The organism is Xanthomonas indica (assembly GCF_040529045.1).
Classification (GTDB): domain Bacteria; phylum Pseudomonadota; class Gammaproteobacteria; order Xanthomonadales; family Xanthomonadaceae; genus Xanthomonas_A; species Xanthomonas_A indica.
This window is the reverse complement of sequence record NZ_CP131914.1, coordinates 2,482,992-2,595,655: the sequence shown is the minus strand read 5'-3', so window position 1 is coordinate 2,595,655 and position 112,664 is coordinate 2,482,992. Positions and strand designations below refer to the sequence as shown.

The following is a 112,664-nucleotide window of genomic DNA, read 5'->3' as shown; positions in this document are numbered from 1 at the left end:
TGTCACCCTTGGTGACCACCTGCGCCGTGCTGGACTTCACCACGCCGGCATGCGCCTCGGCGGCGGCATAGGTGCCGAACAGATCGTTGAGGCTGTAGGCGCCGGTGAAGGTGCCGCGGCCGCCGACGATCTTCGACTTGCCGACGGTCAGGCCACCGCCCTTGCTGCTGATCTTGACCGGGATGACCGCGCCATCGTTGCAGGTGATGGTGCCGGTGCCCTTGGCGGTCTTGTAGAACACCGACCAGCCCGACAGGTTGAAGGACAGCTTGCAATCGATGTTGCCGGCGGCCTGGGCCTGCGGCGCCAGGGCGGCCGCGCCCAGCAATGCGAGCAGGGAAAGCGACTTGATCATGTGGGCATTCCGGTGAGTGGACCAGGCGCGAGCGTAGCAATGGGATTGTCGCGGCCGCGACAAGGTTGCCGGGGCGCGGCGCATGCGTTCAGCAGGCATTTCCACTCGCGGCAGGCAGGATCGGTTCCGGCCCGGCGGGAGTACATGCAGGGCGCGACGCCGACGCCGACACCAGGCATTTGCGGCGGCTTGGCCTGATTGCCTCTGTGCTTTGTAGGCGTCAACGCTCATGCAGCGGCGACGTGCGAAGCACTTTCCGATGGCGCAATGCGTCGGGACTGAAGTCCCTCCCGCAGTGAACCCGCCAAACTTGCCGCAGCATGGTGCGGGCCGGGCTATTGCCGCGTTTTCGAAATCAGCCGCGACAGGCGTTGCAGGGAGAGCCCGTCGCGGCTGAAGCCGCTCCTACAAGGAGGGCCTTCAGGGATAGCACAGGTGAACTCTCCGGCGTCACTGGAGCCGCAGGCTAGTCGTCCAGGCTGAAAGCGTCGGCATCGAGCATGGCCGGAAAGCGCGCGCGGTGCGCGGCCAGCGCGGCGGCGGAGATGGTGGTGGTGGCCACCTGCTCGCGCTCGCGGATTTCCAGTTGCGGCTGGCCGAGGAAATCGATCACCGCGCTGTCGCCGGCATAGTGCAGGTCGTTGCCGTCCACGCCGACCCGGTTGACCGCGGCCACGAAGCACAGGTTCTCGATCGCGCGCGCGCGCAGCAGCGTACGCCAGGCGTAAGCCCGTGCCGACGGCCAGTTGGCGACGAACAGTTGCAGATCGAAATCCAGTTGCCCGGGGCGTTCCACGTCGTAGCGGTTGCGGCAGAACACCGGAAAGCGCAGGTCGTAGCAGACCTGCGGATTGATCCGCCAGCCCTTCCACTCCACGCACAGGCGCTCGTGCCCGGCGGCGTAGCGCAGGTGCTCGTTGCCGTAGCGGAACAGATGGCGCTTGTCGTAATGCTGCAACCCGCCGTCGGGCGTGGCCCACAGCAGGCGGTTGCACACCTTGGCCTGGCCATCGGCGCCGGGCACGCGCAACTGCACGCTGCCGGTCACCGCGGCGCCCAGCCGCGCCGCCTGCTCGCGGATCCACGCCACCGTCGGCCCGTCCATGTCCTCGGCCTGCGCCAGGGCATCGTTGGAGAAGCCGCTGGTGAAGGTCTCCGGCAGGATCACCACATCGGTGATGCCGGCCAGCGGCGCCAGCAGTTCGGCGTAATGCGCGCGGTTGCCGGCCGGATCGTGCCAGCGGGTATCGCCCTGGACCAATGAGATCCTCAGATCCTGTGCCACCTGTGTCATCCCCAACGTACTCCGATGCAGATCGTGCCGACCAGGCACAGCAGGCCCAGTGTAGGCGTTACCCATGGCAGGTGGCGGACCAGGCGGTTGGCCAGCGTACCCCGCTCCTGCGGCGTCAGCAGCGTAAGGTAGCGATCCACATAGGCCTGGCGCCGGAACGGCACGACACCGAAATCCATCCCGACACGCTGACCGCGATCAGCCAATCCGGTCAGCACATGCCCGTAGAACAGGGCCCCGTCGACCGCCGCACTGACCGCCGCCGCCCCAAACGTCACCCCAAAATAGATGCCAGCGACCGACACACCCCACCCCGCGCCACGAACCCGCTCCTACGATTCCCCATTCCCGAATCCCCAATCCCGGCGCTTACGCGCGCTACAGCGCGCGTAAGCGCTCGATCGCCGCATCCAGCGTCGCCTCGTTCTTGGCGAAGCACAGCCGCGCCAGGCGCTGGCCCTGCGGGGGCTCCTGGTAGAACGGCGACAGCGGGATCGCCGCCACGCCCTTCTCGATGGTCAGCCACTTCACGAACTCGGTGTCGGGCAGGTCGCTGACCGCCGAATAGTCGACCAGCTGGAAGTAGCCACCCGGCACCGGCAGCGGCTTCAGCCGGGTACCCAGCAACTGTTCGCGGAAGCGGTCGCGCTTGGCCTGGTAGAACGCGCCGAGCTGCTCGTCGTGCTCGGGCTGCTCGCGGATCATCGCGGCGAAGGCGTGCTGGGCCGGGCCGAAGCTGGTGAAGGTGTTGTACTGGTGGACCTTGCGGAACTCGGCGCTGAGTGCCGGCGGGGCGATCGCGTAGCCGATCTTCCAGCCGGTGCAGTGATAGGTCTTGCCGAAGCTGGAGACCACGAAGGCGCGCGCGCGCAGTTCCGGCCAGCGCAGCACCGATTCGTGGCGGCGGCCGTCGAACACGATGTGCTCGTAGACCTCGTCGGAGATCAGGAAGATGTCGCTGCCGCGCAGCAGCTCGGTCACCGCCTGCAGGTCGTCGGCGCCGAACATCGCCCCGGACGGGTTGTGCGGGCTGTTGAGCATCAGCAAGCGGGTGCGCGGGGTGATCGCCGCGCGCACGCGCTCCCAGTCCACGGCGAAGCTCTGCGGGTCCAGCGGCACGTGCACCGCGCGCGCGCCGGCCAGGTCGATCGCCGGCTCGTAGCTGTCGTAGGCCGGATCCAGCACGATCACCTCCTCGCCCGGGCGCACCACGGCGTGGATGGCGTTGAACAGCGCCTCGGTGGCGCCGCTGGTGACGGTGACCTCGGTGTCGGCATCGACCTGGGCGCCGTAGCAGCGCAACGCCTTTTCGGCGATCGCCTGGCGCAGCGCCGGCACGCCGGTCATCGGCGGGTACTGGTTGTGGCCGTCGCGCATGGCCTGGTCCAGCGCCTCGATCAGCCGCGGCGGTACCGGGAAGTCGGGAAAACCCTGGCCCAGGTTGACCGCGCCGTGCTCGGCGGCCAGTTGCGACATCACGGTGAAGATGGTGGTGCCCACCTTGGGCAGCTTGGTCTGCGGATGCATGCGGGGGATCTGCGGGCAGCGGGAAAACGCCGAGTGTACGCAAAGCCGCTTGCGCGCGATGCGCCAGCGGCCCGCGGCTCCACTGCAACAGCGCGCGCGCATCGCCGCGTGTGGCCGCCGCCGGCATCCGCCGGACGCCCGCATGCCGATACAATGCGCGCCTTCCCTGCCCCCTTCGCCGCGCCATCCGCGCGGCCTTCGCCGATGACCGATCCGCTGTACACCCCGCCGCCGCTGCTGGCCGCGCACGGGCTCACGTTCGCCCGCGACGACGCGGCGGTGTTCGGTCCGCTGGATTTCCACCTGGATGCCGGCGAGGCGTTGCTGGTGCAGGGCGACAACGGCGCCGGCAAGACCACCCTGCTGCGGGTGCTGGTCGGCCTGCTGCGCGCCGAGGCCGGGCGCATCGAGATCGACGGCCATCCGGTGCGGCGCGGCGACCGCGCCCGCTTCATGGCCTACCTGGGCCACCTGGGCGCGCTGAAGGCCGACCTGAGCACCCTGGAGAACCTGCACTACCTGTGCGGCCTGCAGGGGCGCCGGGCCAAGCAGATGCCCGGCAGCGCGCTGGCCATCGTCGGCCTGGCCGGCTACGAGGACACCCTGGTGCGGCAGTTGTCGGCCGGGCAGAAGAAGCGCCTGGCGCTGGCGCGGATGTGGCTGTCGCCGGCGCCGCTGTGGCTGCTCGACGAGCCCTACGCCAACCTCGACCTGGACGGCATCACCCTGGTCAACCGCATGATCGCCGCGCACCTGCGCAGCGGCGGCGCGGCCCTGGTCACCACCCATGGCGCCTATGCCGCGCCCCCCGTGCGCACCCGCATGCTGACCTTGAGCGGAGTCGCCGCATGAGCCTGGCCACGCCCGTCCCCTCCCTCTGGCAGGCCACCCGCGCATTGCTGGTGCGCGACCTGCGCCTGCTGTGGCGGCGCCGCGGAGACGCGTTGCAGCCGGCGCTGTTCGCCCTGCTGATCGTGGCCCTGTTCGCGCTGGCGCTGGGCAACCAGCCGCGCCTGCTCGGCGAGGTGGCCGGTGCCGCGCTGTGGCTGGCGGTGCTGCTGGCCGGCCTGCTGGCGCTGGACAGCCTGTTCCGCAGCGATGCCGAGGACGGCTCGCTGGAGCAATGGCTGCTGGCGCCGGTGCCACTGGCCTGGCTGGTGCTGGTGCGGGTGCTCCTGCACTGGGTCACCACCGCCTTGCCGCTGATCGTGGCCGCGCCGCTGCTGGGCGAATTGCTGCACCTGCCGCATGACCGCATGCCGGTGCTGCTGGCATCGTTGGCGCTGGGGACCCCGCTGCTGAGCCTGCTCGGTGCGGTGGTTGCGGCGCTGACGGTGGGCATGAAGCGCGCCGGCATCCTGGTCGCGCTGCTGGCCTTGCCGCTGTACGTGCCGGTGCTGGTATTCGGCGCCGGCAGCGTGGCGGCGGCGGCGCAGGGCCTGGACCCGGCCGGCGGCCTGCTGTTGCTGGCCGCGGGCCTGGTGGCGGGCCTGGTGCTGGCACCGCTGGCGGCGGCCGCGGCGATCCGCATCTCGCTGAGCTGAGCCAGCGGCGGCGCGGCGGCGGCCGTCCCATGCAAGCGCAGTGCTCCATCGCCATTCCGTTGTTGTCGCATCGACGCCCGCCTCTCGCCAGCTAGAATCGTCCGCATGGCCTCTCTCGTCCGCTGGTTCCACCAACTCGGTTCACCGCCGACCTTCGATCGCTTCGCGGCGCGCTGGACCCCGTGGTGCTACCTGGCGGCGCTGCTGCTGGCCGGCGTGGGCATCTGGCAGGCGCTGTTCGTGGTGCCGGCCGACCGCCTGCAGAGCGACGCCTTCCGCATCCTCTACATCCACGTGCCCAGCGCCTGGATGAGCCTGTTCGTGTTCGGCCTGATGGCCGTGTACGCCGCCATCGCCCAGGTGTGGCGGATCAAGCTGTGCGAGATCCTGGCGATGGCCTGCGCGCCGATCGGCGCCGCCTTCACCCTGATCACCCTGCTGACCGGCAGCATCTGGGGCAAGCCGATGTGGGGCGCCTGGTGGGACTGGGACCCACGCCTGACCACCGAACTGATCCTGCTGTTCCTGTACATCGGCGTGATGGGCCTGTACCTGGCCATCGAGGACCGGCGCACCGCGGCGCGCGCGGCCGGGCTGCTGGCCATCGTCGGCGTGGTGCTGCTGCCGGTGATCCGCTATTCGGTGGTGTGGTGGAACTCGCTGCACCAGGGCCAGACCATCCGCCTGTTCGGCCAGTCCAGCATGGACCCGAGCATGCTGCCGCCGCTGTGGCTGATGGTGGCCGCGACCAAGTTCTGGTTCGCCGGCTCGCTGCTGGCGCGCGCACGCGCCGACAACCTGCGCCGCGAGGCGGGTAAGGACTGGGTGACGCAGCTGGCGGAGGCGCGCGGATGAACTACCTGCCGTATGTGGTCGGGGCCTATGCGGTATTCGCCGGGGTGCTGTTGGCCGATTTCGTGCTGGCGCGGCTGCAGGTGCGCAACGCCTTGCGCGCGGCGCGGCTGCGCGCGCAGCGCAAGCGCCAGGCCAAGGCCGAACCGGCGCCGCCGCTGGAGCTGAGCCGATGAACCCGCAGCGCAAGCGCCGCCTGCTGTGGCTGATGCTGCTGGTGCTGGCCGCCGGCCTCACCACCACGCTGGTGGCGATGGCGCTGCAGCGCAATACCGCCTACCTGTACACCCCGGCCGAGGTGCTGGCCGGCAAGACCGGCGCGCACGCGCGTTTCCGCCTCGGCGGCATGGTCGAGAAAGGTTCCTTCCAGCGCGCCCCCGGGTCGCTGCAGTCGCACTTCCGCGTCACCGACGGCGACGCGCAACTGACCGTGCGCTACGACCGGATCCTGCCCGACCTGTTCCGCGAGGGCCAGGCGGTGGTGGCCACCGGCAGCATGCACGACGGCGTGTTCGTCGCCGAGGACGTGCTGGCCAAGCACGACGAGACCTACATGCCGAAGGAACTGGCGGACAAGATGGGCAGCGCGCATCGCAAGCACGATGTGGGGGCGATGCAGTGACGTGCCGGAGGGGCGGGAACCGGGAATCGGGATTGGGGAATGGTCGAAGCAGACGCATGCCGCCGACCGTCGGCACCGCCGCGCAGCGTCCATGCAAGCCTGTGGTCCAGGTCGTTCGCCTCGACCTCCCGACGCCGGGTTTTCCGTGTGGACACCTAGCACCGCATCCTGGCGTCTTGGATGCCGCGTGCCGGCGCGAGCGCCATGCTGCCTGAGGTCGGTCAGCTCCTGCTGATCCTTGCCCTGCTCACCGCCGTGCTGCAGGCGGCGCTGCCGCTGGCCGGTGCGCAGCGCGGCGATGCACGCTGGATGGGCGTGGCGCGGCCGGCGGCGTTCGCGCAACTGGCGCTGGTCGCCGGCGCCTTCGCGATCCTTACCCATGCCTTCGTGACCCAGGATTTCTCGGTGGCCTACGTGGCCGAGAACTCCAACTCCTTGCTGCCGCTGGTGTACCGCTACTCCGCGGTGTGGGGCGCGCACGAGGGCTCGCTGCTGCTGTGGACGCTGATCCTGGCGCTATGGACCGGCGCGGTGGCGCTGTACTCGCGGCGCCTGCCGGCCCAGGTGGTGGCGCGGGTGATCGGCACCCTGGCGCTGGTCAGCGTGGGTTTCCTGGCGTTCCTGCTGTTCACCTCCAACCCGTTCGCGCGGCTGCTGCCGGCGCCGCTGGAAGGGCGCGATCTCAATCCGTTGCTGCAGGATCCCGGCCTGGTGATCCATCCGCCGCTGCTGTACGCCGGCTACGTCGGCTTCGCGGTGCCGTTCGCGTTCGCCATCGCCGCGTTGCTGGACGGCCAGGTGGACGCGCGCTGGCTGCGCTGGACGCGGCCATGGACCAACGTGGCCTGGGGCTTTCTGACCATCGGCATCGCCCTCGGCAGCTGGTGGGCGTACTACGAACTGGGCTGGGGCGGCTGGTGGTTCTGGGACCCGGTGGAGAACGCCAGTTTCATGCCGTGGCTGGCGGGTGCGGCCTTGCTGCATTCGCAGGCGGTCACCGAGAAGCGCGGCAGCTTCGGCGCCTGGACCCTGTTGCTGGCGATCGCCGCATTCTCGCTGTCGCTGCTGGGCACCTTCCTGGTCCGCTCGGGCGTGCTGACCAGCGTGCACTCCTTCGCGGCCGATCCCGCCCGCGGCCTGTTCATCCTGGTGTTCCTGAGCCTGCTGTGCGGTGGTGCGCTGCTGCTGTACGCGCTGCGCGGCGGACGCGTGGTGGCAGCGGCCGACGAAGCGCGGCAACGCTTCGCGCCGGCCTCGCGCGAGACCCTGCTGCTGGCCAACAACCTGCTGCTGACCTGCGCCTGCGCCATGGTGCTGCTGGGCACGCTGTATCCGCTGCTGGCCGATGCGCTGGACCTGGGCAAGCTCTCGGTGGGGCCGCCCTACTTCGGCACCTTGTTCATCGTGCTGATGGCGCCGCTAGTGGCGCTGTTGCCGTTCGGGCCGCTGACCCGCTGGCAGCGCGAACAGGCATCGCGGCCGCTGGCGTTGCTGGCGCCCTGGGCCGGCCTGGCCCTGCTGGCCGGCGCGATCGGCTTCTTCCTGGCACCGCAGGGCGCGTGGAAGACCGCCGCCGGTGTCGCCGCTGCGACCTGGGTGCTGCTGGGCACCGCGCGTTTCGTGTGGAGCCGGCGCCAGCTCAAGGGCAGCCGCTTCACCGCCGAGATGCTGGGCATGACCCTGGCCCACACCGGCATCGCGGTGTTCCTGGCCGGCGCGCTGCTGGTCGAGGCGCTGGAGCAGCAGCGCGAAGTGGCGCTGGCGCCCGGGCAGCACCTGGACCTGGACCGCTATCGGTTCGAGCTGCAGGGCCTGGACCAGCGCAAGGGTCCCAACTACGTGGCCGAACGCGCACACGTGCAGGTACTGCGCGACGATCGCCGGCTGGCGCTGCTGCACCCGGAAAAGCGCCTGTACGCCAGCGGCGGCCAGAACATGACCGAGGCCGGCATCCACCCCGGCCTGTTCGGCGACGTCTACGTCGCCCTCGGCGAACCGCTGGGCAACAATGCCTGGGCGATGCGCGTGCACGTCAAACCTTTTGTGCGCTGGATCTGGCTTGGCGCGGCGCTGATGGCGCTGGGCGGTTTCGTCACCGCCGCCGACCGGCGCTTCCGTCGTTCTCCGGAGACCCCCTGATGTCCGCTCCCGCTCCACGTCGCCTGCCGCTGCCCGCCATCCTGCTGGGCGCCCTGTTCTTCCTCGGCCTGCTGGCGTTGATGGTGTATGCGGTGCAGCGCTCCGGCAGCGCCGACCGCGACGCGCTGCCGTCGGCGCTGATCGGCAAGCCGGCACCGGCGTTCGAACTGCCGCTGCTGCACGACGCCTCGATCCGCGTGCGCAGCAGCGAGTTGCTGGGTGCGCCGTACGTGCTCAACGTGTGGGGCAGCTGGTGCCCGGCCTGCCGCGAGGAACACCCGGTGCTGACCCGCTTCGCGCTGAGCAAGCGCGTGCGGGTGATCGGCTACGACTGGAAGGACAACCGCGAGGACGCGCTGCGCTGGCTGGAACAGCTCGGCAATCCGTTCCTGGCGGTGCTGTTCGATCCCGAGGGGCGCACCGCGATCGACTGGGGCGTGGCCGCGGCGCCGGAGACCTTCCTGGTCGATGCGCGCGGCGTGGTGCGCTGGAAGCATGCCGGCCCGCTGACCGACCAGATCATCCGCGACGACCTGCTGCCGGCCTTGCAGCAGGCCGAGCGCGACGCCCCGCCGACGCGGGCGCAGGGCAAGGCCACGCCATGAGCCGCGGCCGGCGCGCGCTGCGGCTGGGCCTGCTGGGGCTGCTGGCGTGGTCCACGCTGGCCGGCGCCGAGCCGGTGTCCGATCCGACGCCGCTGGCCTACCGCTCCACCGCCGAGGAAGCGCGCTTCCATGCGCTGACTGCGGAATTGCGTTGCGTGCAATGCCAGAACCAGTCGCTGGCCGACTCGCACGCGCAGATCGCCATGGACCTGCGCCGCGAAGTGCTGGAGCTCATGCACCAGGGCAAGTCGGATGCGCAGATCAAGCAGTTCCTGGTCGATCGCTACGGCGAGTTCGTGCTGTACCGGCCGCAGCTGGAAGCACGGACCTGGCTGCTGTGGTTCGGCCCCTTGCTGCTGCTGGCCGGCGGCGCCGTGCTGCTGATCCGGATGGTGCGGCGGCGCGCACCGGCGGCCACCGCGCTGCCGCTGCAGGACGAACAGGAATGGTGAGGCGATGCTGAGTTGGGGCATGTCGGCCGCGGCGGTGGCGCTGGCGGCGCTGGTGTTCGCGGTGGTGTTGTGGCCGCTGCGCGGCCGTGGCCGCAACGGCGCGCTGCTGGCGGTCGCGGTGCTGGCGCTGGGCGTGGCCACGGCGGCGCTGTACGCCCTGGTCGGCACCCCGCGCGCCCTGCAGGCGCAGAACCGCGAGGCGCCACGCACGCTGGAGGACGGGGTCAAGCAACTGCAGGCAGCGCTGGCCAAGGATCCGAATCGCGCAGACGGCTGGGCCTTGCTCGGCCGCAGCCAGTTGTCGCTGGGGCACAACGCCGAGGCCGCGGCCGCGTTCGCGCGTGCGGTGCGCCTGGCGCCGGAGCAGGCGCCGCTGCTGATCGAAGCGGCCGAGGCGCGTGCGTTGGCCAACCCGCAACGGCAGTTCGACGAGCAGGCCCTGGCATGGCTGCGGCACGCCCTGCAACTGGCGCCAGGCAGCGAACGCGGCGCCTGGTTCCTGGGCATCGCCCAACGCCAACGCGGCCAGGACGCCGCCGCGGCCGCCACCTGGGAAGCCCTGTTGCCGCGCGTGGACGCGGCCACCGCCGCGGCGCTGCGGCCGCAGATCGACGCCGCCCGTCTCGCGGCTGGCCTGCCCGCCCTGCCCGCTGCGGCGGCCACCACGGCGCAGGCTGCAAAGGCGCCGGCGAGCACCGGCCTGACCGTGGCGGTGTCGCTGGATCCGACGTTCGCCGCCCGTGTGCGCCTGCGCGGCGACGCCAGCGTGTTCGTGATCGCGCGCGTCCCGGGCGGTCCACCGATGCCGGTGGCGGTGCAGAAGCATCCGCTGCAGGCCCTGCCGTTGCGGGTGACGCTGAGCGATGCGGACAGCCCGATGCCGACGCAGAAACTCTCGCAGCTCAAGCAGGTGCAGGTGGTCGCGCGGCTGTCGGCCAGCGGCAATGCGATGCGCCAGGAGGGCGATCTGGAGTCGGCACCGGTGACGGTGAGCCTGCCGGCGACTGGGCCGGTGGAGTTGGTGATCGGCACGCCGTAGCGAACGCATCCGTGCAGGAGCGACCGTGCCTGATCGGGAACGCCCGGTCGCAACTAGGCAAGACGCCAGCAAGAATGCGAAACGTCGTTGTAGGAGCGGCTTCAGCCGCGACGCGCTTTACCAGGATGCCTGTCGCGGCAACAGCGTGTCGGACTGGATCGCTGTGGAAGCGAATGACCAGACGGGCAGTAGATTCGTCCCTGCGTCACTAACGGACGCCATTGCTGCCCGACACGCGCCATCTCGCACCACGCATACGCCGGATGCGCGATAGCGCAGCTAGAATCGACGCATGACCGAATTCATCCCGCCCGGCAGCCGCTTCCTCGCCCTGCCCTCGCCGTTCCCGATGAAGCGTGGCGGCCAGTTGCACGGCGCGCGGGTCGCCTACGAGACCTGGGGCACGCTGTCGGCCGCCCGCGACAACGCGATCCTGATCGTCACCGGGCTGTCGCCCGATGCACATGCCGCCGCGAATGCCGACGATCCCACGCCCGGCTGGTGGGAAGGCATGCTCGGCCCGGGCAAGCCGATCGACACCCAGCGCTGGTTCGTGATCTGCGTGAACTCGCTGGGCAGTTGCAAGGGCTCGACCGGCCCCGCCTCGCCGCACCCGGACGACGGCCAGCCGTATCGCCTGCGCTTCCCGGAGCTGTCGATCGAGGACGGCGCCGATGCCGCCGCGCAGGTGGTGCACGCGCTGGGCATCGCGCAGTTGGCCTGCGTGATCGGCAACTCGATGGGCGGCATGACCGCCCTGGCGCTGCTGCACCGGCACCCCGGCCTGGCGCGCAGCCACGTCAACATTTCCGGCAGCGCGCAGGCGCTGCCGTTCTCGATCGCGATTCGTTCGCTGCAGCGCGAGGCGATCCGCCTGGATCCGAACTGGAACGGCGGCGACTACGACGAAGCCACCTACCCCGAATCGGGCATGCGCATGGCACGCAAGCTCGGCGTGATCACCTACCGTTCGGCGCTGGAATGGGACGGCCGCTTCGGCCGCGTGCGGCTGGATTCGGACCAGACCGACGACGATCCGTTCGGCCTGGAGTTCCAGGTGGAAAGCTACCTGGAAGGCCACGCCCGGCGCTTCGTGCGCCGCTTCGACCCGAACTGCTATCTGTACCTGAGCCGCTCGATGGACTGGTTCGACCTGGCCGAACCGGCCGGCGGCGACGTGCTCGCCGGCATCGCCACGATCCGCATCGAACGTGCCCTGGCGATCGGCGCCAACACCGACATCCTGTTCCCGGTGCAACAGCAGCAACAGATCGCCGACGGCCTGCGCGCCGGCGGTGCGCAAGCGCAGTTCCTGGGGCTGGATTCGCCGCAGGGGCACGATGCCTTCCTGGTGGATTTCGCGCGGTTCGGACCAGCAGTGCGGGCGTTTCTGGACGCGCTGTAGCGGCTGCGCGCAATTGCACGTCCGCCATGGCGCGAGGGTGATGACGCACCGCTCGTTGTGGCTGATCCCACGCAAGGGAACACGCTCCGCTCCTGCACGCGCAATGGTGCGAAAAGCCAGGGGGCGTGCATCCCTGATTCCATCTCAGACCTGGGCCTGAAAGGCGCCAGATGGCGCTGCAGGAGCGGCTTCAGCCGCGACCGGCGTTCCCGGTCAGGTCGGGTCGCGGCTGAAGCCGCTCCTGCAGAGCGCTGCGCAGTAGCGCTACGCCTCGACCTGCAGCCGCCCCTCCTGCAACCGATAGCGCACATGCACCACGCCCTCGGGCAGCACGTCGTGGCTGATCAGCAGCAGGCTGCGCTGGCCCAGCGCCTGCGCCAGGTCGCGCAGCAGCGCCTGCGCCGTGTCCACGTCCAGGCCTTCGGTGGGTTCGTCCAGCACCAGCAGCGGTGCTTCGCGCAGCAGTGCACGGGCCAGGGCCAGGCGCCGGGCCTGGCCGGCGGACATGGTGGCGCCGTTTTCGCCGAGCCAGGCGTCGAGGCCACCGACTTCGTGCAGCCAGGCATCCAGCCGCACGTCGGCCAGCACCTGCTGCAGGCGCGCATCGTCGGCCACGGGATCGCCCAGGCGCAGGTTGTCGCGCACGCTGCCAGCGAACACCGGTGCGCCCTGCGGCAGCCAGGCGATGCGGCGATGCCACTGCGCCTCGGCCACCTCGCGCAGGTCCACGCCGGCGTAGCGGACGCTGCCCTGTTGCGGATCCCACAAGCGCAGCAGCAACGCCGACAGGGTGGTCTTGCCGCTGCCGCTGTCGCCGGAGAGGGAGATGCGCTCGCCCGGCGCGATGCGTAGTGTCACACCGTCGAGCACGCGCCGGGTCTCGCCCGGCCAGGCGAACGCCACGTCGTCGAACTGCACCTCGCCACTGGCCGGCAGCGCCTGCGGGTGCGCCGGATCGACCACCGGCGGCGCCTGCCCGGCGATCGCCTGCAAACGCCGCGCGGCGACCCGGCCGGACTGCAGCGCCTGCCAGGCCGGGCCGGCGCCGGCCCAGACCTCGAGCAGGGCCACGGTCAGGAACACCAGGCCGGCCGCCTGTTCGGCGCTGATCGCATCGGCGCGCGCCGCACCCAACGCCACCCACAGCATCGCCAGCAGGCCCGCCGCGGCGCACAGCGCGTGCAAGGCGTTGCCGCCGATCAGCCGTTGCCGCTGGCGCCGGTCCTCGGCGCGCAGCGCCTGCGCGCTGGCGTCCACGCGCGCGATCCAGGCGGCCTGCGCCTCGAGCGCGGCCAGGTCGGCGGCGCCCTCCAGGCCTTCGTAGGCCAGCGTGCGCAAGGTTTCGCGCTGCTGCGCGCGTGCGCGTTCGCGGGCCTCGCCGCCACGCGCCACCACCCAGGGCACGCCGAGTCCGATCGCCAACGCCAGCGCGGCCAGCACCAGCGCCGCCGGCCAGTGGATCGCCGCCGCCGCGGCGATGCCGATCGCACCGACGCCGAGCAGTGCCGCCAGCGGCGCCAGCGCGCGCACCACCAGGCCGTCGACCTCGCCGATGTCCGACATCAGCCGTGCCAGCAGTTCGCCGGTGCGGCTGGCGCCGAGCCGTGCCGGTGCCAGCGGCAGCGCGCGACGGAAGAACCACACGCGCAGGTCGCGGGCGATGCGCAAGGTGGCATCGTGCCCGACCAGCTTTTCGCCGTAGCGCGAGGCGATGCGGGCGAAGGTCAGTGCGCGGATGCCGGCCGATGGCGAAAAGAAATTGAAGCCGCTGCCCATGCCGACCGCACCGGCCAGCGCCGCGGCGGTGAGGAAGCCGCCGGACAGGCCGAGCAACCCGACCCCGGCCAGCATCGTGCACAGCACCAGCAGCGCGGTCAGCAGCAGCCTGCCGAGATGGCGGCCGAACACGCCGCGCAGGGTGTCGCGCTTGGTGCGGCTCATGGCCGCGCGCCCTGCGCCGCGGCGGACGCGTCGCGCGCCGGCAGCCGCAGCACGGCATCGGCCCACCGCATCGCCGCCTCGCTGTGGGTGGCGACGATCACGCTGCGACCGCGGGCGAAGGCCGCCAGCGTGCGCAGCAGTGCCGCTTCGGTGTCCGCATCCAGGAACGCGGTCGGCTCGTCCAGCAACAGCAGTTCGGGATCGCGCAGCAGCAACCGCGCCAGGCCGATGCGCCGTGCCTCGCCGCCGGACAGGCCGAAGCCGCGCTCGCCGATCGGCGTGTCCAGCCCCTGCGGCAGGCGCGCGGCGAAGCGCAGCACCTGCGCCGCTTCGGCGGCGGCATGCAGCTGCGCTTCGCTGGCCTGCGGATCGGCCAGGCGCAGGTTGTCGGCGATGCTGCCGTGGAACAGATACGGGCGCTGCCCCGCGTAGCCGATGCGCAGTCCCGCACGCACCTGCAAGGTGCCCGCGCGCGGCGGCAGCCACCCGGCCAACGCCTCCAGCAGCGTGCTCTTGCCGCTGCCGCTGGGCCCGACCAGGGCCAGGCGCTGGCCGGCATCCAGGTCGAAATCCAGATCCTGCAGCGCATCGCAGCGCGCGCCCACTGGCCGCAGGCGCAGCGCGCGCGCCTGCACAAGCGGTGCCGCACGCGATGCGATCGCGGCGGGCGCGGCGACGGGCGCAGTCGCGACATCGTTCGGCTCGACGACACCCTCCTCGCGCGCTGCCGGTGCGTCCGTGGCCGGCGGCAGCCCCTCCAGCAGACGCTCCACCTCCGCCGCCGCGGCCAGCGCATTGGCGCGGTCGTGGTAATGCGCGGCCAGGCGCCGCAGCGGCGCATAGAACTCCGGTGCCAGCAGCAGGCAGAACACGCCCGTGCCCAGGGTCGGCACGCTGCCGTGCAGGGCGATCATGCCGAGGTAGCTCAGGCCCAGGTACAGCGCGACGATCGCCACGCTGACCGAGGCAAAGAACTCCAGCACGGTGGAGGACAGGAACGCGATGCGCAGCACTTTCAGGGTGCGCTCGCGCACGCCCTCGGCGGCATCGGCGATCCCGCGCAGCTCGTCGTCGCCGCGTCCGTACAGGCGCAACAGGCCCAGGCCCTTGAGCCGGTCGGCGAAGTGCCCGCCCATCCGTGCCAGTTCGCGCAGTTGGCGGCGGCCGGCGGCCTCGGCGCCCCACCCCACCAGCATCATGAAGATCGGCACCAGTGGCGCGGTGAACAGCAGGATCAGGCCCACCACCCAGTCGCTCCACGCCACCGCCAGCACGATCAGGAGCGGCACCACGCTCACTTCCCAGCGCGCAGGCCGGTAACCGGCGTAGTAGCCGTCCAGCGCATCGCCATGCGCCAGCAGCAGTTCGCCCAGTTCGCCGTTGCGCTGTCCGCGCAGCCACAGCGGCCCGCGCTGCAGCAGCTGCCGGTACACGCGGCGACGCAGTTCGAGTTTGGCCGCGTCGGCGACATCGCCGGCGGCACGCTGCGCGGCGGCGCCGAGCCCCGCGCGCAGGACCAGCATCAGCGCCAGCAGGCCGAAGGCCGGCAGTGCCTGCGCCAGCTCGCGGCGCTCGACCAGCAGGGCCTGCACCAGCCAGGCGATGGCGCCGGACTGCACGATGAGCAGCGCGCCGGACACGCTGATGGCCGACGCGGCCAGGCGCTGGCGGCCGCGCGCCGACGCGGCCAGGGCATCCAGCCAACGCATGCGCTGCTGCCGCTGTTGCGGCGCGTCGGCGGGCAGTGCGGCGGACGGCTCGGCGGAATCGGTCAAAACGGGCTCGGCGCGGCGAACGAAGCCGCCAGTTTAGCGGGGAAGGCGGTTCCGGGCTGGAACCGCCGTGGCCGCCACGATGCCGGGCATCCCCATGGCGCACATTGATCTGGATCAAGGTCGAGCGCGCCGAGGCGGCGGAAGATCGCCTCCAATCTCCCGCCACTCGGCCACCCAGATGCACATCTTCCACGAGGTAGCACAGCCATGATCGACACCACTGTCGTAGAGCTGTCGCGGCTGCAGTTCGCCATGACCGCCATGTACCACTTCCTGTTCGTCCCGCTCACCCTGGGCCTGTCCTTCATGATCGCGATCATGGAGAGCGTGTACGTCATGACCCGCAAGGACGTGTGGCGGCGCATGACCCTGTTCTGGGGCGTGCTGTTCGGCATCAATTTCGCGATGGGCGTGGCCACCGGCATCGTGATGGAGTTCCAGTTCGGCATGAACTGGTCCTACTACAGCCACTACGTCGGCGACATCTTCGGCGCGCCGCTGGCGATCGAAGGGCTGATGGCGTTCTTCCTGGAAGCGACCTTCATCGGCCTGTTCTTCTTCGGCTGGAGCAAGCTCACGCCGGTCAAGCACCTGATGGTGACCTGGCTGATGGCGCTGGGCACCAACCTGTCGGCGGTGTGGATCCTGATCGCCAACGGCTGGATGCAGAACCCGACCGGCGCGGTGTTCAACCCGGACACCATGCGCATGGAAGTGGTCGACTTCATGGCGGTGGTGTTCAACCCGGTGGCGCAGGCCAAGTTCGTGCACACGGTCAGCGCCGGCTACGTGACCGGTGCGGTGTTCGTGATGTCGATCAGCGCGCTGTACCTGTTGCGCGGCAAGCACCGCGACATCGCCCGGCGCTCGTTCGCGGTGGCCGCCGCGTTCGGCATGGCGTCCTCGCTGTCGGTGGTGGTGCTGGGCGACGAGAGCGGCTATGCCGCCAACGAGCACCAGAAGATGAAGCTGGCCGCGATCGAGGCGATGTGGGAAACCGAGCAGGCGCCGGCCGACTTCACCGCCTTCGGCATCCCCAACCAGGCCACCGGCAAGAACGACTACGCGATCAAGGTGCCGTACCTGATGGGCCTGATCGCCACGCGCTCGTTGAACACGCCGGTGCCGGGCATCCTGGAACTGGTCAAGCGCGCCGAGCACCGCGTGCGCGGCGGGCAGATCGCCTATGGCGCGCTGCAGCGGCTCAAGGCCAACCACAACGACGCCGAGGCGCGGGCGGTGTTCGATCGCCACTGGCAGGACCTGGGCCACGGCCTGCTGCTCAAGCGCTACCGCGAGGACATCCTCAACGCCACCCCGGAGGAGATCGCCAAGGCCGCGCTGGACACGGTGCCGCGGGTGCTGCCGCTGTTCTGGACGTTCCGGGTGATGGCCGGCCTGGGCTTCTACCTGATCGCCTTCTTCGCCGCCGCGCTGTGGTTCTCCTGCAAGCACAACTTCGAGGACAAGCGCTGGTTTTTGAAGCTGGCGGTGTGGACCCTGCCTGCGCCGTGGATCGCGATCGAGTGCGGCTGGTTCGTGGCCGAGTACGGCCGCCAGCCGTGGGCGGTGGAAGGCGTGCTGCCGACCTTCTATGCCGCCTCCGGCCTGGCCCTGCACGACATCCTGATCACCCTCGCCGGCTTCGTGGCGATCTACACCACGCTGCTGATCATCGAGATCAAGCTGATGCTCAAGGCGATCCGCAAGGGCCCGGACGCCCTGCCCGCCCTGCTGCACCCCACCCCGCATCCCGTCACCCCGATCGCCGCACCTGCGGCCGCCGGCCACCTCTGACCCCGGCAGGAGACACACCATGGACTTCATTGCATTGGACTACACCACGCTGCGCGTGATCTGGTGGCTGCTGCTGGGCATCCTGCTGATCGGCTTCGCGGTGATGGACGGATTCGACCTGGGCGTCGGCGCGCTGCTGCCGTTCGTGGCCAGGACCGACGCCGAACGCCGGCTGGTGGTGAACACCATCGGCCCGGTCTGGGAAGGCAACCAGGTCTGGTTGATCCTGGGCGGCGGCGCGATCTTCGCCGCATTCCCGCCGCTGTACGCGGTCAGCTTCTCCGGCTTCTACCTGGCCATGTTCGTGATCCTGTTCGCGCTGATCCTGCGCCCGGTCGGGTTCAAGTTCCGCGGCAAGCTGCCCGGCCAACGCTGGCGCAACGGCTGGGACTGGGCGCTGTTTCTCGGCGGCTTCATCCCGGCGCTGATCATGGGCGTGGCGGTGGGCAACGTGCTGCTGGGCGTGCCGTTCCACTTCGACGACACCCTGCGGGTGTTCTACACCGGCAGCTTCTTCGGCTTGCTGATGCCGTTCGCCCTGCTCGCCGGCCTGCTCAGCGTGAGCATGCTGGTGGCGCACGGCGCAGCGATGCTGGTGCTGAAGACCGACGGCCCGGTGGCCGAGCGCGCCGCGCGCTACGGCAGCGTCGCCGCCCTGACGGCCTGTGCGCTGTTCGCCGGCGCCGGGGTGTGGGTGGCCACCGGCCTGCCCGGCTACGCGGTCACCTCGCAGGTGGTCACCGACGGCGCCACCAACCCGCTGCTGAAGACCGCCGTGCTCGGCGAGGTCGGCGGCTGGATGCACAACTACCAGAGCATGCCGCTGACCGCCCTGGCCCCGGCCGCCGGCCTGCTCGGCCTGTTGCTCAGCGCGGTGCTGCTGCGCAAGCGCCGCGGCGGCCTGGCGTTCATCGCCTCCGGTGCGGCCATCGCCGGCATCATCCTGACCGTGGGCTTTGCGATCTTCCCGTTCCTGTTGCCGTCCTCCAGCCAGCCGGGCTCCAGCCTGACCGTGTGGGACGCCTCCAGCAGCCACCTGACCCTGTGGATCATGCTGCTGGCCACCGTGGTGTTCCTGCCGATCATCCTCGGCTACACCACCTGGGTGTACCGCGTGCTGAAGGGCAAGGTCACCGCCGCCTCCCTGGACGACAACCCCAACGCGTACTGACGCACCCGCAAGGAGAAACGATCATGTGGTACTTCGCCTGGATTCTCGGTGTCGGCCTGGCTTCCACTGCCGCCATCCTCAACGGCATGTGGTTCGAGGCGCGCGAGCGCAACGCGGCGGATGCCGCCGCCGCCGACGCCGACGCCGCCGACGCGACGGACTGAAATTTTTTTGCAAAGGCGCTTGCCGAATGCGGAAGACCTCCGTATCATGTGCGGCTCCTTCGGGGTGTAGCTCAGTCTGGTAGAGCGCTACGTTCGGGACGTAGAGGTCGCAGGTTCGAATCCTGTCTCCCCGACCAGTTTCAAGGTCACAAGAAGCCTGGAAAACCACCGTTTTCCGGGTTTTTTTGTGCCCGCAATCCGGCACTGGCCGCGCATCGCGGCAACCGGCCGTCCGCGCCCGGCTGCCCCGATCCTCTCGCGGCAGCTGGGCCTTGACGCCGGGGCCTGGCGTCTCGCCACAATGGCGACGGGGGAACCGGCGCATTGATCACGACCTGCGTCTTCGGCGACGACACGTACCGAGGCGAGGCGGCGGGCATGTCCGTTTCGACGCTCACGACTCAGACAAACGGACACGACACCATGAAACTGCAAGCGACGCTCTGCCTCTCACTGATCGCGTTCTACTGCGCGCCCGCGGCCGCGGTGAGCGAAACCGACAAGGCGGTGGACCGCCTCGGCGTGCAGGGCGGCACCGCTTACTTCAGCACCAAGGATGCGTTCTCCACCACCTGCAAGTTCGACGTCGTCTATTTCAGCATCGGCGACGATTTCGGCAAGGCCGCCTATGCGAGCCTGCTCGCCGCACAGACCTCGGGCAAGAAGCTTTCGCGCTTCGATTACGCGCAATCCGCTCCAGGCGAAACCTGCACCCTTTCGCTGGTCGAATCGCGCAGCTGAGCGAGCGTTCGCAGCACGCCGAACGCCACACGCCGGCGCACCATGCGCCGGCGTCCACTTCGCTCAGTACACCGGCAGACTGATGAAACTGGTTTGCTGCGGCGTGTGCCAGATCCGCTGCGTTGCCTTCTGGTAATCGCCCGGCTTGGCGAAGTAGATGTTCGGCACGTAGGTCTGCGGGTTGCGGTCGTAGAGCGGGAACAGCGTGGATTGCACCTGCACCATGATCCGGTGGCCGCGCTCGAAGGTGTGGTTGGCGGTGGGCAGGCCGAAGCGGTAGGCCAGCGGCTGGTTCGGGGTCAGCGGCGCCGGATGCTCGAAGCTCTCGCGGTAGCGGCCGCGGAAGATCGCCAGCGACACCGGCAGCTCGTAGCCGCCCAGCTTCGGCTCGGAGGCCATCTGGTCCGGGTAGACATCGATCAGCTTCACCACCCAGTCGCTGTCGCTGCCGCTGGTGGACGCCTGCAGATGCACTTCCGGCGCGCCGGCGATGCGCAGCGGCGCCTGCAGCGGCTCGCTGACGAAGGTCAGCACGTCCGGGCGGCCGTCGACGAAGCGCTGGTCGTGCACCAGCCAGGTGGTCCACATGTCGCGGTCGCCGAACACCACCGGGCGCGGCACGAACGGCACCGGCTTGGCCGGGTCGGACACGTACTCGGTGTACTCGCCCTGCCCGGCCTTGGGCGCCTCGAACGAGACGCGGCCGCCGGCCTCCAGGTACAGCGGCTTGCTCTGCGCCGGGCAACCCTGCGCGCAACTGAGCGGCCAGCGCTGCAGGCGGTCCCAGTGGTTGGCCCCGGTGTCGTAGATCAGCACCGGCGGCGTGTCGGCCTTGGGCGCGCCGTCGACCAGGTACTGGTCGAAGAACGGCTTGAGCACGTCGCGGCGGAACTGCAGCGCGGTGTCGCCGTCGAACTGCAATGCGCCCAGCGAGGCGCCCTCGTAGTTGACCTGGCTATGCCGCCACGGCCCCATCACCAGGTAGTTCTTGTCGTTGCCGGTATCGCGCGGCTCCATGGCCTCGTAGCTGTGGATCGCGCCCCACATGTCTTCCTGGTCCCACAGCCCCTGCAGCCACATCGTCGGCACCTTCAGCGGGGTGCGCGCCATCACCTTGTCCAGCGCCTGCTCCTGCCAGAACGCATCGTAGGCCGGGTGCTCGGTGAGCTTGCGCCACCACGGCAACTGCTCCAGTCCGGCGGCCTTGGCGTAGTCGCCGGCCGAGCCGGCACGCAGGAAGTTGCTGTAGTCGTCGTAGCCCTGGCGCGGAATGCCCTCGCCCTTGCCGCGCCGGGTCATCTGCCCGGTGAAGTAATCCAGGTTGACCTGGCGGAAGGCGCCGTAGTTGAGCCAGTCGTCGCCCATCCAGCCGTCGATCATCGGGCTTTCCGGCGCGGCCACCTTCAGCGCCGGATGCGGATCGGCCAGCGCCATCACCACGGTGAAGCCCTCATAGGACGAGCCGATCATGCCGACCTTGCCGTTGGATTCGGGCACGTGCTTGACCAGCCAGTCGATGGTGTCCCAGGCATCGGTGGCGTGGTCGACCTTGGTCGGATTGAGCGGCCCGCGCAGCGGCCGGGTCACCACGTAATCGCCCTCGGAACCGTACTTGCCGCGGATGTCCTGGAACACGCGGATATAGCCGCCATCGACGAACACCTCGTCGCCCTGCGGCAGCAGATCGCGCATGTGCGGCGAGGCCAGCCGGCTGGCGCGGCCGCTGGCGTCGTAGGGCGTGCGGGTCAACAGGATCGGCGCGCCGTGCGCGCCCTTGGGCAGCACGATCACCGTGTGCAGCTTGACCCCGTCGCGCATCGGGATCATCACCTCGCGCTTGATGTAGTCGTTGGCCGCGGTCGGCGCCACGAACGGCTTGCCGGTGATGTCCGGGGTCATCGGCGCGGTCTGGGCGAACGCGGTGCCGACAGTGGCGATGGCGATGGCAGCGGCGAGCAGGCAGGGAGCGAGGCGGCGCATGGGCGTTGGATCCCGAAAGGAGGCGAATCCGCGACGCTAGGCGACGGCGCCTCGCTCGGCAAGTGACAAAGGCTGGGTCGTCGGTCGCGCATGGCCGCCGCCACGCCATGCAGGGGCGCCGCGCGCTTCCGTCCGGGTCGCTCAGCCCAGGCCGACGCCCGGCCCCATCGCCGCCACGAACACGACGCTGGCCACGTGGCTGTTGGCCGCGTGACCACACGCCATGTCAGTGCCGGACCTGCCCTTCGCCGCGCACCACGAAGCGCTCCACCGTCAGCGCTTCAAGGCCCATCGGGCCGTAGGCGTGCAGGCGCGTGGTGGAGATGCCGATCTCCGCGCCCAGGCCGAGTTCGCCGCCGTCGGAGAAGCGCGAGGAGGCGTTGACCATCACCACCGCCGCGCGCAGCGCCTGCACGAAGGCCTCGGCGTTGGCGGGATCGCCGGTCGCGATCACCTCGGTATGGTCCGAGCCGTAGCGGCGGATGTGCGCGATCGCCGCGTCCAGGTCCGGCACCACCGCGATCGCCAGGATCAGGTCCAGGTATTCGGCGGCGTAGTCGTCGTCGCTGGCACTGTCGATGTCTGGCAGCAGGGCGCGGGTGGCGGCATCGCCGCGCAGGGCGACGCCGCGCTCGCGCAGCGCCTGCGCCGCCAGCGGCAGGAAGCGCGCGGCCACGTCGGCGTGCACCAGCAGCGTCTCCAGGGAATTGCAGGCGGCCGGGCGCGTGGTCTTGCCGTCGAGGAGCAGCTTCACCGCCAGGTCCAGGTCGGCCGAGGCATCGACGAACAGATGGCACACGCCCTTGTAGTGCTTGATCACCGGCACCCGCGCATGTTCGGCGACGAAGCGGATCAGGCCCTCGCCGCCGCGCGGGATCGCCAGGTCGACGATGTCGTGGAGCTGCAGCAGCTCCAGCATGGTCTCGCGGCGCAGGTCTTCGACCAGGGTCAGCGCGGCCTCGCCGATGCCGGCCTCGCGCAATGCCCGGCGCAAGGCCGCGGCGATGGCGGTGTTGGAGTGGATCGCTTCGGAACCGCCACGCAGGATCACCCCGTTGCCGGCCTTGATGCACAGCGCCGCGGCATCGGCGGTGACGTTGGGCCGCGCCTCGTAGATCATCGCCACCACGCCCAGCGGCACGCGGATCTTCTGCACGCGGATGCCATTGGGGCGCACGTCGTCGCGGGTGACCTGCCCCACCGGATCCGGCAAGGCCGCCACCTCGCGCAGCGCCGCGGCGATGCCGTCCAGGCGCTTGCGGTCCAGCGCCAGGCGATCCAGCATCGCACTGCCGACCTCCTTGGCCCGCGCCGCGGCCAGATCGCGCACATTGGCGGCGAGGATCACCTCCGCATCCACTTCCAGCGCCGCCGCCATCGCCTCCAGGAGTTCCTGTTTGGCCGAGGACGACAACTGCGCCAGCGCTTGCGCGGCATCGCGGCAGTGCAGGGCCTGGGTGCGGATGGAGGTCATTGGGGGCTCCGATGGCTGGATTCGGGATTCGGGATTCGGGATTCGGGATTCGAAAAGGCTACGCGCGGCGCCGGGACATCAGAGACGGCGAGCGCGAGACGCGACACGCGGGTGTCGGCGTTGCGGCGCGATGCGCGGCGCCATCGCGGACGGCACGGGGCTGGCGCACTCAGGCCGATTCCCCATTCCCCATTCCCGATTCCCGCAGCACCACCAGATCGTCCCGATGGATCACGTTCTCGCCGTAGTTGTAGCCCAGGATCGCCTCGATGTCGCGCGAGTGGCGGCCGGCGATGCGGCGGATGTCCACCGCCGCGTACTGGCTGACCCCGCGCGCCAGACAGCGCTCGCCGGCGGCGTCGCGCAGGCGCACCTCGACCATGTCGCCGCGGCGGAACTCGCCCACCGCGCCGGCGACGCCGCCCGGCAGCAGCGAGGCGCCCTTGTCGAGCAGGGCGGCCGCAGCGCCGGCATCGACCAGGATCGCCCCCGGCTCCACCGGCACGTGGCGCAACCAGTACTTGCGCGCGGCGATGCGGGTGCGCGCGGCATGGATGCGGGTGCCGCGCAGGCGGTCCTGGGCCAGGCCGCGCACCACCTCGGCGCTGCGGCCGTTGAACAGATAGGTCTCGATGCCGGCGGCACCGGCCTTGGCCGCGGCCTCCAGCTTGGTGCGCATGCCGCCGGTGCCCACGCCGCTGCCGCTGCCGCCGGCCATCGCCAGCACCGCCGCGCTCAGTTCCTGCACCTCGTGCAGCGGCTGCGCCTGCGGATCGCGACGCGGGTCGGCGGTGTACAGGCCGTCGATGTCGGTGGCGATGAACAGCGCATCGGCATCGACCAGGGCGGCGACGATCGCGGCCAGGTTGTCGTTGTCGCCGAGCTTGAGTTCGTCCACCGAGACGGTGTCGTTCTCGTTGACCACCGGCAGCGCACCCAGCCGCAACAGCTCGCCCAGGGTGGCGCGCGCGTTGAGGTAGCGGCGGCGGTTGCGCAGGTCGTCGTGGGTCAGCAGCACCTGCGCCACCGGCCGTTCGAAGAAACGCTGCCACAGCGCGATCAGTTGCGCTTGGCCGAGCGCGGCCAGCGCCTGCCGCGCCGCCAGGGCCGCGCCGGCTTCGGCGGCCTTGGGCACGATGGCGCGCCCGGCGGCGACCGCGCCGGAGGACACGATCACCAGTTCGCGCCCGGCCGCCAGGTTGGCCGAGACGAACTGCGCCAGGCCCAGCGCGAAGCGTGGCGTGAGCCCGCCCCCGTCGGCGGCCAGCAGGCTGCTGCCGACCTTGAGCACCGCGCGCCGCCACGGCGGCAGCGCTTGCTCGACGAAGGACGATGGGGTCTGCGAGGTCATGGGATCAGCGCGTGTTCCATTCGTGCACGGTGAGGTCGGAGCAGCCCTGGATCGCCAGCGGATCGGCAGCGACGATCGCCTGCGCCTGCGCCAGGTCGTCCACGCCCTGCAGCAAGTAGGCGCCGCCGCTGCGGTCGCTGAAGCCGCCGGTCAGCGCCAGCAAGCCGCGTGCGCGCAGGTCGTCGAGGAAGGCCAGGTGCGGGGCGACCACACTCTCGTCGAAGTTGGGGTTGCGCATCGCCAGGACCAGGTAGTACTTCATCGTACGGCGTTCCTTCTGCAATCGGTTTGAATGGTCGGCGTCGCAGCGAATGCTGTGTGTGGGAGGGGCTTCAGCTCCGGCGCGTTCGCGCTGAGGCGTCGGGGCTGAAGCCCCTCCCACAGGACAAGGCGCGAGGCCGAGGCGTCTCCCAGGAATCAGCCGCCCAGCGCCTGCCAACGCGCCTGCAGCTCGGCCAGGCGCAGATCGGCGGCGGCGCCGGGCGACACCCGCGCGGCCAGGCTGCCTTCCGGCGTACGCCCCTGCCCCGCGCTGTCGGCGGACGCGGCGGCGGCCTGGTAGGCCTCGCGGAACGGCACGCCGGCCACCGCGGCTTCCACCGCCACGTCGGTGGCGTACATGCCCGAATCGATCGCCGCGCGCAGCCTGTCCTCGCGCCACTCCAGGTTGGCCAGCAGCGCCGGCAGCAATTCCAGCGCGGCCAGGCCGCGGCCGAAACCATGGAAGATCGCGCCCTTGCTGCTCTGCAGGTCGCGGTGATAGCCCGACGGCAGCGACAGCAGTTGTTCGATCTCGGTGCGCGCCGCGGCCACGCTGGCGTGGGTGGCGCGCATCAGCTCGATCACGTCGGGATTGCGCTTGTTGGGCATGATCGAGCTGCCGGTGGTGTACTGCGCCGGCAGCGCGACGAAGCCGAACTCGCCGCTGGTGAACAGCGACAGGTCCCAGGCCAGGCGGCGCAGGTCCAGGGTGGCACTGCCCAGCGCTTCCAGCGCGGCCATCTCGAACTTGCCGCGCGACAGTTGCGCGTAGATCGGGCTGACTTGCAGGCGCGCGAAGCCCAGCGCGGCGGTGGTGTGGACGCGGTCCAGCGGCAGGTTGACGCCGTAGCCGGCGGCGGTGCCGAGCGGATTGCAGTCGACCAGGCGCAGGGTGTCGCGTGCGCGCACGGCATCGTCGATGAAGGCCTCGGCCCAGCCCGCCCACCACATGCCGGCCGAGGACACCACGGCGCGCTGGATGTGGGTGTAGCCGGGCACCGGCAGGTCGCGCTCGGCCTGGGCGCGGTCCAGCGCCACCTTGGCGATCTCGGCGCTCGATTGCGCCAGGCGCGCCAGCTTGTCCTTCAGCCACAGCCGGGTGGCGACCAGGATCTGGTCGTTTCGGCTGCGCCCGGTGTGGATCTTGCGCCCGGCATCGCCCAGGCGCTCGGTCAGCCGCGCCTCGATCGCCGAGTGGCCGTCCTCGAAGCGCGCATCCAGCACGAACGCGCCGCTGCGGAAATCCTCGGCCAGCACCGCCAGCTCGCGCTGCAGCCCGGCCAGTTCGTCCGCGGACAGGATGCCGATGCGCTGCAGGCCTTCGGCGTGCGCGCCGCTGGCGGCGATGTCGTGCAGGAAGAACTCGCGGTCCAGGAGCACGTCGTCGCCGGCCAGGAACGCCTGGATCTGCGTGTCGACGGCGACGCCGGGTTTTTGCCAGAGGAGGTTGGTCATTGGGAAGCCGGGAATGGGGATTGGGGAATGGGGATTCGGAAAGGCGGCAGGCTGCGGCGGTGGTGGATGCCGTGCTGACGTGGCGCCCTACTCCTGAGCGTCCATCCGGGGGATCGACGTCAGTTCGTCCACGCCCAGCGCCAGGTTGAGGTTCTGCATCGCCTGCGTCGCCGCGCCCTTGAGCAGGTTGTCCAGCGTCGCCACCAGCACCAGCCGCTTGTTGCCCGGGGCCAGGGTGAAGCCGCCGAGCTGCACGCCGTGGCGGCCGGCGATGCGGCTGACCCACGGCGCCTCGTCGACTACCTCGATCAGCGGCTCATCCGCATAGCGGGCGCGATACAGCTGCTGCACCGCCTCCCGCTTCAGCGGCTGCTGCAGCCAGAGGTTCACGGTCATGGTGATGCCGCGGAAATGCGGCGCTACATGCGGCATGAATTCCACCGGCACGCCGAGCTGCGCGGACACCTCGCGCTCGTGCATGTGGTCGGTCAGCGCGTACGGCATCAGGTTGTCGTGCAGCAGCGCGGGGTTGTTCTTGTCCGACGGCGTGGTGCCGGCGCCGGAATAGCCGGAGACGCCGAAGCACTGCGGCGGGCCGGCGAGCTGCTCGCGCAGCGGCGCGATTGCCAGCTGCATCGCGGTCGCGTAGCAGCCGGGATTGCTGATGCGGCGCTGCCCGGCATAGCGCGCGCGGGTCAGTTCTGGCAGGCCGTAGTACCAGGCCGGGTCGAAGCGGTAGTCGGCGGACAGGTCGACCACGATCGGATCGGCCGCACCGGCGACGACCGCGGCGTCCAGCGCCGCCACGTAGGGCGCGGCCTTGCCGTTGGGCAGCGCCAGCACCACCACGTCGGCGCGCTTGGCCGCCACCGCCTCGGGATCGAGGTTCTCGTAGCGCAACTCGCCCTGGTAGGCGTCGTGGTGCGCATCGACGCGCTGCCCGTCCAGCTCGCGCGAGGACAGGAACGCCAGGCGCAACTGCGGATGCGCGGCGATCAGGCGGATCAGTTCGGCGCCGGTGTGGCCGCGGGCGCCGACGATGCCGATGGAATAAACGGGAATGCTCATGCGTGCGAATCCAGGCGGAACTGCAGGTGGCGTTTCACCCCGGCCCATTCCGTATCGATGATGGAGAAGATGACGGTGTCGCGCGGGGTGCCGTCGGCGTGGCGCTTGTGGTTGCGCAGCACGCCGTCCTGCTTGGCCCCCAGCCGTGCGATCGCGGTGCGCGAGGCGTGATTGAACCAACTGGTCTCGAACACCACGCTGAGGCAGCCGAGCGTGTCGAAGGCATGCCCGAGCAACAGCAGCTTGGCCTCGGTGTTCAGGCCGCTGCGCTGCACACGCGGCGCATACCAGGTGTAGCCGATCGACAGCGTCGGCACCTGCGGATCCAGGCCGTAGAAGCGCGTGCTGCCGACGATCTCGCCCTGCGCATCGCGCACCACGAACGGCAGCACCCGGCCCAGTGCCTGCACCTCCAGCGCGGCGGCGACATAGGCGTCCACGCGCTCCGGCGCCGGCACATTGGTGTACCACAGTGCGTCCAGGCCGCTGCCGCGCACGGCGTTGCGCAGGCCCTCGGCGTGCACCGCCTGCAGCGGCTCCAGGCTGACGTGGCGGCCGCGCAGCGTCGGCACCTGGCGCCAGGAGTCGGGAAGCTCGGGATCGATGCTGGACATGGGGTCGGTCCTAGGCGAAAGGTCGCTCAACCCTGCAGGGTCGGCGTGCGCGTGGCGCAATGCGCCACGCAGTGCTGGATCTGCTCGAAGGTGTCCAGGCCATACCAAAACACCTTCCACTTCTCCTGCTTGAAGCAGCCGTCGGACTCGGCGTAGTAGAAGATGTTGACCTGGTTGTTGTGGCGCGAGCGCCAGAACAGCTGCGGCGTCTCCTCGCGCATCACGTTCCACACCGCCCGCCCCAGGCCCTCGCCTTGCGCGTCGTCAAGCACGGCGAACTTGTCCAGGTAGGTATAGCCACCCTCGTCGGTCAGGATCACCGCAGTGCGATAGTTCTCGCTGACGTAGGCGCGCAGCAGCTTGGTGGTGTCGAAGTAGTCCGGCACCAGAGTGCGGCCGAAACTGGATTCGATCAGGGTCTTCAGCCGCGGCAGGTCCAGCTCGCTCCACGCCGTAGCGCGCAGCACCTTCTCGCCGCGCCGCACCAGCGTGCCCGAACCCTTGTGGGTGAACAGTTCCTTGGCCAGATCGGCCGGACGCGTGATCGACACCGACGACTCCAGCGGCAGCCGGTCCAGCAGGTCCTTGATCTGCTCGATCTTCACCTTCATGCCGCCATGGATCCACGGCTGCGCGATCAGGTGGTCGTACTCGGTGGACAGGTTGATCGAATCGATCACCGTGCCGCGCTCGTCGAGCAGGCCGCCGGTACCGGTGAGGAAGATGATCTTGTACGGCTGCAGTTCCTGCACCAGTTCGTTGGCGGCGAAATCGGCATTGATGTTGAGGATCTGCCCGCTGGGGGTCTCGCCCAGGCTGGTGATCACCGGGATCGAGCCGGCCTGCAGACTGGCCTCGATCGGCGCCAGGTTCACCGCGGTGACCTCGCCGACCAGCCCGTAGGTGTCGCGGTCCAGGTACTGCGCCTCGAACACGCCGCCGGTGATCGAGGTGGCGCGCGCGCCGTTCTGCTGCAGCGCCTCGACCAGCTTGAGGTTGGAGGCCTGGAACACCCGGCGCACGATCGCCAGCGCTTCCGGCGAGGTCACCCGCAGGCCGTTGACGGTCTGCTTCTCGATGCCGGCGGCGGACAGTTCCGTGTCCAGCTGCGGGCCGGCGCCGTGCAGCACGATCGGGGTCAGGCCCACTTCCTGCAGGAACGACAGCGAGGAGGTCAGCGCCTCCAGGTCGTCGCGCAGCACCGCGCCGCCGACCTTAACCACGGCGAAGCGCTTGGCGTCCAGTTGCGAGAAGCGCTTGAGGTACTGGCTGATCTCCTTCGCGCTGGCCATGCTCGAGAGCAGGCGCACGATGGTCTGGCGGGTTTGGCGGTTGGCGTGCATGGCGTGGGGCGGTGTCCGAAGGAATCCAGGGTGGACGCGATCGCGGGATCGGTCCGGGCGACGTGGGAAGGCGCGCGGCTCAGCGCGCGCCGTTGATGATGCGGTGTACCGAGGCGGCGTAGCGCTGCAGTTGCTCCAGCGTCACGAACTCGTCGGCGGTGTGCGCCTGGGCGATGTCGCCCGGGCCATAGACCAGCGCGGTGTAGCCGCCGGCGGAGAACAGCGAGGCCTCGGTCCAGAAGTCCACCGCGTTGCCGATCGGCAGCTCCAGCGCATCGGCGACATCGCGCGCGGCCAGGCGCTTGTCCTCGGCGCGGGCGATGTCGCCGGAGGGCAGACTCGGCCCGCGGAAGGTCTCCTCAAAGTGCGCCGCGGCCGGCTCGGCGAAGCCGGCGAAGGTCGCCAGCAGCGCGTCCACGTCCATCGACGGCAGCGGGCGGAAGCCGAAGCGCAGCTCCGCCGCCGGCGCGATCATGTTGGCCTTGATCCCGCCCTCGACCCGGCCGATGTTGAAGCGCAGCCCGGTCAGCCCGCCGAAGCGCGCATGCGCCAGCGACTCCACGTGGTCCAGCGCACGGCCGCCCCAGCGCATCGCCTGGTGCAGCGCGCTGGCCGCGGCGTCCTGCTTGCCGGAGGCATGCCCGGCACGGCCGGCGAAACGCATCAGCACCGAACTGATGCCGCGGTGTGCCAGCACCGCCTCGCTCATGGTCGGCTCGGCCACCAGCACCGCCTCGTGGGCGATGCCACGGGCCAGGAACGCGGCGATGCAACGCGGGTCGTTGGCTTCCTCGTCGCTGGAGAACAGGAACGCGGCATCGCCGTCGCCGGCATTGGCCGCGGCCAGCAGCGCCGCCGCCGCGCCCTTGATGTCGCATACGCCCAGGCCGACCACGCGATCGTCCAGGCGCCGCATCACGTGCGGATCGGCGCTCCAGTGCGGCGAATCCGGCACCGTGTCCAGGTGCACGTTGAACAGGTACTTCGGCGTGCCACGCACCGCATACAGGCTGACCGCGCCGGCGCCGTGGTCGATCACCTCCACCGCGAAACCGGGCAGCTGCGCGCGGAGGTAGTCGAAGATGCCATCGGTCCCGATCGCACGCGGTGGATTGCGGGTGTCGAAGGACACCAGTTCTTTCAGGTGGGTCAGGGTGGATTCGAGCAGGTCTGTCATGGCGGATCGGATCAGGCGGCCGTCGCCGCGGCCTGGTAGATGTCGGGACGCAGCACTTCCATCAGCGTCTGCGGCCGCGCCGGCGCGGCGAAGCCGTACTGCGCATACAGCGCATGCGCATCGGAGGTGGCGAGCATGAAGCGACGCAGGCCTTGCAGCTGCGGGTGGGCCATCACCGCCGCCACCAGTTGCTTGGCGTAGCCGCGGCCGCGGTAGGCGTCGAGCACGAACACGTCGGCGAGATAGCCGAACGTCGCCCCGTCGGTGATCGTCCGCGCGAACGCCACCTGCCCCACGCCGTCGAGATAACCGCCGAAGCACAGCGAGCCGGCGATCGCCCGCTGCACCGTGTCCAGCGGGATGCCCAGGCTCCAATAGGCCTGTTCGCTGAGGAAGCGATGGATCAACGGCAGATCCAGTTCCTGCTTGTCGGTGCTGATGCGCAGTGCGTGCATGGGTTCCATCGCAGTGGCCCCCTTCTCCCACTGGGAGAAGGTGTCCCCGAAGGGGGCGGATGAGGGGCGCCTCGCGACACGTCGAGAAGCGCCCAGGCCGAACGCGTCGCCACGCGCCCGGATGGCGAACGATGGGAGCAAATGCTGCAGCAGTTCCCCATGGCTGGCGCGTGGCGACGCGTTCGTCATGTCGGTTCCGAAGGCTTCCTGCGGCGCCCCCAACCCCTCTCCCAAAGGGAGAGGGGCTCTAAGCGTCAGCGGTTGACCTGCGCGTACAGCGTCGAGCTCATCCCGAACAGCTTGATGAAGCCCTCCGCCTCGGCCACGCCCCAGTCCGCCGACTGCGCGTAGGTGGCGCCCTTGGCATTGAGCAGGTGCGGCGACTTCACCGCCACCGCGTCGACGCGGCCGCCGCGGGTCTCCAGCGTCACTTCGCCGTTGACCATCGCCTGCGACGACTTCAGGAAGGCTTCCAGATCGGTCTTCAGCGGATCGTGGTAGAAGCCTTCGTAGACCAGCTCCACCCACTTGCGCGCCACGTCCGGCTTGAAACGGTTCTGCTGCTTGGTCAGCACCGCGTCCTCCAGCGCGCGGTGCGCGGCCAGCAGCGCCACCAGGCCCGGCGCCTCGAACACGATGCGGCCCTTCAGGCCGATCACGGTGTCGCCGGTGTACACGCCGCGGCCCACGCCGTAGGGCGCGAACAGCTTGTTGAGCTTGGCCAGGATCTGTTCGCCCGGCAGCGCCTTGCCGTCGAGCTCGACCGCCTCGCCCTGCACGAACTTCAGCTTCACCGTCAGCGGCTCGGTCGGCCACGCGCTGCGCGGCGCGCACCAGCCGCGGGCGCCCTCGCCCGGCGCTTCCCAGCGGTCGATCTCGCCGCCGGACATGGTCAGGCCGAGCAGGTTCTCGTTGATGGTGTAGGCCTGCTGCTTGGCGCGCACACCGAAGCCGCGCTCTTCCAGGTACTTCTGCTCGTAGGCGCGGGTCTGGGTGTGTTCCTTCTGGATCTCGCGGATCGGCGCGACGATCTCGTAGTCGCCCAGCGCCTTGACCGCCAGGTCGAAGCGCACCTGGTCGTTGCCCATGCCGGTGCAGCCGTGCGCGATGGTCTTGGTGCCCAGTTCCTCGGCGCGCTTGAGCGCGGCATCGACGATCAGGTAGCGGTCGGACACCAGCAGCGGATACTGGCCCTGGTAGCCCTCGCCGGCCCACACGAACGGCTTGACGAAGCCGGCCCAGATCGCCGGGCCGCCATCGACGGTGACGTGGCTGGCCGCGCCCAGTTCCGCCGCGCGCTTCTCGATGAAGTCGCGCTCCTCGGCATCCACGCCGCCGGTATCGGCGAACACCGTGTGCACCGCATAGCCCTTGGCCTGCAGGTAGGGAATGCAGAAGCTGGTGTCGAGGCCGCCGGAGAAGGCGAGGACGATGTCCTTGAGGCCGGGAGTGGGGAGTGGGGAATCGGGAATGGTAGAAGCGGTGCTCATGGTTGTTTCCTTATCACGCGTAAAAGTGGGGGCTAACGCTGTTGCTGTACCGATTCTCTATTCCCGATTCCCGATTCCCGCTTGCGAAGCAAGCGCCGCCATGATCGCCTTCTGCACATGCAGGCGGTTCTCGGCCTCGTCGATGGCGATGCAGTTGGGCGAGTCCATCACCGCGTCGGTGGCCTTGACGTTGCGGCGCAGCGGCAGGCAGTGCGAGAACACGCCGTTGTTGGTCAGCGCCATCTTGCGTTCGTCGACGATGAAGTGCTGGTACTGGTCGCGGATCGGCTTCTCCGGGCCCCAGTTGCCGAAGAACGGCAGCGCGCCCCAGCTCTTGGCGTAGACCACGTCGGCGCCGGCGTAGGCGCTGTCGATGTCGTGGCTGACGGTCAGCGAGCCGCCGCTCTCTTCCACGTTCTGCGCGGCCCAGCCCATGTAGCGCTCGTCGAGCACGTAGTCCGGGGTCGGGCACAGCAGGGTCACGTCCATCCCCAGGCGGGTGGCGATGGTCAGCGCGGAATTGGCCACCGCGGTATTCAGCGGCTTGGGGTGGTAGGTCCAGGTCAGCACGTACTTCTTGCCGCGCAGGTCGCGGGTGCCGAAGTGCTCCTGCAGCGCCAGCGCGTGCGCCAGCTCCTGGCACGGGTGGGTGATGGTCTCCATGTTGATCACCGGCACCGGCGAGTACTTGGCGAAGCTCTTCAGCACCAGGTCCTCGCGGTCCTTGGCCCAGTCGACGAACTTCGGGAACGCGCGCACGCCGATCAGGTCGACGTAGCGGCCCAGCACCCGCGCCACTTCGGCGATGTGCTCCTCGGTGTCGCCGTCCATCACCGTGCCCAGGTCGAACTCGATCGGCCACGCGTCCTTGCCCGGCTGCAGCACCACCGCGTGGCCGCCCAGCTGGAACGCGCCCAGCTCGAAACTGGTACGGGTGCGCATGGACGGGTTGAAGAACACCAGCGCGATCGACTTGCCCTTGAGCTCGCTGCCGAGACGGTTGCGCTTGAACAGCGCCGCCTGGGTCAGCAGCGCGTCGAGGTCGGCGCGGCTCCAGTCCTGGGTGTTCAAGAAGTGCTTCAGAGACATCGATCGATCCTTTGCAGCGGTGGGGACGCGGGACGCGCGGGAGGTTCTACAGCCTGGTTCTTTACGGGTGAAACTTTTCCGGGCGATGAAAACGAAAAAACCCAGCCTCGGGCTGGGTTTTCAGAACGAACGGCACGACGCTCCGGTTACCCAGCGAGAATGTGGGATTCCGGTCGACGCGCGCGCGACGTCATGCCCGAGGCCATGCGTGCGGCGCTGAGATCGTGCTGGGGCAGGTTCGCTTTCATCGGCGCGCATCCTCGCACGCGCACGCCACAGGCGCAAGCGCACGCGGCGCTCAGCGTGGCGGCACCACCACCGCATCGGGCACGTACGGCGCCACCGAGACGCGGATGCGCAGCCGGTTGCCCGGATCTTCCGGCAGCCGCGAGCGGTACTTGGTGCCCTTGTAGACATAGTCCACGTCGTAGGCGATGGGCCGGCGGAACTCGCGGCCGACCTCGACCATCCGGCAATTGCGTCCGCCCGCCGGCGCCGTGGTCGGCGCGGCCGCCGGGGCCGGCTCCTCGTGGCGGCGGCTGAAGATGTCCTTCACCGAATCCATCAGCCGGTTGAAGCGGCTGTCGTCCTCGGCCGGCCTGGGCGCCGGGGCGGCCGGGGCCGGCGCGGGGGCCGGATCGCATTGCTGCTCGGTCCGGGTGGCGCGCAGGGTCTGGTAGACCGGCTCCACGTTCAGCACCTGGGCGTAATCCAGCTTGACGTTCTCGATCACCACCACCCGGTTGCGCGCCTCGGAGTCCTGCGCCCAGGCCGGCGCGGCGGCGCAGGCAAGGAGGCCGACCAGCGGCAACAACGGGTTCGGACGCATCGGCAGCAGGCTTCGCAAGGGCAGACCAGTGAGTGTAGGCATGCCGCCTTGCGTCGGGCTGAACGCGAGCCGACAACCGCGCCACCTGGCCAGGACGCGTCCCGCATCTCCGGGCACCCCGCGTCGGATCCCCAGGCGCTCGGCCCCCGCGTGGCGCAGCGCCCGACCGGCCGTGGGTCAAACCGTGCGGTCTGCGTGCCAGCCCACCCCGACGGACATGAGTGAGGCGCCCGTGGCGGCGGCGTCGCTCCGGCATGAAGACACGGCCGCGTCCTAGCGCTGTTGCCCTACCGGCACGCGCACCGGCGGCGCGGCGCGCTCGGGAATGGATGGCCCGTCCTGGGGCGGCTGCCGGTAGAATCGGGCGGTTTCCCCACCGCCGATGCCGATGAGCCTGCGCCTGCACAACAACCTGACCCGCCGGGTCGACGCCTTCGAACCGCTCGATCCGGTGGCCGGCCCGACGCTCTACGTCTGCGGCCCCACCGTCTACAACTACGCGCACATCGGCAACGCCCGCGGCCCGGTGGTGTTCGACGTGCTGGCGGCGCTGCTGCGGCGCCGCTACGGCAAGCTGCGCTACGCCCGCAACATCACCGACGTGGACGACAAGATCAACGCCGCCGCGCAGGCGCAGGGCGTGCCGATCTCGGCCATCACCGACCGCTTCGCCGCCATCTACCGCCAGGACATGGCCGCGCTGGGCGTGACCCCGCCGGACATCGAGCCGGCGGCCACCGCGCACATCCCGCACATCGTGGCGATGATCGAGCGGCTGATCGCCAGCGGCCACGCCTACGCCGCCGAGGGCCACGTGCTGTTCGCGGTGGCCAGCTTCGCCGACTACGGCAAGCTGTCGCGGCGCGACCCGGAGGAGATGCTGGCCGGCGCCCGCGTCGAGGTGGCCCCGTACAAGCGCGACCCAGGCGACTTCGTGTTGTGGAAGCCCTCCAGCGACGACCTCCCCGGCTGGGACTCGCCGTGGGGCCGCGGCCGCCCCGGCTGGCACATCGAGTGCTCGGCGATGGCCGCCGCACATCTGGGCGAGACCATCGACATCCATGCCGGCGGCGTCGACCTGCAGTTCCCGCACCACGAGAACGAGATCGCGCAGAGCGAATGCGCCCACGGTGGCGCCACCTTCGCCCGCGTCTGGCTGCACAACGGCATGCTGACCTTCAGCGGCGCCAAGATGAGCAAGTCGCTGGGCAACATCGAGACCGTGCACGACCTGATCGAGCGGCATAGGCCAGAGGCCCTGCGCTGCGCGCTGCTCAGCGCGCACTACCGGCAGCCGCTGGACTGGTCCGACGCCCTGATCCAGGCCCAGGTCGCCCGGCTCGACGGCCTGTACGGAACGCTGCGCGACCTGCAGGGCATCGACGCCGCGCCGGTCATTCCGGCGGAGATCGAAGAAGCGCTGGACGACGACCTCAATACGCCGCTGGCGCTGTCGGTGCTGTCGAGCCTGGCGACACAGGCGCGGCAGGCGCTGCGCGAAGCGGCACCGGCCGGCGGCCCCGACCCTGCCGATGCCGCGCAACGTGCCGACGCGCTGCGCCAGGCCAAGAGCCACCTGCTCGGCGCCGGCCTGGCCCTGGGCCTGTTGCAGCAGGATCCGCAGGTGTGGTTCCAGGGCGCGGGCAGCGACGACGACGCCCGCATCCAGGCGCTGATCGACGCCCGCAGCGACGCCAAGAAGGCCCGCGACTTCGCCCGCGCCGACGCCATCCGCCAGGAACTGGCCGAGGCCGGCATTGTCCTGGAGGACACGCCACAGGGCGTACGCTGGAAGCGTGGGTGAACACCAACCTGCGTAGTGAGGAGAAGCGCGGCTGTTCCCTTCTCCCTTCGGGACCACGGCCCCCTTTTGGGGGGAAGGTGCCCCGCAGGGGCGGATGAGGGTAAGGCGCGAAGCGACTCGCATGGACAGTTCGCGAGGCTACGCTCGGACCCTCACCCCACCCTCTCTCCCGGGGGGAGAGGGGCTTTACATCGCTTGATCTTGGATTGCTGATGACCGATACCGACTTTCCGCTCGAACCCACGCCTGCCGACGCCCAGGCCGCCATCGCCGAGGAATTCGGCTTCTTCGGCGACTGGTCCGAGCGCTACCAGTACCTGATCGACCTGGGCCGCAAGCTGCCCGCTTTCCCCGAGCACTGGAAGACCGAGGAGCATCGCCTGCACGGCTGCCAGTCGATGGTGTGGATCGTGCCCGAGGGCAATGCCGAACACCTGGTGTTCCATGCGATCAGCGACTCGGCGATCGTCTCCGGGCTGATCTACTTGGCGCTGCGGGTCTATTCCGGGCGCAGCGCCGCGGACATCCTCGCCACCGCGCCGGACTTCGTCGCCGCCATCGGCCTGGGCAAGCACCTGTCGCCGACCCGCAGCAACGGCCTGGCCGCGCTGCTGGCCTTCATCCAGGACACCGCGCGCGCCCAGCAGGCATGAGCGCGCCGCTGCCTACCCCACCGCAGACCTTGCGCACGCTGCTGGCGCACCCCGGCTTCGCCCTGGTGCTGGCCTACCGCATCCTGGCAATGCTGTCCTACCAGATCGTCGCGGTCACGGTCGGCTGGCACATCTACGAAATCACCCGCGATCCGTTCTCGCTGGGCCTGATCGGGCTGGCCGAGATCCTGCCGTTCTTCTGCATCGCCCCGTTTGCCGGCTACCTGGTCGACCACCTGCCGCGGCGCTACCTCGGCATGCTCGCCAGCGTCGGCCTGATCGCCACCGCGGCGGTGCTGCTGGCGGTGAGCCGCGGCTGGCTGTCGGCGCACGGGGTGTGGCCGATCTATGCGGCGATCGCGCTGACCGGCGCCGCACGCGCCTTCCTGTCGCCGGTGTACAACGCGCTGTTCGCCCGCGTCCTGCCCCGCGAGGCCTTTGCGCGCGGCGCCAGCGTCGGCAGCGTCGCGTTCCAGGCCGGCATGGTGATCGGCCCGGCGCTGGGCGGGCTGCTGGTCGGCTGGGGCGGCAAGAGCCTGGCCTACGGCACCGCCATCGGCGCCTCGTCCGCGGCGCTGCTGGCGCTGTGGCTGCTGCGCGTGTCCGAGCCGGTCCACGAAGGCCCGCGCGCGCCGATCTTCCGCAGCATCGCCGAAGGTGCGCAATTCGTGTTCTCCAACCAGATCATGCTCGGCGCGATGGCCCTGGACATGTTCTCGGTGCTGCTGGGCGGCGCGGTGTCGATGCTGCCGGCCTTCATCCACGACATCCTGCACTACGGTCCGGAAGGCCTGGGCATCCTGCGCGGCGCGCCGGCACTGGGTTCGATCCTGGTCGGCGTATGGCTCGCGCGGCACCCGCTGCAGCGCAACGCCGGACGCGTGCTGCTGCTGGCGGTGGCCGGCTTCGGCCTGTGCACCATCGCCTTCGGACTGTCGCGGCACTTCTGGCTGTCCGCGGCGATCCTGCTGGCCTACGGCATGTGCGACGGCGTCTCGGTGATCGTGCGCCAGACCATCCTGCAACTGGCCACGCCGGACGCGATGCGCGGCCGCGTGTCCTCGATCAACGGCATCTTCATCGGCTCGTCGAACGAGCTGGGCGCGTTCTACGACGGCGTGATGGCGCGACTGATCGGCCTGGTACCGGCGGTGGTGCTCGGTGGCTGCGTGACGCTAGGCGTGGTCGGCGTTACCAGTTGGAAGGCGCCCAAGCTGCGCAACCTGGATCTGCGCGACCTGCAGTAGGCTCGCCTGCGTCGTCGCCCGGCGGGCGCGGCGACGGCGCGGCCTCGCCGCACCTCACGCGCAGCGCCACCGGCCTGCGCGCCATCCAATGCACGTCGGCTCCCCCGCAACGGCTGCGCTCAGTGCGCGGCCGCCACCGCATGCGCCTGCGCCTCGTCGTCGGCCCAGGCATGCGCGCAATCCGGCACGCCGACCGGCTGGGTCAGGCCACCCTGCCCCGCCAGGAACCGGCAGGTGGCGGCGAACACTGCCGGCACCGCCCGCGAACGGATCGGCGAGGCCAGCACGTGATTGTCGGCGCCCGGGAAATCCACCGCCTGGCGCAAGGCCGGCGGCGTGCCCAGTTGCTTGAACATCGCCTGCAGCGCCGCCACCGACACCGTGCGGTCCTGGTGCTGCGGATCGCGGTAGTAGTAGCCGAGGAACACCGGCACATGGATCCGTGCATACGTCGCCGGCTGCATGCCGCCACGGGTCAGCGCCGCCAGCGCGCGATAGCCGTCCAGATGGGTGGCGTCGGCCCAATAGGCGCTGTCGACCGGATAGCGCAGGATCGGGTTGCCGCCGTTGTGCGTCCACGCCAGCACCTGCGCGCCCCAGGGCCACAGCATCGGCTGCAGCTGATCGCCGTACTCGCGCACCAGCGGCGACCACAGCACCAGCGCCTGCACCTGGCGCGGATTCGCCGCCACCGCCTGCACCGCCAGCGCGCCGCCCATCGAATTGCCGATCACCACCACGCGGTCGCCCAGCACCCGGGTCACCGCCAGCGCCTCGGCCGCGCCGCCGAGCAGGCGCCCGGCATCGACGCCGCGCAGAGCGTCCGCCGCGACCAGCCCGTGCCCAGGCAGGCGCGGCAGATACAGATTGCAGCCGAAGCTGCGCGCCAGCCGCACGTGCGTGGGCGCACCCTCGCCCTGGCTGGCGGTGAAGCCATGCAGATAGACCATCGCGCACGCGCGCCGCCCCGGATGCGCCGGATCGGCCCAGACGATCCGCGCCTGGTTGTCCGGGCGCAGCCCCGGCGTGGCGCGCTCGCGCGCATCGATCCACGTCTGCAGCGCCAGCGGATCCTGCGGCACCGCCGGCGCCGCCACCTGCGGCAGCGCCACGCTGACCCGTGGTCCCAGCGCAATGGCCGCGAGCAACAACAAGGCGATCAGGATCGGCAACCGCCAACGACGGCGGCGCGTGGGCACGGATGACTCGGCCAGGTCGGCATTGCGGTTCAAGGACGGCACTCCATTATCGACGCAACCCCGGATACATGATTGAAATAATTTGCGTGCAATGACATTGATTGCCAGCAGCGACACGGCGATATACCACTTTCCGCATCATGCGACACCGTCATGACAGGCACATTTAAAACCTTTCTACCGCTATCGAAGACGCTGCAATTCCAACACTAAACAGCTGAATTTCAAGATCAAATCAGCAACCCGCCAACGCCACGATAGCGCAATTTGTAGACAAGATAAAAAGCCCTCAAGTACGGAAAGGAAGAAGAAAGAAGCCGCCGAAATTATCTCCCACCAATTAAGTTTCAACCCGCTTTCGAAAAACGGACGCGCATCGAAACAAGCGCCCCCCTATCAAACACGGATGGAATCAGCCGAATGGAACATTCGCTTTTCCGTGACGAGGCAGTGGACGCCCGAAGCCAGGCATGGCTGGGGACGGTGCGACTGGCAACTCCCCTTTCGACCAGAGCATGGACCTTGGTCGCCCTCGGCATCGCCGCTGCTATTCTGATGTGGTTGTTTTGCGGCCATTACACGCAGCGCATTCATGTCACCGGCCTCCTGGTCCCGCGCGCGGGCTTGATCAGCCTGACCGCCAATACGCTCGGCGTGATCGATCACGTCGGCGTCGCCGAAGGCGATCGGGTCGCGAGCGGACAGGTCCTGGTCTCGCTGTCGGGCGAGCACACCAGCAAGGCGCTTGGCAACACGGCGGCCAGCGTCAGCGCGCAATTGCAACGCCAGGCCGGCAGCCTGCGCGAGGACATCGGCGATACCCAGCAGTTGCAGGACAAGCAGGCGGAGGACAACCGCACGCAGCAATCCGCGCTGAAAGAGCAACTGGTTCAAATCGATGCGCAGATCGCGATCGAGAAGAAGCAGATGCAGTTGGTGCAGGAGCTGGTGGACAAGTGGTCGGGCCTGGTCGCCGGTGGCTACATTCCGGCGTTGCAAGTCGAGCAGGAGCAATCGGCGTTGCTCGCCGACGAATCGCAGCTGCGTTCGTTGCAGCAGCAACGCGCCAGTACGCAGCAGCAACTGAGCGTGCTCAACGATCAACTGACCCAACTGCCACTGGCCGTGTCTGCCAAGCTCAACGACCTGCGCCGGCAACTCGCGCAGGTCGAACAGACCCTTGCGCAGAACGAAGCCGCACGCGCCAGCGAACTGCGCGCGCCGGCCAGCGGCACCGTCTCCACCTTGCTGGTCAAACCTGGCGCTTCGGTCGCACTTGGCCAACCGCTGCTCGCCATCGTCCCGGACGGCTCGACCCTGCAGGCGCAGATCCTGGTTCCCAGCCAGGCGGTCGGCTTCGTCCATCCGGGCATCCAGGTCACCCTGCATTACCAGGCATTCCCTTACCAGAAATTCGGCCTGCACCACGGTGTGGTGCGCAGCGTCTCGCGCAGCGCACTGACGCCGGGCGAAGTCACCTTGCTGCTCGGCGGCGGCAATCCGCCCTCCTCCGATCCCCTGTACCTGGCCCGCGTGGACCTGGCGGATCAGAACGTCGAAGCATACGGACGCAAGGAACCCTTGCGCCCGGGCATGGCGCTGGATGCGGACATGTTGCTGGACCGGCGCCGGATCGTCGAATGGATCTTCGAGCCGCTGTACGGCATGGGCCATCGCTGGAGCAGTGGCGCATGAACGCGGCCCCCACGCATCACAGCACGAAGGCACAGACCGCGAACGAGCAGGACGCGCGCGCCGCGAAACTGCGCTTCTGGCGTACGCGCGTCCTGCCGAACGTGCTGCAGGCCGAAGCCGCAGAGTGCGGCCTGGCCTGCATCGCGATGATCGCCGGCTATCACGGACACCATACCGATCTGCCCGCGCTGCGGCGCCGCTTCAGTCTGTCGCTGAAGGGCATGACCGCGCGACGCCTGATCGAGATCGCGCATGCGCTTGGGCTGCAATGCCGGCCACTTCGGCTGGACCTGGAAGAGCTCGGTCAGTTACAGACGCCCTGCGTGTTGCACTGGGACATGGATCACTTCGTGGTGCTGCGCAGCGTCGGCCAGCACGGGATCGTCGTGCACGACCCCGCGGTGGGCGTGCGCAACTTGAGCATGAGCGACGTCGGCAGGCACTTCACCGGCGTGGCGATCGAGTTTTCCAGAGGGCCGACCTTCCAGCGCCAGCGCGAGACGCCGCCGGTGTCGCTGCGCGCGCTCGCCGGCTCGGTGCAGGGGCTGGGCCGCGGACTGGCGCAGATCTTCGGGCTGGCCTTGGTCCTGGAAGTCTTCGCGCTCCTGGCGCCCTTGTTCATGCAACTTGTGGTGGATCAGGTGATCGCCGATGGCGACCACGACCTGCTCACGTTCCTCGGCCTGAGCTTCGCACTGCTGATCGTGCTCGAAACACTCGTCTCGGCCTTGCGCAGTTGGACCGTGATGTGGCTCAGCACGCACTTTAACCTCGGCTGGACCGGTAACGTGTTCCAGCATCTGATGCGCCTTCCGCAGTCCTACTTCGGCACGCGCCATCTCGGCGACATCGTGTCCCGCTTCGGTGCGATCGATACGATCCAGCAGACGCTCACCACCCGCTTCGTCGAGATCCTGCTCGACGGACTGCTCGCCAGCGTCACCCTGGTCGTGCTGTTCGTCTACAGCCCCTTGCTGTCGGCCATCGTCCTCGGCGCGGTCGCCGTGTATGCGGCACTTCGGCTGCTGTACTTCCGCGTCTACCGCGAGGCCAACCTCAGCCAGATCACCGTCACCGCCAAGCAGCACAGCCGATTCCTGGAGGCGGTACGCGGCGTGCAGACGATCCGCCTGAACAACCAGGAGGCCGAGCAGACCGCGCGCTACCTCAACGCTGCGACCGACACGCTGAACACGTCCATCGCCGTGCAACGCCTGGACATGCTGTTCACCGCATTGCAGAACCTGGCGGCAGGCGCGCAGCGGCTGGGCGTGCTCTGGCTGGGTGCTTGGCTGGGATTGAAAGGCCAGTTCACCGTCGGCATGTTGACCGCCTTCGTGGCTTACGGAGACCAGTTCAGCAGCCGCGTCGCCAGCCTGGTCGACTATGCGATCGAACTGCGCATGCTGCGTCTGCAGGCCGAAAGACTGGCCGACATCGTACTGACGCCACCCGAGGCGCACGCCGTCAGCGAGCACGCGGGTCCGTTGCCACAGCCCAGCATCACCTTCAACAAGGTCAGCTTCCGCTACGCCGAAGGCGAACCCTGGATCCTGCGCGAGTGCAGCTTTGCGGTGCAAGCGGGCGAATCGGTCGCCATCGTCGGCCCATCGGGGTGCGGCAAGAGCACCCTGGTGAGGGTGCTGCTCGGCCTGCTCGATCCGCAGCAGGGCGCAATCGAGATCGGCGGACTCGATCTGCGCCGCCTCGGCAAGTCCCGCTACCGCGCGATCACCGGCAGCGTGATGCAGGACGACCACCTGTTCACCGGCTCGATCGCCGAGAACATCAGCATGTTCGACGTCCTCGCCACGCCGCAGGACATCGAGGACGCGGCCAGCCTGGCCGGCATACACGAGGACATCATGGCCATGCCGATGGGCTACCACAGCCTGGTCGGCGACATGGGATCCTCGCTCTCCGGCGGCCAGCAGCAACGCCTGTTCCTGGCGCGCGCTCTGTACCGGCGCCCGCACATCCTGGTGCTCGACGAGGCGACCAGCCATCTCGATCTCGCGCTGGAGCGCCAGCTCAACCAGGCGATCAAGGCCCTGAACATCACGCGCATCGTCATTGCGCACCGCCCCGAAACGATCGCGCATGCCGATCGCGTCATCGAATTGCACGAAGGAGCAGTCCGCACGCGCCAGCCTGCGGCGCATGCGCCAGCCGTCCCCGTCACCTCCTAGCTCGCCGCCGGCGCGACAGCCATCTCGTCGCGCCGCCTGGTCCCATCCCGTATCGCCAACGTGAGGTCGCCATCGTGTCAGCGTCGGAAGCGTCGTCCCTGCAAGTCGTCAACAATTTCGTCGAAGTCCAGCATCTGCCGGAACTGCTGCGCGGTCGCGGCGGCTGGTCCTACGGCCTCTATCCAGGATTGCTCGGCGACGCAGCGCCGTCCTGGCATATCCATCTGTGCGGCAGCCGCAAAGCGCACGAGCGTGCGATCCACGACGACGTCCTCGCCGCAACCCCGGGCATGGAACCGCTGCATGAACTCTGGACGCAGATCAAGGACAACCTGGCGCAGGACTACGGCCTGGTCCGCGCCTACGTCACCGGTCACACGCATGGACAGGACGGCGTGGCGCACCACTACGCCAAGCCGTCGGATCAGGAGCGTGTCGCACTGCTCTACGCCAGCACCGAATGGAAGGACGACTGGGCCGGCGAAACCGTGTTCTACGACACCGCGCGCGAGTGCATCTCGATCCGCCCGCGTCCTGGCCGGCTGGTGTTGTTCGACGGCGCCGTCACCCGTGCCTCGCGTGCCCCGGCACGAGAGTGCCCGACGTTGTGCTCGACCATCACCTTCCACATGCGACGCGTCCGTCGCTGAGACCGACGCAGCGGGGAACTCCACCATGTCATCCACCTGCCGACGCTGCCTGTTGGCCACGACTGTCCTGCTGCTCTTCTGCGGCATGGCGCCCTGCATCGCCTCGGCGCGCGGCTTCGGCGGCACGCATGCCGACCTCGGCGAGCCACTGCAGATTCCCATCGCCGATCCGGATGGACACCCCTGGACCTTGCAGGGACGGCTGTGCCGCCCTGCCGGTGTCAGCCGCCCACGCGTGGTGGTGATCGCGCACGGCTCACCGGCGAAGGCCTCCGACCGACCCGGCATGACCCTGGAAACCTGCGATGGCGAATCGGCACGCTGGTTCCTGCGACACCACTATGCGGTGGCATTGGTCCTGCGCCTCGGCTACGGCGCCACCGGCGGCCCCTGGAGCGAGGGCTACGACGGTTGCGACCGTGCCGACTATGTCAAGGCCGGATTGGAGACCGCACGCCAACTCAAGCGCATCGTGGACGCCCTGACCGCACTGCCAGACTACAGTCCGACCGGCGCCATCGTGGTCGGACAGTCGGCCGGTGGCTGGGGCACGCTGGCGTACGACAGCCTGCCGCATCCCAACGTCAGCGCATTCGTCAACATGGCCGGCGGCCGCGGCGGCCACTTCCAAGATCGGCCCAACAGCAATTGCCATGCCGACAGGTTGATCGCGGCAGCCGCCACCTTCGGCCGACAGCCCACCACCCCGATGCTGTGGATCTATACGGCCAACGACAGCTTCTTCGGGCCTGACCTTGCAGCGTCGTTGCATCGCGCCTTCACCGAGGCAGGTGGCCATGCGGTTCTGGTGACGCCGGCCGCTTTCGGCGACGACGGTCACCATCTGTTCTTCGGCCATGGCGGTTCCTCGATCTGGGGACCGGCCGTGGACCGCTATCTCGGCTCGATGGATGCTCCGGCGTCTCCTTGACCCTCCGTCACCCACATCCTCCCATTCCCAGCAGGGCGGCACGATGACCATGCAATCGCTTCGGGACCTGATCCAGACCGTCGGCCTGCACACCAGCGCCGAGAACATCCCCCTCATCACCAAGAAGGGCGGCTCCTACCTCTGGCTGTTCGACCTGCGCCGGGTGTTCATGCGACGCGCTGCGCTCGAGCAGATCGCCGCAGCGTTCTGGGAGCGCAATGCCGCACGCCCGCCTTTCCAGCTCGGCGGCCTGGAAACCGCGGCGATCCCGCTACTCACCGCGCTGCTGTTGACCGCCCCGAAAGAACGCGGCCCGGTCAACGGCTTCATCATTCGCAAGGATCGCAAGACCACGGGGATGGGCAACGCCATCGAGGGCGATGTGCTCGACCTGCCCATCGTGCTGGTCGACGACTCGCTCAATTCCGGCAACAGCGCCGAGAAGGCGCGTGCGGTGATTGCGGCGGCCGGACACGCGCTCGACGAGGTGTTCGTGGTGGTCGATTTCCTGTCCAAGGCCGGCATGCAGTGGCGCAAGACGCACGCGATCTCGGTGCAAACACTGTTCACGCTCAAGGATTTCGACCTGCCGCCGGAACAAAGCGCGCCGCCGCCCACCCAGGCGTATCGCGAACTGTGGCGGACGGCGACGCCGGGAGGCTTCGCCTTCCACGTGGTCCCCAAGTCCGCGCCGCTGCTGGTCGGCGACATGATCTATCGCGGCTGCGACGCCGCTAAGATGCAGGCGTTCTCCGCCGAGACCGGCGGGTTGGTCTGGGAATACTCGGTGACCGGTGCGGCGTACACCAAGAAGGGCATCTGGTCTTGCCCCGCCTACCATGACGGACGCCTGTACTTCGGCGCGTACAACGGCACCGTCTATTGCCTGGATGCGGCCAGCGGCGAGGAGATCTGGACACATCCGGATGGCGACTGGGTCGGGGCTTCGCCGCTGCTGGTGCCGCGCCACAAGCTGATGTACGTGGGCATCGAATATGTCCGCCCATGGGCGCAGGGCAGCCTCGCCGCCTATGCGATGGACACCGGCGAAAAGATCTGGGAGCACCAGGTGCAGAAGCTGCAGCACGGATCGCCCGGCTACTGGGAAGGCGGCGACCTGGTGATCTGGGGCAGCGCGGACCATGAGACGCTCGCGCTCGACGCCAGGACAGGACGCATCGCCTGGCGCTTCAAGACGCGGCGCTCGGTGAAGTACGCGCCCGCAGTGGACGAGCGTCGCGGGCTGACCGCCTTCGCCTCGTTCGACAAGTCCATCTACGTGCTGGATGTCGCCACCGGCGAAAAGCGTGGCGAGTGGCAGACAGACGAAATCTGCTACACCACGCCGCTGTTCGCCGGCAACAAGCTGTTCTGCGGCTCGGGCGACCGCCATCTGTACGTGATCGACATCGACACGATGCAACTGATCAAGAAGATCAACCTGCGCTCGCGCGTGTACGCCTCGCCCAAGCGGATCGGCAACCGGGTGATCGTCGGCAGCAACGGCGGCCGCGTCGTCGAGATCGACATCGACACGCTCGAAACCGTGGGCGTGCTGCAGTTGCCCGACGCAGTGACCAACGGTGTCGCGATCTCGCCTGACGAACGGCGCATCTACGTGTCCACCTACATGAACCATCTCTATGCGTTCGAGCGCCTGAGCGACGTGCACGCGCAGTCCGCGCGCCCCGCCCTCGTCGCATCCTGACGTGCGGCACGCGTGAACGGGACCGGTCCACGCCTGTGGCGCCATCGTTGCATGCGCGGATCAGCCGAAGCGAGGACGGCCTCTTCCCCGCATACCTGTTCGAGGATCACCATGAGAACGCTCGATATCATCGAAATCGACCTGGTCGCAGGCGGAACGCGCACATCGATCGGCGCACACCCGCTGTCCAGTTCGATCCACCATGCCAAGGCGCACAACAAGACGCATCACGCCAAGGCCAAGCTCCATCACCACCACACCGCGATGCACAAGTCCGCGGCCGCGCAGATGGCGCGGATGGAAGAGGTCGAACCGATCGGTGAAGGCGGTGAGGGGGGCGAAGGTGGCGAGGGAGGAGAAGGTGGAGAAGGTGGAGAAGGTGGTGAGGGAGGCGAAGGTGGTGAGGGAGGCGAAGGAGGCGAAGGCGGCGAAGGAGGAGAAGGCGACGGCAGCGGCGGTTACGACGACGGCAACGGCCCGGCCGATACCTCGATAGGCAGCAGCCATACCACCTCCGATGGCCGGACGGTCTCGATCACCTACCAGAACACCCAGGACGGTGCGAGCAGCAACAACCCGGTCACGTCCAAGATGGCCTCGACCCTGGGCTCGGTGCTCGACGGGGATCAGAGCGTCGACAGCATCGACATCTCGGCCACGACCAACGGCAGCCACAACCCCAATTCCGCCCACTACACGGGCAACGCCGTCGACATCAACATTATCAACGACGTCCATGTCGGGACGAGCGGCGAAGGCTTCCAGAACGCCCAGGCGCTGGAGAATGCGGCGATGGCCAATCCCAACGTGAGCTACGTGGAAGGCCCTGCGGGCAATTTCATCCGGTCCAGTCCCACCGCGGACTGGACCCAGGCTAGCCGGGAAAGCGGCGATACCACCCACGTCCACATCAGCGTCTTCAAGTAACACGCACCCCACCCTCTCCCGGGCCGGCGCACGCCAGCCCGGGAGACACTCGCCTATCGGAGCTCTCCGCATGACGTCTTTCTGGTTACCGCGCATCTGCACGGCCTTGGCGCTCACCGTCGCCGCGCAAGGATCGTCGCAGGCGAAGCAAGTCCCTTCCCAAGCCGGCGGAGAACAGGCGATCGCCTATGTGCTGAAGAACGACATCGCCCTGTCGAGGTTGTTCGGCGACTGTCCTACGCTGAAATTCACCCGCACCGGCGCCGAAGCCGGCAAGGCCTTCCTGATCGAAGGCAACTGCGACATCAAGAACAACCCGGAGGAAGACGCGGACTGCCCCGCCTATCACGTCCATGCGACCGGGACGATCGACACGCCGTCGCATTGGACGGTCCGTCGCCTGGACCTGACCTTGGTGTGCTCCAGCGAGGGGGCGACGACGCAGCCGATGTAGCCACCGGATCGGCGCTTGGCGCCATTGCTGCGGGACGCAGTGCGGGGAACCGCACGGTGCCTGCTCACGCAGCTCGACCCCGTGTGCGCAGCCCACGCGCAGCGCAGCGTGCGACATGGCGGCGCTGTCCGTGTCGCTTGGCGCAGCAGCATGCCCCAAGTTCCATGCGTTCGAACACGTCGCCACGCGCGGCACCGGGGCCGTACGCCCTGCCCGCGTCCTGGGACGCGCCGCGCGCAGCCCGAACCGATCCGATCGTCGGCCACGCCGCGCGCACCGGATCAGCCGAAGCGGGGACGGCGCTTTTCCCGCACCTCTGTTCAAGGATCAACATGAGAACGCTCGATATCATCGAAATCGATATGGTTGCAGGCGGCACGCGCACGTCCATCGGCGCGCATCCGTTGTCCAGTTCGATTCACCACGCCAAGGCGCACAAGAAAACCCACCACGCCAAAGCCAAGACCCATCACCATCACCACATGGCGATGCACAAGACTGCGACGGCCCAGATGGCCATCAGCGACGAAATCGCACCGGTCGAATCGGAGGGCGGTGGCGAAGGCGGTGAAGGCGGCGAAGGCGGTGAAGGTGGTGAAGGTGGTGAGGGCGGTGAAGGTGGCGAAGGCGGTGAGGGCGACGGTGGTGAGGGCGACGGTGGTGACGGTGATGGTGACGGCGGCGACGGCGACGGCGACGGTGGCGACGGTGATGGCAGCGATGGCGACGGTGCCGGCAGCAACGACAAGCCCGCGACGTCCGCGTCGGCCAGCGGCACCACGGTGACCTATACCGCGGCCGATGGCACCACGCAGGAAGTCACCGGCACCCACCCCAACCGCGACAACAACCCGCTCGACATCCGCTCCGGCACGTTCGCGGACAATCACGGCACGCTCGGCGACGACCGCGGCTTTGCGATCTTCTCCAGCCCGCAAGCCGGTCTGGACGCCGCGGCGGCCAACATGGACCGCCTCAACAACAACGCCGGTGGCACCGCCACGCTGAGTGACCTCATCACCAGCTGGTCGCCGCCGAGCGAAAATCCGACCTCGGAGATGATCACCACGATCACCACCAATTCGGGCCTGAATCCGTCCGATCAGTGGTCATCGTTGAACAGCGACCAGCGCAACGCGTTCATTACCGCCTACGGGCACCGCGAAGGCTGGCACGGCAATTAATTCACCCTGTGGCGAGGCCGGGGTTTTCCGGCCTCGCCACGCACGACTCGTCAATGGAGATGTCTCATGGAACCCCGATTTCTTTCGCTGTTCGGCCTGCTCGTGCTCGGCATGGTCTTCCCGCAGGCCCATGCCGCCGGCAGCGATGCGGCGGCCTGCACGCACGCGCTGCACCAGGCCTTTGCGAGTTCCAGCAGCGCCGCCACGCTGCCCAGCTCATGCACGCGTCTCGGCCCGGTCGCGCTCGGCATGCGCAAGCAACAGGTCCTGGCCGCGCTGGGCCAGCCGGACATCAGCCGCAGCGATGCGGCGCATCCGGACACGCTCAGCGTGGTGTATCTGTATCCGCGCGAGTTCAATGCGCAGCTGGCGCAGCAACCGCGGCCGGCCGCCGCCCTCGCCTACAGCCAATTGGCGGTGCGCTTTCATGACGACCGGGTCACCAACCTGATCGCCGTCGCCAATCCCGACGTGCCTTTGCCGTTCGATCTGCTCGGCCAGCCGGCCGGCACGCACGTCGATCGCGTGCTGCAGGCGATCGGCGGCCAGCCGCAATGGAACGCCAGCCGCGACTACGTGCAGTTCGCCACGATGCCGCTGGGCCTGGAGGTCGACCCGGACACCTCGGCCCTCATCGGGGTCTACGTCGCAGCCACCAAGCAGGATCTGGACAGCTTCGCCCTGCCCGGCTTGCAACTGAGCAAGGACACGCAAAGCGGGCTGGTCAACGGCGTACGTTGAAGGGCGCCGTGACCCATGTAACGGCACGCCTCCCACACCCACGCGCCATCCATGCAGCCGCAGGTGGCTGGCAGCAACGGGCCGCGGCTGCGCACCGTGCACCGACGCCGCGAGCAGCGGCTCCCGAGGCGGCATCGCCTCCCAGGCATGTGCCACCCGCGGGCAGGCGCTGCGCCCGGACCGGCTGTGCCCAAAAAACGCAAAGCCCCGCATGCGCGGGGCCTTGCCTTGACACGCTGGAGCTGGTGGGGACTCAGTCGCCCTGCTGCTTCTGCAAGTGCTCCCAACGCTCCTGCGCGTCGATGGTGCGCTCGGCGGTCAGGCGCGCTTCCAGGCGCTCCAGGCCGATCTCTTCGCCGGTGTCCACGCAGTAGCCGTAGTCGCCGGCGTCCAGGCGCTTGAGCGTGCTGTCGATCTTGCCGATCAGCTTGCGGTAGCGGTCGCGGGTCCGCAGTTCCAGCGAGTTCTCGGTCTCGCGGGTCGCGCGCTCGGCCTCGTCGCCGATGTCGCGGACTTCGTCGCGCAGGTTCTCGATGGTCTGCTTGGATTCCTCGACCAGGTCGGCGCGCCAGGTGAGCAGGCGCTGGCGGAAGTACTCCTGCTGCAGCGGGCTCATGTACTCCTCGTCCGCCGCCGGCTTGTAGCCCTTGGGCAGGATCGGACGGCCGGTGGCCTCGTCGGTCTTGTACTCGACCACCTTGTACTTGGCCGGCTTGGCCGGGGTGTTGGACTTGGCGGTCACGGCCACGGCGACCTTGCCGGTGGGCTTGGCGATCGGCGCCTTCGGGGTGGATTCGGACTTGGTGGGGGTCTTCGCGGAGGATTTCGAAACGGACACGGGATTCTTTTGTGGCGGGGTCGACGGCGCGGCGGACTTGGCGGCAACGGGCTTGGGGGCCGGTGCTGCGGCAGGCGCGGCGGGCTTGACCGGGACAGGCTTGGCCGCAGCCGGCTTGGGCGCCGACTTCGGTACGGAGGTGGTCACCGCGGGTGCGACGGGGGCGGTGGCCGGTTTGGATTTGGCGGGGGCGGCCGCGGCCTTGGCCACGGGCTTGGCCGCCGGCGTCTTCGCTGCCGGCTTGGCGGCGGGGGCGGGCTTGGCCGCAACCTTGGCAGGCGCGACCGACTTGGCGGGCGCCTTCTTGGCCGGGGCTTTCTTGGCGGGAGCGGACTTGGCCGGTGCAGCCGCGACCGGCTTGGCCGCCGGCTTCTTGGCCACGGCCTTGCTGGCCGATTTGGCCGGCGCGGACTTGGCCGCCGGCTTCGCGGGCGCGGCTTTCTTCGGCGGTTTGCTGGCGGCGGACACCGGCGCTTTCTTGGCGACGGGCTTGGCGGGCTTCTTGGCGGCCTGGACGGCCTTCTTTGCAGGTTTTTTAGCAGCCACGAACGCTCTTCCTTGGTCTTCCCGGGGCCCGGGAAAGCGGGCCTTTATAGCCTACCCTACCCCCCGCGGCAACAACGCGGCGTATACGCCGAGCGACCCGCCTAGTCGAGCACAGTGGCATATCATGGCAGTGTGATCGCCCGCGCTCTCATCGCCTTGCTGCGCCTGTACCAGCGCTTCATCAGCCCGCTGCTGGGGCCGCGCTGCCGTTTCGTGCCCAGTTGCTCGGCGTACGCGGTGACCGCCATCGCCCGTTTCGGCGCATTGCGTGGCGGCTGGATGGCCGCCCGCCGTGTCGGCCGCTGCCATCCCTTCCATCCTGGCGGGTTCGACCCGGTGCCCGACCCCACGGCGCCGCCACCCTGCCGCTGCCAAGGAAAACACTGATGTCCGCTTCCACATTGATCGTCAACGCGCGCCTGGTCAACGAAGGCCGCGAAACCCACGGCGACCTGCGCATCGCCGACGGCCGCATCGCGGCGATCGCCCCGCAGCTGGCCGCGCGCGACGGCGAGACCGTGGTCGACGCTGCCGGGCGCTGGCTGCTGCCCGGCATGATCGACGACCAGGTGCACTTCCGCGAACCCGGCCTGACCCACAAGGGCGACATCGCCACCGAATCGGCGGCGGCGGTGGCCGGCGGCCTGACCAGCTTCATGGACATGCCCAACACCAACCCGCCAACGCTCGACGCCGCCGCGCTGCAGGCCAAGTACGACGCCGCGCGCGGCCGCGCCTGGGGCAACTATGGCTTCTACCTGGGCGCCAGCAACGACAACCTGGCCGCGATCCAGACCCTGGACCCGAAGACCGCGCCCGGCATCAAGGTGTTCATGGGCGCCTCCACCGGCAACATGCTGGTCGACAACCCGCAGACCCTGGACGCGATCTTCCGCGATGCGCCGACGCCGATCATCACCCACTGCGAAGACACCCCGACCATCGACGCGACCCTGGCCGCGTTCAAGGAAAAGTACGGCGATGCGCTGACCCCGGACATGCACCCGGACATCCGCTCGCGCGAGGCCTGCCTGAAGTCCTCGCAGCTGGCGGTGTCGCTGGCGAAGAAGCACGGCACCCGCCTGCACGTGCTGCACATCTCCACCGCCGACGAGCTGGCGCTGTTCACGCCCGGCCCGATCCAGGGCAAGCGCATCACCGCCGAGACCTGCATCCACTTCCTGCGCTTCGACCGCGCCGACTACGCCACGCTGGGCAACCTGATCAAGTGCAACCCGGCGATCAAGGACGCCAGCGACCGCGAGGCGCTGATCCGCGCGATCGCCGAGGACGTGATCGACGTGCTCGCCACCGACCACGCGCCGCACACCTGGGAAGAGAAGAGCAAGCCGTATGCGCAGGCGCCGTCCGGCCTGCCGCTGGTGCAGTACGCCCTGGTCGCGGCGCTGGAACTGGTCCACGAGGGCCGGCTCAGAGTGGCCCAGGTGGTGCACAAGTTCGCGCACGCGCCGGCGCTGCTGTTCGACGTGCACGAGCGCGGCTTCCTGCGCGAGGGCTACCACGCCGACCTGGTGCTGATCGACGACACCGCCTTCACCGTGCGCCGCGAGGACGTGCTGTCCAAGTGCGGCTGGTCGCCGTTCGAGGGCCGCAGCTTCCGCTCGAAGATCGCCGCGACCTGGGTCAACGGCGTGCTGGCCTGGGACGGGACCCGCCTGGTCGGCAGCCCCAACGGGCAGCGCCTGGCGTTCGACCGCTGATGCGCGGCGCCCTGGTGTCCGGCGCCGCACTGGCGCTGGTGCTGCTGACCGCACCGGTCGCCCCGGTACTGCACGCGCAGACGCCGGCCGCGGCCGCGGCCGCGGCGCGCAGCGTGTTCCCGCACAGCGCCTCGCAGGGCGCGCTGGTGATCGGCAAGGTGGCGCCAGGCAGCCGCGTGCAGTACGCCGGCCGCACCCTGCGGGTCAGCGACTACGGCAGCGTGGTGTTCGGCATCGGCCGCGACGAGCGCGGCCCGCTGCGCATCGCCGTGCAGCGCCCGGACGGCGGCAGCGAAACCATCGAGATCGCGGTGACGCCGCGCGACTGGCCGCTGGAACAGGTCAACGGGGTGCCGCCGAAGACGGTGAACCCGCCGCCGGCGATCGCCGAGCGGATCAAGCGCGAACAGGCCCAGGTCACCGCCGCGCGCGACCGCGACGACCCGCGCACCGATTTCGCCGCGCCCTTCATCTGGCCGGTGCAGGGCCGCATCAGCGGCCGCTTCGGCAACGCCCGGGTCTACAACGGCCAGCCTGGCGCCGGCCATTCGGGCATGGACATCGCCGTGCCCACCGGCACCCCGGTCAAGGCCCCGGCGGCCGGCGTCATCACCTTCGCCGCCCCGGACCTGTACCTGACCGGCGGCACCGTGCTGCTGGATCACGGCTACGGCGTCAGCTCCAACTTCCTGCATCTGTCGCGGATCGACGTGAAGGTCGGCGACCGCATCGCCCAGGGCCAGGTGATCGGCGCGGTGGGCGCCACCGGGCGTGCGACCGGGCCGCATCTGCATTGGGGGATGAATTGGTTCGACGTGCGCATCGACCCGTTGTTGGTGCTGGAGCGCACGAAGCAGCCTTGAAGCGCTTGTGTATCAGGTGCACTGGCGCGCGGCGGCGCGTTCATCAGACGAAATGACGTACAGCAGCGCATGCATTTTGTAGGAGCGGCTTCAGCGGCGACGGGCATTCCCGGGAACGCTCGTCGCGGCTGAAGCCGCTCCTGCAATCGCGGCGATACATCGTGCCGAGCGGCGGCAATGACGCGTTATTCGGGATGTCCCGACGTCGCTCCCACATCGGACGCTGCGCGGCATCCACGTCGCGCAGCGCCTGGAGCGGCGGGTCTCGGCGCAGGAACCCAAGCGGCGGCGGAGAGGTGCGCCGGCGCTTGCTCGAATGGCGGCGCGCGGCACGGGCGGTGTGGTGCGAGGCCGCACCCTCACCCCACCGCCTCTCCCGGTGCGAGAGGGGCTTTCTGCCGTTCCTTCTCCCGTCCGGACCGCGGCCCCCTTTTTTGTGGAGAAGGTGCCCCGCAGTCGGGGATGAAGTGGCGCACGCAGCCTCGCGCAATGCGCTGGCGCGCAGCCTTTCCGCTACGCAGGCGTGACCACCTCCAGCAGCCGCCCCAGCACCACGTGCGACGGGCTGTTGGCCAGGTCCAGCGGCATCACCAGCTTGGGATTGGGATGGGGCAAGGGCGTTCCCGGAGCCTCTTCACCGGCTTCTTGCAGCAGCGTGCCGTTGTCGTCCACCTGGTCGGTGACCGGCGGCAGACCCAGCCCGGCACGCACCGCGTTGGCGCGGCTGAGCAGTTCGTCGTCGGCGACCGTGGTCAGCGCCGAGGCGGCCAGGCTGGCCGGGGCGCCCTCCACCGCTGCCAGGCGCTGCGCCACGTCGGCCAGGGCCTGCTGCCGATGCGGATGCAGCAGTTGCCACACCTCTTCCCACAGCGCCTTCCAGTCCAGGTGCGGGAACGGCATGTGGGTCGGCCCGCTGAGCACGATCTGCGGCGCCAGCCGGCCCGGCGGCGTCACGTCGCATTCGGCCAGCGCGCGGTACACCACCTCGCTGCACACCATGTGCGAAGGATTGTCGCGCACCAGGTAATCCAGCGCCTCGCGCACCACGATCCGCGCCAGCCAATGCTGCGGCCACTTGCCGCGAATGGCGACCAGCAGGCCGAGCGTGGCCAGGCTGTCCAGCGGGTACGGCACGCCCAGCAGCGACTGCGCCTTGACCAGCACGCTGGCGCGGTCGGCGTCGTCCAGCGCCACGCCGGCGTAGCTGAGCGGCCGGTAGGCGTCGATGATGAGGTAGTCGGTGGTGTCGGTCAGCCGCTGCGACAGCGGATAGCGGCGCACGCCGCTGGCCGACGCCTCGATCAGGTCGCCCTGATCGGCGACGATGGCGGCATGGCTGTAGATGCTGTCGCCGCACCAGGCGATCAGTTCGGACACCGGGCCGCAGCCCAGTTGCAGCAGGATGTCGCCGACCTGCAACTGATCGGGAGCGAACGCGGGCAAAGCGGGCTGTGCAGTCATGGCTGAGGCTCCTGGTGGGTGACGCGGTGGGGGGTGGACACGCTGACGCGGTTGCGGCCGGCGGCCTTGCTGGCGTAGAGCGCGGCATCGGCCCGCTGCAACAGCGCCGCGACGCTCTCGCCGCGCTGCCATTGCGCCACGCCGACACTCAGCGTGCATGACAGCGCCTGGCCTTCGCGCGGCAACGGCTGCGCGGCCACGTGCTGGCGGATGTCCTCGGCCACGCGGCGCGCGGCCTCCAGGGTGGCGCCGGGCATCAGCAGCAGCATTTCGTCGCCGCCCTGGCGGCCGAGCGTGTCGGTGCTGCGCAGGCGCGCCCGCGCGCAGGCGGCGACCCAGCGCAGGCAGGCATCGCCGCTGGCGTGGCCATGGATGTCGTTGATGCGCTTGAAATGGTCGATGTCGATGTAGGCCAGCGCCAGCGGCCGTTCGCTGTGCGCGGCCTCCTGCAGCGCGTCGGCCAGACGCTGCTGCAGGGCGGCGCGGGTGAGGATGCCGGTGAGCTCGTCCACCGTCGCCATGCGGCTGGCACGGTCGCGGTCGCGGCGCAGCTCCAGGATCTGCTCGGCCAGGCCGAAGGTCACCAGCAGGCAGGAGATCGCCAGGGCCAGGCTGATGCCGTGCGCCAGCACTGGCGCGGCCAGATCCAGGCGCAGCCAGCCGGTCAGCTCCAGGCAGCGCAGCACGCACAGCATCCACAACGGGGTCCACGAGGCCAGCAGCGGCCAGGCGTAGCGCTGCCCGCGCAAGGCCAGCAGCAGGCAACACGGCAGCAGCAGCGCTGCGCCGACGATCAGCCCGAGGTTGCCGAGCAGGCTCAGCACCGCCGCGTCCGACAGCAGGCAGGCGATGGCGATGACCAGCAAATACAGCGCACACAGCCGCAGCACCCGGTCCAGCCGCGGCAGTTGCCGCTGCATCTCCAGTTGCCGACGCTGGAAGGTGATGATGAAGAAGCCGCCGAGCGCGGCGACGATGCGCATCGGCGTCGGCGAGGACGCGAACACGCTGGCCAGGCCGGGCACCGCGCGCGCCTCGCCGCCGAGGCCGAGCAGGTACAGCAGCACGCACATCACGTTGGCGGTGAAGTAGCCGTAGATCGACTCGCGCAGGCGCGCCCACAACGCGATCGCCAGGATCGCCAGCACCGCGGTCGAGCCGAGGATGAAGGCGCGCCAGCCGACGTAGTGCAGGTCCTCGCGCTGCACCTGCGCCAGCGGCACGATGCCCACCGGCATCGGCATCGCCGCCGGCGCATGCACCCGCAGCCAGATCGAGGCGCCGCGCGGCAGCCCCTGCGGCAAGGCGATCACCAGGGCGCGGGTGGAATAGCGCAGGTCGGCGTCGGCACCGTAGATCGCGCGCCGGATCGGCGCGGCGCTTCCCGGCACCCAGGCCTCGACCCGGGTCAGGTACGGCGACTGCAGCACCAGTTGCGGCTGGCCTTCGCTGCCGATCGCGCGGTCGGCGCGGATGCGCCACCAGGTGGGCTGCTTGCTGCGCTCGTACAGGGTCGCGCCATGGCCGGCATCGGCAAACGCGGCATCGTGGCGCCCCGCCACCACCTCCTGCGCCGGCGGGTCGGCGGCCAGCCGTTGCAACAGCAGTTCCTGCCCCAGCGCCGACCCGACCATCCCCAGGCACAGCAGCAGGCAGCACCAACGGCACAGGCGCTTCAATCGACGGGTTCCAAGTGGGATGGGCGTCGAGCGTAGCGCAAGCCGCGACGACGTTCGTATCCAAATTCACACCGCCATCACACCGAGACGCCGCATCGGCCTACATGCGCAGATCCATGCCGCAGTGCCGCGACGGGCTGGCGATCGACGGCCCGAAAGTGCGGCAACTCCCCTGCTCTCCCGGCGATCTGCGCCGTCGCTCAACGGCGAACGTGATGGAGACGGCACAACCGATCGCTGGCTGCGGCATCGGCCGGACGCGGTAGGCAAAGGCCCCTACCATCGCCGGTCCGCTGACGACGCCGTATCACGTGACCGGATGACACCGGTATCATTCCGAGCGTCGCCGCGGGCCCTTATCCTTGAGCGGAGGCTTTCCATGACCGTATCGCGCTGGTTGCTGCTTTCCTCCACCCTCGCCCTGGCGGCGGGGGTCGTCACCGACGCCCCGGCCCTGACCGGGACCGCGTCGCGCCCGCAACTGACCAGCAGCGAGGCGGCCAACCAGACCGTCGCACGCCACCTGGCCCAGGCCGGCCCGATCGGCGCGCTGGTCACCGACAACTGGGATCCGAGCGCCGGGGTCGCGCTGCTGCAGGCGGACTACGCGGTGGCGGCCGACGGCAGCACCCGCTACCGCACCGTGCAGGCCGCGGTGGACGCCGCAGTCGCCGCCGGCGGCAGCATGCGCCGCTACATCAGCGTGGCGCCGGGCACCTACACCGAACTGGTCTGCGTCCCCGCCACGGCGCCGCCGCTCACCCTGTTCGGCCTCGGCGGCAGCCCGGCCAGCACCACGATCCGCTTCGGCAATGCCAACCCAACGCCCAAGCCCACCGGCAGCGCCACCCACCCCTGCGCCAGCAATGCCGCCAGCAGCACCGTCGGCACCTCCGACAGCGGCACCGTCACCGTACGCGCCGCGCAGTTCCAGGCGCGCAACCTGGCGATCGTCAACAGCTACGTCGAAGGCACCTACAGCGGCAGCAACCAGTCGGCGGTGGCGCTGGCGTTGCGCGGCGACAAGGCGGTGATTGAGAACGTGGTGCTGACCGGCAACCAGGACACCCTGCTGGTCAGCGCCGGCAGCGCCAACACGGTGATCCGCGCCTATTTCAAGGGCGGCACCATCGAGGGCGACACCGACTTCATCTTCGGCTCGGGCGTGGCGGTGTTCGCCGGCAGCACCATCCGCTACACCGCCGCGCGTCGTGGCGCCAACGATGGCGGCGTGATCTTCGCACCCAGCACCCGGCCGGGCAGCAGCTACGGCTTCCTCGCCGTCGGCAGCACCTTCGATGCGGTCGGCACTCCGGGCAGCGGCACGGTATGGCTGGGGCGGGCCTGGGACGAGAGCGTGGGCAGCCTGTCCAACTACGTCGACGGCACCTCACCCAACGGCAAGGTGGTGATCCGCGACTCGGCGCTGGGCGGCCACATCCGCAAGAGCGCGCCGTGGAACGCCTCGACCATCGGCCGGCCGTACTGCAGCAGCGGCTGCAGCACCTCGGCCAATCGCTTCTACGAGTACGCCAACAGCGGCGCCGGCAGCGCGCCCTGAGGCAAGGCGGCGGCGCGGGCTGGCGGACTCAGCCCAGCCCGGCCCACCAGGCGCGCCACAGCGTCGCCATCTGCCCCGGTGGCTTGGGCGCGGTGGCCGCCTGCTGCGCGATGCGCGCACGCGCCAGCGCCGACAGGATGCGTCGCGGCCGCGGCCCGCGCACGCGACGCGGCCACGGCTTCAGTAGCGCCTGTGCCCAGCGCTGGCGCTGCTGCGCTTCATCGCCGCCGCGCAGCGCCAGCGGCGCGGTGGCGGCGCCAGCCTCGGCCAGGCGCTGGGCCAGCACCTGCAGCGCGACCGGCACCGCGGCGCCCTCGGCCGGGCCATCGAACAACACGCGCTCGACCGCGACCACTGCCTGCGCGAACTGCTCCAGCCGCTCCAGCGCATGCGCCGTGTCGGCCGCGGCCGCGCGCGACTGCGGCAGGCTCGGCAAGGCCTCGGCCAGTTGCGTCCACGGCGCGGCCACCGGCTCCAGCACCCGGCCCAGCGGATGCCGCGAACGCTGCCCGGCCCAGCTGCGCAGTTCCTCGCCCCACCAGGCCAGCTTGGCGTCGGCCGGCAGCGGATCGCCGGCGATGTTGAGGATGTCGTCGAATTCCTGCAGCAGGGCGAACCAGGCCACGGTGCGGGCGCGCTGCGGCGCCGGCACGAAGGCCTCGGCCACGGCCCATTCCGGCCAACGGCGGCGCCATTTGTCGAGGAAGGCATCCAGGGCGGACGTACTGCTCATGCGGTCGGTGAATCCGGAGTCAAGCGCGCGCGACGAAGGCATCGCGCAACGGGGAAGTGGGCGCGGTTGTCGCGCAGAACGCGCAGTTTACGTGCGTGGCCGGTGGATGCCGAGCGGTGTCGGCGTGCAGGCGGCGACGCGGCGTTCGCGGCCTCCGCGCGGCGGCGTCGCCAACGCGGCGACAGCCCCTGTCTCAGGAAGCGGCTGCGCTGACCGGCCAGGCCGCAGCGTCGTACAGCTCGGCCGGCGCGGCGACCATCGCATCGGCGCGCCAGGCCAGCGGGTCGTCCTCGTCCAGCCGGTAGCCCCACAGCACCGCGACCGAGGCCATGCCGGCGGCGCGCGCGGCAAGGATGTCGCGTTCGTCGTCGCCGACGTAGACCACCTCATGCGGCGCCACGCCCAGGCGCTGCGCCGCGATCTGCAGCGGCAACGGATGCGGCTTGCGCTCGGGCAGCGTGTCGCCGCCGATCAGCACCGCGCAGCGCTGCTCCCACTGCAGCTGCGGCAGGATCAATCGCGCCAGTGCCTCGGGCTTGTTGGTGACGATGCCCCACACGCTGCCCGCGGCCTCCAGCCGCTGCAGCAACTCGGCGATGCCGTCGAACAACTGCGAATACCGGCCGATCAGCGCCTCGTAGTGGCGCAGGAATACCGGAATCAGCGCATCGCGCTCGGCCGCTGGCAGATCCGGAAACGCGACGCCGAGCATCGCCCGCGAACCCTTGGACACCACGGGCCGCAACTGCGCCAGGGTCAACGCCGCGCGGCCCTGCTCGGCCAGCACCGCATTGGCCGCGGCCAGCAGGTCCGGCGCACTGTCCAGCAGCGTGCCATCCAGATCGAACAGCGCCACCCGCGGAAACCCTCGCCGCGGCAGCGGCGCTTCCCTATTCCCCATTCCCGATTCCCGGCTTTGCAGCACACGCCAGGTAATTGACCTCGGTCCGCGAGGACAACCGCGCGCGGTTGCGCCACGGCTCGTAGGCCAGGCCGCTGACGTCGCGCAGCTGCAGCTCGGCCTGGCGCAACCAGGCAGCCAATTCCGCCGGCTTGATGAAATCCTGATAGCGGTGGGTGCCGGTGGGCAGCAGCCGCGCCACGTACTCGGCACCGACGATGGCCAGGGCAAACGCGGCCGGGGTGCGGTTGAGGGTGGACAGGAACAGCTGTCCGCCCGGCTTGAGCAGGGTCGCGCAGGCGCGCACGATCGCCGCCGGATCGGGCACGTGCTCGAGCATCTCCATGCAGGTGATCGCATCGAAGCTGGCCGGCTGCGCCGCCGCCAGGTCCTCCACCGACTGCACGCGGTAATCCACCTCGACCCCGGATTCGAACTGGTGCAGGCGCGCGACCTTGATCAGTTCCGGCGACAGGTCGATGGCGGTGACCTGCGCGCCCTCCTTGGCCAGCGCCTCGCTGAGCAGGCCGCCGCCGCAGCCCACGTCCAGCACCGTCGCACCGCGCAGCGGCAGGCGCTCGGCGACGTAGCGCAGGCGCACCGGGTTGAGCGCGTGCAGCGGCTTCTGCGGGCCGTCGGCGTCCCACCAGCGGGTGGCCAGGGCGCCGAACTTGTCCAGTTCGGCCTGATCGAAATTGGCGGAGGCGTTGGCGGCGGAAGCGGTCATGGCGGACTCTCGTTTGGGCCGCGCTCGCGGCGCGGCACGGCGAACATAGGGGATCAGGCGTGGACGCTGCGGATACGTTCGCGCCACTGCCGGGCATTGGCGACCAGCGCGTCGACGTCCATGTCCACCAGCACGCGCTGGCTCAGCTTGGGCTGGCCGGCGATCCACACGTCGCTGACCTGCTGCCGGCCGGTGGCGTACACCAGCTGCGACAACACGTTGTGCAGCGGCTGGGTCTCCAGCGCCGACAGGTCCACGCAGATCAGGTCGGCCTGCTTGCCCGGCTCGATCGAGCCGATCGTCTCGCCGAAGCCCAGCGCGCGCGCGCCGCCCAGGGTGGCCGCGCGCAGCGTGCTGGCCGCGTCTAGCGCGGTGGCGTCGTTGGCCACGGCCTTGGCCAGGATCGCCGCGGTGCGGTTCTCGCTGAACATGTCCAGATCGTTGTTGCTGGCGCAGCCGTCGGTGCCGATCGCCAGGTTCACGCCCGCACGCTGCAGTGCGCAGGCCGGGCAGAACCCGGAGGCAAGCTTGAGGTTGGATTCGGGGCAATGCACCACGCTGACCCCGCGCTCGGCGCACAGGTGGATCTCCGCGTCGGTGAGCTGGGTCATGTGCACCGCGATCAGGCGGTCGTTGACCAAGCCCAGCCGGTCCAGCCGCGCCAGCGGGCGCTGCCCGTACTGCTTGAGCGAATCGGCGATTTCCTGCGCGGTCTCGTGGGTGTGCAGGTGCACCGGCACCTCGAGCTGGTCGGACAGCATCCGTACCCGCTCGAAGTTGGCGTCGTTGACCGTGTACGGCGCATGCGGGGCGAAGGCGATGCCGACCAGCGGATCGTCGCGCCACTGGTCGTGCACCTCGCAGGCGCGGGCGAAGTATTCGTCGGAGGTCTTGGCCCAGGCGGTCGGGAAATCGATGATCACCGTGCCGACCCGCGCGCGGAAGCCGTGCTGCTTGTACACGGCGGCCTGCACGTCGGCGAAGAAATAGTTCTCGTTGGCGCAGGTGGTGCCGCCGCGCAGCATCTCGGCGATGGCCAGCGCGGTGCCGTCGGCGACGAATTCCGGGCCGATCACCGCGGTCTCCACCGGCCAGATGTGCTGCTGCAGCCACACCATCAGCGGCAAGTCGTCGGCGATGCCGCGCAGCAGGGTCATCGGGTTGTGCGTGTGCGCGTTGACCAGGCCCGGCAGCAGCGCCGCGTCCGGGCGCGAGACGGTGCGTGCGGGGGCGAAGCGCGTGCGCGCCTCGGCCGTGGGCAGCACCGCCACGATCTCGCTGCCGCGCACCGCCACCGCATGGTCTTCGAGCACCACCGCATGTGGTTCGATCGGGACCACGTAGCCGGCTTCGATCAGCAGGTCGCAGGATTCGGGAATGGAGGTCATCGCAGGGGCTCTAGAAAAGGAAGGATCACGGTGCCGGTGCCGCCTGGGCCTGGCGGATGCGCTGCTGGTACACGCGCATCACCCCCCACTGCAGCAGGAAGATCGCCAGGAAGCCGACGCGGCCCAGCCAGGGCGCGGCCATGCCCACGGGGATGCACAACGCAAACACCACCGGCGACACCGCCGCACGCAGCTTCATCGCCTGCGCCTGCAGCGGGCCCAGCCGCTGCGCCAGGCCTTCCTTGCGCACCGCATAGGCGTGCAGCCAGTACCCGGCCAGGCCGATCGCGGCCAGGTGCGCGCAGTACACCGAGAAGGCCTCGTGACTGCCGAAATAATCCGAATACAGCGCGGTGGAGAACGGCAGCAGGCCGATCAGCAACAGCTGCAGCACGTTGAGCCAGCTCAGCCGGTCGTCGAACTGGCGGATGTGGCGGCACAGCTGCAGGTGCGACTTCCAGAACAGCGCGGTGACCAGGAAGCTGACCGCAAAGCCGATGAACAGCGGCAGCATCCGGTGCAGGGCGGCGAGGATGCCGCCGGCGGCCTCGACCTCGGCATGTCCCGGCACCTTGATTTCCACCGCCAGCAAGGTGATGGCGATGGCGAAGACCGCATCGCTGAAGAACACGACCCGATCGTGCGGGTACTTGCTGTCGGCGCTGTCGGCGTGGCTGGTGGTCACGGGGGTTCCTTGGGAGCGAGGTGGTCCTTCACCGCCGCGCGGCGCTCCGGCGCATGGCGCTGCCTCGCTGCCGCACGCCAGCGCGTGCGCATGCCCGCGGCCGGCGGCGGCCGCGGGCACGTCGCCTTACTTGACGCGCGAGACGTATTCGCCCGAACGCGTATCGACGCGGATCACTTCCTCCTGGCCGACGAACAGCGGCACGCGCACCACCGCGCCGGTCTCCAGGGTCGCCGGCTTGCCGCCGCCGCCGGAGGTATCGCCGCGCACGCCCGGGTCGGTCTCGACGATCTTCAGTTCGACGAAGTTCGGCGGGGTGACCTGGATCGGCGTGCCGTTCCACAGCGTGACCACGCAATCTTCCTCGCCCTTGATCCACTTGGCGGCGTCGCCGACGCCGGCCTTGTCGGCCTGCACCTGCTCGAAGGTTTCCTGCTGCATGAAGTGCCAGTACTCGCCGTCGCTGTACAGGTACTGCATGTCGGTGTCGACCACGTCGGCCGCTTCCACGCTGTCGGTCGCCTTCATGGTCATTTCGACCACGCGCCCGGACTTGATGAAGCGGTACTTGACGCGGGTGAACGCCTGGCCCTTGCCGGGCTTGACGTATTCGGTATCGGTGATGATCGCAGGCTCGCTGTTGACCAGGATCTTCATCCCGTTCTTGACGTCGTTCATGCCGTAGCTGGCCATCTGAAACTCCTCGGGTAAGGCAAACCCGCCGCGTTCGGCGGCCGGCCGGATAGAATGGAAGCTCCGCCGCAACGGCGGGCGCTCGTGTGATGACCGCCTATGATAACCGCAGCCCCCCGCCCGATGCAGCCGTCCCCGCCCCTGCCCACCGCCGCGCCGCCGCGCTGGCAGCAGGCCTGGCGCGACGCCGTGCGCGATCCGCGCGAGCTGCTGGCCCTGCTGGACCTGAATCCGCAGGCGCTGGGCGTCTCCGAACAGGCTGCGACGCAGTTCGCGCTGCGCGTGCCGCGCAGCTTCGTCGCGCGCATGCGCCCGGGCGATCCGCACGACCCCCTGCTGCGCCAGGTCCTGCCGATCGACGACGAGCAGCGCCGGGTCGCCGGCTTCTCGCTGGATGCGGTCGGCGACACGGCGGCCAAGAAAGCCGACGGAGTGATCCACAAGTACCGCGGCCGCGCCCTGCTGGTGGCCACCGGCAGCTGCGCGGTGCACTGCCGCTACTGCTTCCGCCGGCATTTCCCGTATGCCGACGAGACCGCTGCGCGCGACGGCTGGCGCACGGCGGTGGCGGCGATCGCCGCCGATCCCAGCATCGAGGAAGTGATCCTGTCCGGCGGCGATCCGCTGTCGCTGGCCACGCCGAAACTGGCCGAACTGACCGAGGCGCTGGCGACGCTGCCGCAGCTCAAGCGCCTGCGCATCCACAGCCGCCTGCCGGTGGTGCTGCCCGAACGCGTCGACGCGCCGCTGCTGGCCTGGCTGCGTGCGCTGCCGTGGCCGCTGGCGTTCGTGATCCACGCCAACCACGCCAACGAATTCGACGCCGGCGTCGATGCCGCGCTGGCGCGCCTGCGCGAGGCCGGCGCGCAGCTGCTCAACCAGGCGGTGCTGCTGCGCGGAGTCAACGACAGCGTGGAGGCACTGGCCGCGCTGAGCGAGCGCAGCTTCGCCGCCGGCGTGCTGCCCTACTACCTGCACCAGTTGGACCGGGTGCAGGGCGTGGCCCATTTCGAAGTGGACGACGCCACCGCGCTGGCGCTGCACCAGGCGCTGGCCGCGCGCCTGTCCGGCTACCTGGTGCCGAAGCTGGTGCGCGAGATCGCCGGCGACACCGGCAAGCGCCCGCTGCTGCCCTGACCCGCGTGACGACGGTCGCCGCGCGCGCGGCGGCCGCAGGCCGCGGTGCCGCGGCAGCACTCAGGCATCGGCCGGCGGCGCGTCCTCGCTGGCCAGCAACTGGCGGAATTCCTCCGCGCTGAGCGGGCGGCTGAGCCAGAAGCCCTGCCCCAATTCGCAGCCGCGCTCGCGCAACAGCTCGAACTGCGCCTCCTGCTCGATGCCCTCGGCGACCACGGTGATATCCAGCGAATGCGCCATGGCGATGATCGCGGTGGTCAGCGCCAGGTCGTCCGGATCGCGCTGCAGGTCGGCGACGAAGCTCTTGTCGATCTTGACCCCGTCCACCGGGACCTGGCGCAGGTGGCTCAGGCCGGAGAAGCCGGTACCGAAGTCGTCCAGCCAGACCTTGACCCCGGTGCGGTGCAGCCGCGCCAGCATGCTCGCCGCCTGCAGCTCGTCGCCGATCACCGCGGTCTCGGTCAGTTCCAGGTGCAACTGCGCCGCGGGCAAGCCGGAGTCGCGCAGGCAGTCGGCCACCAGTTCGGGCAGGTCGCCGCTGCGCAACTGCCGCGGCGAGACGTTGACCGAGACGAACAGGTCGCGGCTGCCGTCGGTACGCCGCCACTGGGTGGCCTCGCTGCAGGCCGCGCGCAGCACCTTGGGACCGATGGTTTCGATCAGCCCGCTCTGCTCGGCCACGTCGATGAACACCGTCGGCGAGATCGTGCCCATCGCCGGATGCTGCCAGCGCAGCAGCACCTCCACGCCGACCATGCGCCGGTCCTGGGTGCGGAAGATCGGCTGGTAGACCAGCTTGAGTTCGTCGCGTTCCCAGGCGCCGCGCAGTTCGTGCTCCATGTGCACGCGCCGCTCCACCGCATAGTCCATCGCGCGGCTGTAGAAACGGTGGCAGTTCTTGCCGGCCAGCTTGGCCTGGTACATGGCGATGTCGCCGTTCTTCAGCAGCGCCGAGGCGTCCTCGGCATCGCCCGGGTAGACGGTGATGCCGATCGAGGTGCCCATGAACACCTCGCGACCCTGGATCCGCAGCGGTTCGCGCAGTTCCTGCACCAGCCGCTGCGCCAGCGCGGTGGCGACCTTGGCCGCCTGCGCATCCTCCACCAGGATCACGAACTCGTCGCCGCCGAAGCGCGCCAGCAGCGCGTCGTCGCCGCCCAGTTGCTCCACCGCCAGCTGGATGCGCCGCGCGAACTGCAGCAGCGCTTCGTCGCCGGCCTCATGGCCCAGGGTGTCGTTGATCCGCTTGAAATCGTCGATGTCGGCGAACAGCAGCGCCAAGCGGCGTTGCGAGGCGCGTGCCGACAGCATGCGGTGGTCCAGCGCCTCGCGGAACGCGAGCCGGTTGGTCAGCCCGGTCAACGCATCGGTGTAGGCCATGTGCCGCACGTCGCGGTCGTGCCGGGCGATCGCCTCGCTCATGCGCCCGAACGCGCGCAGCAATTCGCTGACCTCGTCGTGGCGGCCGCTGTCGCGGCGCTCCACGGCGTAGTTGCCGGCCTCGATCTGGCGCGCCGCCGCCGCCATCCAGCGCAACGGCGCCACCAGCGTGCGCTGCACGTACACCGTCACCATCGCCGCGGTCAGGCCCAGGGCGGCCAGCAACAGCAGCAGCCAGCCGAGGTGGCGCTTGCCCAGCGCGCCCAGGCGCTGGTCCAGGTTCTGCCCGGCCTTGCGCTCGTATTCCTGCGCCCGCGCCCAGGACATGCCCACCCGCACCCCGCCCACGCGCTGGTCGCCGATCATGATCGGCATCGACACGTCGAGGAACTCCGGCGACTCCTGCGCCAGCAGGCCCTTGGCGCGGATCGCGGCGTCGGCCATCGGCCCGCGCATGCGCTGGCCATAGTCGAGCAGGTCCTCGCTGCCGTCGTGGATCAGCCGCCCGTCGGCGTCGTAGACCAGCACATAGGCCACCGCGACGTAGCCCAGCGCGCCGCGCACCTGGGTGCCGATCGCGTCCAGGTCGGAGTAGTACACCGGGTTGGCCAGCGAGTCCGCCAGTTGCCGCGCCAGCGACTCGCCGCGGGTGCGCATGCTGCTGTCGAACAGGTCGTGGATGGCATTGCCGCTGAGCGTGCGCACCTCGTGCTGCATCGCCGCCTGGCGCTCCAGCAGCAGGGCCAGGATCGCCATCACCAGCAGCGCAGCCACGCCCATGGCCAGCAGGAACCTGGCCTGCAACCCGAAACGCATCGTCTTCATTCCACTTCCAGCCTCACCCGCGCCACACCGGCACGCAGCGTGTCCAGGCGTTTCTGCGACGCCGGATCGATCGGGTAGAAACCGGAAGTGCCGAAGAACTGGCGCAGCGCGGCGCGTCCCTGCGGGTCGTCGGCGGCGTGCAGCAGGACCTCGCGCAGGCGCGTCTCCACCTCGCTCGGCAGGTCGTTGCGGACCATTTCGATCGCACGCGGATACGGCTCGCTGCGGTAGATCACCCGGAAGTCGCGACGGAACGCCGGCGGAATGCGGCGGTCGTCGTCCCAGTCGAGATTGCTGAACGCGCCGGCATCCACCAAGTGCTTGTGCACGAAGGCGGCAATGTTGAGTTCCGAGCGCGCGAACACGTAGCCGACCGTCTCCGCCGAGGGCTGGTCCTTGGTCGAGAGCAGGATCTCCGGATGCAGGCCGTGCTCGAACAGGGTCATCATCGGCACCATGTAGGCGCTGGTGGACAGCGCGCTCTGCAGGGCCAGGGTACGTCCCTTCAGGTCCGCCAGGTCATGCACGGGCCCGTCGCGGCGCACGAAGAACACGGTGTGGTACTGGCGCACGCCGTTGCGCTCGGTCAGCAGCAGCGGCTTGGCGCCGCCGCGCTGCTCCAGGGCCATCGCCGTGGCCGCGGTCTCGGTGACCCAGTCGATGCGGCCACGGCGCAGGTAGCTGCTCATCTGCTGGCTGTCGCGGGCCATCAGGATCTGCCCGGAGGTGATGCCGACCTCGCGCATGCGCGGCACCACGTAGTCCAGCAGTGGCTTGAGTTGCTCGTAATGGGCCTTGGGGTTGTCGCTGATGCGTCCCAGCACCAGGACCGAGGGCCGCGCGTGCACGGACGCGGGCCAGCAGATCGCCAGCGCCAGCCACACCACGACCACCCGCCAACACGAACTGGACAAACCACGATCCCCAAGTAGACCTTGCAAAGCCTAGCCGAAAGCGCATGCCGGTGACAGCGTCACAGAATGGCGCCTACCGCGCGTGCGGCAGACCCCAGGCGAACGTGCCATGACGCGCGCCGCGATGGGCGCCGTCGTGCCCTGCCCGGCCTCAGTGTCCGGCCTGTCCGGCGAGCCGCGCCATGCGCTGCGCATCGGACAGCACGCCGCGCAGCAGGCGCACTTCCTGCTCGGTCAGCTCGGTGCGCAGGAACAGCCGGCGCAGCTTGCGCATCGCCGAGTCCGGGGCGCGCCCCTTGTGGAAGTCGATGTCGTCCAGGGTCTCGGCCAACTGCCCGAACAGCCCTTCCACCTGTGCATGGCTGGCCGGGGCCTCACGGAAGCCGGGGGCCGGCGCGGGCGCCGGGGCGGCACCGCGCAGCTGCGCCAGGCGCAGTTCGTAGGCCAGCACCTGCACCGCCGCGGCCAGATTGAGCGAGCTGAACGCCGGATCGGAGGGAATGTGCACGGCCGCGTGGCACAGCTGCAGTTCCTCGTTGGTCAGGCCGGTGCGCTCGCGGCCGAACACCAGCGCCACTTCCGCCGGCTCGGCGCTGACCGCGGTCAGCCGCTGCGCGGCATCGGCCGGCAGCAATTCCTCCAGCGACACGCGGCGGCTGCGCGCGGTGCAGCCCAGCACCAGCCGGCAATCGGCCACCGCGTCGGCCAGCGCCGGCAGCACCGGCGCCTGCTGCAGCAGGTCCTCGGCCCCGGCCGAACGCCGGTAGGCCTCGGTGTCCAGCTCGCACTCCGGCGCCACCAGCACCAGCCGCGACAGGCCCATGGTCTTCATCGCGCGCGCCGCCGCACCGATGTTGCCGGGATGCTGGGTCCCGACCAGGACGAAGCGGATACGCAGGGAATCGGTCATGGCGGCACGGCAGACGAAGCGAACGGGGGTGTAGATGGTAAACTGCGCGGCCGGCCTTGGCGCCGGACTGCTCTTTTCCTCCTCCAGACCCACCTCCGCCTTTTCGGGAGCGCTTGCCATGCAAAAACCCGCCGTCACCGTCATGGTCAAGGCCGCCCGCCTCGCCGGCAACGTCCTGTTGCGCCACATCAACCGCCTGGAAGCGCTGAACGTGGTGCAGAAGGACCGCATGGACTACGCCAGCGAAGTCGATGCCGATGCCGAGAAGGTGATCGTCAAGGAGCTGCGCCGCGCCTACCCCGATTACGGCGTGATGGGCGAGGAGAGCGGCGTGCAGGGCGGCGGCCGCTACATGTGGGTGATCGATCCGCTCGACGGCACCAGCAACTACCTGCGCGGCTTCCCGCACTACTGCGTGTCGATCGCCCTGGTCGAGAACGGCGAGCCGGTGGACGCGGTGATCTTCGATCCGCTGCGCAACGAACTGTTCACCGCCAGCCGCGGCAACGGCGCCGTGCTCAACGACCGCCGCATCCGCGTCAGCGAGCGCAAGGAACTCAACGGCGCCATGGTCCACACCGGCTTCGCCCCGCGCGAGCGCAAGCGCGCCAGCCCGCAGCTGAAGTGCGTGGACGCGCTGCTGGTGCAGGCCGAGGACATCCGCCGCACCGGCTCGGCGGCGCTGGACCTGGCCTACGTCGCCTGCGGTCGCAGCGACGCCTACTTCGAAGCCGGGGTGAAGGCCTGGGACATCGCGGCCGGCGTGCTGCTGGTGCGCGAGGCCGGCGGCCGCGTCACCGATTTCAAGGGCGGCACCCTGGGCCGCATCGACGACCGCGGCCCGCCGCAGTTCCAAGTGGTGGCCGGCAACCTCAAGGTCAGCGATGCATTGCAGAAGCTGATCGCCAACACCGGCTACGCCGGGGAGTTCGACGCGAAGTTCTGAGCGACCGCGTCCGGCGATCGGTCGGCGCCGACACGCCAGCATGAAAAAAGCCGCGCACTCGCGCGGTTTTTTTTGTGTCCGTCGTTCGCGCACCGCGCGATCGCGCACCCTCAGCGAGGGCATTGCACAGCATCCCTTTCGCACCGTGCGAGCACCTGGGCATCCCGGGATTTCCACTCGCCCTCGCTACGCGGCACAGCGCCATCGCCTCACGCCACGCTCACGCCATGCGCGCTGCGCGCTTCACCCGTGCTTGATCGGCGCTTGCGTAGAAAACGGCGACACGAGGCGCTGCGTGCAGGTGCCATGGCCTGTGCGATGCGCCCGATGCGACCGGCGAACACAGCCCTAAAGATCCAGGGAACGCGGCCGATACCGATGCGGGCCCTTGCCCGAACTTCCCCCGCTGATCCGCGCCGCGTTGCCGTCCCTGCGGCAATGGCGTCGGTAGCGCCGCTCTCTTGCATCTTCCGGAGATCTCGCGTGTCCTTTCATCATCTCACCGTCACCAAGCGCCTGGCAATCGGCTTCTGCGGCGTGATCGCCATGTTATTGCTGGTCGGCATCACCAGCCTGATCGGTTTCCGCAAGTTCACCAGCGCCGCAGCGCTGGACGCGCACACCTACAAGGTCATCACCCTAGGCGACCGCATGCTGGTGAGCCTGCTCAACATCGAGAGCGGCGCGCGCGGCTTCGCCCTGACCCGCGACCCGTCCTACCTGGCCCCACTCGAACTGGGCGAGCGCGAGTTCAGCGCGCAGTGGCAGGAGTCCAAGCAGTTGACCGCGGACAACGCGGCGCAGCAGGCGCGCCTGCAGACCCTGATGCAGGACTACACGCAGTTCATGGCAACCAAGCGCAAGGCGGTGGAGCACATGCGCAACACCGCTGCCGACAGCGACGACGCCCAGCTGGACGCGTTCCGGACCGTCGGCAAGCAGCAGATGGACGGGCTGCGCGCCACGATCGGCCAGTACGAGGACGCCGAACGCGCGCTGCTGCAGGTGCGCAAGGCCGAGAGCGAGGCGCGTGCGCAGTCCGGCGAATGGACCAGCCTCGGCGGTATGCTAATCGGCATCGTCGCCGCGATCCTGCTCGGCCTGCTGGTCCGCAACAGCCTGATGCGTCAGCTCGGCGGCGAGCCGGCCTACGCGGCCGACGTGGTGCGACGCATCGCCAGCGGCGACCTGTCGCAGGAGGTGCGGCTGCGCACGCAGGCACCGTCGCTGCTCAACGACATGCGGCAGATGCAGGAGGAACTGCGCACGGTGATCCAGGCGCAGACCGAGATGGCCCGGCAGCATGCCGCCGGCCAGATCAGCTTCCGCATGGACGAGGCGCGCTTCCCCGGCGACTACGGGCGCATGGTGCGCGACACCAATGCGCTGGTGCACAGCCATATTTCGGTCAAGCAGCGGCTGATCGCGCTGATGGGCGAGTACGCCGAAGGCGACCTCAGCCGCGACCTGGAGCAGTTCCCGGGCGAGATGGCGATCCTGACCGAGACCATGGCCAAGGTGAAGCGCAACCTCGGCGCGATCAACCACGAGATCGACCTGCTGGTGCGCGCCGCCGCGCAGGGCGATTTCTCCCGCCGCGGCGAGGAGCAGCGCTTCCAGCATGCCTTCCGTGGCATGGTCGCCAACCTCAACACGATGATGACCGGCACCGAGACCAACCTGGCAGCGCTGTCGCAGCTGTTGCGCGCGATCGCCGCCGGCGACCTGACCCAGACCATGCAGGGCGACTTCCACGGCGTGTTCGCGCGGATGCGCGACGACGCCAACGCCACCGTCGCGCAGTTGACCGACATGGTCGGCCGCATCCAGCAGGCCGCGGCCAGCATCGACACCGCCGCAGGCGAGATCGCCAGCGGCAACGACGACCTGTCGCGCCGTACCGAGCAGCAGGCCGCCAGCCTGGAGGAAACCGCCGCGTCGATGGAGGAACTGACCGCCACGGTGAAGCAGAACGCAGAGCATGCGCGCCAGGCCAACCAGCTCGCCGCCGGCGCCGCCTCGGTCGCCTCGCAGGGCGGCGCGGTGGTCGGCCAGGTGGTCACCACCATGGACGGCATCGAGGCAGCCTCCAAGAAGATCGCCGACATCATCGGCGTCATCGACGGGATCGCGTTCCAAACCAACATCCTGGCGCTGAACGCCGCCGTCGAGGCCGCGCGTGCCGGCGAACAGGGCCGCGGGTTTGCCGTGGTCGCCAGCGAGGTGCGCACCCTCGCCCAGCGCTCGGCCAGCGCGGCCAAGGAAATCAAGACGCTGATCGACGACTCGGTCGAGCGGGTGAGCGCGGGCTCGGCGCTGGTCGCCCAGGCCGGCACGACGATGCAGGACATCGTGGCCTCGGTGCAGCGCGTCACCGACATCATGGGCGAGATCGCCGCCGCCTCGCAGGAGCAGTCCGCCGGCATCGAACAGGTCAACCACACCGTCACCCAGATGGACGAGACCACCCAACAGAACGCCGCCCTGGTCGAGGAAGCCACCGCCGCGGCACGCGCGATGGAACAGCAGGCCGGCGACCTGGTGGAGATCGTCGGCCAGTTCCAGGTACGGAGCGAGCCCTACCCGGTGGTGGCACAGTTGGTCGCCCGCGCCACCGCCAACGCGGCCTAGTCAGAACGCCCCACGCGGCACGCACGGGGACGGGCCGTCGTCGACGGCCCATCTCGCGGCACAGGAAGGGATGGCACCCGCCCGACGTGGCCGCAACGCTGTAGGAGCGGCTTCAGCCGCGACGGGTACCGGTAAGGCATCGCGGCTGAAGCCGCTCCTACGCCAGAGGAGACGCTGCCCTGCACCGCCAGCCGCACAAAGAAAAAGCCGCGCATCCGCGCGGCTTTTCTTGTTCGCTGGAGGAAGTTTCAGGGCCAGGACATCACGCCTTTGCGATTCCCCACTCCCCAACCCCGGCCCAATCAGGGCCGACGCGCCAGCGCCTCCACATCCTTCGACTTCGGCAGCAGGTCCTGCTTGGTGACCTGGAACGGCCCGATCGACAGCAGCGGCACCGCCACGATCACCGAGGACACCACCACCACCACCGCGCCGATCATGTGGGTCAGCGCCAGGCCTTCCATCGACTCGCCGCCGTACAGGTACAGCGCCAGCGCCGACAGGAAGAACATCACTGCGGTGATCACCGTACGCGACAGGGTCTGGTTGATCGACCGGTTCAGCACCTCGACCGGCTCCACGCGCAGGCTGCGGAAGTTCTCGCGCACGCGGTCGAACACCACGATGATGTCGTTGATCGCAAAGCCCATCACCGACAGCAGGCCGGCCAGCACGGTGAGGTCGAACTCGCGGCCGGTGACCGACACGTAGGCCACCGTCACCAGCAGGTCGAACAGCGCGGTCAGGCTGGCCACCACCGCGAACTTCCACTCGAAGCGGAAGCCGATGTAGATCAGGAAGCCGACCAGCATGAACACCGTGGCGTAGACGCCGTTCAAGGCCAGGTCCTTGCCGACCTGCGGGCCGACGAACTCGCCCGGCTTGACCGTGGCCGGGTTCTGCGGCGTGCTCACCGCCTTGCGCACCTGCTCGGCGAGGTTCTTGGTGATGTCCTCGTTGTTGTGCTCGCCCTGCGGCTGCAGGCGGATCACCACCTCGTTGCCGCTGCCGACGTTCTGCACCTGCGCGTTGTCGAAGCCGGCCTTGGCCAGCTGCTCGCGTACCTGGTCCACGTCGACCGGCTTCTGGAAGCTGGTCTGCACCAGCGCGCCGCCGGTGAACTCCAGCGCGTAGTTGAAGCCCTTGGCGAAGATCACCGCGAACGAAGCCAGCGCCAGCACCAGCATCAGCACCAGGGTCGGGTGCCGCCAGCGCATGAAGTCGATCTTGGTGTCGTTGGGGATCAGGTGAAGCGGGAAGATTTTCATTGGAGACCGCTCTGCGTTTTTTTGGAGCCCGCGCCTGCCGGCGCGGGGTCGTGCGGAAGATGGCGTACGCGGCTCAAATCGCCACGGACTTGAGCTTCTTGCGACGGCCGTAGATCAGCACCGCCAGCGCGCGCGACACGGTGATCGCGGTGAACATCGAGGCGAGGATGCCGATGATCATGGTCAGCGCGAAGCCCTTCAGCGGGCCGGTACCGAACGCGTACAGCGCCACGCCGACGATGATGCCGGTGAGGTTGGCGTCGAGGATGGTGCCGCCGGCCTTCTCGTAACCGGCCGCGATCGCCGACTTGGGCGGCACGCCCAGGCGCAGTTCTTCGCGGATACGCTCGTTGATCAGCACGTTGGCGTCCACCGACAGGCCCACCGACAGCGCCAGGCCGGCGAAGCCGGGCAAGGTCATGGTGGCGCCGAACAGCGACATCACCGAGACCACGATCAGCAGGTTCATCAGCAGCGCGACCGAGGTGATCAGGCCGAACATGCGGTAGTACACGCTGAAGAACACCAGGGTGAACAGGAACGCGTAGACCACCGCGGTGATGCCGCGCTCCACGTTCTCCGCACCCAGGCTGGGGCCGATCACGTATTCCTCGACGAAGTCCATCGGCGCGGCCAGCGAACCGGCACGCAGCAGCTTGGCCAGGTTCTCGGCCTCGGTCTTCTCCAGGCCGGTGGTCTGGAAGTTCTTGCCGAACACGCCGGCGATGCGGGTCGGCGCCAGCGCCTCTTCGTTGACCCGCACGCTGCGCACTTCCTTGCCGTCGACCATGGTCACGGTAGGGATGCGCTCGATGTAGACCACCGACATCAGCTTGCCGGTATTGGCGCTGGTGTAGTCGAACATGCGCTGGCCGGCGGCGTTGTTGAGCGTCACCGCCACGGCCGGCATGCCGTTCTGGTCGGTGCTGACGGTGGCATTGACCATCTGGTCGCCGGACACCAGCACGCGCTTGCTCAGCAGCACCGGGGCGCCGCTGTCGCGCAGGCGGTAGACCTTGGCGTCGGGCGGGATGTTGCCGCTGCGCACCGCGTCCTCGGCATTGCCATCGACCACGCCGCGGAACTCCAGCGTGGCGGTGGCGCCGATCATGCGCTTGGCCTCGGCGGTGTCCTGCACGCCCGGCAGCTCGACCACGATGCGGTCGTCGCCCTGGCGCTGGATGATCGGCTCGGCCACGCCCAACTGGTTGACGCGGTTGCGCAGGGTGGTCAGGTTCTGCTCGATGGCGCCGGCGGCGATCTGCTTCAGCTCGGCCTCGGGCACGGTCACGGCGATGGTCTGTCCGGACACGGCATAGCTGAGGGTCGGCTGCGCCTTGGCGATGGCCGCGCGCGCGGCGCTGGCGTCCACGCCCTCGCCCAGGCTGACCTGGATGCTGTTGTCCGGACGGCGCTCGACCGAGCGGTAGGCCAGGCGGTTGTCGCGCAGGGTGGTGCGGATGTCCTCGGCGAAGGCGTCCAGGCGCTTTTCCAGCGCCGCCTTCTGGTCCACCTGCAGGGCGAAGTGCACGCCGCCGACCAGGTCAAGACCCAGCACCATCGGCTTGCCGCCCAGCCGCGACAGCCAGTCCGGCACGGTCGAGGCCAGGTTCAGCGCCACCGTGTAGTTCTCGCCGACCTGCTGACGCAGCACGTCGTTGGCGCGGGTCTGCGCCTGCAGGTTCGGCAGGCGCACCATCAGGCTGTCGCCTTCCTTGTCCACCCGCTTCGGGGTGATCCCGGCCGTCTTCAGGTCGGCGAGGACCCGCTCGCGCAGGGCGTCGTCGATCTTGCCGCCGCGGCTGGCGGTGATCTGGACCGACGGATCCTTCTGGTACACGTTGGGCAGCGCGTACAACGCGCTCAACGCCAGCACGATCAGGATGAGGACATACTTCCAGCGCGGAAACTCGAGCATTGCGGGACCCCGCACGACGCCACGCCGGCGTCGCGCCTAGCAGTAGGAGAAATGGATCAGGCGGACTTCAGCGTGCCCTTCGGCAGGACATTGCCGATGGCGCCCTTCTGCACGCGGATGCGCACGTTGTCGGCCACTTCGATGGTGACGAAGTTGTCGCCGATGTCGGTGACCACGCCGGCCACGCCGCCGGAGGTGATGACCTCGTCGCCGCGGCCGAGCTTGTCCAGCATCGACTTGTGCTCCTTCTGGCGCTTCATCTGCGGCCGGATCATCACGAAATACATCACCGCGATCAGGATGATGGGCAGCAGGAACATCTGCAGGCCGCCACCGGCCGGCGCGGTGCCGCCGGCGGTCTGCGCCTGGGCGACGGGAATCAGGAAATCGAGCGGATTCATCGGGTGTGTCCTATGGTTTGGGCAGCCCGCCGCCCTGGGGGCACGGACCGCTGGTTTGCCTTGAGGCGGCAAGCAGCCGCCGATTATGCCACGATCTTCCCCCAACCCCCGGAACGGCCGCGGCGCCCTCCCTGCTTCCTTCGCGGCCCACGGCCCCTTCCTGGGGGAAGGTGCCGCGTGGCGGCGAATCGGGGATGGGTGAAGCCTTGTGCGGTCGACATGAGACGAGGCTGCGCCCGGACCCTCACCCCAACCCCTGTTCCGGGGGAAACAGGGGCTTAGCCTTGCTCCGAGGGGAGCGGCGTGGCCTCGACCCCGCGCGCCGCATAGAAGGACCGCCGGAACTGGGCAAAGGTTCCCGCGGCGATCGCCGCGCGCATGTCGGCCATGAGCTTCTGGTAGTACCAGAGGTTGTGCAGGGTGCCCAGCATCGGCGCCAGCATCTCGTTGCAGCGGTCCAGGTGGCGCAGGTAGGCGCGGGTGTAGCCGCTGCTGCAGGCATGGCAGCCGCAGCCCGGCTCGATCGGGTCCAGGTCGCGCTCGTACTTGGCGTTGCGGATGCGCACCGTGCCGAACGAGGTGAAATAGTGGCCGTTGCGCGCGTTGCGGGTCGGCATCACGCAGTCGAACATGTCCACGCCGCGGGCCACGCCCTCGACCAGGTCCTCCGGCCGGCCCACGCCCATCAGGTAGCGCGGGCGGTCGGCCGGCAGGCGCGGATGCAGGTGCTCGAGCATGGCGTTGCGCTCGTGCTCCGGCTCGCCCACCGCCAAGCCGCCGATCGCGTAGCCGTCGAAGCCGATCGCCTGCAGGCCGTCGATCGAACGGCTGCGCAGGTCCGCATGCACCCCGCCCTGGACGATGCCGAACAGCGCCGCGTCGTTGCCCAGCGCATCGTGCGCGTCGCGCGAGCGCTGCGCCCAGCGCAGGCTCAGTTCCATCGAGCGCCGCGCCACGTCCTCGGTGGCCGGGTACGGGGTGCACTCGTCGAAGATCATCACGATGTCCGAATCGAGCACCCGCTGGATCTTCATGCTCTCCTCCGGCCCCAGGAACACCTTGGCGCCGTCGGTGGGCGAGGCGAAGGTCACGCCCTGCTCGCTGATCTTGCGCCGGTGCGCCAGCGAGAACACCTGGAAGCCGCCGGAATCGGTCAGGATCGGCCCATCCCAGCGGGCGAAGCCGTGCAGGCCGCCGTGGTCGCCGATCACGTCCAGGCCCGGGCGCAGGTACAGGTGGAAGGTGTTGCCGAGGATGATCTGCGCGCCCAGCGCCTTGATCTGCTCGGGCAGCACGCCCTTGACCGAGCCGTAGGTGCCCACCGGCATGAACGCGGGCGTCTCGACCGTTCCGCGCGGGAAGGTCAGGCGGCCGCGGCGAGCGGCACCGTCGGTGGTGTGGAGTTGGAACTGCAATCGGGACATGGTCTGGCGAATCTGGGTAAGCCCGGCATTGTCGCATTGCCGGGCCACAGGCGCCGAAACCGACGCCGCGCCGCGCCGCGGTGACCCGCGCGGGCGCCGCCCGACCGCCGGCCAGGCAGCGAATCGTGCGACGCCCTGGTTGTGCAAACCTAATCCGCCGCGACGAAGCCGCCGGTCTGGCGCGCCCACAGCCGCGCGTACAGGCCGCCGCGGGCAACGAGTTCGGCATGGCTGCCGGTCTCGACGATGGCGCCGCGGTCCATCACCACCAGCCGGTCCATCCGTGCGATGGTCGAGAGCCGGTGGGCGATCGCGATCACCGTCTTGCCGGCCATCAGCTCGTCCAGGCTGTCCTGGATCGCCGCTTCCACTTCCGAATCCAGCGCCGAGGTGGCCTCGTCCAGGATCAGGATCGGTGCGTCCTTGAGCAGCACGCGGGCGATGGCGATGCGTTGGCGCTGGCCGCCGGACAGCTTGACCCCGCGCTCGCCGACCTGCGCGTCGTAGCCGCGCAGGCCCTCGCCGTCCTGCAGCTGTTCGATGAATTCGTCGGTGCGCGCCTTGGCCACCGCCGCGCGCAGCTGCGCCTCGCTGGCATCGGGGCGGCCGTACAGCAGGTTGTCGCGGATCGAGCGATGCAGCAACGAGGTGTCCTGGGTGACCAGGCCGATCTGCTGGCGCAGGCTCTCCTGGGTGACGCCGGCGATGTCCTGCCCGTCGATCAAGATGCGGCCCTGCTCCAGGTCGTACAGCCGCAGCAGCACGTTGACCAGGGTCGACTTGCCGGCGCCGGATGGCCCGACCAGGCCGATCTTCTCGCCCGCGCGCACCTGCAGGTCGAGCCCGGCGATGACCCCGCCGCGCTTGCCGTAGTGGAAGTGGATGTGCTCGAAGCGCACCTCGCCGCGCTCCACGCGCAGCGGCACCGCGTCGGCGCGGTCCTGCACCTGCGCTGGCTGCGCGATCGTCTCCATGCCGTCCTGCACGGCGCCGATGTCCTCGAAGATGCCGTTGACCGTCCACATGATCCAGCCGGACATGTTGTGGATGCGGATCACCAGGCCGGTGGCCAGGGTGATCGCGCCCACGCTGATCTGGCCGCGGCTCCACAGCCACAGCGCCAGCCCGCAGGTCACCGCGATCAGGAAGCCGTTGATGATGGCGATGGCGCTGTCCATCGCCGTGGTCATGCGGGTCTGCCCGCGGTGCTTGACCGCCAGTTCGTCGATCGCCTCGCGCACGTAGGCCTGCTCGCGCCCGGCATGCGAGAACAGCTTGAGCGTGGCGATGTTGGTGTAGCCATCGACGATGCGGCCCATCGCCTTGGAGCGCGCGTCCGAGGCGATCCAGGCGCGGTGCTTCATGCGCGGCACGAAGTAGACCATCAGCGCCACGTAGGCCAGCACCCACACCAGCAGCGGCGCCATCAGCCAGGGATCGGCCTGCGCGAACAGGTACAGCGCGCTGCCGGTGTAGACCACGATGTACCAGAGCGCATCGACCATCTGCACCGCCGACTCGCGCAGCGAGGTGCCGGTCTGCATCACCCGGTTGGCGATGCGCCCGGCGAAGTCGTTCTGGAAGAAGCCCAGGCTCTGCCGCACCACGTAGTTGTGCATCAGCCAGCGCGCGCGGTTGCTCAGGCCCGGCACGATGGCCTGGTTCACCAGCAAGTTGTGCAGGGCCACGAACAGCGGCCGCGCCACCAGCACGATGAAGGCCATCCACAGCAACTCGCCGGCATGGCGCTGGAAGAAGTCCGGACCCGGCTGCTCGGCGACCATGTCGACGATGCGGCCGAGGAAGTCGAACATCGCCACTTCCACCAGCGCCAGCGCCAGACCGGCCAGCAAGGTGGCCAGCAACAACGGCCACAGCGGGCGCAGGTAATGCAGATAGAAGCGCACCACGCCACGCGGCGGCATCTGCGTCTCGATCTTCGGAAAGACCTCGATCAGGGACTCGAACCAGCGGAACATCGCCACGTCACGCCTAAAAAGGAGCGTCAGGGTAGCGTATCGGGCGTCACGCTTCGTGACGCTGGGAATGGGGAGTGGGGAATGGGGAATCGCAAAAGCGGCTGCCTGTGCGCATCGCTTCCCCTTGCAGGAGCGGCTTCAGCCGCGACGCGGTAGCGCCGGGAGTGGGGATTGGGGATTCGCAACAGCGGCTCCTCTATCGCCCCCCTCGTAGGAGCGGCTTCAGCCGCGACGGGCTTCACCGAGGAAGCCCGGTCGCGGCTGAAGCCGCTCCTACCACTCCCTATTCCCCATTCCCGATTCCCAGCAGTCACTCCACCGGCGTCAGCACCAGGTCCTGGAAATCGAAGCTGAAATCGGTCAAGGGCGAAATCGCCTGCATGCGTGCCTCGCGCACCTTGCCGTCGGGTGTGAGCGCGAAGTTGACGAAGGCGTCGGCGTTGAGCGAGCGGTCGCGCCAGCGCACGATGAAGGTGTCGTGCTGCCAGTGCTCCAGGGTGCCGACCAGTTGCGCGGTCTTGCTGAACTGCAGCTCCAGGCGCTTGCCCTGCTGGCGCACCACCACGTCGCCGTACCACGGGTCGCGGTAGGTGCCGGCATAGCCGGACAGCGGCAGCGACGGCGTGGATTTGGCGTCGCGCGCGGCCACATGCTTGGCCCAGTCCTCGTCGGCGTTGGCGTCGGCCTTGGCCACGGCCTTGGCGTAGGCGGCGGTCCAGTCGGTCGCCGGCGCGCCCAGGTAGGCATCCAGCACGCGCAGGGTGATCGCGTTGAAGGCGGCGCCGACCTCCTGGTTGGTCAGCACGATCACGCCCAGCTTGCGCTCCGGCACCAGGGTCAGCCGCGAGACCATGCCCGGCCAGCCGCCGGTGTGCCAGACCAGCTTGGCGCCGCGGTAGTCGCTCAGGCTCCAGCCCTCGCCGTAGCCGGCGAAGTTCGGCTTGGCCGGCAGCAGCTCCGGCACGCTCGGCTCGGACACCGCGATCGGCGTGATCATCTGCCACATCTCCTGCTGGCGCTGGGCGCTGAACAACTGCCGCGCCTGGCCGTCGGCCGACGGCAGGCGCCCGCCGTCGAGCTGCACCTGCATCCACTTGGCCATGTCGTGCACGTTGGCGTAGATGCCGCCGGCACCGGAATTGTTGGACCAGGTCAGCGGCGCCACGGTGCGCAGCTCGCGGAAGTCGAACTTGGCGTGGCCGACCGCGGCTTCATCGCCCGGCTGCAGGTGGTCGCTGTTGATGCGCGCGCCGGTCATGCCCACCGGCACGAAGATGCGCTGGCGCACGAACTCGGCGTAGCTCTGCCCGGAGACCTGCTCGATCAGCTTCTGCGCCACCGCGTACAGGATGTTGTCGTAGGCGTAGCGGTCGCGGAAGCCGCCCTTCAGCGGCACGTGGGCCAGGCGCCGCACCACCTCCTCGTTGCTGTAGCTGGTGGCCGGCCAGAACAGCAGGTCGCCCGCCCCCAGGCTCAGGCCGCTGCGGTGGCTGAGCAGGTCTCGCACGCGCATCTCGCGGGTGACGTAGGCATCGGACATCTGGAACCACGGCAGGTGGTCCACCACCCGATCCTCGAGCTTGAGCTTGCCTTCGTCGGCCAGGATCGACAGCGCCGCGGAGGTGAAGGCCTTGGTGTTGGAGGCGATGGCGAACAGGGTCTGCGCGTCCACCGGTTCCGGCTTGCCGAGTTCGCGCACGCCGTAGCCGCGCTCCAGCACCACCTTCCCGTCCTTGACGATGGCGATGGCGATGCCCGGCACGTCGAACTGCTTACGCACGCGCTCCACTTGCGCGTCCAGGTCCTGCAGCCCCGGCGGCAAGGCGGCCGGGGCCGGTACGGGAGCCGCGGCGGGGGCAGGCGCCTGCGCCTGCACGGTGGCGCTCATTGCCAGCAACAGGCCGCAGCCCATCGAGATGCTCTTCAACTGCGTCGCTCCTGAAGAAAGGGAACCAAGGCCGCGCGCAGCCGCACGCGTCCCGGGCGAGTGTAGAGCCTGTCAGGCCGTTTGCGACGGTGCCACGACGCGCCGTGGCGGCACCACGCAGCGCTGGGTACCGTCCCGGCGGGTACCGACGCTGCGGCCCACCTCGCAAGCAGCACGCCGCCACGGCGACCTCCCACCCGCGTGCAAGCCTGTCCCCCCATATGCTGCACGGCACGGGGCGCACACCATCCCACTGGGCCTCGAGGCCCCTGGCGTCCGCGACGACACCCCGCAACGCCGCGCTGCGGCACAATCGCCGCCCGCCTGCAGCCGGACACGCCCGCATGAACGATCTCTTCGACTCCGCCCCGGCCGCGCCGGACGGCATCCGCGTCGGCATCGGCGGCTGGACCTATGCGCCGTGGCGCGGCGGCATGTTCTATCCGCAAGGCCTGGTGCAGCGCCGCGAGCTGGAATACGCCAGCCGCCACGTCACCAGCATCGAGATCAACGGCACCTACTACGGCGCGCAGAAGCCGGAGACCTATGCGCGCTGGCGCGACGAGACGCCGCCGGGCTTCCTGTTCTCGGCCAAGGCGCCCAAGCGCATCACCACGCTGCGGCGGCTGGCCGGCGCCGGCACGCAGATCGAGGACTTCGTCGGCGGCATCGCCAGCCTCGGCGACCGCCTCGGCCCGCTGCTGTGGCAGTTCGAGCACGGCCATCGCCTGGACCTGGACGATCTGGCCGCGTTCCTGGAGCTGCTGCCGCGCAAGGCCGGCGGACACCGGCTGCGCCACGTGCTGGAAGTGCGCGATCCGGCGTGCGTGGGCCCGGAACTGCTGCAACTGACCCGCCGGCACGGCGTGGCCACGGTGTTCACCGATTCGCCCGAATTCCCCTCCTTCGCCGACCTGAGCACCGACTTCGTCTATGCGCGGCTGATGCGCAGCCGCGCCGACCTCGCCCATGGCTACCCGCCCAAGGACCTGCAGGCCTGGGCCGCACACGCGCAGGCCTGGCGCCGCGGCGAGGATCCGCAGGCGCTGCCGCACGCCGATGCGACAGTGGCCAAGACCACGCCGCGCGAGGTCTTCGTCTACTTCATCAGCGCCGCCAAGGAACGCAATCCAGCCGCGGCGATGGCCTTGCTGAAGATCCTGGAGTCCGCCGCCAAGGCGTGACGCGTTCGGCCGCACGCAGACGACGTGCGGCACAGCGCAAGCGCGACCGGCGACGCGTCGGTCGCAAGTCCCCTGAACCGGGTCCCGACTGCGCGCACCCGTCGACACCTGGCGGTCGCCGCGCTGCGGTACAACACCGCCCGTCCGGCGCCATCGCCGGGCCGCGGCCATGGGCCGCGCTTCCACACGCGGAGCCCCTCGATGCGGATCAAGCGCACGCTCGAACGTCTTCCCGGCGGCATGATGCTGGCGCCGCTGCTGCTCGGCGCCCTCTGCCACACCGTGTGGCCGCAGGCCGGCGCCTGGTTCGGCTCGTTCACCCAGGGCCTGATCGGCGGGCTGGTGCCGATCCTGGCGGTGTGGTGCTTCTGCCTGGGCGCCTCGATCCGGCTGCGCAGTGGTGGCCGGGTGCTGCGTGCCTCCGGCGTGCTGGTGCTGACCAAGCTCGCGGTGGCGTGGATCGCCGCGGTGATCGCCGCGCGCCTGCTGCCGCCGGGCGGCATCGTCGCCGGCATGTGGAGCGGCATGTCGGTGCTGGCGCTGGTCGCGGCGATGGACATGACCAATGCCGGCCTGTTCGCCGCGCTGATGCAGCAGTACGGCCGCCGCGGCGAGGCCGGCGCGATGGCGCTGATGTCGCTGGAATCCGGGCCACTGATGACCATGCTGATCCTCGGCACTGCCGGCGTCGCCAGCTTCGAGCCGCGCCTGCTGCTGGGCGCGGTGCTGCCGCTGCTGGCCGGTTTTGCGCTCGGCAATCTCGATCCGGCGCTGCGCGCCCTGTTCGCGCGAGCGGTGCCGGCGCTGATCCCGTTCTTCGCCTTCGCCCTGGGCAACACGCTGGACCTACGCATGGTCGCCCACGCCGGCGTGGCCGGGGTTGCGCTGGGCCTGCTGGTGATCGTGGCGACCGGGATCCCGCTGCTGCTGGCCGATCGCTGGCTGGCCGGCGGCAACGGCAGCGCCGGCCTCGCCGCGTCCAGCACCGCCGGCGCGGCGGTCGCCACGCCGGCGCTGGTGGCGGCGGTGGCGCCGCAGTTCCGCGCCACCGCGCCCGCCGCGACCGCATTGGTGGCGACGTCGGTGGTGGTGACGGCGTTGCTGGTGCCGCCGCTCACCGCCGCCTATGCGCGCAGGATGGCGCGGGCCGCGTCACCGCCGGCAGCGGACGGCTGACCCGCACATGCCGATTGGCGACCGTCGCGCCGCGCTTTGCGCGACAATACGCCGATGCCGATGCACCCCACCACCAAAGCCCAGCTGCAAATCCATTTCTGTGTCCTGCTGTGGGGGATCACCGCGATTCTCGGCAAGCTGATCACCCTGCCCGCGCTGCCGCTGGTGTGGTGGCGAATGCTGATGGTGGTGGCCGCGCTGGCCCTGCTGCCGCGGGTATGGCGCGGACTGGCGGCGCTGACGCCGAAGCTGGCGCTCGGCTACGCGGTGGTCGGCGCGCTGGTCGGCCTGCACTGGCTGACCTTCTATGGCGCGATCAAGCTGGCCAACGCCTCGGTCGCGGCGACCTGCATCGCGCTGGCGCCGGTGTTCACCGCGGTGATCGAACCGTGGGTGGCGAAGCGGCCGTTCCGCCCCAGCGAACTGGCCTTCGGCCTGGCGGTGCTGCCGGGCGTGGCCCTGGTGGTCGGCGGGGTGCCACACGGGATGCGCGCCGGCGTGGCGGTCGGGGCGGTGTCGGCGCTGCTGGTGGCGGCCTTCGGCTCGCTCAACAAGCGCCTGGTCGACCATGCCGATCCGCTGACCGTGACCGCACTGGAACTGGGCGCCGGCACCCTGACCCTGACCGCGCTGGCGCCATTGCTGCCGTTCGTGCTGCCGGCCCTGAGCGGACCGTTGCTGGTGCTGCCCAGCCTGCACGACACCGCGCTGCTGCTGGCGCTGGCGCTGCTGTGCACGCTGCTGCCGTTCGCCCTGGCCCTGGTCGCGCTGCGCCGGCTCAGCGCCTACGCGGTGCAACTGGTCACCAACCTGGAACCGGTCTACGCGATCGTGTTCGCGATCGTGCTGCTGGACGAGCAACGCCAGCTCACCGGGCTGTTCTATCTCGGCGTGGCGGTGATCCTGGGCGCGGTGTTCCTGCATCCGCTGCTGACCCGCACGCGCGCGGTGCAGCACCCGGAACTGCTGGCGACCTGCGAGGCGAAGAACGTGGTGGAGTGAGCGCGGCGGCGCTCACTTCGGGATTGGGGATTGGGGATTCGGGATTGGCCCGGTCCTGTGCATGTGCGGCATGGCCGCACGCCCAACGCGAAGGGCACCGCATGCTCGGGAAATAGCCCCTCCCCCCCGGGAGAGGGGTTGGGGTGAGGGTACGGCGCGAAGGCGCCTTGCGTCATCCGAGTTCGCGAGGTGGCGTGCCTACGCCGCCAGCGACACGCAATCGCGGCCGGCGCGCTTGGCCTGGAACAGGCCGTGGTCGGCGCGCTTGAGCAGGTCTTCGGCACTCTCGCGGCCCTGCAACGTGGCCACGCCGATGCTGGCGGTCAGCGGAACGCCCAACTGCAGCAGGCTGGTGTCCTGGCGCAGGCGCTCGCAGGCGCGCATCGCCTGTGCCGCGTCCAGACCGGGCAGCAACAACCCGAACTCGCCGCCACCGTAGCGCGCCACCACGCTGTCCGGCGGCATGCGCGCACGCAGCATGTCGGCCAGCGCCAGCAGCACCTCGTCGCCCTTGTCGTGGCCATGCAGGTCGTTGACGCTCTTGAAGTAATCCAGGTCCAGGATCGCCACGCTGAGCGGCGCGGTGCCCAGTTGCGCGGCCTCGGCGTGGATCATCAGCGCGGTGGCGAAGGCGCGGCGGTTGAGCAGGCCGGTCAGCGGATCGGTGCGCGCCTGCTCCAGCAGTTCGGCGTTGAGCGATTCCAGCGACTGCTGGTACTGCAGCAACTGCTGCTCGTACCAGGCGCGTTCGCGCAGTTGCAGCGCCAGCGCATGGCTGGTGCGGCGCAGTTCGATCAGTTGCATCACCTGCCGCGACAACGCCTGCAGCGCCGCCAGTTGTCCGGGCTGGAGGGTGCGCGGCTCATTGTCGAGCACGCACACGGTGCCCACCGGCAGGCCGTCGCGGGTCAGCAGCGGCGCGCCGGCGTAGAACCGCACCCCACCCTCGGTGACCAGGGGATTGTTCTGGAAGCGCGCATCGGCGGTGGCGTCGGCGACCATCATGACCTGCTCCGGGGTCAGGATGGTGTGCCCGCAGAACGACTCGTCGCGCGCATTGCTCAACAGGCAGACGTTGCGCTGCGCCTTCAGCCATTGCCGCTCGTCGTCCACCAGCGAGATCAGCGCCGAGGGCGTGCCGCACAGCTTGGCGGCGATGTCGACCAGATCGTCGTAGGACGCTTCCGGCTCGGTATCGAGGATCTGCAGCGCATGCAGCGCCTGCAGGCGTGCGGCTTCGTTGTCGGGCTTGCGGGGCTTGATCACGGGGTACCCAGCGGCGGCGTTGGTTCGCGTTGCGCAGTATGGCCAAATCCGTGGCGGACGCCAGCCCTGGCCGGCGCGGCGGCGGCCGGCCGCGGACACTGAGACGCGGTTACCACTCCTGGCGCTGCGGCAGCAGGCCGCGCAGTTCCTGCTCGGTGAGATTGCGCCACTGGCCCGGCTTCAGCGCGCCGAGCTTGATGTTGTCGATGCGCACGCGGCGCAACTGGGTGACACGGTAATCGAACGCCGCCGCCATCAACCGGATCTGCCGGTTGAGCCCTTGCTCCAGCACGATGCGGAAGCCGAACTTGGCGATCCGTGCGGTGCGGCACGGCAGGGTCATCTGGTCGTGCACGCGCACGCCGCGCGCCATGCCGCGCAGGAACTCGTCGGTGACCGGCTTGTTCACCGCCACCAGATATTCCTTCTGGTGACGGTTCTCCGCGCGCAGGATCTCGTTGACGATGTCGCCGTTGCTGGTCATCAGGATCAGCCCCTCGGACTCCTTGTCCAGGCGCCCGATCGGGAAGATGCGCTGCTCATGGCCGACGAAGTCGACGATGTTGCCCTTGACCGCACTCTCGGTGGTGCAGGTCACCCCGACCGGCTTGTTCAGCGCGATGTAGACGTGGCGGCGCCCGCTCTTGGCCTTGGCGCGCGCGCGCAGCGGCTGCCCATCGACCTTGACCTCGTCGCCCTCGCCCACCACCGAACCGACCCCGCCAGGCAGGCCGTTGACGGTGACGCGGCGCGCGGCGATCAGCCGATCGGCCTCGCGGCGCGAGCAAAAACCGGTCTCGGCGATGTGCTTGTTGAGGCGGACTGACATGGGCTGGGAATGGGGAATCGGGAATGGGGAATGGCAACAGCGGGCTGCTGCCGACTGGGCCATGGCTAACGTTGGGAACGACGGCAGGGAGCAGCAGCGGGGACGCCCCCCATTCCCGATTCCCTACTCCCTATTCCCGGCCTTTCAGCGCTTCGGCGGCCCCTTGCGCGGCGGCCGGTCGGCGGCGAAGCGGCCGGCCGGGCGTGGGCCGGCGGCGTTGGGCTTGCCGCCGGGCTTGCCGGTGCGCGCGAACTTCGGTTTGAACGGGGCGCCGCCGGGGGCGTCGTCGTCGAGCTTGCGCATCTGCAGTTGCTGGCCGGAGACCCAGACCTTCTTCAGGTGCGTCAGCAGTTCGCGCGGCATGTCCGCCGGCAGATCCAGGATCGAGTGGTCGTCGTGGATGTCGATGCGGCCGATGTACTTGCTCTCCAGCCCGGCTTCGTTGGCGATCGCGCCGACGATGTTGGCCGGCTTGACCCCATGCTGGTGACCGACCTCGATACGGTAGGTCTCCATGCCCACGTCCGGGGCGCCGCGCGGCGCTTTCGGCGCCTTGTCGCGGCGCGGGGCCTCGAAGCTGCCGACGTCGCGGTGGTAGTCGAAGTCCTCGCCACGCGCAGGCGGCGCCGGACGGGCGGCGCGCTCGGGCCGCTCGCGGCGTTCGAAGCGTTCGCCCTGCGGCGGGCGCGGGCGGTCCGGGGCCAGCAGCAACGGCGTGTCGCCCTGCAGCAGGCGCGCCAGCGCCGCGGCCACTTCCACCATCGGCACGTTCTTCTCGGCCTCGAACTTCTGCAGCAGATCGCGGTACATGTCGATGCCGCCGGCGGCGATGGTCTCGCTGATCTTCTCCATGAAGCGGCTCACGCGCTGGTCGTTGACCGCGTCCACGCTCGGCAGCTGCATTTCCTCGATCGGCTGGCGGGTGGCGCGCTCGATCGCGCGCAGCATGCCGCGCTCGCGCGGGCTGACGAACAGGATCGCCTCGCCGCTGCGCCCGGCCCGGCCGGTGCGGCCGATGCGGTGCACGTAGCTTTCGGTGTCGTAGGGAATGTCGTAGTTCAGCACGTGGCTGATCCGCTCCACGTCCAGGCCGCGCGCGGCCACGTCGGTGGCGACCAGGATGTCGAGCTTGCCGTCCTTGAGCTGCTGGATCACCCGCTCGCGCTGCGCCTGCTGGATGTCGCCATTGATCGCCGCCGCGGCCAGGCCGCGCGCCTGCAGCTTCTGCGCCAGCTCGTCGGTGCCGGCCTTGGTGCGGGCGAAGATGATCATCGCGTCGAACGGCTCGACCTCCAGGATCCGGGTCAGCGCGTCGAGCTTGTGCAGCCCGCTCACCGCCCAGTAGCGCTGGCGGATGTTGGCCGAGGTGGTGGTCTTGGAGGCGATGATCACCTCGGCCGGGTCGTTCAGATAGGTCTGTGCGATGCGCTTGATTGCCGGCGGCATGGTGGCCGAGAACAGCGCCACCTGGCGCGAGTCCGGCAGCTTCTTCAGCACCGCCTCGACGTCGTCGATGAAGCCCATGCGCAGCATTTCGTCCGCTTCGTCCAGCACCAGCGTCTTCAGCTCGGACAGGTCCAGGGTGCCGCGATCGAGATGGTCGATGACCCGTCCCGGGGTGCCCACCACCACGTGCACGCCGCGCTTGAGCGCCGACAGCTGCTGCACGTAGGGCTGGCCGCCGTACACCGGCAGCACCTGGAAGCCGGGGATCGCCGCGGCGTAGCGGTGGAACGCTTCGGCCACCTGGATCGCCAGTTCGCGGGTCGGCGCCAGCACCAGCGCCTGCGGCTTGCGCTGGGCGAAATCCAGCCGCGACAGGATCGGCAGCGCGAACGCGGCGGTCTTGCCGGTGCCGGTCTGCGCCTGGCCGAGCAGGTCGCGGCCGGTCAGCAGCGCCGGGATGGTGGCGGCCTGGATCGGCGACGGCGACTCGTAGCCGACATCTGCGACCGCCTTCATCACAGCAGGGGAGAGGCCGAGATCTGCGAACAGCAGCGGCGCGGGGGTATCTTGGGACATGGGAGACTCCGGGGGCGCCGCAGAGAACCGGCAGGCGCAAAGAAGCCCCTATTGTGCGCTCTGCCGGGCCGCATGTCGAAATCAGGTGAACGGCACCGTTCAGGCGTGACCCGCTCCGCACTGCCGGCCACCGCCGTTGCGGCCGGCCACAGGCGTCCCGACGCCGCGGCCAACCGCCGCGGCAGATGCGCTCGGACGATCGACATGGTGGGCGTTTTGCCGCGAATGACCGACAATGGGCACCGATTTCCGAGCAGCCCCCAATGCAGACCATCGATCTCCAGCTAGAAAGCGACTACGTGGAACTCAAGCACCTGTTGAAACTGACCGGCCTGTGCGACAGCGGCGGCGCGGCCAAGGCCGTGATCAGCGAAGGTCAGGTGCGCGTGGACGGCGAGGTCGAGCTGCGCAAGGCCTGCAAGGTGCGCGCGGGCCAGGTGGTGCAGTTGGGCGACGTGCAGGTGCAGGTGCTCGGCAAGGCATGACCGGCGTCGGCGTGCGCGGCCTGCCACTTGCTGGCCGACGCTGCCGGGCAACGCGGGGCGCCGGACGATGCTGATCGAGCTCGGCGCCCGCAACATCGCGCCGTCCGCGGCACATCCGCGGCACGACGTATACATCGTGCAGCTCGATCCGGACGCGGCGCGTCCGTTCTGCCTGGGCCAATCCATCTGTGGCGGGCATGGCGAGCGCGGCGGCTCCATCCACCTGGCGCTGGACGAACTGGAGGCCTGGCCCGGCGACTGGCGCCAGCACCTGCGCCACGCCGGCTGCGCCTGGGCCATCGCCCCGATCGAAGCGGCGCAGCGCTCGGGCGACCTGCAAAGCGCCCTCGCCCAACTCGTCGCCGGTGCGGCGCAACCGCGTTCACCCTGAGGTTGCCGGACCCAGGAGGCATGCCTCCACCCTCGTAGGAGCGGCTTCAGCCGCGACCGGGCTTTCCTGGTAAAGCGTGGTCGCGGCTGAAGCCGCTCCTACGAGGACGCGTACGACAGGCTCAGCCCGCGCGACAACCACCACAGCGCACGCGCCGACGCGTCGCTCCGCTCGCCGCGGCCTGACCTCAGCGCGCCATGGCCGCCACGCGCTGGGTCAGGTGCGCGGCGATCGCGCGCTTGAACGGCGCGACCCGGTCGGCCACGCGCAACGCGGCACTGCGCAGGGCGCGCGCCGGCAGGCGGTCGTCGGTGTACAGCGCGGCGATCGCATTGGTCGCCTCGTACAGCGGGCGCGTGGCCAGGCGGTGCCCGCGCTGGTAGCCGGCCAGCAGCGCGGGCGCGGCGATGTCGCCACCGCGTGCCACCGCCTGGTGCAGCGCGCGGGCCAGCCGCGCCTGGCTCTGCAGGCCGAAGTTGAAGCCGTGCGCGGTCACCGGATGCATGCCCACCGCGGCATCGCCGATCAAGGCATAGCGCTCGGCGACGAAGCGCTGTGCATATACCGCCACCAGCGGATAGGCCTGCGGCCGCACCAGCGGGGTCATCGCGCCCAGGCGGTGCTCGAAGCAGGCGCTGATCTCCGCCCCCAACGCCGCCTCGTCCATCTGCAACAGCGCCTGCGCGCGCTCCGGCGGCAGGGTCAGCACCGCCGACGCGGCGTTGCCGTGCAGCGGCAGCAACGCCATGGTGCGGCCGTAGCCGAACCACTCCCAGGCGGTCTGATGGTGCGGACGCGCATGGCGCACCCGGCATACCAGCATGGTGCGGCCGAAATCGCGCAACTGCGCGCCAATGCCGCTCATGCGGCGGGTGCTGGAAAAACGACTGTCGGCCGCCACCACCAGCCGCGCAGCCACGCTGCGCCCGTCGGAAAGCTGCAGCTGCGCCTGGCGCGCGTCGCGGCGCAGCGCCTGCACCGAAACCCCGTCGAGCAACGTCAGGCCTGGCTGGTCCTGCACCGCGGCGAACGCGGCGCGGCGGATCAGGTGATTGGGCACCAGCCAGCCCAGGTCGCCACGGCTGCCCTCGCCCGCCGCGAAGGTCAGCGCGAACGGCGAGGAGCCGTTCATCACCCGCGCATCGCGCAGCGGCGCGATCGCCTGCGGGTCGATCCGCGCCCACAGGTCCAGCTGCTCCAGCAGCGCCCGCGAGGCATGGGTCAGGGCGATCTCGCGGCCGTCGAAGGCGGCCTCGGCCAGCGCCGCGCGCGGCTGCGGCTCGATCAGCGCCAGCGACAGGCCGCTGCCGGCCAGCGAGCGGGCGAAGCACAGGCCGGCAGGACCGGCCCCGACGATGGCGATATCCACTTGCATGCGGCAACTCCGTGATCGGACCCGGCCAGGATACGACCGCCGCGCACCGCGTCCTTGATCTGGATCAGCGCTGCGACGATCGGTCGCAGCCTGCGAGGTTCAGAGCAAGGCCCACACCAGTTGCAGGATCGCCCACAGCGACACCACCCAGACCAGGCTGCGCACGTACGGCACGCCGGCCGCGTACAGCGGCACGTAGGCCACCCGCGCCCACACATAAATCTGCGCCGACAGCGCGGTGTGCGCATCGCCCTTGCCCAGTGCCGCCACCGCCACCGCCGCGGCGGCGAAAAACGGGAAGGTCTCCAGGAAGTTGCGCAGGGCGCGATCCAGGCGCCCCGCCACGCCGGCCGGCGGCGGCTGCGGCGCATCGCGTGCGCCGGCGTTCCACTTCAAGCCGCGCTGCGCGGTGACGAAGGCGGACGCGAGCAGCAATTGCACGATCCCGAGCAGGATCGCCCAGGCCAGCATGCGGATTTCGGTGGGCATCGGAGCCTCGTCGGGAAAGGGAAGACGGCGCGCAGCATGCCGCTCAATCGGGCATGGCGACGTGATAACCGACCAGGCGCCAGGTCTTGTCCTCGTCCAACCGCAAGGACACCAGCTCGCGCACCGGCTGCGGCGCGTTGGCGAAGCGGCTGGGGAAGCTGATGTTGACGTAGGTGCCCGGCGGCACCTGCGAGCCGGCGGCGTACTGCACCCGCGCCACACTGGCCACGCCGCGGCCGAGCAGCGCGCCCAGCCGTGCACGCGCGGCGTCGATCTCGCGCACGAACACGGCACGCGTCACCGCCTTCTTCGCCACCGCCGAGGCGCCGTCCCACAGTTCGCCAGTGCGCCCGGCGTCGACCAGCTGCGCGGCGCGCAGCCCGGCCTGGGCCATCTGCGCATCCTGCTTGGCCAGCGGTCCGGGGGCGGGGGTCGCGGTGCCGGCATGGCGCGGCGCCGGCTTCGCTGTCGCCGCGGGAGCGCCGGCGGGTGCGGCGGGGGCCGCTGGCGGGGCAGTCGTCGGCGTCGGCGTGGGTGCGGACGACGGTGCCGGGGACGCGGTTTGCGCGGAGGCGGCGCCGGCCATCAAGGCCAGCAGGACGACAGGAAAGCGGAACGGGACGGACGTGGGCAAGGACATCGCTCGGCGGCGGCGGTGGCGAGGGCCGCAGTCTACGCCGCCATGACGGACCGACGCAGCGGCGCTACGGCGTTTCCTCGCTCGCCACCACCGCGGCCGCGGTGGCGTAGCGCTGGCGGTGCCAGGCGCGCCAGCTGGCCCACAGCGCCCAGGCAGTGGCCGCGAGCAGGCCGAACAGGCTCAGCAGCGAGCCGGTCCGCGCCAGCCAGGGCGCATGCAGGCCATTGGCGAAGTGCAGCAGCACTTCGGCGATCACGAAGCCACCCAGCGCCAGCAACGCCGGGGGCAGATACAGCCGCAGCATCAAGTGGGTTCCGGCGGCCATGCGCGCGCTCCGGGGTGGTGATGCGGCGACGCTAGTCCCGTGTCGATGCGCGCCACGTGAACGCGCGGAACGCGCCGCAGCCGCCGTTCAGGCCCCGGGCGAGGCCAGCGGCAGGGTCGCCACGTCGATCTCCGACAGCGGGCTTTCCATCGGGCAGGCCTGGTCCGGGAACCCGAAGCGCTGCTTCAGCGCCTGGCCGCAGGCGGTCAGGCTCTCCAGATCCACGTCATTCCTGGTCTTGCACTCCTGGTCGAAGGCGACCAGGAACGCATCCTTGCGCCGCACGAAGTCGTCGCCGCACTTGCGCAATTGCTTGATGCGCTCCAGATCGTCCTGCACCGCGTTGGTGCCATCGAGCCCGTACTGCTTGAGTTCGTCGTTGCTGAGCAGGCGCAGGCTGCGGTTGGGCACGGTCATCATCAGATCCGCCACCGCCACCGCCACGCCGTTGCGCTCCAGGTAGTCCTTGACGTTGCCATAGACCTCCTGCAGTTCACGGTTGAGTTCGGCGCGCGAGGTCGCGGTGGAACTGATCCGCATCATTCGGTGGATGCCGACCTTGCCGGAGATCAGCCGGTTGTCGCCGGCGGCCAGCACGAACACGCAGGCGCTGTGGCAGACCGAGCCCTCGCGCACCCACACGGTCCAGCCGGATTCGCCGATGGCGTCGCCGGCGCGAATCGCCGCCTCGACCTGGCCGCCGCTGGAATCGAGGTCGAGCACGCGCTTGCCGATGCCGGTCTGTCTGGCCACCTCGGCCAGCCGTCGCACCAGCTCGGCGAAGCCGGCGTTGATCTTGCCGACATAGCGCACCCGCATCAGCCCGCGCTCGCGGCACGGCGCCAGCGCAGCTTCCACCGCTGGCCGGTCCAGCCCGGCCAGCGGCTGGCCGTCGCCGGCCTCGTCGGCATAGTCGGTATCGCAGCTGATGAAGGCCTCGCCGTTTTCCAGGGTGGCCTCGTCCCAGGCTTGCGGATCGTGCTTGGGCGCGACCGCATGCGGCGGCGGTGCCGGCGGTGCGCCGATCGAGACCATGTGCTCGCCGTCGGCGGAGGGGCTGTCGGCGACGGTCCGCGGCGCCGACGCCGGCTGCTGCCCGCAGGCCAACAGGCCCAGGCAACACAGCGACAACCAGCAGAGTCTGAACGGAGCGGCCAAACAGGGATCCAGGGCGAACACGAAAAAGCCAGGCGCCGGGCGCCCGTGGACCTAGTCTAGTGCGGCAGCGCGGAGCCTCCCCAACTGCGCCTAAACCGCGGGCGCCGCGGCCACGCGCACGCGGCGGCATTGCTGTCCGAAAACGGCCAGTGCGCCGTGCCGGGGCCGACTAGACTGGCGCCATGCCCGCCCTCGCTGCCACCGACCACGCCCTCTACGACCGCGCCCGCCAGTCGCGCGATGCGCGCTTCGACGGCGTGTTCTTCACCGCCGTGCGCAGCACCGGCATCTACTGCCGGCCGGTGTGCCCGGCGCCGCCGCCCAAGCGCAGCAACGTGCGCTACTACCCCAGCGCGGCTGCGGCTGCTGCGGCGGGCTACCGGCCGTGCCTGCGCTGCCGCCCCGAACTGTCGCCGGAGGCGCAGCAGCACCTGGGCGAAGAGGTCGTGCGGCGTGCGCTGGCGCTGATCGCCGACGGCGCCCTGCAGGACGCCAGTGTCGCCGCGCTCGCCGCCGAACTGGGGATCAGCGCGCGCCAGCTGCAGCGCCTGTTCGTCGCCCAGCTCGGCGCCACCCCGGCGGCGGTGCACGCCACCCGGCGCCTGTTGCTGGCCAAGCAACTGCTGACCGAGACCGCACTGCCGATCACCCAGGTGGCGCTGGCGGCCGGCTTCAACAGCCTGCGCCGCTTCAACGCCGCCTTCCTCGACGGCTGCGGCATGCCGCCCTCGGCGATCCGCAAGCAGCGCGCCGAGAGCCCCGGCGGCGACCTGGTGCTGCGCCTGGGCTATCGGCCGCCGCTGGACTTCCCGGCGATGCTGGCGTTCCTGCGCAAGCGCGCGATCCCCGGCATCGAGCGCATCGGCGAAACCAGCTACGAACGCGTGCTCGGTCCCTGCGCGGCCTCCACCCGCATCCGTGTCGAAGCCGATCCGCAGCGCCACGAACTGCGCCTGCACATCGCCGCGGCCGATCCGCGCACCATTCCCGACATCGTGCGCCGGGTGCGCCGCGTGTTCGACCTGGATGCCGACCTGCGCGCGGTGCACGCCACGCTCGGCGAGGATCCGCTGCTGGCGCGGGCCGTCGCCCGGCGCCCCGGGCTGCGCGTGCCGGGCGGCTGGGACGGCTTCGAAGTGGCGGTGCGCGCGGTACTCGGCCAGCAGGTCAGCGTGGCCGGCGCCGCGACCCTGGCCGCGCGCCTGGTCGATCGCCATGGCGCCGCGCGGCCCGGCCAGCCGCCGGGGCTGGATCGCGCCTTCCCGACCCCGCAGGCGCTGCGCGACGCGCCGCTGGAAGCGATCGGCCTGCCGCGCTCGCGGGCGGCGACGATCCGTGCGCTGGCGCAGGCGGTGCTGGACGGCCGCCTGTCCTTCCGCGCCGGCCAGCGCCTGGACGACTTCGTTGCCCACGCCATCACCTTGCCCGGCATCGGTGCCTGGACCGCGCAATACATCGCCCTGCGCGCGCTCGGCCAGCCCGACGCCTTCCCCGCCGGCGACTTAGTGCTGCAACGCATGCTCGGCGAAGGCGGCGCGCGCCTGAGCGAACGCGCCACCGAGACGCGCGCGCAGGCCTGGCGGCCCTGGCGCGCCTATGCGGTGCTGCACCTGTGGCACCTGGCCAACGATCCTCCCGAGGAGACCCGCGCATGACCACGTCCCCGCTGTCCTACGACCGCTTCGCCACGCCGATCGGCGAGCTGACCGTCGCCGTCGGCGCCGATGGCGTGCGCCACATCCTGTTCCCGGAGAACCGCTACGACGCCCGCGGCCGTGCCGACTGGGTGCACGATCCGGCCCCGGTGCGCGCCGCGCGCGAGCAGTTGCTGGCCTACTTCGCCGGCGAGCGCGAGCGCTTCGACCTGCCGCTGGCCCCGCACGGCACCGAGTTCCAGCGGCGGGTATGGCTGGCGTTGGCCGAAATCCCGTTCGGCGCGACCTGGAGCTACGCGCAGTTGGCGCAGCACCTCGGCCAGCCGCGTGCGGTGCGTGCGGTGGGCGCCGCCAACGGCCGCAACCCGCTGCCGATCGTGCTGCCCTGCCATCGGGTGATCGGCGCCAACGGCGCACTGACCGGCTTCGGCGGCGGCCTGCCGACCAAGGCCGCACTGCTGGCGCTGGAGCGGCGCGACGGCGGCGGCGCGGCCACCGGCACGATGGCCTCCCTGTTCGGCTGAGCGCCGCGGCACGCGGTGGGCCTGCCGCCAACGCCGTGGCCTTGCCGCATTCGCCAGCCGATGGGCGCGCGGCGGGCGCTGTCTTCGCCACGTCACCGTGCGCGCTTTATGATGCGGCGATGATGTCCTCCGTCCTGCGCTCCACGCTCGTCTGCGCCACCCTGCTGCTCGGTGCCTGCGCCTCCGCCCCCTCCACGCCCCCGCATGCGACTGCCGCGGCCAGCGCCGCCGCGCCGGCGGCGCTGCCCACGCCGGTGCTGTTGATCTCGATCGACGGCCTGCGCGCGGACATGCTCGATCGCGGCATCGCCCCGAACCTGAGCCGCCTGGTCCACGACGGCGTGCGTGCGCAGTGGATGACGCCCTCGTATCCGTCGCTGACCTTCCCCAACCACTACACCATCGCCACCGGCCTGCGTCCGGACCATCACGGCATCGTCCACAACAGCATGCAGGACCCGGTACTGGGCACGTTCCAGATCAGCGATCGCGCCGCGGTCGGCGATGGCCGCTGGTGGGGTGGCGAACCGATCTGGGTCGGCGTCGAGAAGGCGGGCCTGCACGCGGCGACCTGGGCCTGGCCGGGCAGCGAGGCGGCCATCCAGGGCGTGCGCCCCAGCCGCCGCCAGACCTTCGACGCGGACATGCCGCCGAACGCGCGGGTCGATCAGGTAATGGGCTGGCTGGACGATGCCAGCGCGACGCGGCCGCAGCTGCTGACGCTGTACTTCGAACAGGTGGACGAAGCCGGCCACGACCACGGCCCGGAGTCGCGGGAATACGCGCAGGCCATCGCCAGCATCGATGCCGCGATCGGGCATCTGCTCGACGGCCTGGCGCAGCGTGGCGAACTGGACCACATCAACCTGGTGCTGGTGTCCGACCACGGCATGGCCGCGGTGCCGCCCAGGCAGGTGCTGGCGGTGGAGGAGATGGTATCGCCGCAACAGGCCACGGTGATCAGCTACGGGCAATCGGTGGGCATCGCCCCGCGCCCGGGCCAGGAGGCCGCGGCCGAGGCGCGGCTGCTCGGCGCGCACCCGCAGTACGACTGCTGGCGCAAGGGCGAGCTGCCGGCGCGTTGGCATTACGGCAGCAACCCGCGCATCCCGCCGATCGTGTGCCAGATGCACGAGGGCTGGGATGCGCTACCGCGTGCACGCATCGCCGAGAAGCCGCGCGGCCTGCGCGGTTCGCACGGCTACGACCCGGCGCTGCCGTCGATGCGCGCGGTGTTCGTCGCCCGCGGTCCGGCGTTCCGCCGCGGTGTCACCCTGCCGCCGATCGACAACGTCGACGTCTATCCCTTGCTGACCCGCCTGCTCGGCATCCCCGCCGCGCCCAACGACGGCGATCCGCAGGCCCTGTTGCCGGCGCTGCGCTAGGGCGGGCCACCCATCCCCGAGCGATGACGCGGCCACAGGCGCGCGCAACCGCGGCGCGGCATACTCGGGAATGGGTGACTCGCCCTAAGCGCCAGGGCAACGGCGTCGGCGCGCCGACGCCCGCCCGGGGCAACGCGTGCGACAATGGCCGCATGCACTCGCCCGACTCCGCGCAACCACCGCGCCTGCGCCAACTGATCTCGCAGGAGAGCTGGAAGCAGCGCGCCGTGCTGTGGGGCGGCGCGGTGGCGGTGGCACTGGTATCCATCGTCTTCGCCAAGGCCAGCGACGCCGCCTTCCACGTGTTCCAGCGCATCACCGCGCATTCGCCGTGGTGGGCGCTGCTGCTGACCCCGAGCGTGTTCGCCCTGCTCGCCTGGCTGACCAACGGCGCGCTGCGTCCCACCCGCGGCAGCGGCATTCCGCAGGTGATCGCCGCGCTGGACCGCACCGACGACGGCTTCCGCCAATCCAACCTGTCGCTGCGCGTGTCCGCCGGCAAGCTGATGCTGACCACCATGGCCCTGTTCGGCGGCGCCTCGATCGGCCGCGAAGGCCCGACCGTGCACGTCGGCGCCAGCCTGATGTACGTGTTCGGGCGCTGGTTCGGCTTCCGCGACGCGCGCCAGGCCAGCCATTTCCTGCTGGCCGGCGGCGCCGCCGGCATCGCCGCCGCGTTCAACACGCCGCTGGCCGGCGTGGTGTTCGCCATCGAGGAATTGAGCGGGCGCTTCGAGCACCACTTCTCCGGCACGTTGCTGACCGCGGTGATCGTCGGCGGCGTGATCTCGCTGGGCCTGCTCGGCGACTACACCTACTTCGGCCGGGTCGCCACCGCCGGCCTGCCGCTGGGCAAGGCGTGGCTGGCGATCCTGCTGTGCGGCGTGGTCGCCGGCCTGCTCGGCGGCGCCTTCTCGCGCATGGTGCTGGCCAGCGCCGCCGGCCGGCCGCGCTGGCTGGGCGACCTGCGCCGGCGGCAGCCGGTGCTGCTGGCCGCGCTGTGCGGCCTGGCGTTGGTGCTGCTGGGCCTGATCTTCGGCGCCGGCGCATTCGGCACCGGCTACGAGCAGGCGCGCAGCCTGGTGCAGGGGCACGCCAGCGTCGGCCACGAGTTCGGCCTGATGAAGCTGCTGGCGAACCTGGTCTCCTACGTCGCCGGCATCCCCGGCGGCCTGTTCTCGCCGGCGCTGGCGGTCGGCGCCGGGCTCGGCCACAACCTGGCCGTGCTGATGCCGGGCGTGGACCCGCGCATCTTCGTGCTGCTGGGCATGTGCGCCTATCTCACCGGGGTGACCCAGGCGCCACTGACCTCGGCGGTGATCTCGCTGGAACTCACCGACAGCAGCGACATGCTGCTGCCGATCCTGGCCACGGTGCTGATCGCCCGCGGCGCCTCGGCGCTGGTGTGCCGCACGCCGATCTATCGCGGCCTGGCCGAGCTGTTGCTGGTGGCACCGCCGCCGGCGTCGGCGCCGCCCGCCGAAGAGGAAGCGCCGACCTCGCTGGTCGCCGATCTGGCCGGCAGCGACCACGACGACCGCGACGAGGGCCCGACCGCGCCACGCCCACACTAGATTGCCGGCGCATCCCCTGCGCTTGCGCGATCGGCAAGCGCGCCGCCGCCACTCCCGCTTTCGCAAGGCCGCTGCCTGGCGGCGGCCGGGCAGCAAAAAACAGACATAAAAAAACGCGGCGCAAGCGCCGCGTTCTTCGTCGCAACCGGTGGCTGGCTCAGCCGGCCTTGGCGACCGTCTTCTTGGCCACGGCCTTCTTGGCCGCAGGCGCCTTGACCACCGACTTCTTCGCGACCGGCGCACCAGCGCCCACGGCCACCTTGCTCACGCTGTGCGAGCGCGCATTGCCGTAGCTGGCGTTATAGCGCTTGCCCTTGGCGGTCTTGCGGTCACCCTTACCCATGCTCATCGACTCCTGAATGTATGTGCGAAAACCCCCGCGCGACGCACGGGGTTTGGCGAGGCCAACGCGGTCGGCGCCCTCGCGCAAGGGCGGCAAGCCTACCACGTGCGCTCAGTGGGCGCAGCTTGCGTCGTGCACGTGGCCGTGATTGAGGCGCAGGTTGAGCAGGTGGGCAAGGCCGACCAGGGTGCCGCCGAAGGTCATGATCGCCGCGTGCGGCGCCACCGCGTGGTGCAGCGCCGGCACCAACAGGCCGGCCCACAGCGCCAGCAGGCCGAGCACCAGCAGGCCCAGCGCCTGCCAGGCGCGGTGCCGGCGATAACCGAGCACCAGACTGAACAGCCCCAGGCAGGTCACGAACAGCACCAGGCTGCGCTCCACGCCCTCGCCCAGCCACATCGCCAGACCCAGCGACGGCAGCACCGCCAGCGCCAGCGGCAGCACCGCGCAATGCACCGCGCACAGCAGCGAACCGGTGGCGCCGAGGCGGTCGAGCGTGGCGCGCAGATCGAACGGTGAGGACATGACGAGCGGCACGGGTTGAAAGTGTTACGGAATAATATAACATTCGGCCGCCGGCGACCAGCGCGTCCCGTGCCCCTTCCCCGACCGTCCACCGCCGCTGTGCGGTGTCGGCAGCGCGCACGTCGCCCCGACTGTCCCTCCTGATGGAATGCCCATGCCCTCTCACCGTCCCGCCCTGCTCCGCCGTTCCGCCCTGTCCCTGGCCCTGCTTGGCCTGTTGAACCCGTCGCTGGCCCTGGCCGCCGATCCCACCACGGCGACCGCCGCGGCCGACGCCACGCCGCCGGCCAGCGACAGTCGCCACGGCGCGGGCCACAGGCAGGACCGGCACGTGAAGGACATGGACCAGGTCGTCGTCACCGCCAGCCCGCTGCGCGATGCGGCCGGCGCGCTGAGCCAGCCGGTGGACGTGCTGGCCGGCGAGCGCCTGGACGAAAACCGCGGCGCCAGCATCGGCGAGACCGTGGCCAGCCTGCCGGGCGTGCAGAGCTCCAACTTCGGCCCCGGCGTGGGCCGGCCGATCATCCGCGGCCTCGACGGCCCGCGCGTGGCGGTGCTCAACGACGGCCTGTCCTCGCAGGACGTGTCCACGGTCAGCCAGGACCATTCGCCGGCAGTGGAGCCGTTCCTGGCCGACCAGATCGAGGTGCTGAAGGGTCCGTCCACCCTCCTGTACGGCTCCGGCGCCATCGGCGGCGTGGTCAACGTGGTCGACGGGCGCATCGCCGAGACCCCGGTCGACGGCGTGCACGGCCGTGCCGAAGCGCGCTGGGAAGGCGGCGACAAGAGCGGCAACACCGACATGTTCCGCGTCGATGCCGGCAACGGCAGCGGCCTGTCGATCCACGCCGATGGCGTGTATCGCAACCTGAAGGACTACGACACGCCGCAGGGCCCGCAGCTCAACTCGTTCGTCAAGTCCAAGGTCGGCTCGATCGGCAGCTCGCTGGCCGGCGACTGGGGCTTCGTCGGCGTGTCAATCTCGCGCTTCCGCGACAACTACGGCAACCCGGGCGAACCCGGCGACCCGGCTGCCGGCGAGCGCGGCGTGTCGCTGCAGCTGCACCAGGACCGTTTCGAGCTCAAGGGCGCGCTGAACGACCCGTGGGGCGACGGCAGCGCGCTGCACTACAGCTTCGGCCACACCGCCTACACCCACACCGAGTTCGAAGGCGCGGAAGTGGGCACCAAGTTCGACAAGCGCGCCAACGAAGGCCGCGTGGAGGCCTCCTTCGGTTTGGGCGGCGGCTGGCAGACCGCGGTCGGCGTGCAGGGCAGCGATTCCACCTTCCAGGCCATCGGCGAAGAAGCCTTCGTGCCGAAGACCGACACCCGCGCCCTCGGCGTGTTCGCGCTGGCGCGCAACAGCTGGGACCGCGTGCAGGCCGAGGTCGGCGCACGCGTGGACAAGACCAAGTACGAGACCGACACCGGCGTGGACCGCGACTTCACCCCGAAGAGCCTGTCGCTCAGCGGCGGCTTCCGCTTCAACGACCAGTGGCGCCTGACCGCCAACCTCGACCACGCCGAGCGCGCCCCGGCCGAGGAAGAACTGTTCGCCAACGGCCCGCACATCGCCACCCTCGCCTACGAGATCGGCAACCCCGACCTGAAGACCGAGAAGGCCAACCAGGCCGAACTGGGCCTGATCTTCAAGAACGACTGGGTCGACGCCAAGGTGGCCGGCTACTACAACCGCTACGACGACTTCATCTACATCGTCGACACCGGCGGCCAGTGGTACCACGAGGAAGACAACGACTTCCTGCCGATCCGCCAGTGGACCCAGGCCGATGCGATCTTCCACGGCTTCGAGGGCGAAGCCACCTTCCACCTGGCCAACAACGACAGCGGCGCCTGGGACCTGCGCGTGTTCGGCGACACCGTGCGTGCGCGGCTAAAGGACGGCGGCAACCTGCCGCGCATCGCGCCGGCGCGCTACGGCGCGCAGCTGCGCTGGGACGCCAGCAACTGGCGCGCCGCGCTGGGCGCCACCCGCTACCAGAAGCAGGACAAGGTGGCGGTCAACGAGACCCCGACCGCCGGCTACACCCTGGTCGATGCGCACCTGGCCTATCACATCGACAGCGGCAGCACCGCCTGGGAAGTGTTCCTGGACGGCAACAACCTGACCAACCAGGATGCGCGCGTGCACACCTCGTTCCTCAAGGACGACGTCATGCTGCCCGGCCGCAGCGCCTCGTTCGGCGTGCGCCTGTTCTTCTGACCGGGCGCGCTCGCCGCAGCGTGAGGAGGCCGCCTTCGGGCGGCCTTTTCTTTGGCTAATGCGGCGCGCTGCGCGAGAACACGTTGATCACCACCACGCCAGCGACGATCAGCGCCATGCCGACGATCGCCGGCGGATCCAGCGCCTGGCCGAACCGCCACCACGCCAGCAGCGAGATCAACACGATGCCGATGCCCGACCAGAGCGCATAGGCCACGCCCACCGGCACGCTGCGCAGGGTCAGCGACAGCAGGTAGAAGGCGATGCCATAGCCGCACAGCGCCAGCAGCGTCGGCCACAGCCGGGTGAAGCCCTCGCTGGCCTTCAGCGCCGAGGTCGCGACCACCTCGGCGAGGATGGCCACCAGCAGGAACAACCAGTTCTTCATTGCAGGACGCTCCTGGAAATACGCGCGCGACCATAGCAAGTGCGGCGTGGCGACGATGGCGACGGCGCGTCTGCCAGAGGCATCCGCGCCACCGCGCCTGCCCTGGTCGCGCGACACCGCATCGCGCAGCGCAGGCCGTGCATGGCCGTGCGATGGCGGCCTGCGTGGGCAACCTGTCACGCAAACCCGGCACGTACCGCGCTGCACAACAGCCCGCTCGCTGGACGGGGGTACAAAGAGCGCCGCGCGTTGCCCCCTGTCTCGCGCCGTCGCGGCCGCTGCGACGTGGCCACGCGCTGCACGCGCGTACCGCCTGCCGGCCGACCGTTCCGGATGAAGAAAGGAGAGATTCTTCATGCAATTTGCCCCGCTCCGCCAGCTGCTGCCCCTGTCCGTCGCCGCCGCCCTGCTCGCGCCCCCCGCGCTGGCGCAGACCGCCGGTGCCCCCGCTGCGCCTGCCGCGCAACCCGACGCCACCACCCTGGATGCCGTGGTCGTCAGCGGCACTGCGCGCTTCAGCGGCCTGCGCAAGCGCGATGCGAGCTTCTCGATCACCACCGCCACGCCCGAACAGATCCAGCAGGCGGTGCCACAGAGCAGCGCCGACCTGCTGAAGATCGTGCCCGGGGTGTGGGCCGAACCCAGCGGCGGCGGCACCGGCGCCAACATCTTCGTGCGCGGCATGCCGTCCGAAGGCGATGCGCCGTTCGTCACCTTCCAGCTCGACGGCGCACCGCTGTTCCCGCCGCCGACCCTGTCGTTCCTGGAAAACTCCACGCTGTTCCGCACCGACGACACCATCGAACGCATGGAGGTGCTGCGCGGCGGCTCCAGTCCGATCTTCTCCAACGGCCAGGCCGGCATCACCGTCAACTTCATCCAGAAGAAGGGCCAGGACGAGCCGGAAGGCAGCGTGCGCCTCACCGGCGGCAGCGACGCCCTGCGCCGCATCGATCTGTTCGACAGCGGGCCGATGGGCAATGGCTGGTACTACAGCGTCGGGGGTTTCTTCCGCGAGACCGACGGCGTGCGCGACCCGCAGTTCCCCGCCGACAAGGGCGGCCAGTTCAGCGCCACCCTGAGCAAGCGCTGGGACAGCGGCGAACTGTCGTTCTATGCGCGCCACACCGACGACAACAACGCCTTCTACACCGCGATCCCGCTGTTGTCGCGCAACAACGGCCGCGACCTGTCCAGCTTTCCCGGCCTCAATGCGCAGCGCGGCACGCTGCTGAGCGACGATTTCCGCAACGTCACCCTGCCGGTCGGCCCGAACGGCCAGACCATCCGGCGCGACCTGGGAGACGGCCGCGGCGTCAACATCGACGTGTTCGGCGGCGAGCTGAACTGGCAGCTGGGCGACTGGACCATCGCCGACCGCTTCAACGTGATGGGCGGTACCGCGCCGACCTATGCGCTGTTCACCGGCGACGCGCCGCAGCGACTGGGCGACTTCATCGCCGGCTACGGCAGTACCGGCAGCGCGCGCTACACCAATGGCGGCGGTGCGGTCGATCCGAACCAGCAGGTGCTGGAAGCCGGCTGGTGGTCGGTGGACAAGCGCCTGAACTCCTTCACCAACGACCTGCGCCTGAGCCGCACGCTGTTCGCCGGCAACACCCTCACCGTAGGCAGCTACTACGCCAGGTATACCTCCAACGACACCTGGTACCTCGGCAACACCATGCTGCTGACCGCGCGCAACCATGCGCGGCGCATCGACGTGACGCTGGACGACGGCCGCCAGCCCACCCGCGACGGCTTCACCAGCACCGCCTTCCTGGCCCTGCGGGCGCACTACGAAGGCGAGAACGCCGCGGTGTTCGTCGCCGACGAATGGGAACTGGACGAGCGCCTGCGCCTGGACCTGGGTGTGCGCTACGAGCGTCAGCATGTCACCGGCACCGTGCACGACACCGCCACCGTGGACCTGGACGGCAATCCGGCCACGCTGTACGACAACGCCACTTCGATCTCGCTGCCGAGCGCGCGGCGCATCGACCAGGACGACAATGCGCTGTCGTGGACCGCCGGATTGAACGTCAAGCTCGACGCGCACAACAGCGTATTCGCGCGCGTCAATTCCGGGGTCAAGTTCCCCGGCTTCGACAACCTGCGCGATAGACAGACCAAGGTGCAGGACATCCGGCAGTACGAACTGGGATTGAAGTCGGGTGCGGCCAATTACGATCTGTACCTGACCGCGTTCTACAACACCTTCAAGAATTCGCCGTTCCAGGCCTTCCTGGCCAACGGCAGCAACTTCACCACGGTCGGCGATTCGCGCGCCTACGGCCTGGAGGTGGAAGGCGCGATCCGCCCGTTCGGCGGCTTCGAGCTGGCCGGCACCGGCGTGTGGCTGGATGCGAAATACCGCAACTACCGCGAGTACACCGGCAACCAGGTCATGCGCCAGCCCAAGCGCCAGTTCCGGCTGACGCCGAGCTACTACTGGATGCTGCCGTTCGGCGATCTGCGCGTGTTCGCCACCTACTCCTACATCGGCGAGCGCTACGCCGACCTGGCCAACAGCCAGCGCCTTCCGTCCTACGACATGCTCGATCTCGGCGCCAGCCTGCACAGCGGCGAGCACTGGGAGTTCACCGTCAGCGGCAGCAACGTGACCGACACCCTGGGCCTGACCGAGGGCAATGTGCGTGTGCCCGGTGCGGCCACCGGGGGCGTGTTCATGGGCCGCCCGATCGCCGGCCGCCAGTACCAGCTGTCGGTGGCGTACCGCTGGTAGCGCCCGCACGGTGGCACACGCATGTGCTGCCATCGCCACGGCGCGTGGCACGGCGTCCGCCGCGACAGGCGCGATCGATGCCTGTCGCGGCGGTGACCGCTCCTGCAGATGCGCTCGACGCCACGCATGTGCGCCGTTCCGGTCCCCAGAATCCGTCTGACCGCATCACTGCCTCGACACCCTGCCTTCGCGATCTCTTCGCAATCCCTTCGCGGTATCGCCGCGATGCTGGCGCTCGGGTGCCGATGCGCGCCCCTACGCCGGCGTCGCGATGGCGGCGCCGCTACCCAGGTCGATTCGCTCCATGCCGCGCCACGGCGCGCATGGTGGCGGTCCCCAGGCAGGAGAGACCGATGCAGCATGACCCCCGCCGTTCCGAGGCCGCGTCCGGCACCGCCGACAGCGCGCCCGATACCCCGCTGAGCGAGGACGAGGCCGCACTCGCACGCCGGCTCGGCATCAATGGCCTCTCGCGCCGCGAATTCATTGCCCTGCTCTCGGCTGCCGGCCTGAGCAGCGCGGGCGGGCAGATCCTCTTCAGCGAGGCCGCATTCGCCGCGCCGGTTGCCAAGGCCGCGCCGCCGCAGAATGCGTTGCCGGTGATCCTGGAGGTCAACGGCCAGCGCCACGCGTTGCAGTTGGACCCACGGACCACCCTGCTGGATGCGCTGCGCGAACACCTGGCGCTGACCGGCACCAAGAAGGGTTGCGACCACGGCCAGTGCGGCGCCTGCACGGTGATCGTCGACGGCGAGCGGCGCCTGTCCTGCCTGACCCTGGCCGCACAGGCCGAAGACGCGCAGATCACCACCATCGAAGGCCTGGCCGACGGCGAACGGCTGCATCCGATGCAGGCTGCGTTCGTGCAGCACGACGGGTTCCAGTGCGGCTATTGCACGCCTGGGCAGATCTGCTCGGCCGTGGCCCTGCTGAACGAGATCAAGCGCGGCGACGCCAGCCATGTCAGCGCCGACGTCAGCCGGCCGGTCACCGAACTCAGCGACGCCGAGGTGCGCGAGCGGATGAGCGGCAACATCTGCCGCTGCGGCGCCTACCCAAAGATCGTCGCCGCCATCCAGGACGTGCACAGCGGCGGCGCCCCACGGCCGCTGACCTGGCGCTATGTCGACCAGTCCGAACTGACCGCCCTGAAGATGGCCAAGGAGGTGGCGGATGACGCCGTTTAAGTATCAGCGCGCCACCTCGCCGGAGGACGCGGTCCGCCGCGTCGCCGCCAACCCGAACGCGCGCTTCCTCGGCGGCGGCACCAATCTGCTCGACCTGATGAAGGAAGGGGTGACCGGCGCCGACGAGATCGTCGACCTGACCCGGCTCAAGGGCCTGGCCGAGATCGCCGAAACCGCCGACGGCGGCCTGCGCCTGGGCGCACTCGCCAACAACACCCAGACCGCCAACCATCCGCTGGTGCGCCAACGCTATCCGCTGCTGAGCCAGGCGATCCTGGCCGGGGCGACGATGCAATTGCGCAACATGGCCAGCAACGGCGGCAACCTGCTGCAGCGCACGCGCTGCGGCTACTTCTACGACACCGCCCTGCCCTGCAACAAGCGCGAACCCGGCAGCGGCTGCGGCGCGCGCGAAGGGCTCAACCGTACCCACGCGATCTTCGGCCACAGCCCGCACTGCGTGGCGGTGCATCCGTCGGACATGTGCGTGGCGCTGGCCGCGCTGGACGCGACCGTGCACGTGCGCACGCCGGCCGGCGCACACCGCGAGATCCCGTTCGCCGAGTTCCACCTGCTGCCCGACGCGCGCGCCGACCTGGACAACCAGTTGGCGCACGGCGAGTTGATCGAGTCGATCACCCTGCCGGCGCAGAACTTCGCCGCGCACAGCCACTACCTGAAGGTGCGCGACCGGGCCAGCTATGCGTTCGCGCTGGTCTCGGTGGCCGCGGCGCTGGCGCTGGAACCGGATGGACGCATCCGCGAAGCGCGCATCGCCATGGGCGGGGTGGCGCACAAACCCTGGCGCGCGCGCACCGCCGAACGTGCGCTGGTCGGGCGGCATGTCGGTGAAGCCGCCTTCGCCGCCGCCGCGCAGGCCGAGATGGCCTCGGCGCGGCCGCTGACGCACAACGCCTACAAGATCCCGATGGGCACGCACGCGATGATCCGCGCCCTGCACCGCGCCAGCGGCAGCGACGCCGCGTGAGCGGCCAAACCGGAGAACCGGCAATGAACTACATCGGCAAGGAAATGCGCCGCGTCGACGGCTACGCCAAGGTCACGGGCAAGGCCCGTTATGCGGCGGAATTCCAGATCCCGCACCTGGTCCACGGCTACATCCTCACCAGCACCATCGCCAAGGGCCGCATCGTGCGCCTCGACACCCGCGCCGCCGAGGCCGCGCCGGGCGTGATCAAGGTGCTGACCCACCTCAATGCGATCAAGCCGGTCTCCGACGCGGTCAAGAAGAAGGGCGAGGACCTGTCGTTCCGCGCCCTGGTCGACGACCGCATCCATTTCAACGCGCAGCCGATCGCGGTGGTGGTGGCCACCACCTTCGAGCAGGCGCGGCACGCATCGCGGCTGATCCAGGTGGAGTATGCCGCCGAGACCGCGCACACGGATTTCGACGGGCTGCTCGACCAGGCGCACGATCCGACCCCGGAAGACTCGCCGAAACCGCGCGGCAACCCCGCCGCCGCGTTCGCCGCCGCCCCGGTGAAGCTGGAAGCCGCCTACACGATGCCGGTCGAGCATCACAATCCGATGGAACCGCACGGCGGCATCGGCTACTGGATCGGCGACACCCTGACCGTGGTCAACAAGAGCCAGAACGTCTACCAGGACCGCGAGCAGTTGGCCGGCTACTTCGGCATTCCGGTGGACAAGGTCAATGTGGTGTCGCTGTTCGTCGGCGGCGCGTTCGGCTCGTGCCTGCGCCCGAACTACTACACCTTCCTGCTCGGCGCGGTGTCCAAGGCGGTCGGGCTGCCGGTAAAAATCGTCTACACGCGGCGGCAGATGTTCAGCGGCCACGGTTACCGTCCGTACTATCGCGTGGAACTGGGCCTGGGCGCCGATGCGGCCGGCACGCTGCAGGCGATCCGCTACCGGCACGTGCTCAACACCTCGCGCATCGAGGCGTTCAACGAGGCCATCTTCCGCAATGCGCGCTCGCTGTACGCCTGTCCCAACGTGGAGGATCGCTTCGAGGTGGTGGAGACCGACCTGCCGACACCGCAGGCGATGCGTGCGCCCGGCACCATCAGCCAGATGTTCGGCATCGAGTGTGCGATGGACGAACTGGCCTATGCGCTGAAGATGGACCCCTTGCAGCTGCGCCTGGCCAACTACGCCGAGACCGACCCGGAAAGCGGCAAGCCGTTCTCGAGCAAGGCGCTGCGCGAGTGCTACGCGCTCGCCGCCGAGACCTTCGGCTGGAGCAAGCGTTCGCATGAGCCGCGCTCCATGCGCGACGGCCGCCTGCTGGTCGGCTGGGGCATGGCCACCGGCACCTGGGCGGCCATGCAGATGCCGGCGCTGGCGCGGGTCGTGCTGAAGGCCGACGGCAGCGCACGGGTCGGCAGTGCCACCGCCGACATCGGCCCCGGCACCTACACGGTGATGACCCTGATCGCCGCCGAGTATCTGGGCATCGACGCCAAGCGCGTGCAGTTCGAACTCGGCGACACGCGCCTGCCCAAGGCGCCGGCGCAGGGCGGCTCGTGGACCACCGCCAGCGTCGGCAGCGCGATCCACGGCGCGGCGCGCGAGATCCGCGGCAAGCTGCTGGAGCTGGCCAGGCAGGATGGGCAGACCGCGTTCAGTGGGCTGGACGTGGATGCGGTGGAACTGGTCGATGGCCGGCTGCGCCCGGCCGGCAAGCCCGAGGCCGGCCTGGAGGTCGCCAAGCTGATGCGTCAGCACGGCCTGCAGGAACTGGAGGTGGTGCACGAATCCAAGCCCTCGGCCGAGCGCAAACAGTACGCAACCGCCGCCCACGGCGCGCAGTTCATCGAGGTCAAGGTCGATCCGGATACCGGCATGGTGCAGGTGACGCGGGTCATCGAGGCCACCGCCTGCGGCAAGATCATGAATCCGCTGACCTCGCACAGCCAGGAAATCGGCGGCGTGGTGATGGGCATCGGCATGGCGCTCAGCGAAGGCACCGAGATCGACCATCGCTACGGGCGTATGCTCAACGCCTCGCTGGCCGACTATCACGTGCCGGTCAACGCCGACGTGCACGAGATCCAGACCATGTTCGTCGAAGAGGACGACACCATCGTCAACCCGCTCGGGGTCAAGGGCATGGGCGAACTGGGCATGGTGGGCATTCCCGCAGCCATCGCCAACGCCGTATTCCACGCCACCGGCAAGCGCATCCGCGACCTGCCGATTACGCCGGACAAGCTGATCGGCTGAGCGCGGGCGCCCCTGCAGCGTCGCGCTCCAGAAACGCGCCGTGCACCCTTCCCCCTCGTAGGAGTCAACTGTCATGCAGCCGCGATGGCAGGAGGGGCATACGCTGCCTGATCACGCGCAATCGCGTTGAGCCAGCGCAGGAACTTGTGCATGCAGGCGACGATGGCGACCTTGGCTGGTTTGCCGGCCGCACGCAGGCGGGCATAGGTCTTGGCCAAGGGGGATTTGGCGCGGATGCTGGCCCAGGTGGCCATGTACAGCACGCGTCGGATCTCGGCCCGTCCGCCTTTGATGCGACGCTGGCCCTGCCAGCGGCCGCTGTCGCGATTGAACGGGGCTAGCCCGACCAGAGCAGCGAGCTTGCGCGGCGGTAACGTGCCCAGTTCCGGCAGCCGTGCGGCCAGGACCGCGCGCAGGATCGCGCCAAGTCCGGGCACCTTCGGCAGGGTGGAGCAGGTCGTAGCCTGCTGCTCGATCTGCCGCGTCAACGCCTGGATCTTCTGGTTCAGTAGGGCGATCACCTCTTGGCAGTGGCCTTGCACCTCGGGGCTGGTGATGTGCTCCAGCCGCCGCCGATGGGCATCACGCTGGCCGACCAGAGTGTCGCGTAGGTCCAGCAATTCGCGCAGGGACTGAAGATGCTCGGGTAGTACGGCTGTGGGTGTGGCCGGGATGTGCTGGGCGGCGATGGCCAACAGGCGCGCGTCCAGGGCGTCGGTCTTGGCGTGCAGGCCAAGGGCCTTGGCCAGGTCCCGCGGACGATCGGCGGCCACCCTTGCCGCGGGCAGGTCCGCCTCCCGAAGGACTCGCAGCAGGGCATGTTCATAGCCACCACTGGCTTCCAGCACGATCCGCTCGCAGTCCAGCCCCGTCAGGCGCTGGGCCAGCGCACGCCGCTCCTGTGCGGTATTCGGCTGGGTCCAGGTGTGGCCCTCCGGCAGGACATGAATGACCAGTTCGGCCTTGGCAACATCGATCCCGACAAAGCGTCGCATAGACGTTCTCCGCAGTAGACTCAGGGGTGAGAGCACTCCTGCCGATGCCCATGCTTGTGGAGTTCGAGTTCGCGACTCGGGCAACTGTTCGGGCTTGTGAGGCAGGAGTACGGAGTGCGGCGGCGCTGACTCCTACTCGTGCTTGCTTGGCACTGCGGCTAAACGGCCTGCCGCACTCCGCTCTCACCTATAACGATAGACCCTCATAAGACACAAGCGGCTTCAGCCGCGACAGGCATCCCCGTTAACGCCGGTCGCGGCTGAAGCCGCTCCTACAATGGGCTTCCGGCGGCGTGAGAGGCGACCTCAGCACGGCGAGCGAAGCAGAAAGTCCTTCCAACATCGACCGTCGTCTGACGGAAGCCCCGCTCGGCTGCACTTCGCGCAATGCGCCGCAAGCCCGGCGGGAATCGACGCCACGCCCGACGGCAACCGCTACGGATCCAGCCACCCCCGCGCCACCGCCGCCTGCACATCTTCCGGCGTATCCAGATCCAGGGCCAACGCCGGTGCGACGATGCAGCCGAGGCTGTCCGGCGCCAGCGTAGCGAACAACGCGCGCAAGCCCTGGTCGCCGCCCAATGGCAGTGTGCGCCAGCGCTGCTGCGCCACCACCGCTGGCATGCCGCGCACGCCGGCGTAGGCGCTGACCGCGCAACCGGAGGCCGCCCGCGCAGCCGCCGCCAGCAGGTCGTGCAGATGCGCCGCGGCCAGTGCCGGCTGGTCGCAGCCGAGCACCAGGCTGCGGGTGATCGCGGCATCGTTGCGTACCGCCGCACGCAGGCAGTCGAGGCTGCCGCCCATGCCGGTGGACCAGCCCGGATTGCGCACGCATTCCACCGGCAATCCCTCCAGCAGCGGGCGCAGCGCCTCGGCCTGCGCGCCCAGCACCACCACGCAGCGCGCCGGCGCGGTGGACAAGGCCAGCCGCACGACCTTGCGCAGCAGCGGCTCGCCGTCGCTGGTCAGCGCCTGCTTGGCGCGGCCGAGGCGGCGGCTGGCGCCGGCCGCCAGGATCAACGCCGCGTGCGCCTGCGCCATCAGCCGCCGCCCTCGGCCAGCAAGGGCCGTGCTGCCGCCAGTGCATCGCGATGCGATCGCCGCGGCCTGTCGCTCGCCTGCACGACCGCGCTCAGCCGCGGCGGCGCCGCCCGGCTGGCCTGCAATTGCGCGGCAATGCTCAGTGCGATCGCCTCCGCGCCATTTCCACCCAGGCGCAGCCCGACCGGCGAGTGCAGGCGCGGCTCCAACTGCGCGCATTGCGCCGGGCTCAGCAAACGGAACAGGTCCTCGCGCCGCCGCACCGGCCCCAGCAGGCCGACGAACGGGATCGTGCTGCCGGCCAGCGCATCCAGTGCTTCGCGGTCCAGTTCGAAATGATGGTGCATCACCAGCGCCGCATCGCTGCCAGCACAGTCGGCCACCGCGCGCGTCGGCGTGCATGCCAGGGCACGGTCGGCCAGCGCGGCCAACCCAGACCAGCGCGGCCGCTGCTCGACCAGGGTGGTCATCCAGCCCAACTGCCGCAGCAAGGGCAGCAGCAAGGTGGTTTCCGGGCCGGCGCCGAAGACACTGACCCGGGGCGCAGGCGGCACGTACACCTCGCCGACACGCGGCGACGCGGCCGAGACCGTGCGCCACGGCAGGCACCACCGCGCCGCCTGCTCGGCGACCCTGGCGACGATGCCGCCGTCGGCGTCCAGCGCCAGGGTCAGGCCACCGCGGCCCTGCAGCCAGGCCTGGGCCACCCCGTCGAAACCCGGCAAGGCGTGCAGCGGCAACAAGGCCAGGTGCAGGCGCCCCCGGCAACCGGCTGCCGAGCCGGACAGCAGGTCCTCGTCCTCGCGCGTGTCGATCTCCATCCACACCGGTGCACCGGCGTCGGCGGCCTCTGCGGCGCAGCGCGCGATCTCCGGCTCCAGGCAACCGCCGCTGAGCCAACCCTGCTGCATCCCATCGGCACCGAACAGGGCCATCGCCCCGGCATGCGCGTAGGTGGAGCCTTCGCGGGCCATCGCCACGGCCAGGACCGCGGGCGTGCCACGGCGGCAGGCGTCGAGGGCATCATGGAGGCAGTGTCGGGCAGCGGACATGCGGCGGCCAGGCGAAGGGGGAATCCAGAGCCTAAGCGGCGGCTTGTGGTCGCGAGGTGACCCTCTGGCTGCTCGCGGGCGTCGCGTTCGCGGCGGCGGCGCAGGGAGATCGACGATGCGCGGCGCGATGCCGGAGTCCGGTGCGGCGCTGCGGATGCGGCGCCCGCCGACCTTGCGCCACCGGCACGCCACACACTCGCGGCGGCGATGGCCCGCTACGACAGATGGAAGCGCTCGAACCGCTGCAGCGCCGCGTCGATCGTCGCCTGCAGCGCCGCCCGTCGCGGTTCCAGCCAGGTCCATTGCTGGATCAGCAGGCGACCGGCACGGCGATCCATCTTCAGGTCGAGCGCGGCGACGATGCGGTCGCCGACCAGGACCGGCAGCGCGAAGTAGCCCAGCACCCGCTGCGGCGCCGGCACGTAGGCCTCGAAGCGGTGGGTATAGCCGAAGAACTGCTGCAGCCGCTTGCGCTGGATGACCAGCGGATCGAATGGCGACAGCAACAGCGCCCGGGTCGGATCCGGCGGCGGCGGCGCGCTGTCCAGCACCTCCGGCTCGGCCCACAGGGCCACGCCTTCCTGGCCCTGCAGATGCACCGGGATCAGGCGCTTGCGCGCCATTTC

General features: G+C 69.8%; 101 protein-coding genes and 1 tRNA gene (2 of these 102 cut by a window edge). 48 read left to right on the top strand and 54 right to left on the bottom strand.

Annotation, left to right across the window (positions count from 1 at the left end):
- The 4 genes from Q7W82_RS11230 to Q7W82_RS11215 all read right to left on the bottom strand — a co-directional run.
- Positions 1-355, bottom strand: partial view of a hypothetical protein gene (locus tag Q7W82_RS11230; protein WP_017914143.1) — the 5' portion only. It extends 83 nt beyond the left edge of the window; 355 of the gene's 438 nt are visible here — the first part of the coding sequence; it begins with the start codon at positions 353-355; its stop codon lies off the left edge, out of view.
- A 466-nt stretch (positions 356-821) separates the two neighbouring features.
- Positions 822-1,649, bottom strand: coding sequence for an amidohydrolase (locus tag Q7W82_RS11225; protein WP_242159829.1), 828 nt, complete (start codon positions 1,647-1,649; stop codon positions 822-824).
- Positions 1,646-1,954, bottom strand: coding sequence for a hypothetical protein (locus Q7W82_RS11220; protein ID WP_242159828.1), 309 nt, complete (start codon positions 1,952-1,954; stop codon positions 1,646-1,648). The genes Q7W82_RS11225 and Q7W82_RS11220 overlap by 4 nt, the downstream gene beginning before the upstream one ends.
- A 73-nt stretch (positions 1,955-2,027) precedes the next feature.
- The gene (locus Q7W82_RS11215; protein WP_242159827.1) at positions 2,028-3,176 is read right to left on the bottom strand and encodes a pyridoxal phosphate-dependent aminotransferase; all 1,149 of its coding nucleotides are present in this window, start codon (positions 3,174-3,176) and stop codon (positions 2,028-2,030) included.
- A gap of 204 nt (positions 3,177-3,380) precedes the next feature.
- Here Q7W82_RS11215 and ccmA point away from each other — a divergent pair, with 204 nt between their 5' ends.
- The 10 genes from ccmA to Q7W82_RS11165 all read left to right on the top strand — a co-directional run bounded on the left by ccmA (position 3,381) and on the right by Q7W82_RS11165 (position 11,834).
- A complete protein-coding gene (ccmA, locus tag Q7W82_RS11210; protein WP_010343781.1) occupies positions 3,381-4,028 on the top strand; it encodes a heme ABC exporter ATP-binding protein CcmA in 648 nt (215 codons plus the stop codon).
- Complete coding sequence (gene ccmB, locus Q7W82_RS11205; protein WP_048488885.1) at positions 4,025-4,720, top strand: heme exporter protein CcmB; 696 nt, start codon at positions 4,025-4,027, stop codon at positions 4,718-4,720. Before ccmA ends, ccmB begins: the two co-directional genes overlap by 4 nt.
- Positions 4,721-4,825: 105 nt before the next feature.
- Positions 4,826-5,575, top strand: a complete 750-nt coding sequence (gene ccmC, locus Q7W82_RS11200; RefSeq protein ID WP_010343777.1) for a heme ABC transporter permease CcmC — start codon at positions 4,826-4,828, stop codon at positions 5,573-5,575.
- Positions 5,572-5,748 carry a heme exporter protein CcmD gene (locus Q7W82_RS11195; protein ID WP_010343776.1) on the top strand — a complete coding sequence of 59 codons (177 nt, stop codon included), beginning with the start codon at positions 5,572-5,574 and terminating at the stop codon, positions 5,746-5,748. The genes ccmC and Q7W82_RS11195 overlap by 4 nt, the downstream gene beginning before the upstream one ends.
- On the top strand, positions 5,745-6,194 hold the full coding sequence (gene ccmE, locus Q7W82_RS11190; protein WP_242159826.1) for a cytochrome c maturation protein CcmE: 450 nt from the start codon (positions 5,745-5,747) through the stop codon (positions 6,192-6,194). Before Q7W82_RS11195 ends, ccmE begins: the two co-directional genes overlap by 4 nt.
- A gap of 204 nt (positions 6,195-6,398) precedes the next feature.
- On the top strand, positions 6,399-8,333 hold the full coding sequence (locus tag Q7W82_RS11185; RefSeq protein ID WP_242159825.1) for a heme lyase CcmF/NrfE family subunit: 1,935 nt from the start codon (positions 6,399-6,401) through the stop codon (positions 8,331-8,333).
- A complete protein-coding gene (locus Q7W82_RS11180) occupies positions 8,330-8,938 on the top strand; it encodes a DsbE family thiol:disulfide interchange protein (RefSeq protein WP_184502603.1) in 609 nt (202 codons plus the stop codon). The genes Q7W82_RS11185 and Q7W82_RS11180 overlap by 4 nt, the downstream gene beginning before the upstream one ends.
- Complete coding sequence (locus Q7W82_RS11175; RefSeq protein ID WP_242159824.1) at positions 8,935-9,390, top strand: cytochrome c-type biogenesis protein; 456 nt, start codon at positions 8,935-8,937, stop codon at positions 9,388-9,390. Before Q7W82_RS11180 ends, Q7W82_RS11175 begins: the two co-directional genes overlap by 4 nt.
- A gap of 4 nt (positions 9,391-9,394) precedes the next feature.
- Complete coding sequence (locus tag Q7W82_RS11170; protein WP_242159823.1) at positions 9,395-10,429, top strand: cytochrome C biogenesis protein; 1,035 nt, start codon at positions 9,395-9,397, stop codon at positions 10,427-10,429.
- Positions 10,430-10,721: 292 nt separating this feature from the next.
- Positions 10,722-11,834, top strand: a complete 1,113-nt coding sequence (locus Q7W82_RS11165; protein WP_242159822.1) for a homoserine O-acetyltransferase — start codon at positions 10,722-10,724, stop codon at positions 11,832-11,834.
- A 264-nt stretch (positions 11,835-12,098) separates the two neighbouring features.
- Here the strand turns inward: Q7W82_RS11165 and cydC are convergent, their stop codons facing one another.
- Complete coding sequence (gene cydC, locus Q7W82_RS11160) at positions 12,099-13,775, bottom strand: thiol reductant ABC exporter subunit CydC (protein ID WP_242159821.1); 1,677 nt, start codon at positions 13,773-13,775, stop codon at positions 12,099-12,101.
- Entirely contained in the window at positions 13,772-15,484 is a 1,713-nt protein-coding gene (gene cydD / locus Q7W82_RS11155) for a thiol reductant ABC exporter subunit CydD (protein WP_242159944.1), read from the bottom strand. The genes cydC and cydD overlap by 4 nt, the downstream gene beginning before the upstream one ends.
- 273 nt (positions 15,485-15,757) lie before the next feature.
- On the opposite strand from cydD, the gene Q7W82_RS11150 reads away from it, so the two are divergent.
- The 5 genes from Q7W82_RS11150 (at position 15,758) to Q7W82_RS11130 (ending at position 19,423) form a co-directional block, all read left to right on the top strand.
- Entirely contained in the window at positions 15,758-17,347 is a 1,590-nt protein-coding gene (locus Q7W82_RS11150; protein ID WP_242159820.1) for a cytochrome ubiquinol oxidase subunit I, read from the top strand.
- A gap of 19 nt (positions 17,348-17,366) precedes the next feature.
- Positions 17,367-18,518: a cytochrome d ubiquinol oxidase subunit II gene (gene cydB / locus Q7W82_RS11145; RefSeq protein ID WP_242159819.1), complete on the top strand. Its 1,152-nt coding sequence runs from the start codon at positions 17,367-17,369 to the stop codon at positions 18,516-18,518.
- A gap of 23 nt (positions 18,519-18,541) precedes the next feature.
- Positions 18,542-18,682: a cytochrome bd-I oxidase subunit CydX gene (cydX, locus tag Q7W82_RS11140; protein ID WP_242159818.1), complete on the top strand. Its 141-nt coding sequence runs from the start codon at positions 18,542-18,544 to the stop codon at positions 18,680-18,682.
- A 60-nt stretch (positions 18,683-18,742) separates the two neighbouring features.
- A tRNA-Pro gene (locus tag Q7W82_RS11135) sits at positions 18,743-18,819 on the top strand.
- A 187-nt stretch (positions 18,820-19,006) separates the two neighbouring features.
- Positions 19,007-19,423: a hypothetical protein gene (locus tag Q7W82_RS11130; RefSeq protein WP_242159817.1), complete on the top strand. Its 417-nt coding sequence runs from the start codon at positions 19,007-19,009 to the stop codon at positions 19,421-19,423.
- Positions 19,424-19,486: 63 nt separating this feature from the next.
- Here the strand turns inward: Q7W82_RS11130 and Q7W82_RS11125 are convergent, their stop codons facing one another.
- From Q7W82_RS11125 to Q7W82_RS11065, 13 genes are all read right to left on the bottom strand, one after another.
- Entirely contained in the window at positions 19,487-21,403 is a 1,917-nt protein-coding gene (locus tag Q7W82_RS11125; protein ID WP_242159816.1) for a CocE/NonD family hydrolase, read from the bottom strand.
- Between the two features lie 226 nt (positions 21,404-21,629).
- Positions 21,630-22,877 carry a glutamate-5-semialdehyde dehydrogenase gene (locus Q7W82_RS11120; protein ID WP_242159815.1) on the bottom strand — a complete coding sequence of 416 codons (1,248 nt, stop codon included), beginning with the start codon at positions 22,875-22,877 and terminating at the stop codon, positions 21,630-21,632.
- Positions 22,878-23,046: 169 nt separating this feature from the next.
- Positions 23,047-24,228: a glutamate 5-kinase gene (proB, locus tag Q7W82_RS11115; protein WP_242159814.1), complete on the bottom strand. Its 1,182-nt coding sequence runs from the start codon at positions 24,226-24,228 to the stop codon at positions 23,047-23,049.
- A 4-nt stretch (positions 24,229-24,232) separates the two neighbouring features.
- Positions 24,233-24,490: a YciI family protein gene (locus tag Q7W82_RS11110; RefSeq protein ID WP_160947330.1), complete on the bottom strand. Its 258-nt coding sequence runs from the start codon at positions 24,488-24,490 to the stop codon at positions 24,233-24,235.
- Positions 24,491-24,645: 155 nt separating this feature from the next.
- On the bottom strand, positions 24,646-25,944 hold the full coding sequence (gene argH, locus Q7W82_RS11105; protein ID WP_242159813.1) for an argininosuccinate lyase: 1,299 nt from the start codon (positions 25,942-25,944) through the stop codon (positions 24,646-24,648).
- Positions 25,945-26,031: 87 nt separating this feature from the next.
- Complete coding sequence (gene argC, locus Q7W82_RS11100) at positions 26,032-27,012, bottom strand: N-acetyl-gamma-glutamyl-phosphate reductase (RefSeq protein WP_242159812.1); 981 nt, start codon at positions 27,010-27,012, stop codon at positions 26,032-26,034.
- Positions 27,009-27,626 (bottom strand): GNAT family protein, encoded by a 618-nt coding sequence (locus Q7W82_RS11095; RefSeq protein ID WP_242159811.1) that lies wholly within the window; start codon positions 27,624-27,626, stop codon positions 27,009-27,011. Before Q7W82_RS11095 ends, argC begins: the two co-directional genes overlap by 4 nt.
- A gap of 26 nt (positions 27,627-27,652) precedes the next feature.
- Complete coding sequence (locus tag Q7W82_RS11090) at positions 27,653-28,969, bottom strand: acetylglutamate kinase (RefSeq protein WP_242159810.1); 1,317 nt, start codon at positions 28,967-28,969, stop codon at positions 27,653-27,655.
- A gap of 79 nt (positions 28,970-29,048) precedes the next feature.
- A complete protein-coding gene (locus Q7W82_RS11085; protein WP_242159809.1) occupies positions 29,049-30,146 on the bottom strand; it encodes an acetylornithine deacetylase in 1,098 nt (365 codons plus the stop codon).
- A gap of 11 nt (positions 30,147-30,157) precedes the next feature.
- Positions 30,158-30,610, bottom strand: a complete 453-nt coding sequence (locus tag Q7W82_RS11080; protein ID WP_242159808.1) for a GNAT family N-acetyltransferase — start codon at positions 30,608-30,610, stop codon at positions 30,158-30,160.
- 245 nt (positions 30,611-30,855) lie between these two features.
- The gene (locus tag Q7W82_RS11075) at positions 30,856-32,091 is read right to left on the bottom strand and encodes an argininosuccinate synthase (protein WP_017912497.1); all 1,236 of its coding nucleotides are present in this window, start codon (positions 32,089-32,091) and stop codon (positions 30,856-30,858) included.
- 57 nt (positions 32,092-32,148) lie between these two features.
- Entirely contained in the window at positions 32,149-33,180 is a 1,032-nt protein-coding gene (locus Q7W82_RS11070) for an N-acetylornithine carbamoyltransferase (protein WP_242159807.1), read from the bottom strand.
- A gap of 298 nt (positions 33,181-33,478) precedes the next feature.
- Entirely contained in the window at positions 33,479-34,009 is a 531-nt protein-coding gene (locus Q7W82_RS11065; protein WP_242159943.1) for a hypothetical protein, read from the bottom strand.
- 388 nt (positions 34,010-34,397) lie between these two features.
- Here Q7W82_RS11065 and cysS point away from each other — a divergent pair, with 388 nt between their 5' ends.
- The 3 genes from cysS to Q7W82_RS11050 all read left to right on the top strand — a co-directional run bounded on the left by cysS (position 34,398) and on the right by Q7W82_RS11050 (position 37,713).
- Complete coding sequence (gene cysS, locus Q7W82_RS11060; protein WP_242159806.1) at positions 34,398-35,813, top strand: cysteine--tRNA ligase; 1,416 nt, start codon at positions 34,398-34,400, stop codon at positions 35,811-35,813.
- Positions 35,814-36,025: 212 nt separating this feature from the next.
- The gene (locus tag Q7W82_RS11055) at positions 36,026-36,466 is read left to right on the top strand and encodes a SufE family protein (RefSeq protein WP_242159805.1); all 441 of its coding nucleotides are present in this window, start codon (positions 36,026-36,028) and stop codon (positions 36,464-36,466) included.
- Positions 36,463-37,713 carry an MFS transporter gene (locus Q7W82_RS11050; protein WP_242159804.1) on the top strand — a complete coding sequence of 417 codons (1,251 nt, stop codon included), beginning with the start codon at positions 36,463-36,465 and terminating at the stop codon, positions 37,711-37,713. Before Q7W82_RS11055 ends, Q7W82_RS11050 begins: the two co-directional genes overlap by 4 nt.
- 119 nt (positions 37,714-37,832) lie before the next feature.
- Here the strand turns inward: Q7W82_RS11050 and Q7W82_RS11045 are convergent, their stop codons facing one another.
- On the bottom strand, positions 37,833-38,885 hold the full coding sequence (locus tag Q7W82_RS11045) for an alpha/beta fold hydrolase (RefSeq protein WP_242159942.1): 1,053 nt from the start codon (positions 38,883-38,885) through the stop codon (positions 37,833-37,835).
- Positions 38,886-39,332: 447 nt separating this feature from the next.
- Between Q7W82_RS11045 and Q7W82_RS11040 the strand changes: the two genes are divergently transcribed.
- Positions 39,333-40,607 (top strand): HlyD family efflux transporter periplasmic adaptor subunit, encoded by a 1,275-nt coding sequence (locus Q7W82_RS11040; protein WP_353949484.1) that lies wholly within the window; start codon positions 39,333-39,335, stop codon positions 40,605-40,607.
- Entirely contained in the window at positions 40,604-42,796 is a 2,193-nt protein-coding gene (locus Q7W82_RS11035; protein ID WP_242159802.1) for a peptidase domain-containing ABC transporter, read from the top strand. Before Q7W82_RS11040 ends, Q7W82_RS11035 begins: the two co-directional genes overlap by 4 nt.
- Before the next feature lie 77 nt (positions 42,797-42,873).
- Here the strand turns inward: Q7W82_RS11035 and Q7W82_RS11030 are convergent, their stop codons facing one another.
- Positions 42,874-43,059: a hypothetical protein gene (locus Q7W82_RS11030; protein WP_242159801.1), complete on the bottom strand. Its 186-nt coding sequence runs from the start codon at positions 43,057-43,059 to the stop codon at positions 42,874-42,876.
- Between the two features lie 27 nt (positions 43,060-43,086).
- Between Q7W82_RS11030 and Q7W82_RS11025 the strand changes: the two genes are divergently transcribed.
- From Q7W82_RS11025 to Q7W82_RS10995, 7 genes are all read left to right on the top strand, one after another.
- A complete protein-coding gene (locus tag Q7W82_RS11025) occupies positions 43,087-43,446 on the top strand; it encodes a 2OG-Fe(II) oxygenase (protein ID WP_242159800.1) in 360 nt (119 codons plus the stop codon).
- Between the two features lie 85 nt (positions 43,447-43,531).
- On the top strand, positions 43,532-44,377 hold the full coding sequence (locus tag Q7W82_RS11020; protein ID WP_353949483.1) for a hypothetical protein: 846 nt from the start codon (positions 43,532-43,534) through the stop codon (positions 44,375-44,377).
- Positions 44,304-46,085: a PQQ-binding-like beta-propeller repeat protein gene (locus tag Q7W82_RS11015; protein WP_242159798.1), complete on the top strand. Its 1,782-nt coding sequence runs from the start codon at positions 44,304-44,306 to the stop codon at positions 46,083-46,085. The genes Q7W82_RS11020 and Q7W82_RS11015 overlap by 74 nt, the downstream gene beginning before the upstream one ends.
- A 111-nt stretch (positions 46,086-46,196) precedes the next feature.
- A complete protein-coding gene (locus Q7W82_RS11010; protein ID WP_242159797.1) occupies positions 46,197-47,012 on the top strand; it encodes a hypothetical protein in 816 nt (271 codons plus the stop codon).
- 70 nt (positions 47,013-47,082) lie between these two features.
- On the top strand, positions 47,083-47,466 hold the full coding sequence (locus Q7W82_RS11005; RefSeq protein WP_242159796.1) for a hypothetical protein: 384 nt from the start codon (positions 47,083-47,085) through the stop codon (positions 47,464-47,466).
- A 332-nt stretch (positions 47,467-47,798) separates the two neighbouring features.
- Positions 47,799-48,650 carry a hypothetical protein gene (locus Q7W82_RS11000; protein WP_353949482.1) on the top strand — a complete coding sequence of 284 codons (852 nt, stop codon included), beginning with the start codon at positions 47,799-47,801 and terminating at the stop codon, positions 48,648-48,650.
- Positions 48,651-48,716: 66 nt separating this feature from the next.
- A complete protein-coding gene (locus Q7W82_RS10995) occupies positions 48,717-49,391 on the top strand; it encodes an outer membrane protein assembly factor BamE (RefSeq protein ID WP_242159794.1) in 675 nt (224 codons plus the stop codon).
- Positions 49,392-49,644: 253 nt separating this feature from the next.
- Here the strand turns inward: Q7W82_RS10995 and dksA are convergent, their stop codons facing one another.
- Positions 49,645-50,775 carry an RNA polymerase-binding protein DksA gene (gene dksA / locus Q7W82_RS10990; RefSeq protein WP_242159793.1) on the bottom strand — a complete coding sequence of 377 codons (1,131 nt, stop codon included), beginning with the start codon at positions 50,773-50,775 and terminating at the stop codon, positions 49,645-49,647.
- Positions 50,776-50,889: 114 nt separating this feature from the next.
- Here dksA and yidD point away from each other — a divergent pair, with 114 nt between their 5' ends.
- The 3 genes from yidD to Q7W82_RS10975 are packed head-to-tail and all read left to right on the top strand — an operon-like array spanning position 50,890 to position 53,359.
- Positions 50,890-51,162: a membrane protein insertion efficiency factor YidD gene (gene yidD, locus Q7W82_RS10985; protein WP_242159792.1), complete on the top strand. Its 273-nt coding sequence runs from the start codon at positions 50,890-50,892 to the stop codon at positions 51,160-51,162.
- The gene (locus Q7W82_RS10980; protein WP_242159791.1) at positions 51,162-52,496 is read left to right on the top strand and encodes a dihydroorotase; all 1,335 of its coding nucleotides are present in this window, start codon (positions 51,162-51,164) and stop codon (positions 52,494-52,496) included. The genes yidD and Q7W82_RS10980 overlap by 1 nt, the downstream gene beginning before the upstream one ends.
- Positions 52,496-53,359: a M23 family metallopeptidase gene (locus tag Q7W82_RS10975; RefSeq protein WP_242159790.1), complete on the top strand. Its 864-nt coding sequence runs from the start codon at positions 52,496-52,498 to the stop codon at positions 53,357-53,359. Before Q7W82_RS10980 ends, Q7W82_RS10975 begins: the two co-directional genes overlap by 1 nt.
- Before the next feature lie 513 nt (positions 53,360-53,872).
- Here the strand turns inward: Q7W82_RS10975 and Q7W82_RS10970 are convergent.
- Positions 53,873-54,820 (bottom strand): hypothetical protein, encoded by a 948-nt coding sequence (locus tag Q7W82_RS10970; RefSeq protein ID WP_242159789.1) that lies wholly within the window; start codon positions 54,818-54,820, stop codon positions 53,873-53,875.
- Entirely contained in the window at positions 54,817-56,499 is a 1,683-nt protein-coding gene (locus Q7W82_RS10965; RefSeq protein WP_242159788.1) for a diguanylate cyclase, read from the bottom strand. The genes Q7W82_RS10970 and Q7W82_RS10965 overlap by 4 nt, the downstream gene beginning before the upstream one ends.
- 379 nt (positions 56,500-56,878) lie before the next feature.
- Between Q7W82_RS10965 and Q7W82_RS10960 the strand changes: the two genes are divergently transcribed.
- A complete protein-coding gene (locus Q7W82_RS10960) occupies positions 56,879-58,060 on the top strand; it encodes a putative acyl-CoA thioester hydrolase (protein ID WP_242159787.1) in 1,182 nt (393 codons plus the stop codon).
- Positions 58,061-58,088: 28 nt separating this feature from the next.
- Here Q7W82_RS10960 and Q7W82_RS10955 read toward each other — a convergent pair whose 3' ends face one another.
- The 6 genes from Q7W82_RS10955 to efp all read right to left on the bottom strand — a co-directional run bounded on the left by Q7W82_RS10955 (position 58,089) and on the right by efp (position 63,187).
- Positions 58,089-58,793, bottom strand: coding sequence for a squalene/phytoene synthase family protein (locus Q7W82_RS10955; RefSeq protein ID WP_242159786.1), 705 nt, complete (start codon positions 58,791-58,793; stop codon positions 58,089-58,091).
- 193 nt (positions 58,794-58,986) lie between these two features.
- Positions 58,987-59,694 carry a phosphoglycolate phosphatase gene (locus Q7W82_RS10950; RefSeq protein WP_242159785.1) on the bottom strand — a complete coding sequence of 236 codons (708 nt, stop codon included), beginning with the start codon at positions 59,692-59,694 and terminating at the stop codon, positions 58,987-58,989.
- Positions 59,684-60,421 (bottom strand): bifunctional 2-polyprenyl-6-hydroxyphenol methylase/3-demethylubiquinol 3-O-methyltransferase UbiG, encoded by a 738-nt coding sequence (ubiG, locus tag Q7W82_RS10945; protein ID WP_242159784.1) that lies wholly within the window; start codon positions 60,419-60,421, stop codon positions 59,684-59,686. The genes Q7W82_RS10950 and ubiG overlap by 11 nt, the downstream gene beginning before the upstream one ends.
- Positions 60,422-60,474: 53 nt before the next feature.
- Positions 60,475-61,809, bottom strand: a complete 1,335-nt coding sequence (locus Q7W82_RS10940) for a TRZ/ATZ family hydrolase (protein ID WP_242159783.1) — start codon at positions 61,807-61,809, stop codon at positions 60,475-60,477.
- Between the two features lie 25 nt (positions 61,810-61,834).
- Entirely contained in the window at positions 61,835-62,494 is a 660-nt protein-coding gene (locus Q7W82_RS10935) for a TMEM175 family protein (RefSeq protein ID WP_242159782.1), read from the bottom strand.
- Positions 62,495-62,620: 126 nt separating this feature from the next.
- A complete protein-coding gene (efp, locus tag Q7W82_RS10930; RefSeq protein WP_010343528.1) occupies positions 62,621-63,187 on the bottom strand; it encodes an elongation factor P in 567 nt (188 codons plus the stop codon).
- A gap of 99 nt (positions 63,188-63,286) precedes the next feature.
- On the opposite strand from efp, the gene epmB reads away from it, so the two are divergent.
- Positions 63,287-64,324 carry an EF-P beta-lysylation protein EpmB gene (epmB, locus tag Q7W82_RS10925; RefSeq protein WP_242159781.1) on the top strand — a complete coding sequence of 346 codons (1,038 nt, stop codon included), beginning with the start codon at positions 63,287-63,289 and terminating at the stop codon, positions 64,322-64,324.
- Between the two features lie 60 nt (positions 64,325-64,384).
- Here epmB and Q7W82_RS10920 read toward each other — a convergent pair whose 3' ends face one another.
- From Q7W82_RS10920 to Q7W82_RS10910, 3 genes are all read right to left on the bottom strand, one after another.
- Entirely contained in the window at positions 64,385-66,529 is a 2,145-nt protein-coding gene (locus tag Q7W82_RS10920) for an EAL domain-containing protein (RefSeq protein ID WP_242159780.1), read from the bottom strand.
- Positions 66,526-67,416 (bottom strand): phosphate/phosphite/phosphonate ABC transporter substrate-binding protein, encoded by an 891-nt coding sequence (locus tag Q7W82_RS10915; RefSeq protein ID WP_242159941.1) that lies wholly within the window; start codon positions 67,414-67,416, stop codon positions 66,526-66,528. The genes Q7W82_RS10920 and Q7W82_RS10915 overlap by 4 nt, the downstream gene beginning before the upstream one ends.
- A gap of 178 nt (positions 67,417-67,594) precedes the next feature.
- A complete protein-coding gene (locus Q7W82_RS10910; protein WP_242159779.1) occupies positions 67,595-68,353 on the bottom strand; it encodes an RNA methyltransferase in 759 nt (252 codons plus the stop codon).
- 118 nt (positions 68,354-68,471) lie between these two features.
- Here Q7W82_RS10910 and Q7W82_RS10905 point away from each other — a divergent pair, with 118 nt between their 5' ends.
- Together Q7W82_RS10905 and Q7W82_RS10900 are read left to right on the top strand one after the other, a co-directional pair.
- Entirely contained in the window at positions 68,472-69,299 is an 828-nt protein-coding gene (locus tag Q7W82_RS10905; RefSeq protein ID WP_242159778.1) for an inositol monophosphatase family protein, read from the top strand.
- A gap of 483 nt (positions 69,300-69,782) precedes the next feature.
- Positions 69,783-71,930, top strand: a complete 2,148-nt coding sequence (locus Q7W82_RS10900; protein ID WP_242159777.1) for a methyl-accepting chemotaxis protein — start codon at positions 69,783-69,785, stop codon at positions 71,928-71,930.
- A gap of 302 nt (positions 71,931-72,232) precedes the next feature.
- On the opposite strand, the gene secF is transcribed toward Q7W82_RS10900, so the two are convergent.
- From secF to Q7W82_RS10870, 6 genes are all read right to left on the bottom strand, one after another.
- Entirely contained in the window at positions 72,233-73,198 is a 966-nt protein-coding gene (secF, locus tag Q7W82_RS10895; protein ID WP_242159776.1) for a protein translocase subunit SecF, read from the bottom strand.
- Between the two features lie 73 nt (positions 73,199-73,271).
- Positions 73,272-75,116 (bottom strand): protein translocase subunit SecD, encoded by a 1,845-nt coding sequence (gene secD / locus Q7W82_RS10890; RefSeq protein ID WP_160948470.1) that lies wholly within the window; start codon positions 75,114-75,116, stop codon positions 73,272-73,274.
- A gap of 56 nt (positions 75,117-75,172) precedes the next feature.
- The gene (yajC, locus tag Q7W82_RS10885) at positions 75,173-75,517 is read right to left on the bottom strand and encodes a preprotein translocase subunit YajC (RefSeq protein WP_019798110.1); all 345 of its coding nucleotides are present in this window, start codon (positions 75,515-75,517) and stop codon (positions 75,173-75,175) included.
- A gap of 278 nt (positions 75,518-75,795) precedes the next feature.
- Positions 75,796-76,941: a tRNA guanosine(34) transglycosylase Tgt gene (gene tgt / locus Q7W82_RS10880; protein ID WP_242081171.1), complete on the bottom strand. Its 1,146-nt coding sequence runs from the start codon at positions 76,939-76,941 to the stop codon at positions 75,796-75,798.
- 149 nt (positions 76,942-77,090) lie between these two features.
- Positions 77,091-78,920: an ABC transporter ATP-binding protein gene (locus tag Q7W82_RS10875; protein ID WP_242159775.1), complete on the bottom strand. Its 1,830-nt coding sequence runs from the start codon at positions 78,918-78,920 to the stop codon at positions 77,091-77,093.
- 310 nt (positions 78,921-79,230) lie between these two features.
- The gene (locus Q7W82_RS10870; protein ID WP_242159774.1) at positions 79,231-80,847 is read right to left on the bottom strand and encodes a serine hydrolase; all 1,617 of its coding nucleotides are present in this window, start codon (positions 80,845-80,847) and stop codon (positions 79,231-79,233) included.
- 344 nt (positions 80,848-81,191) lie between these two features.
- Between Q7W82_RS10870 and Q7W82_RS10865 the strand changes: the two genes are divergently transcribed.
- The 3 genes from Q7W82_RS10865 (at position 81,192) to Q7W82_RS10855 (ending at position 84,209) form a co-directional block, all read left to right on the top strand.
- Complete coding sequence (locus tag Q7W82_RS10865; RefSeq protein ID WP_242159773.1) at positions 81,192-82,031, top strand: DUF72 domain-containing protein; 840 nt, start codon at positions 81,192-81,194, stop codon at positions 82,029-82,031.
- A 201-nt stretch (positions 82,032-82,232) separates the two neighbouring features.
- Positions 82,233-83,207 (top strand): 2-keto-3-deoxygluconate permease, encoded by a 975-nt coding sequence (locus Q7W82_RS10860; RefSeq protein WP_242159772.1) that lies wholly within the window; start codon positions 82,233-82,235, stop codon positions 83,205-83,207.
- A gap of 54 nt (positions 83,208-83,261) precedes the next feature.
- A complete protein-coding gene (locus Q7W82_RS10855) occupies positions 83,262-84,209 on the top strand; it encodes a DMT family transporter (RefSeq protein WP_242159771.1) in 948 nt (315 codons plus the stop codon).
- Between the two features lie 198 nt (positions 84,210-84,407).
- Here Q7W82_RS10855 and Q7W82_RS10850 read toward each other — a convergent pair whose 3' ends face one another.
- From Q7W82_RS10850 to Q7W82_RS10840, 3 genes are all read right to left on the bottom strand, one after another.
- On the bottom strand, positions 84,408-85,475 hold the full coding sequence (locus Q7W82_RS10850) for a sensor domain-containing diguanylate cyclase (protein WP_242159770.1): 1,068 nt from the start codon (positions 85,473-85,475) through the stop codon (positions 84,408-84,410).
- Between the two features lie 109 nt (positions 85,476-85,584).
- Positions 85,585-86,304: a pseudouridine synthase gene (locus Q7W82_RS10845; protein WP_242159769.1), complete on the bottom strand. Its 720-nt coding sequence runs from the start codon at positions 86,302-86,304 to the stop codon at positions 85,585-85,587.
- 144 nt (positions 86,305-86,448) lie between these two features.
- Positions 86,449-88,326, bottom strand: coding sequence for a DEAD/DEAH box helicase (locus Q7W82_RS10840; protein ID WP_242159768.1), 1,878 nt, complete (start codon positions 88,324-88,326; stop codon positions 86,449-86,451).
- Positions 88,327-88,589: 263 nt separating this feature from the next.
- Here Q7W82_RS10840 and Q7W82_RS10835 point away from each other — a divergent pair, with 263 nt between their 5' ends.
- Both Q7W82_RS10835 and Q7W82_RS10830 read left to right on the top strand, forming a co-directional pair.
- Positions 88,590-88,811, top strand: a complete 222-nt coding sequence (locus tag Q7W82_RS10835) for an RNA-binding S4 domain-containing protein (RefSeq protein WP_017909138.1) — start codon at positions 88,590-88,592, stop codon at positions 88,809-88,811.
- Positions 88,812-88,878: 67 nt separating this feature from the next.
- Entirely contained in the window at positions 88,879-89,202 is a 324-nt protein-coding gene (locus Q7W82_RS10830) for a hypothetical protein (protein WP_242159767.1), read from the top strand.
- 187 nt (positions 89,203-89,389) lie between these two features.
- Here Q7W82_RS10830 and ubiM read toward each other — a convergent pair whose 3' ends face one another.
- The 5 genes from ubiM to Q7W82_RS10805 all read right to left on the bottom strand — a co-directional run bounded on the left by ubiM (position 89,390) and on the right by Q7W82_RS10805 (position 93,147).
- Positions 89,390-90,577, bottom strand: a complete 1,188-nt coding sequence (gene ubiM / locus Q7W82_RS10825; protein ID WP_242159766.1) for a 5-demethoxyubiquinol-8 5-hydroxylase UbiM — start codon at positions 90,575-90,577, stop codon at positions 89,390-89,392.
- A gap of 99 nt (positions 90,578-90,676) precedes the next feature.
- A complete protein-coding gene (locus Q7W82_RS10820; protein WP_242159765.1) occupies positions 90,677-91,066 on the bottom strand; it encodes an MAPEG family protein in 390 nt (129 codons plus the stop codon).
- 43 nt (positions 91,067-91,109) lie between these two features.
- Positions 91,110-91,652: a DUF4019 domain-containing protein gene (locus Q7W82_RS10815; protein ID WP_242159940.1), complete on the bottom strand. Its 543-nt coding sequence runs from the start codon at positions 91,650-91,652 to the stop codon at positions 91,110-91,112.
- 118 nt (positions 91,653-91,770) lie between these two features.
- Positions 91,771-92,031 carry a hypothetical protein gene (locus Q7W82_RS10810; protein WP_242159764.1) on the bottom strand — a complete coding sequence of 87 codons (261 nt, stop codon included), beginning with the start codon at positions 92,029-92,031 and terminating at the stop codon, positions 91,771-91,773.
- Between the two features lie 87 nt (positions 92,032-92,118).
- Positions 92,119-93,147, bottom strand: coding sequence for a hypothetical protein (locus tag Q7W82_RS10805; RefSeq protein ID WP_242159939.1), 1,029 nt, complete (start codon positions 93,145-93,147; stop codon positions 92,119-92,121).
- Between the two features lie 224 nt (positions 93,148-93,371).
- Between Q7W82_RS10805 and Q7W82_RS10800 the strand changes: the two genes are divergently transcribed.
- The 4 genes from Q7W82_RS10800 to Q7W82_RS10785 all read left to right on the top strand — a co-directional run bounded on the left by Q7W82_RS10800 (position 93,372) and on the right by Q7W82_RS10785 (position 98,327).
- On the top strand, positions 93,372-94,844 hold the full coding sequence (locus Q7W82_RS10800; protein ID WP_242159763.1) for a DNA-3-methyladenine glycosylase 2: 1,473 nt from the start codon (positions 93,372-93,374) through the stop codon (positions 94,842-94,844).
- A complete protein-coding gene (locus Q7W82_RS10795) occupies positions 94,841-95,368 on the top strand; it encodes a methylated-DNA--[protein]-cysteine S-methyltransferase (protein WP_242159762.1) in 528 nt (175 codons plus the stop codon). Before Q7W82_RS10800 ends, Q7W82_RS10795 begins: the two co-directional genes overlap by 4 nt.
- A 122-nt stretch (positions 95,369-95,490) precedes the next feature.
- On the top strand, positions 95,491-96,753 hold the full coding sequence (locus Q7W82_RS10790; RefSeq protein WP_242159938.1) for an ectonucleotide pyrophosphatase/phosphodiesterase: 1,263 nt from the start codon (positions 95,491-95,493) through the stop codon (positions 96,751-96,753).
- A gap of 152 nt (positions 96,754-96,905) precedes the next feature.
- On the top strand, positions 96,906-98,327 hold the full coding sequence (locus Q7W82_RS10785; RefSeq protein WP_242159761.1) for a chloride channel protein: 1,422 nt from the start codon (positions 96,906-96,908) through the stop codon (positions 98,325-98,327).
- Between the two features lie 157 nt (positions 98,328-98,484).
- Here Q7W82_RS10785 and Q7W82_RS10780 read toward each other — a convergent pair whose 3' ends face one another.
- The gene (locus Q7W82_RS10780) at positions 98,485-98,670 is read right to left on the bottom strand and encodes a 30S ribosomal protein THX (protein WP_160948184.1); all 186 of its coding nucleotides are present in this window, start codon (positions 98,668-98,670) and stop codon (positions 98,485-98,487) included.
- A gap of 111 nt (positions 98,671-98,781) precedes the next feature.
- Positions 98,782-99,195 carry a MerC domain-containing protein gene (locus Q7W82_RS10775; protein WP_160948185.1) on the bottom strand — a complete coding sequence of 138 codons (414 nt, stop codon included), beginning with the start codon at positions 99,193-99,195 and terminating at the stop codon, positions 98,782-98,784.
- Between the two features lie 154 nt (positions 99,196-99,349).
- On the opposite strand from Q7W82_RS10775, the gene Q7W82_RS10770 reads away from it, so the two are divergent.
- Positions 99,350-101,422, top strand: a complete 2,073-nt coding sequence (locus Q7W82_RS10770; RefSeq protein ID WP_242159760.1) for a TonB-dependent receptor — start codon at positions 99,350-99,352, stop codon at positions 101,420-101,422.
- A gap of 55 nt (positions 101,423-101,477) precedes the next feature.
- On the opposite strand, the gene Q7W82_RS10765 is transcribed toward Q7W82_RS10770, so the two are convergent.
- Positions 101,478-101,810, bottom strand: coding sequence for an SMR family transporter (locus Q7W82_RS10765; protein ID WP_010343489.1), 333 nt, complete (start codon positions 101,808-101,810; stop codon positions 101,478-101,480).
- A 355-nt stretch (positions 101,811-102,165) separates the two neighbouring features.
- Here Q7W82_RS10765 and Q7W82_RS10760 point away from each other — a divergent pair, with 355 nt between their 5' ends.
- The 4 genes from Q7W82_RS10760 to Q7W82_RS10745 all read left to right on the top strand — a co-directional run bounded on the left by Q7W82_RS10760 (position 102,166) and on the right by Q7W82_RS10745 (position 108,950).
- Positions 102,166-104,556: a TonB-dependent receptor gene (locus Q7W82_RS10760; protein ID WP_242159759.1), complete on the top strand. Its 2,391-nt coding sequence runs from the start codon at positions 102,166-102,168 to the stop codon at positions 104,554-104,556.
- A gap of 353 nt (positions 104,557-104,909) precedes the next feature.
- Positions 104,910-105,743: a 2Fe-2S iron-sulfur cluster-binding protein gene (locus Q7W82_RS10755; protein ID WP_242159758.1), complete on the top strand. Its 834-nt coding sequence runs from the start codon at positions 104,910-104,912 to the stop codon at positions 105,741-105,743.
- A complete protein-coding gene (locus tag Q7W82_RS10750; RefSeq protein WP_242159757.1) occupies positions 105,730-106,731 on the top strand; it encodes a xanthine dehydrogenase family protein subunit M in 1,002 nt (333 codons plus the stop codon). Before Q7W82_RS10755 ends, Q7W82_RS10750 begins: the two co-directional genes overlap by 14 nt.
- A gap of 23 nt (positions 106,732-106,754) precedes the next feature.
- Positions 106,755-108,950, top strand: coding sequence for a xanthine dehydrogenase family protein molybdopterin-binding subunit (locus tag Q7W82_RS10745; protein ID WP_242159756.1), 2,196 nt, complete (start codon positions 106,755-106,757; stop codon positions 108,948-108,950).
- A 71-nt stretch (positions 108,951-109,021) separates the two neighbouring features.
- Here the strand turns inward: Q7W82_RS10745 and Q7W82_RS10740 are convergent, their stop codons facing one another.
- The 4 genes from Q7W82_RS10740 to Q7W82_RS10725 all read right to left on the bottom strand — a co-directional run.
- Positions 109,022-109,945 (bottom strand): IS110 family transposase, encoded by a 924-nt coding sequence (locus Q7W82_RS10740; RefSeq protein ID WP_242161605.1) that lies wholly within the window; start codon positions 109,943-109,945, stop codon positions 109,022-109,024.
- Positions 109,946-110,380: 435 nt separating this feature from the next.
- Positions 110,381-110,986 carry a nucleotidyltransferase family protein gene (locus tag Q7W82_RS10735; protein ID WP_242156952.1) on the bottom strand — a complete coding sequence of 202 codons (606 nt, stop codon included), beginning with the start codon at positions 110,984-110,986 and terminating at the stop codon, positions 110,381-110,383.
- Positions 110,986-111,960 (bottom strand): XdhC family protein, encoded by a 975-nt coding sequence (locus Q7W82_RS10730; protein ID WP_242156943.1) that lies wholly within the window; start codon positions 111,958-111,960, stop codon positions 110,986-110,988. Before Q7W82_RS10730 ends, Q7W82_RS10735 begins: the two co-directional genes overlap by 1 nt.
- Positions 111,961-112,253: 293 nt before the next feature.
- Positions 112,254-112,664, bottom strand: the end of a protein-coding gene (locus tag Q7W82_RS10725; protein ID WP_242156941.1) for a crosslink repair DNA glycosylase YcaQ family protein. It continues 726 nt past the right edge of the window; the window shows 411 of its 1,137 coding nt (coding positions 727-1,137); its start codon lies off the right edge, out of view; the stop codon is at positions 112,254-112,256.

Excerpts from the sequence above, each read along its gene's own strand:
- Q7W82_RS10960 (WP_242159787.1), top strand. The coding sequence starts at position 56,879 with ATGACCGTATCGCGCTGGTTGCTGCTTTCCTCCACCCTCGCCCTGGCG.
- Q7W82_RS10860 (WP_242159772.1), top strand. The coding sequence starts at position 82,233 with ATGCGGATCAAGCGCACGCTCGAACGTCTTCCCGGCGGCATGATGCTG.
- Q7W82_RS10735 (WP_242156952.1), bottom strand. The coding sequence starts at position 110,986 with ATGGCGCAGGCGCACGCGGCGTTGATCCTGGCGGCCGGCGCCAGCCGC.
- Q7W82_RS10875 (WP_242159775.1), bottom strand. The coding sequence starts at position 78,920 with ATGTTCCGCTGGTTCGAGTCCCTGATCGAGGTCTTTCCGAAGATCGAG.
- Q7W82_RS10910 (WP_242159779.1), bottom strand. The coding sequence starts at position 68,353 with ATGACCGATTCCCTGCGTATCCGCTTCGTCCTGGTCGGGACCCAGCAT.
- cydD (WP_242159944.1), bottom strand. The coding sequence starts at position 15,484 with ATGCGTTGGCTGGATGCCCTGGCCGCGTCGGCGCGCGGCCGCCAGCGC.
- Q7W82_RS11170 (WP_242159823.1), top strand. The coding sequence starts at position 9,395 with ATGCTGAGTTGGGGCATGTCGGCCGCGGCGGTGGCGCTGGCGGCGCTG.
- Q7W82_RS10775 (WP_160948185.1), bottom strand. The coding sequence starts at position 99,195 with ATGTCCTCACCGTTCGATCTGCGCGCCACGCTCGACCGCCTCGGCGCC.
- Q7W82_RS10765 (WP_010343489.1), bottom strand. The coding sequence starts at position 101,810 with ATGAAGAACTGGTTGTTCCTGCTGGTGGCCATCCTCGCCGAGGTGGTC.
- Q7W82_RS11175 (WP_242159824.1), top strand. The coding sequence starts at position 8,935 with ATGAGCCGCGGCCGGCGCGCGCTGCGGCTGGGCCTGCTGGGGCTGCTG.
- Q7W82_RS11035 (WP_242159802.1), top strand. The coding sequence starts at position 40,604 with ATGAACGCGGCCCCCACGCATCACAGCACGAAGGCACAGACCGCGAAC.
- yajC (WP_019798110.1), bottom strand. The coding sequence starts at position 75,517 with ATGAATCCGCTCGATTTCCTGATTCCCGTCGCCCAGGCGCAGACCGCC.
- Q7W82_RS10820 (WP_242159765.1), bottom strand. The coding sequence starts at position 91,066 with ATGCCCACCGAAATCCGCATGCTGGCCTGGGCGATCCTGCTCGGGATC.
- Q7W82_RS11010 (WP_242159797.1), top strand. The coding sequence starts at position 46,197 with ATGAGAACGCTCGATATCATCGAAATCGACCTGGTCGCAGGCGGAACG.
- Q7W82_RS10800 (WP_242159763.1), top strand. The coding sequence starts at position 93,372 with ATGCCCGCCCTCGCTGCCACCGACCACGCCCTCTACGACCGCGCCCGC.
- Q7W82_RS10745 (WP_242159756.1), top strand. The coding sequence starts at position 106,755 with ATGAACTACATCGGCAAGGAAATGCGCCGCGTCGACGGCTACGCCAAG.
- Q7W82_RS11090 (WP_242159810.1), bottom strand. The coding sequence starts at position 28,969 with ATGCACGCCAACCGCCAAACCCGCCAGACCATCGTGCGCCTGCTCTCG.
- Q7W82_RS11165 (WP_242159822.1), top strand. The coding sequence starts at position 10,722 with ATGACCGAATTCATCCCGCCCGGCAGCCGCTTCCTCGCCCTGCCCTCG.
- Q7W82_RS10730 (WP_242156943.1), bottom strand. The coding sequence starts at position 111,960 with ATGGCCCGCGAAGGCTCCACCTACGCGCATGCCGGGGCGATGGCCCTG.
- ccmE (WP_242159826.1), top strand. The coding sequence starts at position 5,745 with ATGAACCCGCAGCGCAAGCGCCGCCTGCTGTGGCTGATGCTGCTGGTG.
- argH (WP_242159813.1), bottom strand. The coding sequence starts at position 25,944 with ATGACCAACCTCCTCTGGCAAAAACCCGGCGTCGCCGTCGACACGCAG.
- ubiG (WP_242159784.1), bottom strand. The coding sequence starts at position 60,421 with ATGACCGCTTCCGCCGCCAACGCCTCCGCCAATTTCGATCAGGCCGAA.
- Q7W82_RS10865 (WP_242159773.1), top strand. The coding sequence starts at position 81,192 with ATGAACGATCTCTTCGACTCCGCCCCGGCCGCGCCGGACGGCATCCGC.
- argC (WP_242159812.1), bottom strand. The coding sequence starts at position 27,012 with ATGAGCATTCCCGTTTATTCCATCGGCATCGTCGGCGCCCGCGGCCAC.
- Q7W82_RS10950 (WP_242159785.1), bottom strand. The coding sequence starts at position 59,694 with ATGGGGAATAGGGAAGCGCCGCTGCCGCGGCGAGGGTTTCCGCGGGTG.
- Q7W82_RS10940 (WP_242159783.1), bottom strand. The coding sequence starts at position 61,809 with ATGACCTCCATTCCCGAATCCTGCGACCTGCTGATCGAAGCCGGCTAC.
- Q7W82_RS10920 (WP_242159780.1), bottom strand. The coding sequence starts at position 66,529 with ATGAAGACGATGCGTTTCGGGTTGCAGGCCAGGTTCCTGCTGGCCATG.
- Q7W82_RS11005 (WP_242159796.1), top strand. The coding sequence starts at position 47,083 with ATGACGTCTTTCTGGTTACCGCGCATCTGCACGGCCTTGGCGCTCACC.
- Q7W82_RS11080 (WP_242159808.1), bottom strand. The coding sequence starts at position 30,610 with ATGGAACCCATGCACGCACTGCGCATCAGCACCGACAAGCAGGAACTG.
- Q7W82_RS11125 (WP_242159816.1), bottom strand. The coding sequence starts at position 21,403 with ATGCGCCGCCTCGCTCCCTGCCTGCTCGCCGCTGCCATCGCCATCGCC.
- Q7W82_RS11185 (WP_242159825.1), top strand. The coding sequence starts at position 6,399 with ATGCTGCCTGAGGTCGGTCAGCTCCTGCTGATCCTTGCCCTGCTCACC.
- Q7W82_RS10760 (WP_242159759.1), top strand. The coding sequence starts at position 102,166 with ATGCAATTTGCCCCGCTCCGCCAGCTGCTGCCCCTGTCCGTCGCCGCC.
- Q7W82_RS10995 (WP_242159794.1), top strand. The coding sequence starts at position 48,717 with ATGGAACCCCGATTTCTTTCGCTGTTCGGCCTGCTCGTGCTCGGCATG.
- Q7W82_RS10970 (WP_242159789.1), bottom strand. The coding sequence starts at position 54,820 with ATGACTGCACAGCCCGCTTTGCCCGCGTTCGCTCCCGATCAGTTGCAG.
- secF (WP_242159776.1), bottom strand. The coding sequence starts at position 73,198 with ATGAAAATCTTCCCGCTTCACCTGATCCCCAACGACACCAAGATCGAC.
- Q7W82_RS11110 (WP_160947330.1), bottom strand. The coding sequence starts at position 24,490 with ATGAAGTACTACCTGGTCCTGGCGATGCGCAACCCCAACTTCGACGAG.
- Q7W82_RS10905 (WP_242159778.1), top strand. The coding sequence starts at position 68,472 with ATGCAAAAACCCGCCGTCACCGTCATGGTCAAGGCCGCCCGCCTCGCC.
- Q7W82_RS10795 (WP_242159762.1), top strand. The coding sequence starts at position 94,841 with ATGACCACGTCCCCGCTGTCCTACGACCGCTTCGCCACGCCGATCGGC.
- cydB (WP_242159819.1), top strand. The coding sequence starts at position 17,367 with ATGGACTTCATTGCATTGGACTACACCACGCTGCGCGTGATCTGGTGG.
- Q7W82_RS11015 (WP_242159798.1), top strand. The coding sequence starts at position 44,304 with ATGGCGGTTCCTCGATCTGGGGACCGGCCGTGGACCGCTATCTCGGCT.
- Q7W82_RS11040 (WP_353949484.1), top strand. The coding sequence starts at position 39,333 with ATGGAACATTCGCTTTTCCGTGACGAGGCAGTGGACGCCCGAAGCCAG.
- Q7W82_RS10815 (WP_242159940.1), bottom strand. The coding sequence starts at position 91,652 with ATGGCCGGCGCCGCCTCCGCGCAAACCGCGTCCCCGGCACCGTCGTCC.
- Q7W82_RS11120 (WP_242159815.1), bottom strand. The coding sequence starts at position 22,877 with ATGACCTCCATCCGCACCCAGGCCCTGCACTGCCGCGATGCCGCGCAA.
- Q7W82_RS10835 (WP_017909138.1), top strand. The coding sequence starts at position 88,590 with ATGCAGACCATCGATCTCCAGCTAGAAAGCGACTACGTGGAACTCAAG.
- Q7W82_RS10855 (WP_242159771.1), top strand. The coding sequence starts at position 83,262 with ATGCCGATGCACCCCACCACCAAAGCCCAGCTGCAAATCCATTTCTGT.
- Q7W82_RS10980 (WP_242159791.1), top strand. The coding sequence starts at position 51,162 with ATGTCCGCTTCCACATTGATCGTCAACGCGCGCCTGGTCAACGAAGGC.
- Q7W82_RS11195 (WP_010343776.1), top strand. The coding sequence starts at position 5,572 with ATGAACTACCTGCCGTATGTGGTCGGGGCCTATGCGGTATTCGCCGGG.
- Q7W82_RS11150 (WP_242159820.1), top strand. The coding sequence starts at position 15,758 with ATGATCGACACCACTGTCGTAGAGCTGTCGCGGCTGCAGTTCGCCATG.
- tgt (WP_242081171.1), bottom strand. The coding sequence starts at position 76,941 with ATGTCCCGATTGCAGTTCCAACTCCACACCACCGACGGTGCCGCTCGC.
- Q7W82_RS10750 (WP_242159757.1), top strand. The coding sequence starts at position 105,730 with ATGACGCCGTTTAAGTATCAGCGCGCCACCTCGCCGGAGGACGCGGTC.
- Q7W82_RS10840 (WP_242159768.1), bottom strand. The coding sequence starts at position 88,326 with ATGTCCCAAGATACCCCCGCGCCGCTGCTGTTCGCAGATCTCGGCCTC.
- Q7W82_RS11050 (WP_242159804.1), top strand. The coding sequence starts at position 36,463 with ATGAGCGCGCCGCTGCCTACCCCACCGCAGACCTTGCGCACGCTGCTG.
- proB (WP_242159814.1), bottom strand. The coding sequence starts at position 24,228 with ATGACCTCGCAGACCCCATCGTCCTTCGTCGAGCAAGCGCTGCCGCCG.
- Q7W82_RS10845 (WP_242159769.1), bottom strand. The coding sequence starts at position 86,304 with ATGTCAGTCCGCCTCAACAAGCACATCGCCGAGACCGGTTTTTGCTCG.
- epmB (WP_242159781.1), top strand. The coding sequence starts at position 63,287 with ATGATAACCGCAGCCCCCCGCCCGATGCAGCCGTCCCCGCCCCTGCCC.
- efp (WP_010343528.1), bottom strand. The coding sequence starts at position 63,187 with ATGGCCAGCTACGGCATGAACGACGTCAAGAACGGGATGAAGATCCTG.
- ubiM (WP_242159766.1), bottom strand. The coding sequence starts at position 90,577 with ATGCAAGTGGATATCGCCATCGTCGGGGCCGGTCCTGCCGGCCTGTGC.
- Q7W82_RS10810 (WP_242159764.1), bottom strand. The coding sequence starts at position 92,031 with ATGGCCGCCGGAACCCACTTGATGCTGCGGCTGTATCTGCCCCCGGCG.
- Q7W82_RS10785 (WP_242159761.1), top strand. The coding sequence starts at position 96,906 with ATGCACTCGCCCGACTCCGCGCAACCACCGCGCCTGCGCCAACTGATC.
- Q7W82_RS10790 (WP_242159938.1), top strand. The coding sequence starts at position 95,491 with ATGTCCTCCGTCCTGCGCTCCACGCTCGTCTGCGCCACCCTGCTGCTC.
- Q7W82_RS10975 (WP_242159790.1), top strand. The coding sequence starts at position 52,496 with ATGCGCGGCGCCCTGGTGTCCGGCGCCGCACTGGCGCTGGTGCTGCTG.
- secD (WP_160948470.1), bottom strand. The coding sequence starts at position 75,116 with ATGCTCGAGTTTCCGCGCTGGAAGTATGTCCTCATCCTGATCGTGCTG.
- Q7W82_RS10770 (WP_242159760.1), top strand. The coding sequence starts at position 99,350 with ATGCCCTCTCACCGTCCCGCCCTGCTCCGCCGTTCCGCCCTGTCCCTG.
- Q7W82_RS11085 (WP_242159809.1), bottom strand. The coding sequence starts at position 30,146 with ATGACAGACCTGCTCGAATCCACCCTGACCCACCTGAAAGAACTGGTG.
- Q7W82_RS10740 (WP_242161605.1), bottom strand. The coding sequence starts at position 109,945 with ATGCGACGCTTTGTCGGGATCGATGTTGCCAAGGCCGAACTGGTCATT.
- Q7W82_RS10755 (WP_242159758.1), top strand. The coding sequence starts at position 104,910 with ATGCAGCATGACCCCCGCCGTTCCGAGGCCGCGTCCGGCACCGCCGAC.
- ccmB (WP_048488885.1), top strand. The coding sequence starts at position 4,025 with ATGAGCCTGGCCACGCCCGTCCCCTCCCTCTGGCAGGCCACCCGCGCA.
- cydC (WP_242159821.1), bottom strand. The coding sequence starts at position 13,775 with ATGAGCCGCACCAAGCGCGACACCCTGCGCGGCGTGTTCGGCCGCCAT.
- Q7W82_RS11215 (WP_242159827.1), bottom strand. The coding sequence starts at position 3,176 with ATGCATCCGCAGACCAAGCTGCCCAAGGTGGGCACCACCATCTTCACC.
- Q7W82_RS11065 (WP_242159943.1), bottom strand. The coding sequence starts at position 34,009 with ATGCGTCCGAACCCGTTGTTGCCGCTGGTCGGCCTCCTTGCCTGCGCC.
- Q7W82_RS11225 (WP_242159829.1), bottom strand. The coding sequence starts at position 1,649 with ATGACACAGGTGGCACAGGATCTGAGGATCTCATTGGTCCAGGGCGAT.
- Q7W82_RS11000 (WP_353949482.1), top strand. The coding sequence starts at position 47,799 with ATGAGAACGCTCGATATCATCGAAATCGATATGGTTGCAGGCGGCACG.
- ccmC (WP_010343777.1), top strand. The coding sequence starts at position 4,826 with ATGGCCTCTCTCGTCCGCTGGTTCCACCAACTCGGTTCACCGCCGACC.
- Q7W82_RS11095 (WP_242159811.1), bottom strand. The coding sequence starts at position 27,626 with ATGTCCAGCATCGATCCCGAGCTTCCCGACTCCTGGCGCCAGGTGCCG.
- ccmA (WP_010343781.1), top strand. The coding sequence starts at position 3,381 with ATGACCGATCCGCTGTACACCCCGCCGCCGCTGCTGGCCGCGCACGGG.
- cysS (WP_242159806.1), top strand. The coding sequence starts at position 34,398 with ATGAGCCTGCGCCTGCACAACAACCTGACCCGCCGGGTCGACGCCTTC.
- Q7W82_RS11025 (WP_242159800.1), top strand. The coding sequence starts at position 43,087 with ATGGAACCGCTGCATGAACTCTGGACGCAGATCAAGGACAACCTGGCG.
- Q7W82_RS10955 (WP_242159786.1), bottom strand. The coding sequence starts at position 58,793 with ATGAGCAGTACGTCCGCCCTGGATGCCTTCCTCGACAAATGGCGCCGC.
- Q7W82_RS11070 (WP_242159807.1), bottom strand. The coding sequence starts at position 33,180 with ATGTCTCTGAAGCACTTCTTGAACACCCAGGACTGGAGCCGCGCCGAC.
- Q7W82_RS11075 (WP_017912497.1), bottom strand. The coding sequence starts at position 32,091 with ATGAGCACCGCTTCTACCATTCCCGATTCCCCACTCCCCACTCCCGGC.
- Q7W82_RS10780 (WP_160948184.1), bottom strand. The coding sequence starts at position 98,670 with ATGGGTAAGGGTGACCGCAAGACCGCCAAGGGCAAGCGCTATAACGCC.
- Q7W82_RS10830 (WP_242159767.1), top strand. The coding sequence starts at position 88,879 with ATGCTGATCGAGCTCGGCGCCCGCAACATCGCGCCGTCCGCGGCACAT.
- Q7W82_RS11020 (WP_353949483.1), top strand. The coding sequence starts at position 43,532 with ATGGCGCCCTGCATCGCCTCGGCGCGCGGCTTCGGCGGCACGCATGCC.
- cydX (WP_242159818.1), top strand. The coding sequence starts at position 18,542 with ATGTGGTACTTCGCCTGGATTCTCGGTGTCGGCCTGGCTTCCACTGCC.
- Q7W82_RS11055 (WP_242159805.1), top strand. The coding sequence starts at position 36,026 with ATGACCGATACCGACTTTCCGCTCGAACCCACGCCTGCCGACGCCCAG.